At 71.3% G+C, this 114,462-nt stretch carries 99 protein-coding genes (1 of these 99 running past the window's edge); 42 read left to right on the top strand and 57 right to left on the bottom strand.

Going from position 1 to position 114,462, the window contains the following annotated elements; genetic code table 11:
• Positions 1–72: 72 nt before the first annotated feature.
• Genes ACIGJO_RS19015 through ACIGJO_RS19000 form a run of 4 tightly spaced genes read right to left on the bottom strand, consistent with a single transcriptional unit; the run spans position 73 to position 5,792 of the window.
• Positions 73–1,239 (bottom strand): acyl-CoA dehydrogenase family protein, encoded by a 1,167-nt coding sequence (locus ACIGJO_RS19015; RefSeq protein WP_399959376.1) that lies wholly within the window; start codon positions 1,237–1,239, stop codon positions 73–75.
• An 8-nt stretch (positions 1,240–1,247) separates the two neighbouring features.
• A complete protein-coding gene (locus ACIGJO_RS19010; protein WP_399959737.1) occupies positions 1,248–2,177 on the bottom strand; it encodes a hydroxymethylglutaryl-CoA lyase in 930 nt (309 codons plus the stop codon).
• A gap of 23 nt (positions 2,178–2,200) precedes the next feature.
• Entirely contained in the window at positions 2,201–4,162 is a 1,962-nt protein-coding gene (locus ACIGJO_RS19005) for a biotin carboxylase N-terminal domain-containing protein (protein WP_399959374.1), read from the bottom strand.
• A 7-nt stretch (positions 4,163–4,169) separates the two neighbouring features.
• Complete coding sequence (locus ACIGJO_RS19000; protein WP_399959372.1) at positions 4,170–5,792, bottom strand: carboxyl transferase domain-containing protein; 1,623 nt, start codon at positions 5,790–5,792, stop codon at positions 4,170–4,172.
• Positions 5,793–5,891: 99 nt separating this feature from the next.
• Here ACIGJO_RS19000 and ACIGJO_RS18995 point away from each other — a divergent pair, with 99 nt between their 5' ends.
• From ACIGJO_RS18995 to ACIGJO_RS18980, 4 genes are all read left to right on the top strand, one after another.
• Entirely contained in the window at positions 5,892–6,509 is a 618-nt protein-coding gene (locus ACIGJO_RS18995) for a TetR/AcrR family transcriptional regulator (RefSeq protein ID WP_399959370.1), read from the top strand.
• A gap of 127 nt (positions 6,510–6,636) precedes the next feature.
• The gene (locus ACIGJO_RS18990; protein ID WP_399959367.1) at positions 6,637–7,299 is read left to right on the top strand and encodes a GPP34 family phosphoprotein; all 663 of its coding nucleotides are present in this window, start codon (positions 6,637–6,639) and stop codon (positions 7,297–7,299) included.
• A 341-nt stretch (positions 7,300–7,640) separates the two neighbouring features.
• The gene (locus ACIGJO_RS18985) at positions 7,641–7,946 is read left to right on the top strand and encodes a hypothetical protein (RefSeq protein WP_399959365.1); all 306 of its coding nucleotides are present in this window, start codon (positions 7,641–7,643) and stop codon (positions 7,944–7,946) included.
• The gene (locus tag ACIGJO_RS18980; protein WP_399959363.1) at positions 7,943–9,187 is read left to right on the top strand and encodes a DUF418 domain-containing protein; all 1,245 of its coding nucleotides are present in this window, start codon (positions 7,943–7,945) and stop codon (positions 9,185–9,187) included. Before ACIGJO_RS18985 ends, ACIGJO_RS18980 begins: the two co-directional genes overlap by 4 nt.
• Positions 9,188–9,190: 3 nt before the next feature.
• Here the strand turns inward: ACIGJO_RS18980 and ACIGJO_RS18975 are convergent, their stop codons facing one another.
• Together ACIGJO_RS18975 and ACIGJO_RS18970 are read right to left on the bottom strand one after the other, a co-directional pair.
• A complete protein-coding gene (locus tag ACIGJO_RS18975) occupies positions 9,191–12,223 on the bottom strand; it encodes an acyltransferase family protein (protein WP_399959735.1) in 3,033 nt (1,010 codons plus the stop codon).
• A 24-nt stretch (positions 12,224–12,247) separates the two neighbouring features.
• Positions 12,248–14,047, bottom strand: a complete 1,800-nt coding sequence (locus ACIGJO_RS18970; RefSeq protein WP_399959361.1) for a glycosyltransferase family 2 protein — start codon at positions 14,045–14,047, stop codon at positions 12,248–12,250.
• Between the two features lie 463 nt (positions 14,048–14,510).
• Between ACIGJO_RS18970 and ACIGJO_RS18965 the strand changes: the two genes are divergently transcribed.
• Positions 14,511–15,290 (top strand): phosphatase, encoded by a 780-nt coding sequence (locus ACIGJO_RS18965; RefSeq protein ID WP_399959359.1) that lies wholly within the window; start codon positions 14,511–14,513, stop codon positions 15,288–15,290.
• A 43-nt stretch (positions 15,291–15,333) separates the two neighbouring features.
• Here ACIGJO_RS18965 and ACIGJO_RS18960 read toward each other — a convergent pair whose 3' ends face one another.
• The 4 genes from ACIGJO_RS18960 to ACIGJO_RS18945 all read right to left on the bottom strand — a co-directional run bounded on the left by ACIGJO_RS18960 (position 15,334) and on the right by ACIGJO_RS18945 (position 19,730).
• Positions 15,334–16,359 (bottom strand): LCP family protein, encoded by a 1,026-nt coding sequence (locus tag ACIGJO_RS18960; protein WP_399959357.1) that lies wholly within the window; start codon positions 16,357–16,359, stop codon positions 15,334–15,336.
• A 265-nt stretch (positions 16,360–16,624) separates the two neighbouring features.
• Positions 16,625–17,590 (bottom strand): cation diffusion facilitator family transporter, encoded by a 966-nt coding sequence (locus ACIGJO_RS18955; RefSeq protein WP_399959355.1) that lies wholly within the window; start codon positions 17,588–17,590, stop codon positions 16,625–16,627.
• A gap of 88 nt (positions 17,591–17,678) precedes the next feature.
• Positions 17,679–18,554, bottom strand: coding sequence for an acyl-CoA thioesterase (locus ACIGJO_RS18950; RefSeq protein ID WP_399959353.1), 876 nt, complete (start codon positions 18,552–18,554; stop codon positions 17,679–17,681).
• An 18-nt stretch (positions 18,555–18,572) separates the two neighbouring features.
• Positions 18,573–19,730 (bottom strand): acyl-CoA dehydrogenase family protein, encoded by a 1,158-nt coding sequence (locus ACIGJO_RS18945; RefSeq protein ID WP_399959351.1) that lies wholly within the window; start codon positions 19,728–19,730, stop codon positions 18,573–18,575.
• 226 nt (positions 19,731–19,956) lie between these two features.
• Between ACIGJO_RS18945 and ACIGJO_RS18940 the strand changes: the two genes are divergently transcribed.
• The gene (locus ACIGJO_RS18940; RefSeq protein WP_399959349.1) at positions 19,957–20,298 is read left to right on the top strand and encodes a DUF5713 family protein; all 342 of its coding nucleotides are present in this window, start codon (positions 19,957–19,959) and stop codon (positions 20,296–20,298) included.
• A 183-nt stretch (positions 20,299–20,481) separates the two neighbouring features.
• Here ACIGJO_RS18940 and ACIGJO_RS18935 read toward each other — a convergent pair whose 3' ends face one another.
• The 3 genes from ACIGJO_RS18935 to ACIGJO_RS18925 form a co-directional block, all read right to left on the bottom strand.
• A complete protein-coding gene (locus tag ACIGJO_RS18935) occupies positions 20,482–20,943 on the bottom strand; it encodes a hypothetical protein (RefSeq protein ID WP_399959347.1) in 462 nt (153 codons plus the stop codon).
• A 128-nt stretch (positions 20,944–21,071) separates the two neighbouring features.
• The gene (locus ACIGJO_RS18930; RefSeq protein WP_399959345.1) at positions 21,072–21,599 is read right to left on the bottom strand and encodes a DinB family protein; all 528 of its coding nucleotides are present in this window, start codon (positions 21,597–21,599) and stop codon (positions 21,072–21,074) included.
• A gap of 297 nt (positions 21,600–21,896) precedes the next feature.
• Complete coding sequence (locus tag ACIGJO_RS18925; protein WP_399959343.1) at positions 21,897–23,435, bottom strand: PucR family transcriptional regulator; 1,539 nt, start codon at positions 23,433–23,435, stop codon at positions 21,897–21,899.
• Between the two features lie 231 nt (positions 23,436–23,666).
• Here ACIGJO_RS18925 and speB point away from each other — a divergent pair, with 231 nt between their 5' ends.
• Both speB and ACIGJO_RS18915 read left to right on the top strand, forming a co-directional pair.
• Positions 23,667–24,644 carry an agmatinase gene (gene speB / locus ACIGJO_RS18920; RefSeq protein ID WP_351864832.1) on the top strand — a complete coding sequence of 326 codons (978 nt, stop codon included), beginning with the start codon at positions 23,667–23,669 and terminating at the stop codon, positions 24,642–24,644.
• Positions 24,641–26,323 carry a thiamine pyrophosphate-binding protein gene (locus ACIGJO_RS18915; protein ID WP_399959341.1) on the top strand — a complete coding sequence of 561 codons (1,683 nt, stop codon included), beginning with the start codon at positions 24,641–24,643 and terminating at the stop codon, positions 26,321–26,323. Before speB ends, ACIGJO_RS18915 begins: the two co-directional genes overlap by 4 nt.
• A 60-nt stretch (positions 26,324–26,383) precedes the next feature.
• Here the strand turns inward: ACIGJO_RS18915 and ACIGJO_RS18910 are convergent, their stop codons facing one another.
• Entirely contained in the window at positions 26,384–26,749 is a 366-nt protein-coding gene (locus tag ACIGJO_RS18910; protein WP_399959339.1) for a hypothetical protein, read from the bottom strand.
• A 207-nt stretch (positions 26,750–26,956) separates the two neighbouring features.
• Between ACIGJO_RS18910 and ACIGJO_RS18905 the strand changes: the two genes are divergently transcribed.
• From ACIGJO_RS18905 to ACIGJO_RS18890, 4 genes are all read left to right on the top strand, one after another.
• On the top strand, positions 26,957–27,907 hold the full coding sequence (locus ACIGJO_RS18905) for a serine hydrolase (protein WP_399959337.1): 951 nt from the start codon (positions 26,957–26,959) through the stop codon (positions 27,905–27,907).
• A 140-nt stretch (positions 27,908–28,047) separates the two neighbouring features.
• Positions 28,048–31,767, top strand: coding sequence for an ABC transporter ATP-binding protein (locus tag ACIGJO_RS18900; RefSeq protein WP_399959335.1), 3,720 nt, complete (start codon positions 28,048–28,050; stop codon positions 31,765–31,767).
• A 264-nt stretch (positions 31,768–32,031) separates the two neighbouring features.
• A complete protein-coding gene (locus tag ACIGJO_RS18895; protein ID WP_399959733.1) occupies positions 32,032–32,403 on the top strand; it encodes a hypothetical protein in 372 nt (123 codons plus the stop codon).
• A gap of 104 nt (positions 32,404–32,507) precedes the next feature.
• Positions 32,508–33,992, top strand: a complete 1,485-nt coding sequence (locus tag ACIGJO_RS18890) for a S28 family serine protease (protein WP_399959332.1) — start codon at positions 32,508–32,510, stop codon at positions 33,990–33,992.
• A 51-nt stretch (positions 33,993–34,043) separates the two neighbouring features.
• Here ACIGJO_RS18890 and ACIGJO_RS18885 read toward each other — a convergent pair whose 3' ends face one another.
• From ACIGJO_RS18885 to ACIGJO_RS18870, 4 genes are all read right to left on the bottom strand, one after another.
• The gene (locus ACIGJO_RS18885) at positions 34,044–34,706 is read right to left on the bottom strand and encodes a hypothetical protein (protein ID WP_399959330.1); all 663 of its coding nucleotides are present in this window, start codon (positions 34,704–34,706) and stop codon (positions 34,044–34,046) included.
• 273 nt (positions 34,707–34,979) lie between these two features.
• On the bottom strand, positions 34,980–36,812 hold the full coding sequence (locus tag ACIGJO_RS18880; protein WP_399959328.1) for a glycoside hydrolase family 3 protein: 1,833 nt from the start codon (positions 36,810–36,812) through the stop codon (positions 34,980–34,982).
• A 393-nt stretch (positions 36,813–37,205) separates the two neighbouring features.
• Entirely contained in the window at positions 37,206–37,994 is a 789-nt protein-coding gene (locus ACIGJO_RS18875; protein WP_399959326.1) for a sugar phosphate isomerase/epimerase family protein, read from the bottom strand.
• Positions 37,995–38,226: 232 nt separating this feature from the next.
• Complete coding sequence (locus ACIGJO_RS18870; RefSeq protein ID WP_399959324.1) at positions 38,227–39,291, bottom strand: LacI family DNA-binding transcriptional regulator; 1,065 nt, start codon at positions 39,289–39,291, stop codon at positions 38,227–38,229.
• A 132-nt stretch (positions 39,292–39,423) separates the two neighbouring features.
• Between ACIGJO_RS18870 and ACIGJO_RS18865 the strand changes: the two genes are divergently transcribed.
• From ACIGJO_RS18865 to ACIGJO_RS18855, 3 genes are all read left to right on the top strand, one after another.
• The gene (locus tag ACIGJO_RS18865) at positions 39,424–40,575 is read left to right on the top strand and encodes a Gfo/Idh/MocA family protein (RefSeq protein ID WP_399959322.1); all 1,152 of its coding nucleotides are present in this window, start codon (positions 39,424–39,426) and stop codon (positions 40,573–40,575) included.
• Positions 40,576–40,669: 94 nt separating this feature from the next.
• Positions 40,670–41,818, top strand: a complete 1,149-nt coding sequence (locus tag ACIGJO_RS18860; RefSeq protein ID WP_399959320.1) for a dihydrodipicolinate synthase family protein — start codon at positions 40,670–40,672, stop codon at positions 41,816–41,818.
• Positions 41,815–42,648: a sugar phosphate isomerase/epimerase family protein gene (locus ACIGJO_RS18855; RefSeq protein WP_399959318.1), complete on the top strand. Its 834-nt coding sequence runs from the start codon at positions 41,815–41,817 to the stop codon at positions 42,646–42,648. Before ACIGJO_RS18860 ends, ACIGJO_RS18855 begins: the two co-directional genes overlap by 4 nt.
• A 247-nt stretch (positions 42,649–42,895) precedes the next feature.
• Here ACIGJO_RS18855 and ACIGJO_RS18850 read toward each other — a convergent pair whose 3' ends face one another.
• The 15 genes from ACIGJO_RS18850 to ACIGJO_RS18780 form a co-directional block, all read right to left on the bottom strand.
• A complete protein-coding gene (locus ACIGJO_RS18850) occupies positions 42,896–44,365 on the bottom strand; it encodes a lyase family protein (protein WP_399959316.1) in 1,470 nt (489 codons plus the stop codon).
• Positions 44,362–46,383: an FAD/NAD(P)-binding protein gene (locus ACIGJO_RS18845; protein ID WP_399959314.1), complete on the bottom strand. Its 2,022-nt coding sequence runs from the start codon at positions 46,381–46,383 to the stop codon at positions 44,362–44,364. Before ACIGJO_RS18845 ends, ACIGJO_RS18850 begins: the two co-directional genes overlap by 4 nt.
• A gap of 76 nt (positions 46,384–46,459) precedes the next feature.
• On the bottom strand, positions 46,460–47,257 hold the full coding sequence (locus ACIGJO_RS18840) for a 2-amino-3,7-dideoxy-D-threo-hept-6-ulosonate synthase (RefSeq protein ID WP_399959312.1): 798 nt from the start codon (positions 47,255–47,257) through the stop codon (positions 46,460–46,462).
• 151 nt (positions 47,258–47,408) lie between these two features.
• Positions 47,409–48,230: an SDR family oxidoreductase gene (locus ACIGJO_RS18835; protein ID WP_399959310.1), complete on the bottom strand. Its 822-nt coding sequence runs from the start codon at positions 48,228–48,230 to the stop codon at positions 47,409–47,411.
• A gap of 376 nt (positions 48,231–48,606) precedes the next feature.
• On the bottom strand, positions 48,607–49,326 hold the full coding sequence (locus ACIGJO_RS18830; protein WP_399959308.1) for an SDR family oxidoreductase: 720 nt from the start codon (positions 49,324–49,326) through the stop codon (positions 48,607–48,609).
• Positions 49,327–49,377: 51 nt separating this feature from the next.
• Positions 49,378–50,430, bottom strand: coding sequence for a methyltransferase (locus ACIGJO_RS18825; RefSeq protein WP_399959306.1), 1,053 nt, complete (start codon positions 50,428–50,430; stop codon positions 49,378–49,380).
• Positions 50,427–52,163 carry a class I adenylate-forming enzyme family protein gene (locus tag ACIGJO_RS18820; RefSeq protein WP_399959304.1) on the bottom strand — a complete coding sequence of 579 codons (1,737 nt, stop codon included), beginning with the start codon at positions 52,161–52,163 and terminating at the stop codon, positions 50,427–50,429. The genes ACIGJO_RS18825 and ACIGJO_RS18820 overlap by 4 nt, the downstream gene beginning before the upstream one ends.
• Positions 52,164–52,202: 39 nt before the next feature.
• Entirely contained in the window at positions 52,203–53,417 is a 1,215-nt protein-coding gene (locus tag ACIGJO_RS18815) for an FAD-dependent oxidoreductase (RefSeq protein ID WP_399959302.1), read from the bottom strand.
• On the bottom strand, positions 53,410–53,952 hold the full coding sequence (locus tag ACIGJO_RS18810) for a flavin reductase family protein (protein WP_399959300.1): 543 nt from the start codon (positions 53,950–53,952) through the stop codon (positions 53,410–53,412). The genes ACIGJO_RS18815 and ACIGJO_RS18810 overlap by 8 nt, the downstream gene beginning before the upstream one ends.
• Positions 53,949–55,283, bottom strand: coding sequence for a phenylacetate--CoA ligase family protein (locus ACIGJO_RS18805; RefSeq protein ID WP_399959298.1), 1,335 nt, complete (start codon positions 55,281–55,283; stop codon positions 53,949–53,951). Before ACIGJO_RS18805 ends, ACIGJO_RS18810 begins: the two co-directional genes overlap by 4 nt.
• The gene (locus ACIGJO_RS18800) at positions 55,280–56,038 is read right to left on the bottom strand and encodes an amidohydrolase family protein (protein ID WP_399959296.1); all 759 of its coding nucleotides are present in this window, start codon (positions 56,036–56,038) and stop codon (positions 55,280–55,282) included. Before ACIGJO_RS18800 ends, ACIGJO_RS18805 begins: the two co-directional genes overlap by 4 nt.
• A gap of 94 nt (positions 56,039–56,132) precedes the next feature.
• On the bottom strand, positions 56,133–57,503 hold the full coding sequence (locus ACIGJO_RS18795; protein ID WP_399959294.1) for an aldehyde dehydrogenase family protein: 1,371 nt from the start codon (positions 57,501–57,503) through the stop codon (positions 56,133–56,135).
• Positions 57,503–58,603 carry a phenazine antibiotic biosynthesis protein gene (locus ACIGJO_RS18790; protein WP_399959292.1) on the bottom strand — a complete coding sequence of 367 codons (1,101 nt, stop codon included), beginning with the start codon at positions 58,601–58,603 and terminating at the stop codon, positions 57,503–57,505. Before ACIGJO_RS18790 ends, ACIGJO_RS18795 begins: the two co-directional genes overlap by 1 nt.
• Before the next feature lie 31 nt (positions 58,604–58,634).
• Positions 58,635–59,741, bottom strand: coding sequence for a 3-dehydroquinate synthase II family protein (locus ACIGJO_RS18785; protein ID WP_399959290.1), 1,107 nt, complete (start codon positions 59,739–59,741; stop codon positions 58,635–58,637).
• A gap of 119 nt (positions 59,742–59,860) precedes the next feature.
• Positions 59,861–61,123 (bottom strand): aspartate kinase, encoded by a 1,263-nt coding sequence (locus ACIGJO_RS18780; RefSeq protein ID WP_399959287.1) that lies wholly within the window; start codon positions 61,121–61,123, stop codon positions 59,861–59,863.
• Positions 61,124–61,369: 246 nt separating this feature from the next.
• Here ACIGJO_RS18780 and ACIGJO_RS18775 point away from each other — a divergent pair, with 246 nt between their 5' ends.
• Complete coding sequence (locus tag ACIGJO_RS18775) at positions 61,370–62,617, top strand: MFS transporter (RefSeq protein ID WP_399959285.1); 1,248 nt, start codon at positions 61,370–61,372, stop codon at positions 62,615–62,617.
• A gap of 91 nt (positions 62,618–62,708) precedes the next feature.
• Here the strand turns inward: ACIGJO_RS18775 and ACIGJO_RS18770 are convergent, their stop codons facing one another.
• Positions 62,709–63,584 carry a LuxR C-terminal-related transcriptional regulator gene (locus tag ACIGJO_RS18770; RefSeq protein ID WP_399959283.1) on the bottom strand — a complete coding sequence of 292 codons (876 nt, stop codon included), beginning with the start codon at positions 63,582–63,584 and terminating at the stop codon, positions 62,709–62,711.
• Positions 63,585–65,046: 1,462 nt separating this feature from the next.
• Between ACIGJO_RS18770 and ACIGJO_RS18765 the strand changes: the two genes are divergently transcribed.
• Positions 65,047–65,418: a MerR family transcriptional regulator gene (locus tag ACIGJO_RS18765; RefSeq protein WP_399959281.1), complete on the top strand. Its 372-nt coding sequence runs from the start codon at positions 65,047–65,049 to the stop codon at positions 65,416–65,418.
• A gap of 172 nt (positions 65,419–65,590) precedes the next feature.
• On the opposite strand, the gene ACIGJO_RS18760 is transcribed toward ACIGJO_RS18765, so the two are convergent.
• The 3 genes from ACIGJO_RS18760 to ACIGJO_RS18750 are packed head-to-tail and all read right to left on the bottom strand — an operon-like array spanning position 65,591 to position 66,875.
• Positions 65,591–65,812, bottom strand: a complete 222-nt coding sequence (locus tag ACIGJO_RS18760) for a DUF397 domain-containing protein (RefSeq protein ID WP_399959279.1) — start codon at positions 65,810–65,812, stop codon at positions 65,591–65,593.
• Positions 65,813–65,839: 27 nt separating this feature from the next.
• Positions 65,840–66,064, bottom strand: coding sequence for a DUF397 domain-containing protein (locus ACIGJO_RS18755; RefSeq protein ID WP_399959277.1), 225 nt, complete (start codon positions 66,062–66,064; stop codon positions 65,840–65,842).
• Positions 66,051–66,875: a Scr1 family TA system antitoxin-like transcriptional regulator gene (locus ACIGJO_RS18750; protein ID WP_399959275.1), complete on the bottom strand. Its 825-nt coding sequence runs from the start codon at positions 66,873–66,875 to the stop codon at positions 66,051–66,053. The genes ACIGJO_RS18755 and ACIGJO_RS18750 overlap by 14 nt, the downstream gene beginning before the upstream one ends.
• Positions 66,876–67,057: 182 nt before the next feature.
• Here ACIGJO_RS18750 and ACIGJO_RS18745 point away from each other — a divergent pair, with 182 nt between their 5' ends.
• On the top strand, positions 67,058–67,411 hold the full coding sequence (locus ACIGJO_RS18745) for a hypothetical protein (protein WP_399959273.1): 354 nt from the start codon (positions 67,058–67,060) through the stop codon (positions 67,409–67,411).
• Entirely contained in the window at positions 67,408–67,815 is a 408-nt protein-coding gene (locus tag ACIGJO_RS18740; protein WP_399959271.1) for a hypothetical protein, read from the top strand. The genes ACIGJO_RS18745 and ACIGJO_RS18740 overlap by 4 nt, the downstream gene beginning before the upstream one ends.
• 35 nt (positions 67,816–67,850) lie before the next feature.
• Here the strand turns inward: ACIGJO_RS18740 and ACIGJO_RS18735 are convergent, their stop codons facing one another.
• Positions 67,851–69,107, bottom strand: a complete 1,257-nt coding sequence (locus ACIGJO_RS18735; RefSeq protein ID WP_399959269.1) for a DUF2254 family protein — start codon at positions 69,105–69,107, stop codon at positions 67,851–67,853.
• 317 nt (positions 69,108–69,424) lie between these two features.
• On the opposite strand from ACIGJO_RS18735, the gene ACIGJO_RS18730 reads away from it, so the two are divergent.
• Positions 69,425–69,610, top strand: coding sequence for a hypothetical protein (locus tag ACIGJO_RS18730; RefSeq protein ID WP_399959267.1), 186 nt, complete (start codon positions 69,425–69,427; stop codon positions 69,608–69,610).
• Entirely contained in the window at positions 69,600–70,343 is a 744-nt protein-coding gene (locus ACIGJO_RS18725; protein WP_399959265.1) for a hypothetical protein, read from the top strand. The genes ACIGJO_RS18730 and ACIGJO_RS18725 overlap by 11 nt, the downstream gene beginning before the upstream one ends.
• Positions 70,344–70,432: 89 nt before the next feature.
• On the opposite strand, the gene ACIGJO_RS18720 is transcribed toward ACIGJO_RS18725, so the two are convergent.
• The 4 genes from ACIGJO_RS18720 to ACIGJO_RS18705 all read right to left on the bottom strand — a co-directional run bounded on the left by ACIGJO_RS18720 (position 70,433) and on the right by ACIGJO_RS18705 (position 73,041).
• On the bottom strand, positions 70,433–71,194 hold the full coding sequence (locus ACIGJO_RS18720; protein ID WP_399959263.1) for an SMI1/KNR4 family protein: 762 nt from the start codon (positions 71,192–71,194) through the stop codon (positions 70,433–70,435).
• Between the two features lie 26 nt (positions 71,195–71,220).
• Positions 71,221–71,928, bottom strand: coding sequence for a bleomycin resistance protein (locus tag ACIGJO_RS18715; protein WP_399959261.1), 708 nt, complete (start codon positions 71,926–71,928; stop codon positions 71,221–71,223).
• 247 nt (positions 71,929–72,175) lie between these two features.
• The gene (locus ACIGJO_RS18710) at positions 72,176–72,529 is read right to left on the bottom strand and encodes a winged helix-turn-helix domain-containing protein (RefSeq protein WP_399959259.1); all 354 of its coding nucleotides are present in this window, start codon (positions 72,527–72,529) and stop codon (positions 72,176–72,178) included.
• The gene (locus tag ACIGJO_RS18705; RefSeq protein WP_399959257.1) at positions 72,526–73,041 is read right to left on the bottom strand and encodes a hypothetical protein; all 516 of its coding nucleotides are present in this window, start codon (positions 73,039–73,041) and stop codon (positions 72,526–72,528) included. The genes ACIGJO_RS18710 and ACIGJO_RS18705 overlap by 4 nt, the downstream gene beginning before the upstream one ends.
• A 148-nt stretch (positions 73,042–73,189) precedes the next feature.
• Here ACIGJO_RS18705 and ACIGJO_RS18700 point away from each other — a divergent pair, with 148 nt between their 5' ends.
• Together ACIGJO_RS18700 and ACIGJO_RS18695 are read left to right on the top strand one after the other, a co-directional pair.
• On the top strand, positions 73,190–75,415 hold the full coding sequence (locus ACIGJO_RS18700) for an ATP-dependent RecD-like DNA helicase (protein WP_399959255.1): 2,226 nt from the start codon (positions 73,190–73,192) through the stop codon (positions 75,413–75,415).
• Positions 75,416–75,629: 214 nt separating this feature from the next.
• Positions 75,630–76,928 (top strand): citrate synthase, encoded by a 1,299-nt coding sequence (locus tag ACIGJO_RS18695; RefSeq protein WP_399959253.1) that lies wholly within the window; start codon positions 75,630–75,632, stop codon positions 76,926–76,928.
• A gap of 627 nt (positions 76,929–77,555) precedes the next feature.
• On the opposite strand, the gene ACIGJO_RS18690 is transcribed toward ACIGJO_RS18695, so the two are convergent.
• Entirely contained in the window at positions 77,556–79,979 is a 2,424-nt protein-coding gene (locus ACIGJO_RS18690) for a heavy metal translocating P-type ATPase (protein WP_399959251.1), read from the bottom strand.
• Between the two features lie 114 nt (positions 79,980–80,093).
• Entirely contained in the window at positions 80,094–80,402 is a 309-nt protein-coding gene (locus ACIGJO_RS18685; RefSeq protein WP_399959249.1) for a heavy-metal-associated domain-containing protein, read from the bottom strand.
• A gap of 554 nt (positions 80,403–80,956) precedes the next feature.
• Between ACIGJO_RS18685 and ACIGJO_RS18680 the strand changes: the two genes are divergently transcribed.
• A complete protein-coding gene (locus tag ACIGJO_RS18680; protein WP_399959731.1) occupies positions 80,957–81,706 on the top strand; it encodes a class I SAM-dependent methyltransferase in 750 nt (249 codons plus the stop codon).
• A gap of 65 nt (positions 81,707–81,771) precedes the next feature.
• Here the strand turns inward: ACIGJO_RS18680 and ACIGJO_RS18675 are convergent, their stop codons facing one another.
• The gene (locus ACIGJO_RS18675) at positions 81,772–81,963 is read right to left on the bottom strand and encodes a helix-turn-helix transcriptional regulator (protein WP_399959247.1); all 192 of its coding nucleotides are present in this window, start codon (positions 81,961–81,963) and stop codon (positions 81,772–81,774) included.
• A 163-nt stretch (positions 81,964–82,126) separates the two neighbouring features.
• On the opposite strand from ACIGJO_RS18675, the gene ACIGJO_RS18670 reads away from it, so the two are divergent.
• Positions 82,127–82,387 carry a hypothetical protein gene (locus tag ACIGJO_RS18670; RefSeq protein WP_399959245.1) on the top strand — a complete coding sequence of 87 codons (261 nt, stop codon included), beginning with the start codon at positions 82,127–82,129 and terminating at the stop codon, positions 82,385–82,387.
• Here ACIGJO_RS18670 and ACIGJO_RS18665 read toward each other — a convergent pair.
• Entirely contained in the window at positions 82,348–83,274 is a 927-nt protein-coding gene (locus tag ACIGJO_RS18665) for a sugar phosphate isomerase/epimerase family protein (protein ID WP_399959242.1), read from the bottom strand. The genes ACIGJO_RS18670 and ACIGJO_RS18665 overlap by 40 nt on opposite strands.
• A 186-nt stretch (positions 83,275–83,460) precedes the next feature.
• Here ACIGJO_RS18665 and iolC point away from each other — a divergent pair, with 186 nt between their 5' ends.
• The 5 genes from iolC to mmsA are packed head-to-tail and all read left to right on the top strand — an operon-like array spanning position 83,461 to position 89,811.
• Positions 83,461–84,528 carry a 5-dehydro-2-deoxygluconokinase gene (gene iolC, locus ACIGJO_RS18660; RefSeq protein ID WP_399959240.1) on the top strand — a complete coding sequence of 356 codons (1,068 nt, stop codon included), beginning with the start codon at positions 83,461–83,463 and terminating at the stop codon, positions 84,526–84,528.
• Positions 84,525–85,433, top strand: coding sequence for a deoxyribose-phosphate aldolase (locus ACIGJO_RS18655; RefSeq protein ID WP_399959238.1), 909 nt, complete (start codon positions 84,525–84,527; stop codon positions 85,431–85,433). Before iolC ends, ACIGJO_RS18655 begins: the two co-directional genes overlap by 4 nt.
• Positions 85,434–85,461: 28 nt before the next feature.
• A complete protein-coding gene (iolB, locus tag ACIGJO_RS18650) occupies positions 85,462–86,385 on the top strand; it encodes a 5-deoxy-glucuronate isomerase (protein WP_399959236.1) in 924 nt (307 codons plus the stop codon).
• Positions 86,382–88,289 (top strand): 3D-(3,5/4)-trihydroxycyclohexane-1,2-dione acylhydrolase (decyclizing), encoded by a 1,908-nt coding sequence (gene iolD / locus ACIGJO_RS18645; protein ID WP_399959234.1) that lies wholly within the window; start codon positions 86,382–86,384, stop codon positions 88,287–88,289. Before iolB ends, iolD begins: the two co-directional genes overlap by 4 nt.
• Before the next feature lie 19 nt (positions 88,290–88,308).
• Positions 88,309–89,811: a CoA-acylating methylmalonate-semialdehyde dehydrogenase gene (gene mmsA, locus ACIGJO_RS18640; protein WP_399959232.1), complete on the top strand. Its 1,503-nt coding sequence runs from the start codon at positions 88,309–88,311 to the stop codon at positions 89,809–89,811.
• Between the two features lie 108 nt (positions 89,812–89,919).
• On the opposite strand, the gene ACIGJO_RS18635 is transcribed toward mmsA, so the two are convergent.
• Positions 89,920–90,204: a hypothetical protein gene (locus ACIGJO_RS18635; RefSeq protein ID WP_399959230.1), complete on the bottom strand. Its 285-nt coding sequence runs from the start codon at positions 90,202–90,204 to the stop codon at positions 89,920–89,922.
• On the opposite strand from ACIGJO_RS18635, the gene ACIGJO_RS18630 reads away from it, so the two are divergent.
• From ACIGJO_RS18630 to asnB, 5 genes are all read left to right on the top strand, one after another.
• Positions 90,182–91,021 (top strand): phytanoyl-CoA dioxygenase family protein, encoded by an 840-nt coding sequence (locus tag ACIGJO_RS18630; RefSeq protein ID WP_399959228.1) that lies wholly within the window; start codon positions 90,182–90,184, stop codon positions 91,019–91,021. The genes ACIGJO_RS18635 and ACIGJO_RS18630 overlap by 23 nt on opposite strands.
• Positions 91,022–91,247: 226 nt before the next feature.
• Positions 91,248–93,098, top strand: a complete 1,851-nt coding sequence (locus ACIGJO_RS18625) for an NAD-dependent epimerase/dehydratase family protein (RefSeq protein WP_399959226.1) — start codon at positions 91,248–91,250, stop codon at positions 93,096–93,098.
• On the top strand, positions 93,091–94,485 hold the full coding sequence (locus ACIGJO_RS18620) for an MFS transporter (protein WP_399959224.1): 1,395 nt from the start codon (positions 93,091–93,093) through the stop codon (positions 94,483–94,485). The genes ACIGJO_RS18625 and ACIGJO_RS18620 overlap by 8 nt, the downstream gene beginning before the upstream one ends.
• A gap of 42 nt (positions 94,486–94,527) precedes the next feature.
• Positions 94,528–95,790, top strand: coding sequence for a nucleotide sugar dehydrogenase (locus ACIGJO_RS18615; RefSeq protein ID WP_399959222.1), 1,263 nt, complete (start codon positions 94,528–94,530; stop codon positions 95,788–95,790).
• Positions 95,791–95,869: 79 nt separating this feature from the next.
• Positions 95,870–97,705: an asparagine synthase (glutamine-hydrolyzing) gene (gene asnB, locus ACIGJO_RS18610; RefSeq protein WP_399959220.1), complete on the top strand. Its 1,836-nt coding sequence runs from the start codon at positions 95,870–95,872 to the stop codon at positions 97,703–97,705.
• 30 nt (positions 97,706–97,735) lie between these two features.
• On the opposite strand, the gene ACIGJO_RS18605 is transcribed toward asnB, so the two are convergent.
• The 6 genes from ACIGJO_RS18605 to ACIGJO_RS18580 are packed head-to-tail and all read right to left on the bottom strand — an operon-like array spanning position 97,736 to position 102,114.
• A complete protein-coding gene (locus ACIGJO_RS18605) occupies positions 97,736–98,413 on the bottom strand; it encodes a contact-dependent growth inhibition system immunity protein (protein WP_399959218.1) in 678 nt (225 codons plus the stop codon).
• A gap of 12 nt (positions 98,414–98,425) precedes the next feature.
• Entirely contained in the window at positions 98,426–98,725 is a 300-nt protein-coding gene (locus ACIGJO_RS18600; protein ID WP_399959216.1) for an RNase A-like domain-containing protein, read from the bottom strand.
• Positions 98,712–99,464 (bottom strand): hypothetical protein, encoded by a 753-nt coding sequence (locus ACIGJO_RS18595; protein WP_399959214.1) that lies wholly within the window; start codon positions 99,462–99,464, stop codon positions 98,712–98,714. The genes ACIGJO_RS18600 and ACIGJO_RS18595 overlap by 14 nt, the downstream gene beginning before the upstream one ends.
• Positions 99,465–99,482: 18 nt before the next feature.
• Positions 99,483–101,396 carry an RNase A-like domain-containing protein gene (locus ACIGJO_RS18590; protein WP_399959211.1) on the bottom strand — a complete coding sequence of 638 codons (1,914 nt, stop codon included), beginning with the start codon at positions 101,394–101,396 and terminating at the stop codon, positions 99,483–99,485.
• Complete coding sequence (locus ACIGJO_RS18585; RefSeq protein WP_329944119.1) at positions 101,396–101,698, bottom strand: WXG100 family type VII secretion target; 303 nt, start codon at positions 101,696–101,698, stop codon at positions 101,396–101,398. Before ACIGJO_RS18585 ends, ACIGJO_RS18590 begins: the two co-directional genes overlap by 1 nt.
• Positions 101,699–101,712: 14 nt before the next feature.
• Positions 101,713–102,114 carry a WXG100 family type VII secretion target gene (locus tag ACIGJO_RS18580; protein WP_266931117.1) on the bottom strand — a complete coding sequence of 134 codons (402 nt, stop codon included), beginning with the start codon at positions 102,112–102,114 and terminating at the stop codon, positions 101,713–101,715.
• A 210-nt stretch (positions 102,115–102,324) separates the two neighbouring features.
• Here ACIGJO_RS18580 and ACIGJO_RS18575 point away from each other — a divergent pair, with 210 nt between their 5' ends.
• Entirely contained in the window at positions 102,325–102,924 is a 600-nt protein-coding gene (locus tag ACIGJO_RS18575; protein ID WP_399959208.1) for a DUF4291 domain-containing protein, read from the top strand.
• On the opposite strand, the gene ACIGJO_RS18570 is transcribed toward ACIGJO_RS18575, so the two are convergent.
• A complete protein-coding gene (locus tag ACIGJO_RS18570; RefSeq protein ID WP_399959206.1) occupies positions 102,890–103,438 on the bottom strand; it encodes a hypothetical protein in 549 nt (182 codons plus the stop codon). The two genes, ACIGJO_RS18575 and ACIGJO_RS18570, sit on opposite strands and share 35 nt — an antisense overlap.
• 177 nt (positions 103,439–103,615) lie before the next feature.
• On the opposite strand from ACIGJO_RS18570, the gene ACIGJO_RS18565 reads away from it, so the two are divergent.
• The 5 genes from ACIGJO_RS18565 to ACIGJO_RS18545 all read left to right on the top strand — a co-directional run bounded on the left by ACIGJO_RS18565 (position 103,616) and on the right by ACIGJO_RS18545 (position 110,346).
• Complete coding sequence (locus ACIGJO_RS18565; protein WP_399959204.1) at positions 103,616–104,341, top strand: DUF981 domain-containing protein; 726 nt, start codon at positions 103,616–103,618, stop codon at positions 104,339–104,341.
• Between the two features lie 133 nt (positions 104,342–104,474).
• Positions 104,475–107,132: an alpha/beta fold hydrolase gene (locus ACIGJO_RS18560; protein WP_399959201.1), complete on the top strand. Its 2,658-nt coding sequence runs from the start codon at positions 104,475–104,477 to the stop codon at positions 107,130–107,132.
• Complete coding sequence (locus ACIGJO_RS18555; protein WP_399959199.1) at positions 107,129–108,016, top strand: ABC transporter permease; 888 nt, start codon at positions 107,129–107,131, stop codon at positions 108,014–108,016. The genes ACIGJO_RS18560 and ACIGJO_RS18555 overlap by 4 nt, the downstream gene beginning before the upstream one ends.
• 126 nt (positions 108,017–108,142) lie before the next feature.
• The gene (locus ACIGJO_RS18550) at positions 108,143–109,804 is read left to right on the top strand and encodes a von Willebrand factor type A domain-containing protein (RefSeq protein ID WP_399959197.1); all 1,662 of its coding nucleotides are present in this window, start codon (positions 108,143–108,145) and stop codon (positions 109,802–109,804) included.
• 95 nt (positions 109,805–109,899) lie between these two features.
• The gene (locus ACIGJO_RS18545) at positions 109,900–110,346 is read left to right on the top strand and encodes a DUF1772 domain-containing protein (protein WP_399959195.1); all 447 of its coding nucleotides are present in this window, start codon (positions 109,900–109,902) and stop codon (positions 110,344–110,346) included.
• Here ACIGJO_RS18545 and ACIGJO_RS18540 read toward each other — a convergent pair.
• Positions 110,336–110,941 carry a GNAT family N-acetyltransferase gene (locus tag ACIGJO_RS18540; RefSeq protein WP_399959193.1) on the bottom strand — a complete coding sequence of 202 codons (606 nt, stop codon included), beginning with the start codon at positions 110,939–110,941 and terminating at the stop codon, positions 110,336–110,338. The two genes, ACIGJO_RS18545 and ACIGJO_RS18540, sit on opposite strands and share 11 nt — an antisense overlap.
• A gap of 199 nt (positions 110,942–111,140) precedes the next feature.
• Between ACIGJO_RS18540 and ACIGJO_RS18535 the strand changes: the two genes are divergently transcribed.
• The gene (locus tag ACIGJO_RS18535; protein WP_399959191.1) at positions 111,141–112,622 is read left to right on the top strand and encodes an FG-GAP-like repeat-containing protein; all 1,482 of its coding nucleotides are present in this window, start codon (positions 111,141–111,143) and stop codon (positions 112,620–112,622) included.
• Between the two features lie 57 nt (positions 112,623–112,679).
• On the opposite strand, the gene ACIGJO_RS18530 is transcribed toward ACIGJO_RS18535, so the two are convergent.
• Entirely contained in the window at positions 112,680–113,558 is an 879-nt protein-coding gene (locus tag ACIGJO_RS18530) for a peptidoglycan-binding protein (protein ID WP_399959189.1), read from the bottom strand.
• A 51-nt stretch (positions 113,559–113,609) separates the two neighbouring features.
• Positions 113,610–114,462, bottom strand: the 3' portion of a protein-coding gene (locus ACIGJO_RS18525; RefSeq protein ID WP_399959187.1) for a DUF6519 domain-containing protein. It continues 692 nt past the right edge of the window; 853 of the gene's 1,545 nt are visible here — the last part of the coding sequence; the start codon falls outside the window, past its right edge; the stop codon is at positions 113,610–113,612.

Below are 114,462 nucleotides of genomic sequence, written 5' to 3'. Positions count from 1 at the left end.
GTACACCCGGTTACGGCGGCGGAACGGCAGAGCGGGTCCGGTCTCGCGGACGGCGGCCCCGGCCCGGGTGGCTCAGGCCGGCAGCCCCAGCTCGCGGGCGATCAGCATCCGCTGGACCTCGCTCGTGCCCTCGCCGATCTCCAGGATCTTCGAGTCGCGCCACATGCGGGCCACCGGGTACTCGTTCATGAAGCCGTAGCCGCCGTGGATCTGGGTCGCCTCGCGGGCGTTGTCCACCGCGACCGTGGAGGAGTACAGCTTGGCGATCGCCGCCTCCTTCTTGAACGGCTCGCCCGCCAGCAGCCGGGAGGCCGCGTCGCGCCAGCCGATGCGGGCCATGTGCGCCCGCATCTCCATGTCGGCGATCTTGAACTGGATCGCCTGGTTGGTACCGATCGGCCTGCCGAACGCGTGCCGCTCGGCGGCGTACTTCACCGACTCGTCCACACAGCCCTGCGCCAGGCCCGTGGAGAGGGCGGAGATCGCGATCCGGCCCTCGTCCAGGATCCGCAGGAACTGCGCGTAGCCGCGGCCCTCCTCGCCCAGCAGGTTGCCCACCGGGACGCGGACGTCGGAGAAGGACAGCTCACGGGTGTCCGAGGCGTTCCAGCCGACCTTGGAGTACGGGGCGGCGACGGTGAAGCCGGGGGTGCCGGAGGGCACGATGATCGAGGAGATGCGCGGGGCGCCGTTCTCCTTGCGGCCGGTCACCGCGGTGACCGTGACCAGCTCCGTGATGTCCGTACCGGAGTTGGTGATGAAGCACTTGGAACCGTTGATCACCCACTCGCCGGCCGCCTCGTCGAGCACCGCCGTCGTGCGCGTACCGCCCGCGTCGGAGCCGCCGTCCGGCTCGGTCAGGCCGAACGCGCCCAGCGCCTCGCCCGAGCAGAGCTTCGGCAGCCACTGCTGCTTCTGCTCCTCGGTGCCGAAGCGGAAGACGGGCATCGCGCCCAGCGAGACCCCGGCCTCCAGGGTGATCGCCACCGAGGAGTCGACCCGGGCCAGCTCCTCCAGGGCGATGCCGAGGGCGAGGTAGTCGCCGCCCATGCCGCCGTACTCCTCCGGGAAGGGCAGGCCGAACAGGCCCATCCGGCCCATCTCGCGCACGATCTCGTACGGGAACTCGTGGCGCTCGTAGAGGTCGCCGATCTTCGGGGCGACCACATCCTGTGCGAACTGCTCGACGGTGCGGCGCAGTTCCTCGTGTTCGGGGGTCAGCCGGTGATCCAGGGCCATGATGGTCTTCACTCCTTGTGGGAGAGCGCGCGGACGGTACGGGAGGGGCTGGGGCGGCCCAGCTGTTCGGCGAGCCACACGCTCGTGGCGACGAGCTCGTCGAGGTCGACCCCGGTTTCGATGCCGAGGCCGTGGAGCATCCACACGAGGTCTTCGGTGGCGAGGTTTCCGGTCGCGCTCCGCGCGTAGGGGCAGCCGCCGAGGCCGCCCGCGGAGGCGTCCACGGTGCTCACCCCGTGCTGGAGCGCGGCGAGGGTGTTGGACAGTGCCTGGCCGTACGTGTCGTGGAAGTGCACCCCGATGGTGTCGGTGCGCACGCCCTCCTCGTTCAGCTCGGACAGCAGTGCCTGGACATGGCCGGGGGTGGCGACGCCGATCGTGTCGCCGAGCGACAGCTCGTCGCAGCCGAGGTTCATCAGCGCCTTGGCGACCCGGACGACCTGGTGGACGGGCACGGGCCCCTCCCACGGGTCGCCGAAACACATCGACAGATAGCCGCGCACATGCACCTTGTCCGCCTTGGCGCGGGCCACCACGGGCTCGAACATGGCGAGCGACTCGTCGACGGTCCGGTTCAGATTGCGGGCGGCGAAGGTCTCGGTCGCCGAGCCGAACACGGCGATCCGGCGGGCCCCGAGCGACAGCGCCCGGTCCAGTCCGCGCTCGTTGGGCACGAGGACGGGCAGCGCCACATCCCCGATGTCCGCGATCTCCCCGAGCATGGGGAAGAGCTGCTCGGCGTCGGCCAGCTGCGGCACCCAGCGGGGGTGCACGAAGCTCGTCGCCTCGATCGTCGCGAGCCCGGCCACGGCGAGCCGGCGGATGAACTCCGCCTTCACCTCCGTGGGGACGACCGCCTTCTCGTTCTGGAGGCCGTCGCGGGCGCCCACCTCATGGATGCGGACCCGGGCCGGCAGGTCCGGGGCGGGCACCTCCATGGGCAGCCCGAGCGGTTGTACGGTCATGATTCCTCCCCGGTCACGGGTGCGGCGACGGGCGCCACCACGGCCAGGACCTGGTCCATGGCGACCGTGGCTCCGGCGATGACGTCCAGTTCGGTGACGGTGCCGGCGTGCGGGGCGGAGATGACGTGTTCCATCTTCATCGCCTCGACGACCAGCAGGCTCTGCCCGGCCGCGACCTCGTCCCCGACCGCCACCTTGACCACCGTGACCGTGCCCGGCATCGGCGCGGCCAGTGTGTCGGCGCCGGCGCGGGAGGCGCCGCTCAGGGAGGCCTCCACCGGGTCGTGGTCCTGGACGTGCCAGGTGTCGCCGTCGCGGCCCAGCCAGTGGCCGCCGCGGTGGAAGTGGTGTGTGACGCCGTCCAGTTCGACGGTGACCCCGTGCGGGGTGACCGCCGACGCGTGGGGGGCGGCGCGGTCGGCCGGCTCGCTGCCCGTGACCCGGAGCGGGAACGTCAGGGGGGCCGCCCCGCCGCCCGTGCGCCAGCCGTTCGGCACGGAGAAGGGGTCCGTCCAGCCGCCCGCGTCCGGCCGGGGGGCCAGCGCGTCGAGCCGCAGCGCGGCCGCGGCCGCGTACACCTCGTCCGGCACCCCGTCCGGGACCAGTCCGTCCGCCTCGCGCTCCACCAGACCGGTGTCCAGTTCGCCCGCCACCACCGCCGGGTGGGCCAGCAGACGGCGCAGGAATCCCGCGTTGGTCGGGACGCCCAGGATCACCGTGTCCGCGAGGGCGGCACGCAGTTTGCGTACGGCGGTGGCGCGGTCGGGGCCGTACGCGATGACCTTCGACAGCATCGGGTCGTACAGGCTGCCGACCGGCACGCCCTCGCTGAGCCCGGAGTCCGTCCGCACCCCGTGGCCCTGCGGCTCGCGCAGCGCGAGCACCGTGCCGCCCGAGGGGAGGAAACCCCGCGCGGGGTCCTCGGCGCAGATCCGGGCCTCGATCGCGTGCCCGGTGAGGGTGATGTCGCTCTGGGCGTACGGGAGGTGCTCGCCCGCCGCCACCCTCAGCTGCCACTCCACGAGGTCGAGGCCGGTGATCAGCTCGGTGACCGGGTGCTCGACCTGGAGGCGGGTGTTCATCTCCATGAAGCAGTACGCGGCGGGATCGTCGCCCGGGACGATGAACTCCACCGTGCCCGCGCCGACATACCCGCAGGAGCGGGCCGCCTGGACGGCCGCCTCACCCATCGCCGCCCGGGTCTCCTCGGTCAGCAGGACGGACGGTGCCTCCTCGATGATCTTCTGGTGGCGGCGCTGGAGCGAGCACTCGCGCTCGCCCAGGTGCACCACATGGCCGTGCGCGTCGGCCAGCACCTGGATCTCGATGTGGCGCGGCCGGTCGATCCAGCGCTCCACCAGCAGGGTGTCGTCGCCGAACGAGGCGCGCGCCTCGCGCCTGGCCGCCGCGATCTCCTCGGCCAGCAGTGCCTCGTCCCGGACCAGCCGCATGCCCTTGCCGCCGCCGCCCGCCGAGGGCTTCAGCAGTACCGGCATGGCGATCCCGCGTGCGGCGTCGGCCAGTTGGGCGTCGGTGAGCCCGCTGCCGGAGGACCCGGGCACCACCGGCACCCCGGCCGCGGCGACGGTCTCCTTGGCCCGGATCTTGTCGCCCATGAGGGAGATCGCGGAGGCGGGCGGCCCGATGAAGACCAGCCCCGCGTCCGTGCACGCCCGCGCGAAGTCCGCGTTCTCGGCGAGGAATCCGTACCCCGGGTGCACGGCCTGCGCGCCGGTGCGGCGGGCCGCGTCCAGCAGGGCCTCCACGCTGAGGTAGCTCTGCGCGGCGGGCGCGGGACCGATCCGTACCGCCGTGTCCGCCTCCCGTACGTGCCGGGCGTCGGCGTCCGCGTCGCTGAAGACGGCGACGGAGCGCACACCCAGCTCGCGCAGGGTCCGGATCACGCGGACCGCGATCTCGCCGCGGTTGGCGACAAGAACGGTGTCGAACATCGTCATGTGTTCCTCACATCCGGAAGACGCCGAAGCCGGGCCCGGCCGGGTCCTTCTGGGGCAGCGGGGCGTTGGCGCAGGCCGTCAGTGCGAGCCCCAGCACCTGGCGGGTGTCCAGCGGGTCGATCACACCGTCGTCCCAGAGCCGGGCGGTGGCGTAGTACGCGTTGCCCTGGGTCTCGTACTGCTCGCGGATCGGCGCCTTGAAGGCGTCCTCGTCCTCGGCGCTCCAGTCGTCGCCGAGCTGGTCGCGCTTGACGGTCGCCAGCACGGAGGCCGCCTGCTCGCCGCCCATGACGGAGATCTTGGCGTTGGGCCACATCCACAGGAAGCGGGGGCTGTAGGCCCGGCCGCACATGGAGTAGTTGCCCGCCCCGTAGGACCCGCCGACCACCACGGTCAGCTTCGGCACGCGGGTGCAGGCCACCGCCGTGACCATCTTCGCGCCGTGCTTGGCGATGCCGCCCGCCTCGTAGTCCCGGCCGACCATGAAGCCGGAGATGTTCTGGAGGAAGACGAGCGGGATGCCGCGCTGGTCGCACAGCTCGATGAAGTGCGCGCCCTTCTGGGCGGACTCGGAGAACAGGATGCCGTTGTTGGCGACGATGCCGACCGGGTGGCCGTGGATACGGGCGAAGCCGGTGATCAGCGTCGTGCCGTACTCCGCCTTGAACTCCTGGAACCGCGAGCCGTCCACGACCCGGGCGATCACCTCGCGCAAGTCGTAGGGCGTCCGGGAGTCGACCGGCACCGCCCCGTACAGACCGGCGGGGTCGACCTTCGGCTCCTCGGCCGGCTGTACGGACCAGGGGAGCGCCCCGCGCTCGGGCAGGGTGGCCACGATGTTCCGGACGATCCGCAGCGCGTGCGCGTCGTCCTCCGCGAGATGGTCGGTGACCCCCGACGCACGGGAGTGGACCTCGCCGCCGCCCAGCTCCTCGGCTGTGACGACCTCGCCGGTCGCCGCCTTCACCAGCGGCGGACCGCCGAGGAAGATCGTGCCCTGGTTGCGGACGATGACGGCCTCGTCGCTCATCGCGGGGACGTACGCCCCGCCCGCCGTGCAGGACCCGAGCACCGCCGCGATCTGCGGGATGCCGGCCCCCGACATCCGGGCCTGGTTGTAGAAGATCCGGCCGAAGTGGTCCCGGTCGGGGAACACCTCGTCCTGCATCGGCAGGAAGGCCCCGCCCGAGTCGACCAGATACAGGCACGGCAGCCGGTTCTCCAGCGCCACCTCCTGGGCGCGGAGGTGCTTCTTCACGGTCATCGGGTAGTACGTGCCGCCCTTGACCGTGGCGTCATTGGCGACGATCACGCACTCGCGGCCGCTGACCCGCCCGATTCCGGCGATCACCCCGGCCGCCGGGGCGGCGCCCCCGTACAGCCCCTCCGCGGCCAGCGGGGCCAGCTCCAGGAAGGGCGAACCCGGGTCGAGCAGGGTGTCCACCCGCTCCCGGGGCAGCAGCTTGCCGCGCGCCACATGCCGGGCGCGGGCCTTCTCACCCCCGCCGAGCCGTGCCGTGGCGAGCCGCGTGCGCAGCTCTCCGGCGAGCGCGTGATGCGCCGCCTCATTGGCCTGCCAGGCCTCCGAGGCGGGATCGGCCGCGCTCGCCAGGACCGGTGCCTGCTGCATCGTGTCGAGCCCCCTTGCCCGTACCGCGATTGTTAATGAGCGTTAACGCATTGCGTTCAGGTTAACGAGCGCTAACGGCCCTGTCTAGAATGAATCCCCATGAGCACCCATGCCGCCGCCCGCGTCGCGGCCCCGACCCGCCGCGAGCAGATCCTCCGGGAGGCCGCCCGCCTCTTCGCCGAGCGAGGCTTCCACGGCGTCGGCGTCGACGAGATAGGGGCCGCGGTCGGGATCAGCGGCCCCGGCCTCTACCGCCATTTCCCCGGGAAGGACGCGATGCTCGCCGAGCTGCTGGTGGGCATCAGCGAGCGCCTGCTGGAGGGCGGCCGGCTCCGTGTGTCGCAGGACGCGGCCGCCGCGGACGGCTCCCCCCGGGCCCTGCTCGACGCGCTCATCGAGGGTCACATCGACTTCGCGCTGGACGACCGCCCGCTGATCACCCTCCACGACCGCGAGCTGGACCGCCTGCGCGACACGGAGCGCAAGCGGGTGCGTCAGCTCCAGCGCCAGTACGTCGAGGTCTGGGTCGGCGTCGTCCGTGAGCTCTACCCCGACCTGGCCGAGGACGAGGCCCGGGTCACCGTCCACGCCGTCTTCGGCCTGCTGAACTCCACCCCGCACCTGGCCCGCCCCGAGGCCCTGCCCGACCGTACGGCGACGGCGGCGCTGCTGCACCGGCTGGCGCGGGGGGCGTTCGAGGCGGCGGCCGGTTCGTAGCGACGGGAGGGGCAACCCGCAGGGGCGCGACGGCGTCTCACCGCGGGGGAGGTGCGGTACCGCCACACGCACCGCACGACCCGCGCGCACCGCACGACCCGCAGGACCGACGAGGGGGATACGACGGATGGCCGTCACGCTGGCCGAAGAGATCATGCTGCTGTCGCTGGACGACGAGACCGGTGCGGCGAAGGGGCAGACATCCGCGGCCTGGGGGGTGGCGGGCGGCATCCTGCTGGAACTCGCCATGGCGGGCCGTGTCACCGTGACCGGCGGCCGCATTGACGTGACCGACGCGGCGCCCACCGGTGACGCGCTGCTCGACGGGCGGCTGGAACGGATCACCGCCTGGGCGAAGGGCTCCGGCAGGCGCAAGGCGGCCGACTGGCTGGTGAAGGACCAGGGCAAGGGTGTGCGCGCGGCGGTGGACCGCCTCTGCGAGCGCGGCCTGGTGACCGAGGAGCGGCACCGGGCGCTCGGCCTGTTCCCGGTGCGGCGCTATCCGGAGGCGGACGGCTCCGCGGAGCGGGAGCTGCGGGACCGGCTGGCCGCCGTCGTCCTGGACGGCGCGGAACCGGACAGCCGTACGAGCGGACTGGTCGCGCTGCTGCACGCCACGAACATGCACCGCCAGGCCTTCCCCGGCGTACCCCGCAAGCGGGTGGCCCCGCGCATGGCGGAGATCGCGGACGGCCAGTGGGCGGGCGACAGCGTCCGGCAGGCGATCCGTAACGTCCAGGCGGTGCTCACGGCCGTCACGGCGGCCACCGTGCTCACCGTGACGTCCTGACGGCGGGCCCGGCTTGACAGCGGGCCCGTCCTGACGGCGGGCCCTGGCCCGACGGCGGACCTGGCCCGGCAGCCGGGAACCACCGGCAGCCGGGAACCACCGGCAGCCGGGAACCACCGGCAGCCGGGAACCACCGGGCAGCCCGGGAACCACCGGGCAGCCCGGGAACCACCGGGCAGCCGGGTAGGACCGGGACAGCCGGGGAACCACCGGGCAGCCCGGGAACCACCGGGACAGCCCGGGAACCACCGGGACAGCCCGGGAACCACCGGGACAGCCGGGTCGACCGAAGCCGCCCTTCCGGCCGGAGGGGCGGCACCACCACGATGTGCGGGGGACGCGTGTCGCACGACCATGCAACGCCTCGGGAGCCCCGGCCGTCGCGCCGGGAAACGATCGAGCGCAATCTCTGGGCCTCACCGGCGCTCTTCGTCCTGGCGGCCTGGGTGCTGTTCCGGTTGGGTGACGGGACGTCCACCGAGCGCCTCACGGACCTCGCGTGGATCACCTACGCGGTGGGCTGGGTCCCGGCCCTGGTGATGCTCGGCCGGTCCGCGGTCCGCCGCACGAATCCCGGCGTGGGCGCCGCCTTCGCGTTCACCGTTCTCGTACTCATGGGCGTCCTGTTCGGGGGGAACCACGCATGACGCACACCCCACCCCCCGCCGTGCCGGTGACCGCCGGGACACCGGGGACGCCGGGCGCGCCCGCGCGGCAGCGGATCGTGGAGGTCGACGCCCTGCGCGGGTTCGCGCTCGTCGGGATCTTCCTCGCCAACGTCATGGTGATGTCCGGGATCGAGGGCACACGCGGCGGCGGCCCGCTCACCGACGGTGTGCACTACGCCGCGCTGTGGCTGGTCACGATGCTCGTGCACACCAAGTTCTACCTGCTGTTCTCGTTCCTCTTCGGCTACAGCTTCACGCTCCAGATGACCTCGGCCGAACGCGACGGCGCCCGCTTCGCACCGCGGATGCTGCGACGGCTCCTCGGGCTGTTCGTCCTCGGCGTCCTGCACGCCGCCCTGCTCTACCCCGGCGACATCCTCACCACGTACGCCGTGCTCGGCCTGATCCTGTTCGCCGCCCGCGACGCCGGCCCGGCCCGGATGTGGCGCGCCGCGCTTTGGGTGTACGGGGCCGTGGCCGCCCTCTACCTGCTCATCGCGGCGGCCGTCGCACTGCTGGACCCGGCCGACGAGGGCGAAGCCGCCGAACTCGCCGCGCGGACCGCCGATCTGACCGCCGCCTACCGGGGCGGCGCGGGCGATGTGCTCCGCGCGAACATCGGTGCCTGGCCGGACCTCCTGGTCGGGCTGTTCATGATGGGCGGCATGGTCGTCGCCGCGTTCCTGGTCGGCTACGTGGCGGGCAGGCGCCGCCTGCTCACCGGCATCGTCGGCCGCACCGAGCGGCTGCGCCGGATTCTCCTGGTGGGACTCCTGGTGGGGCTGCCCGGCGGGGCGCTCATGGCGGCGGGCACGGTCGGGCCGCTGTCCGCCCGCTGGGAGATCCCGATGTTCGTCGTCGGCATGGTGACCGCTCCGGCGCTGTCCGCCGCCTACGCGAGCGGCCTGCTGCTCTGGTTCACCACCCCGCGCGGCGCCGCCGTCGCCGCCCGGCTCGCCCCGGCGGGCCGGATGGCCCTGACCAACTACCTGACGCAGTCCCTCGCCATGGCGCTGGTCTTCACCGGCTACGGGGCCGCGCTGTACGGCCGGGTGGGCGCGGCCACCGCCCTGGCCGGGGCGCTGCTCTTCTACCTCTGCCAACTCGCCGTGTCCGCCCGGCTGATGCGGCGCCACCGGCTCGGCCCGGTGGAGTGGCTGCTGCGCGCGATGACGCTGTGGGGCCGGCCCCGCCGGGAGCCGGCCCCACCCCGCCCGTGACGTCTACCGCCCGGCGGCGGCCCCCTCCCGGGCCGAGACGGTGACGCGGTCGACGCGCATCGGGTGGCCGGGCTCGGTGGCCGGGCCCGGAGCCGCCCCGTCCGCGAGCGGGAGCTTGCCGCCGACGGCCACGTTCAGGATCAGGAACACCCCGTGGTCCACCGCCCGCTTCCAGGTGCCGGCGTCCATCGAGGCGGCCGTCACCCGGTGGTGGGCGCGCCCGTCCAGATACCAGCGGACCTCCTCCGCGCCGGGGGAGCGGTCGACCTCGACGGCGTACGAGTGGAACTCCGTACGGCAGCCGGGGCACGGCTGCGGACCCGACGTCCGGCCCACCGGCTCCTCGCAGGGGCCACCCTCCAGCACACCGCAGTGCATGCTGCCGAAGACGGTGTCCCGGCCGTTGACGGACTCCATGATGTCCAGCTCCCCGACGCCCGGCCACCCGGTGTAGCCGTCACGCAGCGGCGCGCCCAGGGTCCAGAAGGCCGGCCAGTAGCCCGCCGCCCCGGCCCCCGTGACATCCGGCAGCGCGATCGACGCCTCGATCCGCAGCACCCCGCCGGGCGGCGGCGCGAAGTCGGAGCGCCGGGTCTCGATGCGGCCCGAACTCCACGCGCCCGCCTTCCTGGTGGGGACGATCTCCAGTGCGCCCCTCCCGTCGAGACGGACGTTGTCGGCCGAGTCGGTCATGGTCTCGATCTCACCCGTGCCCCACTGCGGCGCGGGGCAGCCCGGGTAGCAGGTGCCGAGGTCGTACTGCCAGTGCGCGGCGGACGGACGGCTGCCCGCCGGACCGTCGAAGTCGTCGCGCAGCAGCTCGGTCCAGCCGTCGGCCCCGGGGGCGCCCGGCGCGGGCGTCGCGGATACCCCGGACACGGGCAGTGCCCCGGATTCGCCGAGCAGCCGCTCCAGCCGGGGAGTCAGTACGACGGCGGCCGCGTTGGTCAGGTGGGCGTCGTCCCGGTAGAGCAGGACCCTGTCCCGTACGGCGGGGCAGTCCGGTCCGGTCCCCGGGCACAGCACGGGGTTCACGCTGATGCTCCGTACGCCGGGCAGCGCGCCCGACGCGATCCGCCGGGCCAGCGGATCGGCCGGCACCGCGTCCTTCCGGGCGAACGCGCACGCGCCCGGGTCCTCGGGGCTGCCGGAGACACACGCGGGGATGTCCGTACCGGGTACGGGGGTGTCCTCGATGTAGACGATCGGCACCCCGAGCGCGCGCAGCGGCTTCAGCGTCTTCTCCCAGCCGTCCGCGAGGAGTCCGGGGTCGGCGGTGTAGCGGTTGAGCGAGGAGATCACGATGAGCCTGGGCTTCGGCTGCTTCCGCAACCGCTCCAGCGCGTCCGCCCGCCAGGCGTCGCACTCCCGGTAGACGCGGCCCAGTTGGGGACTGTCCACCGCGAGTCGGGGCAGCGGGCAGCCCTGCTTCACCAACTCCTGGAGCGCCCAGCCGCGTTCGGCGGCCAGCGCGAGCATCGGGGAGAACCACTGCCCGGCGTGCGAGTCGCCGAGCAGCACGATCCGGTCCGGGCTGTCCGTCGCGCCGAACAGGCACTCGGGGCTGCGGGTCACGGCGGGCGCGACCTCGCAGGCGCCGTCCGGCGGGAAGTCCTTCCGCGCCTGGACGGGGTTGGGCACCACGGGCCCGTCGGCGAGCGGCGCGCCCGCGTCCCGGGCCAGGAGCGAGGGCCCGGCGGCGGCACCCGGCGGAAGCCCTCGTAGGTCGACCGGGGTGGCCGGACCCAGCAGCCGGAGCGTCGTGGTGCCCACCACCAGGGCCAGCACCACCGGGAGGATGATCGCCGAGACCCCCACCGCCAGCCCGCGCCGGGGCAGTTCGGACACCGTGCGGCTGCGGCGCAGCGGCTGCTCCACCCAGCGCAGGGCGGCCAGCGCGGGCAGTGCCGATGCCAGGGTCAGCGCGGTCCGCGCGGGCCAGCCGAGCACCCCGAAGCGGGCTTCGGCCAGCACGAGCACGGGCCAGTGCCACAGATAGAGGTTGTACGAGAGCCGCCCGACGGCGCGCGGCGCGCGCCCCGCCAGCAGCCGCCCCACCCCGTACGGGCCCTCGGCGTGGCGCTCGCCCCGGCCGGGGACCGCGGCCAGGATGACGGCCGCCGTGGCCAGGGTCGGCACGAGCGCGGCATACCCGGGGTACGGGGTGCCCGCGTCGTACGACAGGACGCACCAGACGATCGCGCCCGCCCCGGCCCAGCCGCACAGCAGACGCAGCGGGCGCGGCCCGCGCATCAGGTGCCAGGGCAGCAGGGCGAGCAGGGCCCCGGCCCCGAACTGCCAGACCCGCGAGGGCGTTCCGAGGTACGCCAGGGAGACGGAGGAGCCGGTCCAGTGCAGGGACAGGGCGAACGAGCCGAGCGCCAGTACCGCCGTGACCAGGGCCACGGCACCGCGCACCGCCCGTCCCCGCCGGACCGCGCGGGCCGCACCGATCACGATCACCGCCAGCAGCGGGGCCCAGAACAGATAGAACTGCTCCTCCACCGCGAGCGACCAGAAGTGCAGCAGCGGGCTCTGCCCGTGCCCGGCGGCGAGGTAGTCGGTCTGCTGGGAGACGAACCGCCAGTTGGCGACGGACAGCGCCGCCGCCACGACGTCGTACTCCAGGTCGGTCCGCCGCAGCGGTACGGTCAGCCAGGCGCCGGCCACCGCCACGGCGGCGAGCACCACGGCGGCCGAGGGCAGCAGCCGCCGGGCGCGGCGGGAGAAGAAGTCGCCGAGCCGGATCCGGCCGGTGGTGATCGCCTCCCGGACCAGCAGTCCGGTGATCAGGTAGCCGGAGATGACGAAGAAGATGTCCACCCCGACGAACCCGCCCGCCATGCCGGGTATCCCGGCGTGGAAGGCGAGGACCGCGAGCACGGCCACCGCGCGCAGGCCTTCGATGTCGGGCCGGAACGTGGACCGGTGCGGGCTCGGCCCGGATTCACCGCCGGGGCCGCCGGAGCCGGTGGCGGGAGGTGCGCCGGGCGGGACGCCGTTCCGGCGCCGGCGCGGGGTCACGAGGAACGGCATGGAGATGGTGCCTTTCACGTCGGCTCAACTCAGCCAGGGGAGCATCGGGTTGACGAGCCCGGAAGCGAGCAGGCCGGTCAGGAGAAGGACGGCGGTGGCGGCGAGGGTCTCGGGCCAGCGCCGGGGGAGCATGCCGGTCCGGACGCGGAGCCGGGTGACGGCGGGGCCGGCGGACCGTCCCGGATCCAGGCCCGCGTCCCGGCCCGCGTCCCGGCCCGCGTCCCTGCCCGCGGACAGTCGGGCGGCACGGCGGATGTCTCGGCGGGCGTTCCCGCGGGCCGGCCGGTCCGCGGCCTTCGCCGTCGTACGCAGCTCGGCCAGCAGGTCCCGGATCAGCGGCGCGTTGATCTGGCACTGCACCAGGAGGTACAGCCCCAGCCCCCAGCTGGGCTCCCAGCCGTTGCGGGCGACGGCCAGCGCGAGCCCGGCCGCGGCCGCCCCGTTGGACACGACGAGCCAGCCCAGCGAGACGCCCACCACCCGGCGGGCCATCCCGCCCCGGGTGCCGGTGCCGCGCGCGCCGGTGGGGACCCAGGCGGCGCTGCGGCCCCGCAGCGTGTGCAGGAAGGCGGTCGCGGCGGCGACGCTCGTGAGGACGTTGGCGCGGATCACCTCCACGCGCCAGCGGGTACGGCTGACACGCGGCAGCAGTACGTGCCAGAGCCAGAGCGGCGCGAGGAGCGGCAGTACGTGCCAGGGGCGGATGTGGTCCGGGTACAGGAACATCATCACCAGCGGCGGCAACGGTGCCGCGAAGGTGTTCACCGCGGTGGCCAGGTAGCCGACGATGCCCTCGTAGAAGCACAGCCGCATCCGCCAGGGCGCCCGCATCCGCCGCAGCACGGGTGTCCCGAGCAGATGCAGGTTCCCCATCGCCCAGCGGTACTGCTGGTTGACGAAGGCGGTGACATGGTCCGGGGAGGTGCCCTTGGCCACCAGTACCGGCACGTACTGGGTGCGGAACCCCCGTTCGTACAGGGCGAGTCCGGTGTACAGGTCCTCGCTGTGGTCGAGCCGGGCGAAACCGCCCGCCAGGTCGATCGCGCTGCGCCGGTACACGGCGTTGCTGCCGCAGCAGATGGCGGCGTCGCTCGCGTCGCGGGACGGCTGGATCCAGCGGAAGAACCACTCCTGCGCCGATCCGGCGGCCCGCTGGATCCAGTCCATGCCCTCGTCGGTGTCGAAGCACTGCGGGCTCTGGACGATGCCGACGCCGGGGTCGGCCAGGTACGGGACGAGGTGGCGCAGGAAGTCCGGGCGGGGTGCGAAGTCGGCGTCCAGGATCGCGATGAACTCCGAACTGCTGAGGGTGAGCGCGTGGTTGAGGTTGCCCGCCTTCTTCAGGTCCCCCCGGTCGGGCCGGACGACATAGGTGTAGCCGTGCTCGGCGGCGAGCGCGGCGACCTCGGGCCGGTCGGCGTCGTCCAGCACCCAGACGGTCAGCGCCCCGGGCCAGTCCACGGCGGCGACGGCGCGGTAGGCGTTGGCGAGGACGGGCAGCGGCTCCCCGCAGGTCGGCAGATAGAGATCGACGCCGGGCAGCTCGGCGGGCTGCCAGGCGCGCACGAGCACGTCGTGCGACTGCCGGGTCAGCCGGCGCTGGCGAAGGCTGTTCAGCGAGGAGAGGACGAGGGCCACGACATTCAGCCCGAGGACCGCGAGGAACGCCCACAGGGCGGGTGTCCGGAGCGCGAAGGTGAACATCGTCGCCGCCGTGAACACGAAGGCGAGGGAACTGCTGACCAGGACCCAACGGCGCTGTGGGCCGAAGTACCAGTAGAGCTCGTCGTCGGAAGGTGGTTGCGGAAGGTGACACACGCTCATAAAGCCCCCCACGGCTGCGTATGTAGCGGTTTCAGGTGGCCCACCCTAGTAGCAAAGGTATAGACCACTTACCCGTCAAAGGGGGAACGGGCGGAATTGGACACGGGATTGGCGTGACTCCGGTGGTCCAGACCTCTGTGGGTCTCCATTCGAGAGGCCGGGCCCGTCCGTTCCACGAAGCAGCAGGTCACGCGGGGGTGAACAACGCGGGAAGACTTCCGCCGGGCGGGTCGAGGGCCGGGAGCCGGGCCGGTCGACGGGCCGGTCGACGGCCGGACACGGGGGTGACGCGGAGCCTGCGCCGGGGCGGCGAGGGGGGCGACGAGGGGACGACGGCCGACCGGCGGCGTGGGTACGGGTCGGGGCGCCGGGCGTACGACGGGGCACGGCGGACGCCCCCCTCGCGCCGCCCGGTGAGCAGGACACCCGGCGCGATGCGCACACAGGACGGCACAATGGGTGCATGCCGATACCCAGCCGCGCCGCCCTCGTCGATCACCTCGTCCGTACGCGTATCGCAGGTGATGTCGCCACACCCCGCGACAACAACCTCTCCCACTACCGCAAGCTCGCCAACGGTGACCGTCACTACTGGCTGGGCCTGGAGCTCGGCGACCGCTGGGCCGACGAGCAGGACGTGCTCGCCGTCATGGCCGAGCGGTGCGGCGTGAACGACGACCCCGCACACCGGGTGGGCCAGGACACCATCGATCCGGAGCTGACGGTCGACGGCCTGGAGCGGATGGCGGCGCGGCTGCGCAAGGCGGCGGCGGGCTCCGAGCGCGTCCTGTTCGCGACCGGCCACCCCGGCGGTCTGCTGGACGTGCACCGGCAGACGGCGGACGCCCTGCGCCGGGCCGGCTGCGAGATCGTCCGGATTCCGTCCGGGCTGATGGCGGACGAGGGCATGGTCTTCCAGTTCGCGGACGTCGCCGTGCTGGAGCGCGGGGCGACCCTGTGGCACACGCACTCCCCGGCCCCGATGGCGGCCATCCTGGACGCCATGGAGCAGCAGGGCCGGCCGCTGCCCGACCTGGTCGTCGCCGACCACGGCTGGGCGGGCTGCGCGGGGCAGCGCGGGCTCGACTCGATCGGTTACGCGGACTGCAACGACCCGGCCCTGTTCCTCGGTGAGTCCGAGGGCACCCTCCAGGTCACCGTCCCCCTGGACGACCATGTCACCGACCCGCGCTTCTACGACCCGATGACGGACTACCTCCTGGACGCGGCCGGGCTGTTCTGACCGGGGCGGGGGAGCCCGGCGGCCCACCGCGGCCCCGCCCGGTTCAGCCGCAGCCGACGCGCGAACCCTTGACGGGCACGAACTCGCCCTGGCGCGCGGCGGTCGCACCCGGCCGGGAGGGCAGCGAGGCCTTCGCCTCGGACAGCGGCCGGTCCTTCCGCATGGTCGCGAACACGGCGTCCGCCTTCGCCTCGTCCCAGGCGAGCGTCGATCCGACCCCCTCGATATCGGCGTTGAAGTCCCTGACGGGTACGGAGGCGAATTCGAGCGACGAGAGCGCGGTGCCGTGCATGTCCCGGGCCAGGGAGACCAGGTCGGGCAGAGTGACACCCCTTTCCGTGCGGGGGCCGGAGAGCAGTACGTCGGTGAGTTCCGCAAGCCGGGCCGGGCTGCGCATCGTTCCGTCGGCCCGGAGTTTCCTGATGAAGGAGACGACGAAGCGCTGCTGCCGCTGCATACGGCCGAAGTCGGCGGAAGCGTCGACCTTGCGGGAGCGGGCGAACCGGAGGGATTCGCCGCCGTTGAGCCGGTGGGTGCCGGAGGAGAGGTCCAGTCCGGTCACGGGGTCCTTCAGCGGGCGCGCGGTACAGATGTCGACCCCGCCGATGGTGTCGACGGCTTTCATGAAGCGGGAGAAGTCGACGGCGAGGAAGCGGTCGATCGTCACACCGGTCATCTTCTCGACGGTACGCATCGAGAGCCCGGCGCCGCCCTCGGCGTACGCCCCGTTGATCTTCACGGGGTGCGTTCCGTGCCGCTCACCCGTGCGCCGGTCCCGGTGCGCGGGGAGCTGGGCGAAGGAGTCGCGCGGAATGCTGACGACGGAGGCCCTTTTCCGGTTCTGCGCGATATGGATCAGCATCATGGTGTCCGTGCAGTCGCAGGCGACACCGCCCAGGCGGAATTTCTTCTTTTCCCGCGGGGTGATCGTGTCCCGGCCGTCCGTGCCGACGAGCAGAATATTCAGGCCGCGCCCTTTGGCGCCGAGACTTTTCGTCGACGGAATGGCTTCCGCTGTCTGCATGACGCCCAGGGCGAGCAGAGATGTCAGTGCCGCGGCGGCGACCACGGGCCTTCGGCGAATGATTCCCCGTTTCGGGCCGGCGGACGGGAAAGGCGGTTTCGGGGGGGAGGAACGGCACCATGAGCGCTACTTTCCGGAAAGGTTTCCCTGAAGGTCATCCTGTCCCGGAAACCGTAAGATTTTCCGCGCGTGCCGAATGCCGCACCATTCCGTGCGTTGCCCGCCGGCGGCCCAGGATGCACGCGATTGGGCGTGATCGGGCACAAAGGGACGTGAGGGGACGTGAGGGGACGTGAGGGGACGCGATGTCTCACGCGGTGCCGCGCGCCCGACGCGCACGCCGCTGCTCGGGCCCCGGCGTCGGATCGAGATAGACGCGGTGGACGGACGGAAAGCGTTCCCGCAACTGCGCCTCCGCCTCCTCGCACGCCCACTCGACCTGCTCGGCGGTGGACATGTCCCGGAAATCGATCTTCGCGGCGATGAGGATCTCGTCCGGTCCCTGGATCAGCGTGGTCAGCTCCAGTACGTCCACGATGTGCGGGACCGAGAGCAGTTCCTCGCGGACCCCCGCCCGCATCGCCCGCGGCAGCGGGCGGCCGATCAGCAGCTGGGCGTTGGACCGGCCGAGCACCCAGGCCACGTACACGAGCAGCACGCCGATCAGGACGGAGGCGATGCCGTCCCAGACGCCGGACCCGGAGAGCTGCCCGCCGAGCAGCCCGCCCGCGGCCAGCAGCAGACCGACCAGGGCCGCCGAGTCCTCCATCACGACGGCCTTGACCGCGGTGTCGGGGGTGTGGCGGAGGTAGTACGCGTCCGGGACGCGCAGCCTCGACGCCTCGCGCCGTACCTGCCTGACGCCGGTGCGCAGGGAGTAGCCCTCCAGCAGGAAGGCGACGCCGAGCACGATGTACGAGATGAGCGGATCCCCGGGCTCCTCGCCCTCGACGAGGGCGTGGACGCCGTCGTACACGGAGAAGACGGCGCCGCCGACGAACGTCGCGATGGAGGCGAGCATCGCCCAGATGTAGCGCTCGGGACCGTGGCCGAGGGGATGGTCCTCGTCGGCGGGCTTGCCGCTCCGCCGGAGCGCGGTGAGGAGCATGACCTCGGTGACGGTGTCGGCCACCGAGTGCGCGGCCTCGGAGAGCATCGCGCTCGATCCGCTGATCAGCCCGGCGACGGCCTTCGCCACGGCGATGCCGAGATTGGCGACCGCCGCCACGACGACCGTGAACGCGGACTCCCCACCACCGGATCTCTCGTCGCTCATGGTGGGGAGTATGTCCGAATCGGTACGCTTCGGCCCGTTCGGACTCGGCGGACCGTGACCTGTTCGGACCCGGCGGACCGTGACCTGTTCAGCCCCGGGGAACCCGGACCACGCCCTCCTGGATGACGGTGATCGCCAGCTGCCCGTCCTGCGTGTAGATCCGGGCCTGGCCCAGACCGCGCCCGCCGGAGGCCGAGGGCGACTCCTGGTCGTACAACAGCCATTCATCGGCCCGGAAGGGACGGTGGAACCACATCGCGTGGTCCAGGCTGGCGCCCACCACGTCCCCGACCGCCCAGCCGCCGCGCCCGTGGGCGAGCAGCACCGAGTCGAGGAGCGTCATGTCGGAGACGTACGTGGCCATGCAGACGTGCAGCAGCGGGTCGTCCGCGAGCTTGCCGTTCGTCCTGAACCACACCTGGGAGCGGGGATCGCGGGGTTCGCCGACCGTCCCGAACGGCGGGGCGTCCACGTACCGCAGGTCGACGGCGGCCCGCGCCTCGATCAGCCGGTCCACGACCCCGGGGTCGCTGAACCGGTCCGCGTACCGGGGCAGCATCTCGGCGGCCGTGGGCAGCGTCTCCGGGTCCGGCGCGGCCGGCATGCCGGTCTGGTGCTCCAGCCCGTCCTCGTACGTCTGGAAGGACGCGGAGAGGTGGAAGATCGGCTGGCCGTGCTGGACGGCGACGACCCGGCGGGTGGTGAAGGACTTCCCGTCACGGATCCGGTCGACGCTGTACACGATCGGCGCGCCCGGATCCCCCGCACGCAGGAAGTACGCGTGCAGGGAGTGGGCTCCCCGGTCGGCCGGGACCGTACGGCCCGCGGCGACCAGTGCCTGGGCCGCGACCTGGCCGCCGAAGACACGGGGCACGACCGCGCTGCGGCTCAGGCCCCGGAAGATGTCCCGCTCGATCTGCTCCAGGTCGAGCAGATCGAGCAGGGAGTCGAGTGGTGCGCTCATGAAAGGAACGTGGCCGCTCTACAGACCCATGGACTTGGCGATGATCGACTTCATGACCTCGCTGGTGCCGCCGTAGATCCGGTTGACCCGGTTGTCCGCGTACAGGCGGGCGATCGGGTACTCGTTCATGTAGCCGTAGCCGCCGTGGAGCTGGAGGCAGCGGTCGATGACCCGGTGCGCCACCTCGGTGCAGAACAGCTTCGCGGACGCGGCCTCGGCGGGGGTCAGCTCACCCGCGTCGAGGGCCTCCAGCGCGCGGTCGGCGACGGCCTGGGCGGCGTCGACCTCGGCCTGGCAGGCGGCCAGCTCGAACTTGGTGTTCTGGAACGAGGCGACCGTCTTGCCGAAGACCGTGCGGTCCTGGACATAGGCCTGGGCGAAACGGACGGCGGCCGCGGCCTGCGCGTACGCGCCGAAGGCGATGCCCCAGCGCTCGGAGGCCAGGTTGGTGCCGAGGTAGCCGAAGCCCTTGTTCTCCTCGCCGAGCAGGTCCTCGGCCGGGACCTTGACATCGACGAACGCCAGCTCGGCGGTGTCGGAGGTGCGCAGGCCGAGCTTGTCGAGCTTGCGGCCGACCGAGTAGCCCTCGGACGTGGTGTCGACGGCGAAGAGGGAGATGCCGAAGCGGCGGTCGTCCTCGCGCGGGGCGGAGGTGCGGGCGCAGACGATCACGCGGTCGGCGTGCACACCACCGGTGATGAAGGTCTTGGCGCCGTTGAGGACGTAGTGCGTGCCGTCCTCGGAGAGCTTGGCGGTGGTCTTCATGCCCGCGACGTCGGAGCCGGTGCCGGGCTCGGTCATCGCGAGCGCCCACATCTCCTCACCAGTGGCGAACTTCGGCAGCCAGCGCTTCTTCTGGTCGTCGGTGGCGAGCATCTTGATGTAGGGCAGGCCCAGCAGCGTGTGCACGCCGGAGCCGCCGAAGGAGACGCCCGCGCGGGAGGTCTCCTCGTAGATGACGGCCTCGTACTTGTGCGACTCGATGCCCGCGCCGCCGTACTCCTCGTCGACCTCGATGCCGAAGACGCCCAGCTCACCGAGCTTGTGGTAGAACTCGCGCGGCACCTGGCCGGCGGCGAACCACTCGTCGTGGACCGGCACGACCTCGGCCTTGATGAAGGCGCGGATGGTCTCCCGGAACGCCTCGTGGTCCTCGTTGAATACCGTACGGCGCACGGGGTGCCTCCTTGTGAGCTGTCAGCTTCGGCTTCGTCAGCAGGGCTAAGCGCTTGCTCAGCCAGTCCTGCTGAAGTTACCCGGCAGTCAAGGTGCCTGTCCAGGGTGATGCTCGGCACGCGCACACCCCGGCGCGGCGGTGTTGTCAGTGGCGTGGTGCAGGATCGTGGAGTCGGATCTTCGGGCTTTCGGCCTTCGGGCTTTCGGACGGGCAAGGGGTGTCGCCGTGGCGATCACGAACGAGCGGGTGGCGGAGTACGCGTTCCTGCTCCCGCTGTACGAGGACGACTACTACCCGGACCATGTGCTCGACAAGGGCAAGGCGGTCCTGCTCCACCTGTGCGAGCGGATCGAGGCCGAGAACCCCGCGGATCTGACGGCCCTGTACGCCCTGACCGAGGTGGCGACCGAAGCGTTCAACGCCCTGGAGGCGGAGTTCGACGCGGCGGGCAGCGAGATCGAGACCGTGGCCCGCGAGGAGATAGGCGAGGCGTTCTGGTTCATCGCGACGGCGTACGGCTTCGAGGACGCGGACGGCGAGGAGCTGATCGCGGCCCGGGACTGGTGAGGGGCGGGGCCGCGGGGCGGCGCTGAGCCGGGCCGTGGCGCGGGGGAGTGCCTCGAACTCCCCGGCCACGGGGGCGACATGCCCGTCCACCGCGCCGTGCCCGGGGCCTGGGCCGGGGTCGGAGCGCGGGGCCGGGGCTGCCTCGGCCCCGACCCCACGCCCCCGGACGACCGGGGGAACCGGCTATCCCTTGATCGTGTAGGTGCAGCCCTTCGGGTTCTTCCCGGCGTCGTTGTCGGCGACCTTCTCGCCGTCGACCTTGATGACACAGGGAGCCTGCTGCAACGAGCCGTCAGCGGCGGTGACCGATCCCGGAACGGCCGTGATGAGGTAGCCCACCTTCCGCTCGGCGTCGGTGAGTTCAACGGTCTCCGTCAACGTCCACGGAAGCGTCTGCTCCTCGAAGCCGCTGCTGGCGGCGTTGTACATGACCTGGGTCTTTCCCTGGCCCTCGACCTCCAGCGTCACCTGGTGGGTGGCGCCGTCCTTGGCGACCCCGGGCGACGGGTTCTGCGACGCCGAAGCCTTGTCGCCCCCGCCGTTCGCCGCCTTCCTGCCGTCCTTCGCGCCGTCATCGCTTCCGCAGCCCGACAGCAGCACTACCGCCGCGGCGGCCAGAGCGATTCCCGTAACCGACTTGCGCATGTTCCCCGTTCTCCGTCTCTCTGCTCTGTTCCGGCCGGTCCTCTTCTCCCGTTCGTGAGGGAAGGAGGACCGGGCAGAGATCCAATCACGCCGGTTCCACGGTCCCGACGGACGCGGGGACGGCGCCCTCACCGTTGGGCGGTGGTGCTGGCCCCGTCCAGCGTCTCCCGGATGATGTCCGCGTGCCCGGCGTGCTGGGCGCTCTCCCTGATCACGTGCAGCAGGACCCGGCGCGCCGGCCAGTGGACCGTCTCCGGCGGGGACCACGGAGTCCTGGGGAGGGGCACGGTCCGGTCCATGTCCGGCCGGGACCGCACGGCCTCGTCGAGCGCCCGCGTCGCTGCCGAGTACAGCTCCAGCAGTCCCGGCAGCGTTTCCCCCTCCGCCATCCGGTACTGCTCCATGTCGAGCATCCCGTCCGGCAGTTCGCCGTCCGCCCTGACCAGGATCTGCGCCCACACCTGCTGGCATTTCGCCATGTGCTTGACGATCCCGCCCAGCGTGAGCTCGCTGACGGTGGTGCGTTGTGCGGCCTGTACGTCGGTGATGCCGCGCAGGGTGATCAGCAGCAGCTCCCGCTGCTCGGCGAGTGCCCGCAGCAACTCACCGCGCTCGCCGGGGGGAAACGTGGCCGGACTGTCCGTGGAAGTGGTCATGGGCCGACCGTAGGCGTGAATGAGGTCGGAGCATGTCCTCATGGGTGTCTGTCGCGGTCGCCTGTCCCGTACGGTCGATCACGCGAGCCCGGTTCCCTTCGCGTGCGTGCCCTCAGGAAGGCCCGCGGCCCGACGAAGCCGTACGCCCCGGGCGAAGCCGTACGCCCCGGGCGAAGCCGTACGCCCCGGGCGAAGCCGTACGCCCCGGGCGAAGCCGTACGCCCCGGGCGAAGCCGTACGCACCCGGCGCGGCCGCCCTCGCGCCTTCGTCCGGCCCGCGCCCTTCTCGGCCCGTTCTCACGTCCGGCGCAGCGCGAACCACAACTCCGTCCTTACGTCCATGTCGTTCAGGTCCATGTCCAGCAACTCCGCGCACCGCCCGATGCGTTGGCGGACCGTGTTGCGGTGGACGGAGAGGGCCACCGCCGTACGGTCCCAGTTGCCGTGCAGGGACAGCCAGCAGCGCAGGGTGTCGGCCAGGGGCGCGGTGAGCGGGGCGAGGAGGGCGCGGGCGTGGGCGGCGGCGTGGTCCGGGGGGATCAGGGCGGCGAGCCCGGAGGCGGGGGAGCCGGCCTCCAGCGGGGTGCGGGTCGCCTCGGCGTGGCCCAGGGCGCGGGCCGCCAGGGTGTCGGCGGCGTCGAGGTCCCCGACGGGTACCGGGGCCGAGGCGCCGAGCGTCCAGCCCGGCTGCGGGGCGAGCGGGGCGGGGCCGTTGAGCAGGATCCGCACCGGGTCGCCGCCCCTGCCCGCGTCGACCAGGGCGGAGCCGAGGGAGGCGCCGAGGGCCCCCGCGGTGAGCGGGCCGGCGGCGGCGCCGTCCGTGCGGCGGGCGTGCACCACGGTCCAGGGGCCCTCGCCGCCCAGCAGCGGGGCCACCTCCTGCGGAGCCGCGCCCAGCAGCATCCGTACGAGCGCCGCCGAACGGCCCGCCGCGTCGGCGCCCTGGTGCGGGGCGGCCAGCAGCGAGAGCAGGACGGCCGCGATACCGGCCACCGTGTGGTCACCCGTCCCGCGCCGCCGGGTCGCGAGAGCCAGCACCAGGCCCTGTCCGCCTCCGAGCGCGTACGCGGACAGCTGCGCCTCGCCGAACGTGTCCGTCGCCGACATGGGAGCCGGAGGCGCGGAAGCCGGGGGCGTGGGGGAGGGCGGGGGTGCGGAAGCCAGGGGTACGGAAGCCGGAGGCGCGGAAGCCGGGGGCGCGGGCGAGGGCGGTTCGCCCGGGGCCACCACCCTCGCCAGCCGCCGCAGCGCCTCCCGTAGCGCCGGTTCCGGGCGGCTGCCCGCCGCGTGCAGTTCCTCGCCCTCCGCCGTCAGCAGCGCCGCCCGGCCCTCCAGCTGCGCGGCGAGCTGCCGCAGCACCGCGGGCACCGGGTCGGGGCGGGCCGCCGCCGTCGCCAGGGCCTGCTGCGCGCGGGTCACCCGGCGCAGCTCGCGGTGGCGCGCCTCGGACATCAGCCGCCACACCGCCCGCGCGATGGCGGTGAACGGTGTCCCGGGCGGTACCTCGATCAGCGGCAGGCCGTGCCGCTCGCACGCCTCGACCAGCGCCCGCGGCACCGTCTCGTGCACCGGCCGCACCCCGAAGCCCAGCGCCGCCGCCCCCGCCTCCACCAGCCGGGCGGCATAGCGGTCCGGGTCCGTGAGCAGCACCCCGGCGCTCAGCAGCAGCTCACCGCCGAGCAGATACGGGTACGGGTCGGCCATCTCCGAGGTGTGCACCCACAGGAGGTCCGCGTCGGCCGGCCCCGCTATCCGGCGCAGCCCGAGTTCCTCCCTGGCCAGGAGCGCGGCCAGGGGGATCGGCGGGGTGGGCGGCCCGGCGGGCAGGTCCGGCATGGACGGTCCATCCAGTCAGCGTGTCAAGAATGGATGAAACGTACACTTCAGCGCCGCCGCCCGGCCACCTACCGTCTTCACCACGCACGAACCCGGACCCGTGGTGCGGGGCCGGCCCCGCACACCCCGGCCCCGCACTCCCCGGCCCCCGCACCCGGCGCCACCCCGCACACTGAATGACGTACGAACGCCCACAAAGCGCGTATCACCCGAAGGAAAGGCACCCGACCCATGAGCAGCAACGCAGCGCCGCGCGGCCCCGTCGACTCCTCCCGCGTCCCGCGGTACGCCGGACCCGCGACGTTCGCCCGGCTGCCCCGCCTCGACGAGGTCGGCGCAGCCGATGTCGCCGTCGTCGGCGTGCCCTTCGACAGCGGGGTCTCCTACCGGCCCGGCGCCCGCTTCGGCGGCAACGCGATCCGTGAGGCGTCCCGGCTCCTGCGCCCGTACAACCCGGCCCAGGACGCCTCGCCGTTCGCCCTCGCCCAGGTCGCCGACGCCGGTGACATCGCGGCCAACCCGTTCAACATCAACGAGGCCGTCGAGACGGTCGAGGCCGCCGCCGACGATCTGCTCGGCACCGGCGCCCGGCTGATGACGCTCGGCGGCGACCACACCATCGCGCTGCCCCTGCTGCGGTCCGTCGCCAAGAAGCACGGCCCGGTCGCGCTGCTCCACTTCGACGCCCACCTGGACACCTGGGACACCTACTTCGGCGCCGAGTACACCCACGGCACCCCGTTCCGGCGGGCCGTCGAGGAAGGCATCCTCGACACCTCGGCCCTCTCCCACGTCGGCACCCGCGGCCCGCTGTACGGCAAGCAGGACCTCACCGACGACGAGAAGATGGGCTTCGGCATCGTCACCTCGGCCGATGTCATGCGGCGCGGTGTCGACGAGATCGCCGACCAGCTGCGCCAGCGCATCGGGGACCGGCCGCTCTACATCTCCATCGACATCGACGTCCTGGACCCGGCGCACGCCCCCGGCACCGGCACCCCCGAGGCCGGCGGCCTCACCTCCCGCGAGCTGCTGGAGATCCTGCGCGGGCTCGCCTCCTGCCACCTGGTCTCCGCCGACCTGGTCGAGGTCGCGCCCGCGTACGACCACGCCGAGATCACCTCCGTGGCCGCCTCCCACACCGCGTACGAACTGACGACGATCATGTCCCGTCAGATCGCGGCGTCGAAGGGGAAGCAGGCCGAGTGAGCCACGACCACGACGACCGGCCGCGGCTCACCCCCGCCCAGGCCGAGGCAGCCCTCGACCCCCCGCCGGGACGCAACGGCGGCGACCTCGTCGTCGAATCCCTCCAGGGGCTCGGTGCGACCACCGTCTTCGGGCTGCCCGGCCAGCACGCGCTCGGCCTGTTCGACGCGCTGCGCCGCTCCTCCCTCGCGTACATCGGACTGCGCGTCGAGAACAACGCGGGCTTCGCCGCCGACGCCTACGGCCGGATCACCGGGGAAGTGGCTCCCCTGCTCCTCTCCACCGGTCCCGGCGCGCTCACCTCGCTCGCCGCCCTCCAGGAGGCGGCCGCCGCCTCCGCCCCGGTGCTCGCGATCTCCAGCCAGATCCCGGCCGCCGGGCTGGGCGGCGGCCGGCACGGCTATCTGCACGAGCTCCGCGACCAGCAGGCCTCGTTCCGTGACATCGTGAAGTCCGTGCACACCGTCCGTTCGGCGTCGCAGATCCCGTCCGCGATCGCCGCCGCCTGGGAGTCCGCGCTGACCGCCCCGCACGGCCCGGTCTGGGTGGAGATCCCGCAGGACGTGCTGCTGGCCGGGACCGTGCTGCCGGTCGTCAGCGCGATGGACGCCACCCCGCGCGAAGTCCACCCGCGCCCCGAGCTGACCGTGGCCGCCGCCCACCTCCTGTCGAACGCCGAGCGTCCGGCGATCATCGCGGGCGGCGGAGTCGTACGGTCCGACGCGAGCGGCAAGCTGCGCGCGCTGGCCGAGCGGATCAACGCCCCGGTCGTCACCACGTTCGGCGGCAAGGGCGCCTTCCCGTGGGAGCACCCGCTCTCGCTGCGCTCCTGGCTGGAGGACCGGCACACGACGGACTTCCTGGAGTCCGCCGACGTCCTGCTCGTCGTCGGCTCCGGCCTGGGCGAACTGTCCTCGAACTCCCACACGTTCAGCCCGCGCGGCCGGGTCGTCCAGATCGAGGCCGACGCCGGGAAGCTGGAGTCCAACCATCCCGCTCTCGGCATCCACTCCGACGCCCGCGAGGCGCTCGCCGATCTTCTCGAAGCGGTCGCGGAGCGCCCGGACGAGGAGGCGGCCGGGCGGGTGCGCACGGTGCTGGAGAAGGTACGGGCCCGGATCGACGCCCAGGACCTCGCCCTGGAGCAGCGGGTCCTCGCCTCCGTGCGCGAGGCACTGCCCGACACGGCGCCCAGCTTCTGGGACATGACGATCCTGGCCTACTGGGCCTGGTCCGCGTTCGACGCCCGCCACCCCAACACCATGCACTCCGCCCAAGGCGCGGGCGGCCTCGGCTACGGCTTCCCGGCGGCCATCGGCGCGGCGGTGGCCGACCCCACGCGGCCGGTGCTCGCGGTGTCCGGCGACGGCGGCGCGATGTACTCCCTCGCCGAACTGGCCACCGCCCGCCAGTACGGCCTGCCCGTCACCTGGCTGATCGTCGACGACGGCGGCTACGGCATCCTGCGCGAGTACATGACGGGAGCCTTCGGCGAGGCCACCGGGACGGAGCTGGCCCGTCCGGACTTCGTCGCCCTGGCCGAGTCCTTCGGCGTCCGCGCCGTCCGCACGACGCCGGAGTCACTGGCCGCCGACCTGGCGAAGGCCCTGGCCGCCCCGGGCCCGTCGGTCGTCGTGCTTCCGGCCCTGCTGCGGATGTTCGAGCCGACGCACCTGTAGCCGGGCGGGACCGCTGCCCGGGCCGGCCAGGACCCCGGGCAGCGGGACCGGCGCCGCCCGTCACAGGGCCTTGAGCGCCTTCTCGATCTCGGCCGCCTGCTGGTCCCGGCCCTCCCCGAACCGTTCCCGCTTCTCGTCCGTCCGCAGATCACCCGGCAGCTCCCTCCACTCCGGAAGCAGGCCGGGGAGCATCCGGAAGACGGCGGCCGCCGCCGGACCGTTCCCCCGGTTCTTCGCGTCGAGCAGATACCTGCCGGCCTTCTCCAGGTGCTCGGTCAGATGCTTCCGGGGCTCCATGGCGATCTGCCGGGCCGGACCGGGGCTCCCCAGCGAGTGATGCGCGCCCGTGCCGAGCTTCTGCAGCTCGGCGAGTGCGGCGTACAGCCTGCCGCAGCGGTGCGCCTCGGTGAGCTGGTCGGTGGTCATGGTCTCTCCGCCCTGGGATCTGCCCGTTTCCGTGCCGGCCTTGTTCGATTCCGGCCGTCCTCCACTACGCCGTCCTCCACTACCCGGCCCGCCCCGTTCCGGAACACCGCACGGTGCCACGTACAACTATTCGGCCGGTCGGCAGTCGTCAGTTCTGGGTGTGCCGGGGGGCGCATCCGTACGCATCACGCAGGGACGGGAACTCTCATGACCATGCATCGCAGCCGGATGCCCCGGGGCATACTCTCCGCCACGCTCGCCACCGCCGTACTCGCGCCGCTGGCCGCCGCCGTGCCCGCCGCGGCCGCCGCACCCAAGGTGAGCTGCACCTCGGACCGAACACGGCTGGCCGTCAAGCTGACCAGGGACATCACCGCCGCGCTCAAGGGGCACCGGTCGACGGCGGCCGTGGCGCTCCACGACCGGACGACGAACACGACCTGCACCCTGCGCGGCACGCAGACGTACGACTCCGCGAGCGTCGTGAAGGCGACCGTCCTGGCGGCGCTGCTCCGGGACAGCCAGAAGCAGGACCGCTCGCTGACCAAGCGCGAGAAGGACCTCGCCACCGCCATGATCACCAAGTCGGACAACGCCGCGACCAGCGCCCTGTGGAAGCAGCTCGGAGCCGGGAAGGTCAAGGCGTTCCTCAAGGCGGCCGGGATGACCCGCACTGTGCCCGGCTCCGGCACCTACTGGGGTCTGACCCGGATCACCGCACAGGACGAGCTGCGGCTGCTGACGCTGCTGACCGCCAAGAACGCCGTCCTCACCGACGCCTCCCGCGCCTACGAGCTCGGCCTGATGCGCAAGGTCGTCCCCGCCCAGCGCTGGGGCACCCCCGCGGGGGCCCCGACAGGCGCGGACGTCCAGGTCAAGAACGGCTGGCTGCCGCGCGCCACGCACGGCTGGCGGGTGCACAGCATCGGCGCCTTCACCGGGAAGGGGCACGACTACGCCCTCACCGTGCTCACCCACGACAACAGGACGATGAACGACGGCATCAACACCATCCAGGCCGTCGCCCGCGCCGTCCACCGGGATCTCAACCCGACCACCAGGTCCTGGCGGTCCTCGACCCTGCCCGTCGCCCCGCAGGAAGCCGTTCCGGCCGTCCCCGGTACACCGGGCGTGGCGATGCTCACGGCCAAGCCGTAGTACCCGGAAGGTCCTACGACCTGACCCGTTCGGCCTCGGTCGCTGGTCCCCCTTTTGTTGCGGCGGGATGAAATCCACTGCTCGCGGCGTTGGTGCCTTCCGGTAGAGCAGGTGGACATGGGGTCGAATGGGAGGCACCGGTGACGGGCGCAGAGCAACAGGGGTGGGGCCGGCGGCTGACCGGGTACGCGTGGCGGTACCGGCGCAACGTCATGCTGGCACTCGGCTCCTCGCTCGCCGGAATGGCCGTGATGGCGCTCGTCCCGCTGATCACCAAGGTGATCATCGACGACGTCGTCACGGACCACACCCGCTCCCTCACCGTCTGGACCGGGCTTCTCATAGGCGCGGCGGTGCTCGTCTACATCGCCACGTACATCCGCCGCTACTACGGCGGCCGCCTCGCCCTCGACGTCCAGCACGACCTGCGTACGGAGATGTACGCGACGATCACCCGCCTCGACGGGAAACGGCAGGACGAACTGTCCACCGGCCAGGTCGTCGGGCGCGCCACCAGCGACCTGCAGCTGATCCAGGGCCTGCTCTTCATGCTCCCGATGACCATCGGGAACATCCTGCTCTTCCTCCTCTCCCTGGTGATCATGGCGTGGCTGTCGCCGCTGCTGACACTCGTCGCCCTCGCCGTCGCCCCCGCCCTCTGGTTCATCGCCCGCCGCTCCCGGAACCGCCTCTTCCCCGCCACCTGGTACGCCCAGAGCCAGGCCGCCGCCGTCGCCGGAGTCGTCGACGGGGCCGTCTCCGGGGTCCGGGTCGTCAAGGGGTTCGGGCAGGAGGACCAGGAGACCGGCAAGCTCCGCGAGGTCGGACGCAGGCTCTTCGCCGGGCGGCTGCGCACCATCCGGCTGAACTCGCGCTACACCCCCGCCCTCCAGGCCGTGCCCGCGCTCGGCCAGGTCGCGATGCTGGCCCTCGGTGGCTGGCTGGCCACGGAGGGCGAGATCACCCTCGGTACGTTCGTCGCCTTCTCCACCTACCTCGCCCAGCTCATCGGCCCGGTCCGGATGCTCGCCATGGTCCTGACCGTCGGCCAGCAGGCGCGGGCCGGTGTGGAGCGTGTCCTGGAGCTGATCGACACCGAGCCGACGATGCGGGACGGCACGAAGGAGCTGCCGGCCGACGCCCCGGCCAGCGTCGAGTTCGACGACGTGAGCTTCGGCTACGACGAGCGGACCCCCGTCCTCGACGGCTTCTCGCTCACCATCGAGCCCGGCGAGACCGTCGCCCTCGTCGGCTCGTCCGGCAGCGGCAAGTCCACCGTCTCCCTGCTGCTGCCCCGCTTCTACGACGTGACGCACGGCGCCGTCCTGGTCGGCGGCCACGACGTCCGCGAGCTCACCCGGACCTCGCTCCGGTCCGCCATCGGCCTCGTACCGGAGGACAGCTTCCTGTTCTCCGACACCATCCGCGCCAACATCGCCTACGGCTTCCCCGACGCCACCCAGGAGCAGATCGAGCAGGCCGCCCGCGCCGCCCAGGCCGACCGGTTCATCGCACAGCTGCCCCTCGGCTACGACACCAAGGTCGGCGAGCACGGGCTGACCCTCTCCGGCGGCCAGCGCCAGCGCGTCGCGCTCGCCCGCGCCATCCTCACCGACCCCCGGCTGCTGCTCCTCGACGACGCCACCTCCGCCGTCGACGCCCGGGTCGAGCACGAGATCCACGAGGCGCTCAAACAGGTGATGGAGGGCCGCACCACCCTGCTGATCGCCCACCGCCGCTCCACCCTCGGCCTCGCCGACCGCATCGGCGTCCTCGACGGCGGACGGCTCGCCGACATCGGCACGCACGAGGAGCTGGAACAGCGCTCCGCCCTCTACCGGCGGCTGCTCACCGACCCGGACGAGCTGGGCGGCACCTCGCCCGGCCATCTGCCCGTGGACCCCGGTACGGCGCCCGAGGACGACCGCGCGCTCCTGGAGGAGCTGGACGCGGAGTTCGACGCCGAGCGGGGCATCACGCCCGACCTCTGGATACGCAAGGAGGAGACGCCCGCCGCCGGGGCGGCCGGAATGCCCGCCACCCCCGAACTCCTCGCCCAGGTCGACGCGCTGCCGCCCGCCACGGACACCCCCGACATCGACGAGTCACGCGCCGTACAGCCGGAGCGGTCCTACGGGCTGCGCCGTCTGCTGCGCGGCTTCGGCCTTCCGCTGCTGGTCAGCCTGGCGCTCGTCGCCGTCGACGCGGGCATGGGGCTGCTGCTGCCCGTACTGATCCGGCACGGCATCGACGAGGGCGTCAACCGGCTCGCGCTCGGCGCGGTCTGGGCGGCCTCCGGGATCGCCCTGTTCGTCGTACTCGTGCAGTGGGCGGCCCAGATCGGCGAGACCCGGATGACGGGCCGCACCGGCGAGCGGGTGCTCTACTCCCTGCGCCTGAAGATCTTCGCGCAGCTCCAGCGGCTCGGCCTCGACTACTACGAGCGCGAACTGACCGGCAAGATCATGACCCGGATGACGACGGACGTGGACGCGCTGTCCACGTTCCTCCAGACCGGCCTGGTCACCGCGTTCGTCTCGGTGGTCACCTTCTTCGGCATCATGGTCGCCCTGCTCGTCCTCGACATCCAGCTGGCCCTGGTCGTCTTCGCGACGCTGCCGGTGCTGATCATCGGCACGTTCTTCTTCCGCCGCAAGAGCGTCCAGGCCTACGAGCTGGCCCGTGAACGCATCAGCGCGGTCAACAGCGACCTCCAGGAGTCCGTCTCCGGGCTGCGGATCGTGCAGGCGTTCGGCCGGGAGAAGGACGGTGCGCGGCGCTACGCCGACCGCAGCGACCACTACCGCGAGGCCCGGGTGCGCGGCCAGTGGCTGATCTCGATCTACTTCCCGTTCGTCCAGCTGCTGTCCTCGGTCGCCGTGGCCGCCGTGCTGATCGTCGGCGCGGGCCGGGTCGACAACGGCACCCTGACCACCGGCGCCCTGGTCGCGTACCTCCTCTACATCGACCTGTTCTTCGCTCCCGTGCAGCAGCTCTCCCAGGTCTTCGACGGCTACCAGCAGGCCACCGTCTCCCTCGGCCGCATCCAGGAACTGCTCCAGGAGCCCACCTCGACCGCCGACCCCGACGAGCCGATGGACGTGCTGTCGCTGCGCGGCGAGATCGCGTTCGAGGACGTGTCCTTCGCGTACGGCGGTGAGGAAGAGGCCCTGACCGGCATCGACCTGCGCATACCGGCGGGCCAGACGGTCGCCTTCGTCGGGGAGACGGGCGCGGGCAAGTCCACCCTCGTCAAGCTCGTCGCCCGGTTCTACGACCCCACGGCCGGCCGGGTCACCGCCGACGGCACCGATCTGCGCAGGCTCGACATGACCGCCTACCGGCACCGCCTCGGTGTCGTACCGCAGGAGGCCTACCTCTTCGCCGGTACGGTCCGCGACGCCATCGCCTACGGACTGCCCGACGCCACCGACGCGCAGGTGGAGGCGGCGGCCAGGGCGGTCGGCGCGCACGACATGATCGCCACCCTGGACGGCGGCTATCTGCACGAGGTCGCCGAGCGCGGCCGCAACCTCTCGGCCGGCCAGCGCCAGCTCATCGCGCTCGCCCGCGCCGAACTGGTCGACCCGGATGTCCTCCTGCTCGACGAGGCCACCGCGGCCCTGGACCTCGCCACCGAGGCCCTGGTCAACCAGGCCACCGACCGGCTCACCGGCCGCCGCACCACGCTGGTCGTGGCCCACCGGCTGACCACGGCCGCCCGCGCCGACCGGGTCGTGGTGATGGACCACGGCCGGGTCGTCGAGGACGGTACGCACGACGAGCTGCTGGCCAGGGACGGGCAGTACGCCCGGCTGTGGCGCACCTTCATCGGCGAGGACGAACCGGCGGGAGTCTGAGACCGGGGCGGGCCGGGGGCCCGCCGTGGGGGCCGGGCGGACCTCGGGGCCGGGTCCGCTCCGGCGTCCCCCGCGGTGCCGGGCGTCCGAATGGCCCGCACCCGTAACGCGCCGCGTGCAACCTTCGGGCGGCCCCCGGCGTCGTACGCAAGTACGTGCACCTGTCGGGTGTGGACACACATGTTCGATGGGGTGGTGAGACCGCTGAACACGCTGAAGCCGTCACGACGGGCGAACGGGCCGATCCCGGTGTCCGTACGTCCGCTGCTGGGGCGTCTGCTCGTCCTGCCGCTGATCGCCGCCGTGGGCCTGGTGCTCGGTATGCCGACGGCCCCCGCCGCCCACGCCGCCACGTCCTGCACCGGACGCCCGGCGAAGACGGTGGCCTTCGCCACCGGGGAGCTGCGCATCTACAAGAGCCGCGCCTACGCCTGTGCCGTGACCGTCGCCAAGAAGCCGGGCAAGCGGCGGGCGATGAGTGTCTCGCTCCAGCCGCGCGGCGGCCGGGCGGTGTCGGACAGCGGCAAATACACCAAGCTGGCCGGTCCGGTGACGGTCCACGCGCTGAACCGCTGCGTGCGGGCGTCCGGCTCCATCGGGGGAGCGTCGGCCTCCACCGGATGGATCCTCTGCTGACGTTCCGCGGGGACCTCGTGAAGTATGTGGTCAATCGGGTCTGGCGTGGCGCGTGTTGCCCCGGCTAGGTTCACGGCGAATGTCGTGAAACTACGGGAGGGTGCATGCGCAAGGCGCTCAGAGGGTGTCTGTCGCTCGCGGTGCTCATAGGCACAGTGAGTGCGACGGGGGCCTCGGCCGGTGCGGCCACCGCCGCGGAACCGTCCGCGAACCAGGGCAGCATCGCTGCCGGAAGCAGTGAGTCCAGCAGCGAGGACATCAAGGACCGCATCCTGGCCATCCCGGGAATGAGTCTGATCGAGGAGAAGCCGTACCCCGGTTACCGCTTCTTCGTCCTCAACTACACCCAGCCGGTCGACCACCGGCACCCGTCCAAGGGCACGTTCCAGCAGCGCATCACCCTGCTGCACAAGGACACGTCCCGCCCGACGGTCTTCTTCACCAGCGGCTACAACGTCTCGACGAACCCGAGCCGCAGCGAGCCGACGCAGATCATCGACGGCAACCAGGTCTCCCTGGAGTACCGCTTCTTCACCCCGTCGCGCCCGGCGCCCGCCGACTGGTCCAAGCTCGACATCTGGCAGGCCGCCAGCGACCAGCACCGCGTGTTCAAGGCGCTGAAGAAGATCTACAGCAAGAACTGGCTGACCACCGGTGGCTCCAAGGGCGGCATGACCGCCACGTACTTCGAGCGCTTCTACCCGAAGGACATGGACGGTGTCGTGGCGTACGTCGCGCCCAACGACGTGGTCAACAAGGAGGACTCGGCGTACGACCGGTTCCTGGCGAACGTCGGCACCAAGGAGTGCCGCGACAAGCTGAGCGGGGTGCAGCGCGAGGCGCTGATCCGCCGGGCGCCGCTGGAGAAGAAGTTCAAGGAGTACGCCGCCGCCAACAGCCTCACCTTCAACACCGTCGGTTCGCTCGACCGCGCCTACGAGGCCGTCGTCATGGACTACGTCTGGGCGTTCTGGCAGTACAGCCTGGTCGCCGACTGCGTCGACATCCCGGCCGACGCCAAGAACGCCACCGACCAGGCGATCTGGGACTCGATCGACGGCATCTCCGGCTTCTCGGCCTACGCGGACCAGGGCCTGGGGACGTACACGCCGTACTACTACCAGGCGGGCACCCAGCTCGGCTCGCCCGACATCAAGCAGCCGTGGCTCGGCAGCCTGAGCCGCTACGGCTACCAGCCGCCCCGCAACTTCGTACCGCGCTCGATCCCGATGAAGTTCCAGCCGTCGGTGATGCGGGACGTGGACAACTGGGTGAAGCACAACGCCAAGCGGATGATGTACGTCTACGGGCAGAACGACCCGTGGGGTGCGGAGCCCTTCCGCCTCGGCCACGGCGCCCGTGACAGCTACGTCTACACGGTGCCGGGCGGCAACCACGGCGCCAAGGTCTCCGGTCTCGTCGCCGACGAGAAGGCGAAGGCCACGGCCGCCATCCTGCGCTGGGCGGGCGTCGCCCCGGCGGCCGTCGAGGCGGACCCGGCGAAGGCGAAGCCGCTCGCGAAGTTCGACGCGCGGCTCGACCAGCGCAACGGTGAGGTCGAGCGCGGCGAGGGAACCCTCCGCCCGTAGTCCCGGCCGCGTCACGCAGCAGTAGTGGGCTCTGCCCGCCGGCTCCGCACCTCAGAGCCTGCGGGCACAGCCCACGGCCCGCTCGCCTCTCAGAGTGACGAAGAGATCGGTGGTGTCCGGGCAGCTCTCACGCTGCTCCTCGGCCGATGTGACCTCGAACTGCGGTGTCCGGCCGCTCGAACCGTCACAGGCGGTCTCCCGCACGGCGCCCTGGTGCCCGCGCGCATCCGCGCCCCTGTCCCTGCCCCCGGGGGAGTGGCGGACGCAGTCCCCGACGACCGTCAGCGGCCCGCCGCCCTGCCCCGGGTCGCCCGGATGCGGGGATTCCAGATTGCGCATGCAGGCGTAGCCCTTGGTGAGGCGGCTCTGCGCGCCGTCCCCGCTCTCCGAGATGTGCAGGACGAAGTCGGTCGCGGGCGGGCAGGGCGGGCCCGTCCTCGACGCGCCCAGATGCCGTGCCAGCACCCGCGCCAGGGCCTTCTCGCTGCGGCAGGACACCTCGCGCACCTCGGCCCCGCGCGAACTGCAGTCGGCGGGCCCGAGGAACACCACCCCGTACGCCGTCGGCGCGGCGGCGCGCCCGGACGGCCCGGGGCCGCCGACGGAGTCGCGGGGCGGGCGGCAGGCGGTCAGCGAGAACGCGGCGGCTGCCACCGGCACCAGCAGCAGCGCACGTACCATCCGGGCCGTCGGCCACGCTCGTACAACTGGCATGTGAATCCCCCCGATACGTCCGTCGTCCAGACGTACACCCGGCGTGATCCGCCGGAGCGGAAACACGCCGGGTGCCCGGGGCACCGCACCCCGGCCGGGGCGGTGTGCGGTGGTGTGCGGGGGTACACGGTGGTGCGGCGGTCGCACGTGGGTCGCGCGGGCGCGGTCGGCGCGATCAGCGCGTCCAGCGCGTCCGGTACGACCAGTACGTCCAGCGCGTCCGGTACGACCAGCGCGTCCAGCGCGTCCGGATCCCCTTCCGGCGGACGGCCTCTAGTACGACAGCCCGTATCCGACCGGGTACAGCACCTTCGCCGGGTCGTCCGCACGCTGCACCGGGACCGGAAGCCTGCCCTCCGGTTCGGCGCGGCCCGCGATCACCCGGGCCGCCGCCCGCAGTTCGACGTCCGTCCAGGAGTACGCGGCCAGACTCGCGGCGATGCCCGTACCGCCCAGGTGGGCGATGTCGTACGGATTGCGGACCGCGACGGTCACCACCGGCACGCCGGTGGCCACGAGGGCCTTGACCAGGGCGAGTTGGCTGCTGGTCGCCGAGACGTTGTACGTCCCCACGATCACCGCGTCCTTGCCCCGCGCGGCCGCCACGGCCTCGGCGATCTTCGCCGCGTCGGGGGCCGTGCCGGTGGACAGGGCGGTGGCCGTGTACCCCAGCTCGCCGAAGGCCCCGGCGAGTGTGGTGGTCGGCGGGCCGGTCGTGCCGGAGGGCGAGGCCGGGTCGGCGCCGACCACGAGGAGCTTGCGGTGGGAGCGGCGTGAGAGCGGCAGCAGCGAGCCGGGGTTGGTGAGCAGCGTGGTCGTGCGCTCGGCGATCCGGTCGGCGGCGGCCAGGTGCGAGCGGGTGCCGACCGTGCGGTCGACGCCCCGGTGGCTGACGAACGGGTCGCGGAACAGGCCCAGTTTCGTCTTCAGCCGCAGGATGCGCAGGATCGATTCCTCGATGCGGGCCTCGCTGATCTCCCCGCTCTTGACGGCCGCCAGAACGGCGTTCCAGGCCACGTCGAGGTTCGGCGGGTTCAGCAGCTGGTCGACACCCGCCAGGAGCGCGAGGACCGGGACGCGGTCGTCGCCGTACTTCTCCCGTACGCCCTTCATGTCGAGCGCGTCGGTGACCACGACCCCGTCGTAGCCCAGTTCCTCGCGCAGCACGCCGGTGAGGATGGGCCGGGACAGCGTCGCGGGGTCCTGCGCCGGGTCGAGCGCGGGGACCACGATGTGCGCGGTCATGATCGAGTCGATGCCCGCGGCGATCGCGGCCCGGAAGGGCGGGGCGTCCAGCTCGGCCCACTGTTCCCGGGTGTGCTGGATGACCGGCAGACCGCTGTGGCTGTCGGTGCTGGTGTCGCCGTGGCCGGGGAAGTGCTTGGCCGTCGCGGCGATTCCGGCGCCCTGGTAGCCCTTCACCTGCGCCACGGCCATCCCGGCCACCGACTGCGGGTCGGAGCCGAAGGAGCGGACGCCGATCACCGGGTTGGACGGGTTGACGTTCACATCGGCGTTCGGCGCGTAGTTCTGCACGATGCCCAGGGCGGCCAGCTCGTCGCCCGCGATCCGGGCCGCCCGGCGGGTGTCGGCGTGCGAGCCGCCCGCGCCGAGCGCCATCGCGCCCGGCAGCAGTGTGGCGGGCTCGCCGACGCGGCAGACAATGCCGTGTTCCTGGTCGGTGGAGACCAGGAGCGGTACGGAGTTGGGCCCGGCGAGTCCGGCGCGCTGGATGCCGTTGGAGAGTTCGGCGATCTGGTGCGGGTCGCGGGTGTTGTGGGCCCAGACGAAGTAGATGATGCCGCCGACGTGGTACTTGGCGATCAGTTCGGCGGCGGTCCGGACCCCGATCTCCTTGAGGTTCGCGTCGATGTCCGCCTGATCGGGCTCGGTGGCGGAGTGCCCGTACACCCGCATCACGAAGAGCTGGCCGACCTTCTCCTCCAGGCTCATCCGGCTGATGAGCCGCTTGAGCCGGCTGTCGGTGGAGGCACTCGCGGGCTGCGCGGCGGCCGGTACGGCAACGGTGACGGCGCCGGTGGCGGCCGCGGCGGCGGTGGCCGCGGTAGCGGTGAGAAGGGTGCGTCGGGAGGTGCGGTGGTGCACGTGGGCTCCTTCCTGGGACTGAAAGAAACTTCCAAGAAGGTACGGATATATGGAAAGTAACTACCGGTCAAGGGGGCCCGCCCGGCGATCTTCCCCGGGGGGCGACGATTGGGGGCCAAACCGTCACGTGCGCGCACCCGCGGGGGCTCGGACCAGTCCCGCCGCCACCCCGTGCGGTCCGCTCCGGGGGAGGGGGCCGCCGCTCCCGTACGGACGGCAACAGGCGGCTGAGCGCCGCGGGCACGGCCCGTACGCCCCCGGCCCACGGGCTCGTACGCCCCGCCTACCGCCCGTACGCCCCGGCCCACCGCCCGTACGCCGCGCGCCCACGGCTCGTACGCGGCCCGTACGCCGCGCACGCCACCACCGCTCCTGCTGCCGGTACCGCTACCGCTACTGCTTCGGGGCGCCGAGCCTCAGCAGGTGCTCGCGACCCGCGCTCAGCAGCCCGGCCAGGTCCGGCGCGTCGGGGTGCCAGCGCTTCTCGTACTCCCAGCACACCCAGCTGTCCGGGTCCAGCGTGTCCAGGCAGGCGCCCAGCGGCAGCACCCCGGCGCCCAGGCCGATCGGCGCGATGTCCTCGGCCGACGCGATGTCCTTCACCTGGACGTAGCCCAGGTGCGGGGCCAGCACCGCATGGCTCGCGGCCGGCTCCTCGCCCGCCAGCCAGGTGTGCATGATGTCCCAGAGCGCACCGACCTGCGGGTGCCCGACCGTGCCGGCGACCCGGGCCACGGCGGCGCCCGCCCGGTGCGAGTCATGGGTCTCCAGCAGGATGCGCACGCCCATGTCCGCGGCGGCCGGGGCCGCGGCGCCGAGCCTGCGGGCGGCGGTCGCGTCGGCGACGTCGGGGTCCTGGTCGCCGCCGCCCGGGAAGACGCGGACGTTCCTCGCGCCCAGGTCGCGGGCGAGCTTCAGCAGGTCGGACAGTTCGGCCAGAACGGGCTCGTCGTCCCCCTCCGCCGCCACCCGTACGTAACCGGCCAGGGTCAGGATCTCGACCCCGCCCGCCTTGAACTGCTCGACCACATCGGCGCGTTCGAGCAGGGAGAGTCCCGGGTGCACCGGCTCCTCGGGGTGGGTGCGCAGCTCCACCCCCCGGTACCCGTGCTCGTTGGCCAGCCGGACGACCTCGGCTATCGGCATCCCCGGCACTCCGAGGGTCGAGAAAGCGAGCTTCACGTGCGTGTTCCTTCCACATCGGTACGTGCCACCGCCCCGGGCGACGCGAGCGGTGACGCCCACATCATCGGCCCGGGGTGCGACGTACGCCTACCCCCGCCCGGGAGGCCGACGCCCGCCCCCTCCACGTCCGGGGTGCGACGGCAGGGCTGTACGGCGCGTGACGGCATGGCTGCGCGGGCGTGCGACGGCAGGGCTGCGCGGGCGCGGGACAGCGCGGCTTTCGCAGGGCTCACGCCCGGGGCGGCGCCGTCGATCCCCGTACCGTCAGCTCGGCCGCGATCGTCGCGACGCCGCCGGGCGGCGGGGTCTCCTTGCCCATCGCCAGCCGCCCCGCGCGGGCGCCCGCCTCGAACAGCGGCAGCCGTACGGTCGTCAGCGCCGGTGCGGCGTCCACCGAGAACGGCAGGTCGTCGAAGCCCGCCACCGAGACGTCCTCGGGGATGCGCTGACCGCGGTCGCGCACCGCCGCACCCGCACCCAGCGCCACCGTGTCGTTGGCGGCGACAATCGCCGTCACCTCCGGTTCGCGGCGCAGGAGTTCGAGGGTGGCCACGTATCCGGAGCGCCGGTCGTACGGGCCGTGGACGGTGAGCCGGTCCTCGTCGCCCGCCAGCCCCGCCTCACGCATCGCGTCCCGGTGGCCCTCCAGCCGGTGGCGGGTGGTGGTCCGCTCCAGGGGGCCCGCCACATAGCCGATCCGCCGGTGGCCGAGCGAGAGCAGGTGCTCGGTCAGCCGCCGCCCGCCGCCCCGGTTGTCGAAGGCGAGCGCGGCCGCCACGGCGTCGCTGTCCGGCAGCGGGGGCCGCCCGCAGAACACGATCCGGGTGCCCGCGTCGGCGAGCTTCGCCAGCTTCGCGGAGATCGCGGCCTGGTGCGCGGGATTCTCCAGCGCGCCGCCGGTGAGGATGACGGCGGCGGCCCGCTGGCGCTGGAGGAGGGTGAGGTAGGTGAGTTCGCGCTCCGGGGAGCCGCCGGTGTTGCAGACGACGGCCAGTTTCTCGCCGCCCGCCCGGCCCGAGCCGTCGCCGGGGCCGCCGATCTCGGTCTGCGCGGCCCCCGCCATGATCCCGAAGAACGGGTCCGCGATGTCGTTGACCAGGATGCCGACCAGGTCCGAGGTGGCCGCGGCGAGCGAGCTGGCCGGTCCGTTGAGCACGTAGTCCAGATCGTCCACGGCGCGCAGGACCCGCTCCCGCGTCGACGCGGCCACCGGGTAGTTGCCGTTGAGCACGCGCGAGACGGTGGCCGGGGACACCCGGGCGCGGGCCGCCACGTCCGCCAGGGTGACTGTCATCACTGTCCTCCGAGAGGTCACGGGGGGTTACCGAGGAGTTCCGGGCGCGCCCCCTCTTGTCCGGGCCGCTGTCGGCAGGCTAGCGTCATCTCCGATAGAAAGCGCTTGCTACGGCTGTATGGAGGGAACTTCGTGACACGCAGGACAGTGCGCATCGCCATGAACGGCGTCACGGGTCGCATGGGATACCGGCAGCACCTGGTGCGCTCGATCCTCGCGATCCGCGAGCAGGGCGGCCTCGATCTCGGTGACGGCGACGTGCTGTGGCCCGAGCCCGTCCTCGTCGGCCGGAGGGCCCACGCGCTGGAGGAGCTCGCCGCACAGCACGGTCTGACCGAGTGGTCGACGGACCTGGACGCGGTGCTCGCCGACGACACCATCGACATCTACTTCGACGCCCAGGTCACCTCCGCGCGCGTCGACGCGATCAAGAAGGCCATCGCGGCGGGCAAGCACATCTACACCGAGAAGCCCACCGCCACGGATGTCGAGGGTGCCCTGGAGCTGGCCCGGCTGGCCCGTGACGCCGGAATCAAGCACGGTGTCGTCCAGGACAAGATCTTCCTGCCGGGCCTGCTGAAGCTGAAGCGCCTCATCGACGGCGGCTTCTTCGGCGAGATCCTCTCCGTGCGCGGCGAGTTCGGCTACTGGGTGTTCGAGGGCGACTGGCAGGAGGCCCAGCGCCCGTCCTGGAACTACCGCGCCGAGGACGGCGGCGGCATCGTCGTCGACATGTTCCCGCACTGGGAGTACGTGCTCCACGAGCTGTTCGGCCAGGTCACCACGGTCCAGGCGCATGTACAGACACACCTCCCGCAGCGCTGGGACGAGCAGGGCAAGCCCTACGCCGCGACCGCCGACGACGCCGCGTACGGCATCTTCCAGCTGGCGGGCGGCGCCGTGGCCCAGATCAACTCCTCCTGGGCGGTACGGGTCAACCGCGACGAACTGGTCGAGTTCCAGGTCGACGGAACGCACGGCTCCGCCGTCGCCGGACTCCGCAACTGCCGCGTCCAGCACCGCTCGGCCACACCCAAGCCGGTCTGGAACCCGGACCTCCCGGTCACCGAGTCGTTCCGCGACCAGTGGCAGGAAGTCCCCGACAACGCGGTCTTCGACAACGGCTTCAAGGCCCAGTGGGAGCTGTTCCTGCGCCATGTCGCGCTGGACGAGCCGTACACCTGGGACCTGATGGCCGGCGCGCGCGGGGTGCAGCTCGCCGAACTGGGCCTCAAGTCGTCGGCGGAGGGCCGCCGCTTCGACGTCCCGGAGCTGACGCTGTGACGTCCGATGCCGGGTACGCGGGCGCCGGCACGGCGACGCCCGGCCTTCCGTACCCGGAGCCGATGACCCGCCCTCCGCACCCGGAGCTGACCTCATGAGCACCATCCACCTCCCGCAGGGTCCCTACGAACCCCGCGCCACCCCGCTGGACCTGGCCCCGGGCAAGGCCCCGCTCGCCTCCCGTACGGTCTTCTCCGCCGCCCATGTCGTCGCCGATCCCTACGCGGACGTCAGCGCGGACGACCCGGCGGCCGTCGACTGGGACGCCACCCTCGCTTTCCGCCGCCACCTGTGGTCGCACGGCCTGGGCGTCGCCGAGGCGATGGACACCGCTCAGCGCGGCATGGGCCTGGACTGGGCGGGCGCGGCCGAGCTGATCCGCCGCTCCGCCGCCGAGGCGAAGGCCGTCGGCGGCCGTATCGCCTGCGGAGTCGGCACCGACCAGCTCCCGGCCGGCCCGGCCACGCTCGCCGGGGTGCGCGCGGCGTACGAGGAGCAGCTCGCCCTGGTCGAGGAGAGCGGGGCCCAGGCCATCCTGATGGCCTCCCGCGCTCTCGCGGCGGTGGCGAAGGGCCCCGAGGACTACCTGGAGACGTACGCGCATCTGCTGCGCCAGGCCTCGGAACCGGTCGTCCTGCACTGGCTCGGCCCGATGTTCGACCCCGCGCTGGACGGCTACTGGGGCAGCGCGGATCTCGACGCCGCGACCGATACGTTCCTCAAGGTCATCGCCGAACACCCGGACAAGGTGGACGGCATCAAGATGTCCCTGCTGGACGCGGAACGCGAGATCGACGTCCGCCGCCGCCTGCCGGGCGGAGTCCGCTGCTACACCGGCGACGACTTCAACTACCCGGAGCTGATCGCCGGCGACGAACGCGGCTTCAGCCACGCGCTGCTCGGCATCTTCGACCCACTCGGCCCGCTGGCGGCGCACGCCGTACGCGTGCTGGACACCGGCGACACCCAGGGCTTCCGGGATCTGCTCGACCCCACGGTCGAACTGGCCCGGCACCTGTTCCGGGCCCCCACCCGCTTCTACAAGACGGGCGTGGTCTTCCTCGCCTGGCTCGCGGGCCACCAGGACCACTTCACGATGGTCGGCGGCCTCCAGTCCGCCCGCTCGCTGCCGCACCTGGCGAAGGCGTACGAACTGGCCGACCGGCTGGGCCTGTTCCCCGACCCCGAGCTGGCCGCGTCCCGGATGCGGGCCCTGCTCGCGGTCCACGGAGGTTCCCGATGAGCAACGACCTCACCCGCCTCTCCCTCAACCAGGAGACCATCAAGCAGTGGTCCCTGCCCGAGCTGACGGAGGGCTGCGTCAAGGCGGGCATCGACAAGGTCGGCCTGTGGCGCGCCCCGGTCCAGGAGTACGGGGTCGAGCGCGCGGCGAGCCTGCTGAAGGACGCGGGGATCTCCGTGACCAGCCTGTGCCGGGGCGGCTTCTTCACCGCCCTGGACCCGGCCGAGCGGGCCCGCGCCCTGGACGACAACCGGGCGGCGGTCGACGAGGCGGCGGCCCTGTCCACCGACACCCTGGTCCTCGTCTCCGGCGGCCTCCCGCCGGGCAGCCGTGACCTGCACGGCGCCCGTGAGCGCATCGCGGACGCGCTGGCCGAGCTGGGCCCGTACGCGGCCGAGCGCGGTGTACGCCTCGCGATCGAACCGCTGCACCCGATGTTCGCCTCGGACCGCTGCGTGGTCTCCACGCTCGGGCAGGCGCTCGACATCGCGGAACGCTTCCCCGCCGAGCAGGTCGGGGTGGTCGTCGACACGTACCACATCTGGTGGGACGACCAGGCTCCCGCCCAGATCGCACGGGCGGGGCGGGGCGGCCGGATCCACTCCTTCCAGCTCGCGGACTGGATCACCCCGCTTCCGGCGGGCGTTCTGGTGGGCCGTGGCCAACTGGGCGACGGCAGCGTGGACTTCCGCGCCTGGCGCCGTCTGGTCGAGGCGGCGAGCTTCGACGGACCCATCGAGGTGGAGATCTTCAACGAGGGCCTGTGGGCCCGCGACGGAGCCGAAGTCCTCGCCGAAGTGACGGCCCGATACCTGCAACATGCCTGCTGAGAGGCGCGTCGTCGACCCAGAGTAAAGAGATCGCAAAGGGATGCAACCTTTGCGTACCCTGCCGGGTCACACAGGGCGTCGGGACTTCCGGGGAGGGGTCCGGGGGGATCGGGAAGCCCGACGGGAGGGGAAAGCGAGGGGGGTCCGGCCGCGAGGCCGGGCCCCATTCCGTTTTTCCGGGGCGGGGTCCCGCGGGGGAGACCTCGTCTGCCTCAATCCTCCGCCGTGCAGCCGCACGCCCCCACCGTCACAGGTCGGGCGATCGGTGCGGGTCGCGGCCGCGCGGTTCAGCGCCCCCGGCCCCGGCGCTCAATGCGCGGTCGACCAGCCAGTGCGAAGCGCCCAGATATGTGGCGGGGTCGCACAGCGCCTCGATCTCGGCCGTCGAAGGTCTTTCGCCGGGGGGCAGCAGGGCGTTCAGCTCCGTGGACAGGATGGCCGAGAGCGGTCGTCCGGTGCGTGCCGTCTCCCTCGAGCCTTCGGTGAGGAGCTCCCAGGCCGGGGTGCGACCGAGCAAGGGGGTCAGGGCCGCCACGAGCCGCTCACTGGTCGTCCCGCTCGATGCCGACCGCGCGTTGGCCGCCATCCGTTCCGGTTTCGCTTCCAGGCCCGCAGCCAGTTCGATGAGGCTGTGGGTCGCCCCGCCGGTGAGCCGCAGGCATTCACGGAGCATGCTCCACTCGGCCTGCCAGGTGCCACCCGAGCGTTCGTCGTCCGCCGTCAGGCATTGGGTCAGCCCGGCCGCCAGGACGGGCACCTGGAGGGAGACACTGCGGATCATGGCCGCCAGGACGGGGTTGCGCTTGTGGGGCATGGCGGAGGACGCGCCCCGGCCACGCGGGCCCGGTTCCAGGACTTCGCCGATCTCGGTGCGGGACAGTGTGAGCACGTCGACGGCTATCTTGCCGAGGGCCCCGGCGGTAAAGCCGAGGACCGCCGCCAGGTCGGCGACCGGGGTGCGCAGCGCATGCCAGGGGTGGGCCTGACGCGCCAGTCCGGTCTCCTGAGCGAACGCACGCTCAAGGCCTTCGGCGTACTCGGCCGGCTCGCCTCTGGCGTGGGCGGCCCCGCCTGCTGCGGCGTACTCCAGGTATCCCGCCATGGTCCCCGCAGCACCGCCCAGCGACACCGGCAGGCCGTCGGCGAGCACCCTCACCACACGGTGATGGGCGTCCAGGACCAGCCGTCGCCAACCTGCGGCTTTGAGCCCGAAGGTGATGGGCACCGCGTGCAGAGCGAGAGTGCGCCCTGCCATCAGGGTGTCCCGGTGCCGCTCGGCCAGGGTGTGCAACGAGTCCGCGGCAACCAGCAGGTCCTCGCCCATCATCGAGATGGCCCGCCGGGCGATGAGCATCGCACCCGTGTCGAAGATGTCCTGACTGGTCGACCCCCGGTGCACGTACGCGGCGGCGGCGGGATCGCGGGCAGCAACGGCACGCGTGAGCTCGCCGACCAGCGCGACGACAGGGTTGGCATTCTCACGGGCGGCGCGTGCGACGGTACGCAGGTCCACACAATTGCCCCCCGCGACTTCCGCGATGACGTCGGCGGCGTCGCGGGGCACCGTGCCCAGCCGTGCCTGGGCACGGACCAGAGCGACCTCCGCGTCGATCATGGCCCGTAGCCAGGCGGCGTCGGACACCACGGCTTCCACAGGGGTTCCGGCTCGCACCGGGGACAGCAGGCCCGCGTCGAGGAGGTCGGGTTCCCCGGTCATACGATCACCCCCAGTGCGAGAGCGGTGGCTGCGGGCGACCACTCGGTGGGTGCCTGCGCCGCGGCAGGGCACAGGGCGAGCACCGCCCGCGCGACCGCGTCGGAATCTCCCAGGGTGGCCGAGTCGACGCCGGGGCGGGTGCCTGCGGCAGTTGCCCAGTGGACCGACTCGGTCGGCACCCCGTAGGCGAACCGCCGGGGGTGGACTTTCCCATGGGCGTCGACGAGGCGGCAGGGCCGCTCGGTGACGGCCAGTCCGCCCGTCTCGTAGGCTTTGTCCCTCTCGCCCGTGACACGGTACGGCGCCGCCTGGTCGCTGTTGAGGAGGTGCGCGAGCAGCGGGTCCGCGCTCCTGCGCACGTCGGGCTCGGGCAGCCGGGCCTCGATCAGGGTCGTCGAGCGCACCGGTTCGCCCGGCACCGTGTCGGAAACGGCGACGAAGCCCGGGGCCGCGGCGTCGAAGCGCACTTCCGTGCCGGGGCCGAGGACGTCAACGACTCCGGCCTCGATCAGGGCGATCAGCTCCCGGATGCGGGACACGGGCGGGCCGATGGACAGGTAGGCGTTGAGCGGGGAGTACCAGCCCTCCAGTTCGTCCCGGTGCGAGTCCGCCCGAAGTCCGTTGTGGTCGACAGCCAGCCGCACTTCGTTGCGCAGGTCGCGCAGTACGTCGAGAGCCGCCTTGAGCGGTCCGTCCACATTGCCCGCCTCGGCCTCCCGCGCATCGCGCGCCAAGTGGTCCAGCAGCCATGCGCGGAACTCGGCACGGTCGGCGAAGGTGCTCTCTGTGCAGGGGTTTTGCAGACGTTCCCAGTTCCAGCGCTCGATGGGGGCGATGTCGTACGTGTCCAGCAGGGCCGAGGCCTCAGACGCGTGGACAGTGAGGTAGCGGTCGGTGAAGGCGTCTTTCTCCGCGCCCTGCCCGCGGTGTTCCAGGACAGCGGCGTAGTAGACGCTTTCGACCTCTCTGGCGATCAGCGGCCACAGGCCGACGGAGAACCGCAGTCCGGTCGGGGCCTCCTCGCGCATCCGCCGGATCGCTTCCGGGGTGAGCAGCCGCGCGTGGTAGCGGCCCGCGCTGCCCTTCTGGTTCCGGCCGCGCGCGTGGTAGGGGACACCGCGCCGGGAGAAGGCGTACATCGTCGGCTCCTTGCCGGAGGCGATGTAGACCAGCTTGCCGGCACGGTCCTCGTAGCGGCCGCCACGCCCTTCGGAGAGCAGTGCCATGTAATCGAAGAAGTTCAGCCCCAGACCACGCAGCAGGACCGGGCGGCCCGGCTCCACCACGTCGATGTTCGCGTCGGCGGGGTTGCCCGGGGTGAGGTAGGCGAGGCCGTGGATACGGGCGAGCCCGGCGGTCCTGGCCTGTTGCGCCGTCAGGCGTGCGGCCAGATGGCCCTGGGCCAGCACCACCGCGTCCAGGTGCACAAGGCGGTCACCGTGTTCGAGGCGGAGCGCCTGCCGTCCGAAGGGGACCCCGTAGGCGTCGTCCATGGCGACGGCCCGGGTCGGGTGCCGGTGAACCCGGACGTGGCCGGGTGCTCCTGCCACGATACGGTCGTAGCAGGCCCGCAGGTAGTGGCCGTAGAGCACCCGTGTGGGGTAGTCGTCGGGGCCCAGGCCGCGGGCCTCGGCCAGGTCCTCCGCGGTGTACCCGTCGAACTCGCCGAGCAGCGCCAGCGTCCGGGCCCACTCGTAGAGGCTGGGACCCGGTTCGGTCGGTCCCTCGATGTCCACGCTGTGGTCGGTGAAGACGGTGATCTGCGAGGCGACGGTGTTCATCAACAGCAGCCGGGACTGGTCGGTGCGCCACACCCGCCCCGCTCCGGGGAGATAGGGATCCACCAGGTGCACTACCACCTCGGAATGGGACCGCATGGCCCGCTCGTTGGCGCACAGCCGTTCCACTACGGACAGCCCGCGGGGCCCCGCGCCGACGACGCCGATTTCGAAGGGCCGCCTTTCGCCGGTCTCACCCTTTCTTTCCCGCCATTCTGGTGCGGGGAACCTCTCAGGCATTCCGTTACGACCTCCGTCCGCGATATGCGAGCGGCCGACGATGTCGCCGTCGCAGAATTCACTCGGTGCTGCGGCGTCAGCTCTGGGTCATGAGCGCCGGTCGAACGGTGTTGAATTCCGTCTCGAACCCGAGGGACGGGTGGACCACTTCGGCCACGCGGCGGGCGGCCTTTCCGGGGTCGGGGGCCTGGAAAATGTTCCGGCCCATGGCCACGCCCGCGGTCCCGCCCTCCAGCATCCGCGAGACGTTGGCCAGCATGGCGGAGGGGTCCTGCTCGGCGGGGCCGCCGGCCGTGATCACCGGGATGGCGCTCTGGCGTACCACGTCGCTCATCTCCTGCGCGTTGTGCGCCCAGGGGAGTTTGACGATGTCGGCGCCCAGGTCGGTGGCGAGGGATGCGGCGTGCGCCAGCAGGGCGGGGTCTCGCGGATCGGAGATGCGCGGGCCTCGCGGATACATCATGGCCAGGAGCGGGATGCTCCAGGCGGCGCAGGCGTCGGCGACCGCCCCCAGGTCCGCGATCTGCGTGCTCTCCTCGTCGGAGCCCAGGTTCACGTGAACGCTCACCGCGTCGGCGGCCAGCCGGACCGCGGTCTCCACGCTCGCCACCAAGTACTTGGCGTCGGGGTCCCGCGCGTGCATTGTGCTGGCACTCAGATGGACGATGAGCCCGATGCGGGCAAAGCGGCGGGGGTCGACGAACGGCAGCCGCCCCTTATGCAGGACGACCGCGTCGACGCCATTTTCCGACAGCGTTCCTATGAGCGGATCCAACTGATTTCCCGGCAGTATGGGCCCGTCGGCCACCGAGTGGTCCAGCGGCACGACGAACAGTCGGTCGTCACCGTGGCGATGGAGTCGGCATATTCTCATGAGAGCGGCAGAAGTTCGATGGTTGCGCATTTCTTCGCATCCTTCCTGCGTTTTCGGGTCGATTCTTCGAGTCTCACTCATGTTCGTCTGTGGGAACCATCCCGCATTTACGCGGTGTTGAGGATGCCGACGTGTGCGGGGCCGGCTCTGTTCAGTCGCCCTGAGCGATGCGCGAGAGGTCGCTCCACTGTTCCCAGGTGGCCAGGCGCCGGGCGTACTGATCCTTGGCGACCTCCAGGGGCTGCGTGCCGAAGAAGACGCGCAGGGGCGGGTTCTCGGCATCGACGAGGCGCAGGATGGCCGCTCCCGTGGCCAAGGGGTCGGCCGCCGGGATGGAGTCCCATACCTTCGCGGTCCGCTCGCGCATACCGTCGTACGCCGGTAGCGGGTCCGTCCGTACGGCGGAGTCCCCGCTCCAGTCGGTGGCATAGCCGCCCGGCTCCACCAGCGTGACGCGGATGCCGAACTCGGCGACCTCGTGGGCCATTGATTCGGTGAGGCCCTCCAGGGCCCACTTGGAGGCGTGGTAGAGGGAGAGGTTCGGCAGAGTGACGACTCCGCCCATGCTGGAGGTCTGGACGATGTGGCCGCCACCCTGCGCGCGCAGGCGGGGCAGTGCCGCCTGGGTCACCCACAGGGCGCCGAAGACATTGGTCTCCAGCTGTGCCCTGGCCTGCTCCTCGGTGGTTTCCTCCAAGGCGCCGAACAGTCCGTATCCGGCATTGTTGATGACGACGTCCAGCCTGCCGAAGTGCCGGTGGGCCCGGTCGACGGCGGCGACAGCCGCTTGCCTGTCGGTCACGTCGAGGCCGAGGGCGAGCACCGCCTCGCCGTACGTGTCAACCAGGTCGCCGAGAGAAGCGGGGTTCCGGGCGGTGGCGGCGACTCGGTCGCCGCGCCGGAGTGCCGCCTCCGCCCAGATGCGGCCGAAGCCTCGGGAGGAGCCTGTGATGAACCATGTCTTGGGCGGCATGGAGGGGTCTACCTTTCCGGGTGGTCTCGTGCGGGCGGAACATGGGGGAGCCACCCCCCTTCGCGGTGGGGGAAGTTCCCTCACCGCGGTGACTACGCCCACCGGCCGCAAGCTGCCGAGGGATGCCGTGAGGCATCGGCTGAGCGCATCGATGGGCCGGTTGGGCGTGGGATGTCCGGCTGCCGAGGAACTGGCGACGGTGGTGGAGGAGCGTTTCCGCCGGCACCCGGACGCTGTGATCCTTCTCAGCTCCCCGGCGAAGAAGAGTGCCTCCGGACGCCGCAGATGTCTTTCGTGTCCACGTCAACACGACTCAAGGGCTGAACGCGGTGTACCGGAACTCCTCGGGGTGCGGGCTGCGTTCCGGGCCGCCCGGTCAGATGAGGACCGCGCCTCCGTCGATCGTGATGACCGTGCCCGTGGTGAACCGGGCCTGCATGAGGTGGAGATGGGCCTCGGCGATGTCGGAGGCCTCGCCCGTGGTCCGCGAGGGCAGTCGCTGCCGCGCCCGCGCGAATGCGTCGTCCTGGACGGCGGCCGGGAGACTGTCCCACAGCGGTGTGCGGACCATCCCCGCGGCCACGGTGTTGACCCGTACCGGGGCCAGCTCGACGGCCAGGGCCCGGGTGAGGGCCTCCACGGCGCCGCAGACCGGGGCCACCACGCTTCCGCCCTGCTGCGGGCGCGCGCCCGCGATACCGGAACTGAGGGTGATCGAACCATCGGGCAGCAAGTGGTCCCGCGCGTACTTGGCGGCGAGCCAGGCCCCCCAGAACCGCACCCCGAACGCCTCCTTCGCGTCGGAGAGTCCGAGGTCCGCGAGTCGCCCGAAGAGGAGACGGCCGCCGGCGGTGAACACCAGATGGTGGAAGGCCCCCACCTCATCGAAAAAGGCCCGCAGGCCCTGCTCGTCGCGCGCGTCGACCTCGTGTCCCTCCGCACCGTCCGGCAGGGTTCTGAGGGCGGCTTCGACGTTCTTGACCGAACTCGACGCGACGACCACAGAAGCCCCACGCTCCGCGGCCGCCGCCGCGGTCGCGAGACCGATTCCTGAGGTGCCGCCCAGCACGACGACACGCTTACCACTCAATTGCACGACGCATTCCTTCCGTTCGCGGTCCACATCGGCGGTCCGGACCGCGTGCTGTCAGATCGCGGAAGCGACGATCAGGCTCGTCTCCAGGGGCAGGGACTCCACCGATTCCAGACGTAGACCCGCGCGGTCCAGGAGGGAACGGTACTCGGGCAGGGTCCGCTCCCGCCCTCCGGCGATCAGCATGAGGTGGACGTCCCACAGCACAGGCAGGACGTCCGCCGGGGGGTCCGTTCCGGCTTCCTCGATGACCCTTTCCAGGATGAACAGACGACCCGAACCCGCCATTGCACGACGGCAGTTGGCGAGCAGCCTCACGCATTCGCCGTCGTCCCAGTCCTGGAGAATGCGGGAGAGCAGGTAGGCGTCGCCGCCGGACGGCACCGCCTCGAAGACGTCGCCCGAACGGATCAGGTAGCGCTCCGGTGCCACGGCGCTGTCAAGGTGTTCGCGCGCGAGCGGTGCGATGTGGGGCAGGTCGAAGAGCACCCCGCGCAGTCCGGGGTTCTCCCGTAGCACCATCGAGAGGAAGGTGCCATTGCCCCCGCCCACATCGACCACCGTCCCGAACCGCGAGAAGTCGATCGCCCGGGAGACGTCGGCGAAGGGGGCACTGCCCACGCTCATGGCGCGCTGGAACTTCGGACCGGCACCGGGGGTGTCCCTCAGGAAGTCCCCCAGCGTACTTCCGAACGCCGCCTCGAACCCGGTAGAGCCCTTGCGCAGTGCGGGCAGCACCGCCCCCCAGGCCTGGTGGAACTCCTCGCCGTAAATGAGGCACATGTCGCGCATCGACCCGGGTACGTCGCTGCGGAGCAGCTCGCTCACCGCGTTCAGGCGGTATCCGCTCCGCTCCGCGCCCTCGAACACCCCCAGGGTCGCCAGCAGGCGCATCAGCCGGCGGACCCCGTCCTCGCCCACGCCGGTCCGGGCCGCCAGCGCCTCGGAGGTGGCCGCGCCGTCGGCGACGTGGTCCGGGATCCGCAGTGCGGCGGCCGCATACAGGGCTTGGGCCCGCCAGGTCCCGGTCGCGATGTCGATGACCTCGCGCGCTGCCCGATGATCTGTCGTCAGGTTCTTCTCGTGGGGAGCTTGCAGGGGGGTCACGCGCTGCTCCCGTCCCGGTTGCGGACCGGCTCGGCGGGAGCCACGGCGCCCGCGGGGGCGCCATCGGTGAGGAGTTGCCTGTGGTGTTCCCGAAGCCTGCGCTTGAGCACCTTGCCGGTCGGGCCGACCGGGAGTCCGTCCCGGTCGGCGGCGACGACCAGTGCCCGCAGGGTCGGCAGTTCTCTGCTCCGCAGCGCCGCGTTGCATCGCTCCAGGAGTTCCTGGGGGCCTTCCGTGAACACGCCGTCGGGAAGCAGGACGGCGGCCGGGCACGTCGCCGACGGGTGGTCCGGGTCCTCGACCGCGAAGACGGCGCAGTCCAGCGCGCCCGTCTCCAGCAGTACCACTTCCTCGATCGGCAGACTGTAGAGGGGCCCGTCCGCAGAGTGGATCACATCGGGTTCGCGGTCCAGGTGGTACCAGAGGCCCTCGGCGTCGTACCGGACGATGTCGCCCGTCAGGAAGTGGCCGTCGAGCAGGGAGCGTTCCGTCAGGTCCGGGTCGTCCCAGTACCCGGGCGTGATGCTGGGTGCGCGCACGCCGAGCCGGCCGGCCTGCCCCGGGGGAAGCTCCCTGCCGTCGTCCCCGAAGACCGCTGCATGTTTGACGACGCTGGTAGGTAGTCCCACACAGCGTTCCGCGAAACGCGTCTGATGGGTGTGGACCTGAGTGAAGAGCACCATGCCCATCTCGGACGAGCCGAGTCCGTCCCGGTAGGCGGAGCCTCCGGCCGGGCCCGCGCCCACCTCGGTCAGGGCGCGGATGTGGTGTTCGTGCGAGGCGTCTCCCATGCCGGACCAGGTGTGCAGGGCCTGGGCAGCCTCGGGCGTGATGTCGACGGTCGGGATGCCGGCTAGGGCGATCGGGAACCCGAGCACCATCGTCGGACGGAACGCGTTGATCGCCCCCACCACAGCCCCGCCGGAGATGTCGTCGAGGATCATCGTGGGCAGTCCGAGAGTGATCGCCATGCTGAGGTGGGCGAGGCCCGCGGAGTGGCTGGCAGGAAGCGCCGAGAGCAGCCGGTCGGCGCGCAGCGAGGGAAAGGCCCAGAGCCGCTCCCACCTCCCGGCGAAGAACGAACGGTGCAGGAACATCGGCGCCTTGGGGCGGCCGGTCGTCCCGGACGAATGGGAGATCAGCACCAGGTTGTCGTCGGCGTGGCGGTAGGGGAACCGGGGCATCGGTCGGGGCGGCTTGGGAGCGGACTCGCGCAGCACCGCGACGTCCTCCGCGGTGACCGACTCCGGCTGCTGCCCGGCCGAGGCCTCCTTCCACACGGCCGCGCATGCGTCCACCAGGTCACGGTCGCCCACCAGCACCGCGATCCTGGTGCGCGTGAAGTAGTCGGCCGCCACGTCCGCGGGCATCCGGGGATTGGCGTGTACGGGCACCGCTCCGAGGCTGGTCACGGCGATGTAGTGCAGCAGGTTCTCCAGCCCATCGCGCGTGTAGACGCCCACGTGGGTGTGGGGCGCGACGCCCTGGGTGCGGTACCAGTTGGCGTAGCGGATGATTCTGATCCGCATGTCGTTCAGGGACAGCCCCGGCACCTTGCCACCCGCACCGTTCCCGTCGGAGCCCCCGGCACCGTAGCGGAAGACGATCGGCCGGTCGCGGTCGGACGCGACCGCCCAGGTGTGCCAGAAGAAGTTGCCCGCTCCGAGTCGGGGATCGAGGTAGAGGCGCAGTCGCTGCACCGCCGACCTGTGTGTGCCGAATATGTACGTCATGCGCATCTCCACGTTCCCTCTAGGCGCAGGTGAAGGTCGTTACCGGGTGGTGGTCTGGGGTGTGGTGGTGACGAGCGCATGCAGAGGTGTCACTTCCGGCTGACCGAGAGTCATCACCTCGGCGATCGCCGCGTACATTCCCGTGTCGCGCACCGGCTGTCGGGGGTTCGACGACAGGACCCCCAGTTGTGTCTGGAGCTCCTGGAAGTGCTCCACGTACGGCCTCCGGATCGCCTCGTACGCCGCGAGCGGATCCGCAGTCGGGTTCTTCGCGGTGCTGTTGAGGAGGTCGGCCAGGACGACGGCGTCTGCCAGCGCCAGGTTGAGCCCCTGCGCCCCGAATGAGTGCACGCCGTGGGCGCTGTCCCCCAGGAGCCCGAGGTTGCCCCGGTACCAGCGTTCAGGCCGGACCACATGGTGCCGTACTTCCATGACCTGGTCCCATGAGGACAGGTGAGCGGTGAGAGGCGTGGTCAGGGCGGGTACCGCGCGGGCCAACCGCCGGCGGAGCGCGCCGACGCCCGACTCCTTGATCTGTGCGTACGCGTCGGGATCGGCGGCCCACAGGACCGTCAGCTTGCCCTCTGCGACCGGCATCGTCGCCACGAGGGCGCCATGCACGTCGCGGTACGCGGTGATCCGCTCCGGGGCCCCCACGGGCAAAGGGAGTTCGACCATCACCGCCGGACGGTCGAAGGCGAACACCTGCGTACCGATGCCGGCCATCTCACGCAGTGCGGAGAACTTTCCGTCGCTGCCGATCACGTAGCGGCTCAACACCCGTACGGGGACGTCGTTCCGCAGCAGGTCGAGACCGTACCCGGTGTCGGCTTCGCCGGTGAGCCCGCGCACGGACGTGCCGGTCATGATCCTGGCGGTCGGCTCCTTCAGGAGCGCCTCCTCCAGCGCCGCCGCCAGCGCCCTCAACGGGAGGCTGAGCGCGTACGGACGGGTGCAGCCGGGGACCGACGCGTAGTCCAGGGTGGTGCGACCGCCCCGGGGGTCGTACTCCCAGATCTGTCGCAGCGGCTGGCCGTACGGCTCCAGCGTGTCGAGCAGGCCCATATGCCCGAGCAGATCGAGGGAGGGCGGCGAAAGGAACGGGGCGTGGGACGGCCCTCCCTCGGCGAGGTGTTGCCGCCGGTCGACGACGGTCACTCTCTGTCCCCGTCTGGCGAGGAGCAGGGCCAGGACCAGTCCCGCCGGGCCGGCTCCGACGATGCAGCAGTCGGCCCTCATCGTCTCGTCACCCATCTGCGCACTCCGTTCTCTCGGCCGGACGGACGGTGGTCAGTGCGCCCTGATACGAGACCTGGGGCAGCGAGCCGACCGGGTTGAGCGCGGCGCTGGTGACCTGACCGATCACCAGCACGTGGTCCTCGATGGGCAGGGTGCTGTGGAGCACGCATTCGATCGTCGCCGACGCGTCGGCGAGGAAGGGGACTCCGCTGTCCTCGAACACCCCGCCGAGCAGGCTCACCGCCAGGGCGCCGGCCGGGCGGTCGGCGGCGGCGAAGGTGTGCGTCAGGGCAGTGTGTCCGGCCGCCAGGAAACTCAGGGCGAAGACGCCGTGTTCGAGCAGCTGGCGATTGACCCGCGCCGCGTGGTGCACCGACACGAGGACCAGGGGCGGGGACAGCGAAACGCTGATGACGGAGTTGACCGACATACCGATCGCGGACTCGCCCCTGCCCGCCGTGAGGAGAGCGACGCCGGTAGGGAAGAGCCGCATGCAGGCCCTCAGCTGTTCGGCGTCGACGGCCATGGGCGCCGGACCGAGCCTGCTCACCAGTAACTCACCGCCCGGCCCCAGTCCTCGTCGGCAGCGAAGAGGTTCCGAGGCTTGACGAAGTCGTGCGTCCTGGTGAGCGCCTCCAGCGGGACCAGGGAGCCGGGGGCGACGCCGGTCGTCCGGTTCGCCACGCCGAGCTCTTCGCGCACCGCGGCGGTCAGCTCGGCGGCGGCCTCGCGGTCCCGGTCGGCGACTTCGAACTCGATCTCCAGGTGGTCCTCGCGGGCCCTGGCCCGCCAGAACATGACGCCGTAGTCCTTGAGCCGGCCGAACACCAGCTCCTCCAGCCGGGACTGGGTGACGTGGGTGCCACCGACGACGCAGCTCGTTGCGTCCCGTCCGAGCACTTCCAGCACCGGAAGCCGCCAGCCGCAGGCGCAGTCCTCGTCGGAGATCCGCACCTGGTCCTCGATGTTGTACCGCAGCAGCGGCATCGCCTCCCGATAGAGGGTGGTGACGGTGAGCTCACCGGTGCCGGTGAGGCTGCTGCGGCCGGTCTGCGGGTCGTACACCTGCGGGATGAAGCGGTCGGCCCACAAGTGCAGGCGTCCCTGGGAGCACTCGCCGGCCAAGCTGCCGGTCTCGGTCGAGCCGTAGTCCTGGACCACCGGGACGCCGCCCCAAACGCGCTGGATGAGGTCGCGCCGGGCGGGGCTGAGCGGTTCGCCCACCGCCATCAGGCCGCGCAGCGCGGGGAAGTCCCGGTCCGGCCTGAGGCCTGCCGCGCGGGCGGCCGCCGCCCACAACAGGCACTCCGTGGGCATGCACCAGGCGAGGGTGATATCGAGGTCGTGCAGGAGCTGTACGACGCGGGAGTGGGTGACGACCAGGGAGCGGTTGTCGGCGGGGACGACGGTGGCGCCCTTGTACAACGCGCCTTGGTGGGCCTGGTGGCCGGTGGGCAGCATCGCGTAAGGCGTGCGGACCAGCATGGTGTCTTCCGGGGCGATGGCGATCGCGCTCCTGGTGAAGCGGTCGACCACGTCGAGCCAGTCCCCGGGCGTGAAGAACGACGATGTCGGCCTGCCCGAGGTGCCACTGGACTCGTGGTAGGTCGCGAGGCGCTCGCGCTCGACGGCCAGCAGGGCGAAGGGGTACGCCTTGCGCAGGTCCCGCTTGGTGATCACGGGTAATGCGTCGAGGTCGCCGACGGTCTTCACCCGGGTGGGATCGCCGAACGGTTCACGGTAGTACGGGGAGCGGGCGGCCCACGCCATCGCGTCGGGCAGGCGGTCCTCCTGGAGTCGCAGGAGGTCCGCCCGGTCGCGCCACTGGCCGAGTTGCGGGAGGTCGAGTTGCGGGAGGACCTTGGCGGGCGATGTGGTCACGGCGCTTCTCCTATGAGACGGAGAGTGTTTTCCCAGGCGATGAGCCGCCACTGGTCCGCCGGAAGACCGAGCGCGTGGAACTTCGCGAGTTCCACTTCCGGGGCCTGGAGCGGGTATTCGCTGCCGAACAGGACCCTTTCCGGGCCCAGACGTTCGATCGCGGCCCGGACCACACTGGTGTATCCCCCGGACGTCTCGAACACGATGTTCTCGCTGTCCGCGACGAGATCTATTCCGTACAGGTCGAGGTCGCCCACTCCGGCATGTCCCAGGACGAAGGTCACCGGCCTGAATCGGCGCGCGAGCCCGACCAGATCCCGCACTCCGAAACCCGGGCGCTGCAAGCAGTGCAGATAGACGTTGTGCCCCAATTCAGCTGCCGTGCGCACCAGTTCCTGGGTGCGTTCGTCCTCCAGGGGCACGCCATGTACTCCGGGGGCGAGTTTGAGTCCCCGGTACTCTGATCCGCAGGAACGGTACGTGTCCGGATTCCGGTGAGGATTGGCGAAGAAGAAGGGCACCAGTCGCCCGCCCGCCCGATTGCAGCCGTCAAGGACGGCTTCATTGTCGGCATCCTTCTCGATGTACCCCCCTTCGATTATCTGCTGCGAGAGTTCATCCGGAGATATAGCGGCGCCGGCGACGACCACCGTCCGGCTGATGCCGTTCCTGTCCATCGTGGCAATAATGCGCTCCGTCGAATCTGGCCCCGGGGCAAGATGTGCGTGGGCATCGAAAATGCTCTGTGCTTCCATGCGCTCCGCCAATCCGTTTCGGTGTTCAGCCCTGAATATGCTTCGGCCCTTTAGGGGAAGCAGCCCTGCGTGAATCGCGATGGTGGACGGCGGTTCATCCCTGGATAATTCCTTTTCCGCGCATCAGGAAATCCGTCAGATATCCATCGTGCGGGATTCCGGGCTCTTGGTGATGCGTGGGGTGGCGCCCCAGGTAGATGTTGCTGATGGTGGGTTCGGCGGCCAGTCGGTCCAGCAGGGGGTCCGGGCAGTCGACCGCGGTCAGTACGAGCGTGTTTCTCAGCGGCCCGGTCCCGTCCTTCGCCGACCACGGCGCCACCCACACGCAGGGGTACGGCAGTTCCACGGCGGTCTGCGGGGCGTGCGCGTGAGACACCTGGACCACTGAGGGCCGCAGTGCCGCACTGCCGTCGCCCAGTTCCTCGACGATGCCCTGGCCTCCGAGCCAGGGGCGGGCGTCCCGCAGGCTTGTCGTGAACCTCGCCTCCAGAGCGCGGGCCGTCGCCGTCGGGTACACGGGGAGCCGCGCCTTCTCGTCCTCCGGCGGCAGACCGCGGAGGGACGACAGCCGCTCGGCGAGGGCCTCGGCCACCGGGGCGGGGTCGCCGTCGACGAACACGGCGGTGGTGTTGACGCACGCGGCTCCGCCCTCGGCGGCTACCGAGTCGACGACGGTGTCCAGGGCGGTCCGCCAACTGTCGCCGTGCAGCAGGATCTTGGACCTGCCGGGCCCCTGTGTCAGTACCCGCGGGTCGCCGCGGTGCCGCCGCACGGCGTCGTCACCGCCGTAGACGAGTGCGAGGTCGCCGCCTCGTACGAGGTCGTCGGCCACCGCGTGCTCGGTGGGGAGGAGCATGACCTCGTCGTCCCGGAACCCGGCGTCACGCAGGGCGGTGACGAGCCGGTGGGGCGTCAGGGGTTCACGGCGCGAGGGCCGCACTGCCACCCGGTAACCCAGCGCCAGCGCCTCCAGCCAGCCCGCGTGCACGGCTGGGTGGTTGCCCGGCGCGTTCACGCAGAGCACCTCGCCCCTGCGGATCCAGAGCGCCCCGCGCCCGCCGGGCAGCGGGTCCTTCCAGTGCTCCGCCGCCGCGTGCGGTCTGCCCGCGTACGCCGTGCGGTGCGCGAGCCCGGCGGCCAGGGCGAGGGCGCGGGCTGCCGACCTGACCGTACTGATCGGCAGCCCGGACACCCGGCTCACGCGTGTCGCGTACGCCTCCGGCGACAGCCCGGCGACCACCTCGTCGGCGAACCGCTGCCCCGCCTCGCGCAGGGCCTCGGCCCTGCGCGAGGGCGACGGGGCGCCCGCCGCGCGGAGCGCGCCGAGCGCGCGGTGGACGAGGATGCCCGGAGCCAGACTCAGTTCCGCCACCCGCACCCCCGTCACCTCGGTGACGGGGGTGCGCCGGTGGGCGCGGTAGCGTCCGCCGGGGCCGAGGACGTCCAGTTCCAGGACGTCGGACATCAGTACACCCCCTCAATCACGGTCCGGTCGTCGAAGACGGCAGCCGGGGCGATGTCGGACAACGAGTCGCCGGCCCGGCCGCTGGGCTGCGGGACGCGGGTCGCGAAGTCGCGCTCCAGGTTGTGGGGCAGCAGCATGCTCTTGCTGAGGTGATGCAGCAGCACCTGCCCGCGCTCCCCGTACTCGACCGGGCGACCGGTCCCGGGGTCCACGACGGCGAAGGTGATGTACGGGCTGTAGGCATCGACGACACAGGGTGAGTCGTCGGGCAGCCCGGCCCGTTCGTCCACGCCGCCCAGGATGGTCGTACTGCCGTAGCCACCGTGGATCCCGATGCCGGGGAACACTTCGGTGCGCAGGAGGTGGCGGGTGTCGCGGTCCATGTGGACGCCGCTCCACATGATCGTCTTGACCTTCTCGTTTATCAGCGTCACGAGGCGGTCGTCGCGTGCCATGCGTTCCAGCAGCGGCGGAGTCGCCGCCAGGACGCCTATCTCCTGCGTCTCCAGGACGAACGCGGCCTGTTCCAGCAGGTGTTCGGCGTAGCGTGCCGCCTCGTCGGCGCGGCCTGCGGCGAGGCACTTCCTCACCCAGCGCGGGTCCATGTCGACGGTGAAGGCGGTCCCGCCCCGCAACCGGGCCTGACGACGGATCAGTTCCCCGAACATGTGCGGTCCGGTGGGAACGAGCGCCAGCCAGTCGACGCCCCGGGGGTCTCCCCGCAGGTCCATGTTGCGCGCGGTCCAGGCCACGATCCGCTCGACCCAGTCCGTGAGCAGCGGTACGCGCTTGGGGGCACCGGTGGTCCCGCCGCTCTCGTAGAACCCCACGATCTCCGGACGGTCCCCGTAGCCCTGGGGTATGAGGTCTCCCACGCGGACATCACGGAGTGTGTCGGTCACGTTGGGGAAGAGAGCCAGGTCCTCGAAGGTGCGCACGTCCTGTCGCGGATCGAAGTCGAGGCTCTTGGCCCGTTCCAGCCAGAACGGAGACCCGGTGGCCGGGCTGAAATGCCAGTCCATGACCGCCTCGATGAACTCTTCCGGGTCAGGGACCTCGTCGATGCGGAGATCGAGAACGGACTCGCGTGCGGTGGACATGACGCTCCTTGTCTCGAGAACGGGCTGTCGCTCAGCGCTCGATGCAGAACTCGTCGATGGGGTACCCGACATGGCGGTCCTCAAGGGGCAGGTAGCCGAGCACCTTGTCGCCGGGCTTGAGTTCGGTGCTGTTGAGGACGACGCCCTTCGGGCCAAGGACCCGGACGTGCCAGTCGTCCTGGAGGATGAGGTTGACCTCGACCCCGGAGGCGCTCACCGCGGTCACGGAGATCAGCGGGCGCGACTCGATCTTGACCCGGCCCACGGTGACGAGTCGGGTGTTTCCCTTGACGTCGACGGCCAGGACCTTGCTGCCCGACTTGAGCTCGCTGAGATAGTTCGTGCGGGCGTCCTTGGAGAGCGTGTAGGAGTGGATCGCTCCGGCATTGACCCGGAAGGGGCGGGTCGGCATATACGGAAGCGGGTGGGTCTCACTGACGCACAGGATCATCCCCTTCGAGTGGGAACCCACGAGGATGCCTTCGTCTTCGTTGAAGTGGGTGCAGGTGTCGACGCAGGCCCGCTCGCCCATGCCGACGTGCTCCGTACGTACGACCTCCAGCTCGACCAGGTCGAGCTCCGGCGGCCGTTCGGTGGCGGCGGCCCGGAGTTCGGTGATGTCGCCGACCTTGACCGGGGCGAGCAGGACGCCGTCCGAGCCGTGTTCGAGGACGCCGAAGATGATCTCGGCCTCTTCCACGTCCTTGGCCTCGGTGATGATGCTGCCGGTGGCCGCCGCGGCAGCCGCGATCACGATCTCCAGCGGGATCTTCGTCGGGTCGCGGAACTGGAGCAGGCTGGTGCGCCGGGAACTGGCGGCCTTGCAGGCCTGCTCCAGTGAGGGAGCATCCACGATCTCGACGAACTCGCCGAACTCGGTGCCGGGGTGGTCGAGCGCGTAGGTCTCCACTGCGCCGTGCACCCGCGGGTCGACGATCACGAGGTCCACCGCATCGATGTCCTCGGGGCTCGGCCGCCCGGCGGGAAAGAGGACCTTCTTGACGGTGGGCGGCAGTTCGGCCAGATCCGCCGGATCGGCGGCGAGGACGGCTTCCACCCGCTGGTGGATCGCCTCCTGAAGGATCGCGGCCTTGGCCTCGCCCGCCGTCCGGATGTCCAGCCAACTGATCTTACTCATCGAGATGTCTCCTGGTCCGTTGCTGTGTGTGCGGAGTTCTACGACCATGTGGGTGTGACTGCCCGGGTGTGCCCACTCGGGTGTACGTGGTGTATGCGCGGAGGCCTCTGCGACGCCCGTCAGGCGCTCATCAGTTCCAGGCCGGTCTCGTCGAGATCAAGCAGGAACTCCTCGTAGAGCGCCACCACCGCTTCGTCCATGCGGACCTGCGGCACCAGGAACGTGGTTCGCGCCTGGGTCGCGGACACGCATTGGGCACTGATCTGCCGGTCCCCCAGGGCGGTCAGCGCGCAGATCGTCGTGCCTGGCCTGCTCAGCAATCCGATGCCGACGAGCGACACCTTGGCGAGCGAGCGCCTCGTCTCGACCGAACCGCCTTCGGCGCACACCACGTCCGTTACTTCGGCGAGGACCTCGTCGAGTGCCGCATCGGGCATGCAGAAGGCCATGTGCAGTTCGTCGGAGGGATCCGACCGCCAGGTCACGGAGTCGACGGGTACCTGCATGCCCGCCACGCTGTTGAGTGCCGCGACACCGGCACCTCCCCGGACGACGACCTGGGTGACGGCCCGGTCGTGCGTCACGGCGACCACGCCGGCCCGCCCTTCGATCCTTCCTGTTCCGGACATTCCTTTTTCCTGCACGTGCGCGCCCCTTCCTACGATGGTGGTCTGCCGGCTCCCGCCGGCGGAATTGCGTACCACGATGTCGACACCATGCGCAGCGGCGAGTTCTACGGCTCTGGCATGCATGACACCGGCCCCGGAGAAAGCCATCTCGGACATGGTTTCGGCGTCGATCCTGGTGAGGAGCGGGGCCTCGGGAATCACTCGTGGGTCCGCCCGGTGCACGCCGTCGACATCCGTGTAGATTTCGCAGACCCGCGTTCCGTGCCCGGCGGCCAATGCGACTGCTGAGGTATCCGATCCACCCCGGCCCAGGGTGATGGTTTCTCCTTCGGGACCCAGTGCCTGGAATCCGGAAACCACCGCGACCCGGCCCGCTTTCAGCCTGGTGCGCAGCGGCTCGGGATCCACCTCTGAAACGAATCCGGAACCGTGGCGGCCGACCGCTCGCAATCCGGCCTGTGCACCGGAGAGGGATTCTGCGGGCACGCCCAGATTCCGCAGAGTGATCGCGAAGAGGGCAGCTGACTCCGCTTCGCCGGTTGCGAGGAGTTTGTCCATTTCTCGAAGGTTGGGAATGCGGCTCAAACTCTCTGCGGAACGCACCAGTTCATCCGTCTTCTTCCCTCTAGCTGATACCACAACGACGAGCGGTGGCCCTTTTCCGTATGCCTGCGCCACCTGTTTCGCGGCGGAGGCCATTTGCTGGTCCGTGGCCAGCGAGCTTCCCCCGTACTTCCGAATGGCGATATCCATTCCGCTCCGTCCGAGATGTTCGAGTGCTTCCGGCACCCGTTTCCCGCGCCCTTGAACGCTAAGGGAGCCGGTTGGCCTCGCGGATCACGTATTTGTGCGATATCGGGAAGTGTGTTCGATGAGTGCTGCGCCTCTGCCTGTGACCAGCCGTCCGGCCGCTCCCGGGGGTCCTGAGGCCCGGTCGGGGGGAGTTTTCACGACCACGGCTTGCCCTTGACGCTAGTGTCAACGTCCTACGGTCCCCCCATGACTGTTGACGTGAGTGGTGTGGTGCGTCCGAGTGGGTCGGGGTGGTTGGTGTGTCTGTTGCTGACCACGTTCGTGATCGGGACGGACGATTTTGTGATCGCGGGTCTGCTCCCGGAGATCGCGGGTGATGTGAAGGTCAGCGAGGCCGCGGCCGGACAGCTGGTCACGGTGTTCTCCGTGACCTACGCGATCGCCGCACCGATCCTGGCGGTCGTGACTGCCAGGCTGCCCCGCAAAGCGCTGGTGGTGGGCGGACTCGGGGTGTTCGCCGTGGCCAACGTGGCCACCGCCCTGGCCCCCGGTTACGGACTCCTGATGACCATGAGGGTCCTGACCGCGCTGGTCGCGGCGTCCATCACCCCCGCGGTCTTCGCCCTTGCCGGACGCCTGTCCGCCCCAGAGCGCATCGGCCGCTCGATCGGCACCGTCGCCGCCGGCCTCACCGTCTCCCTCTTCGTCGGTGTCCCGGCCGGCACCCTGGTCGGCGACGCCTTCGGCTGGCGGGCCGCCTTCGTCGCCGTCGCCGCCTTCTCCGTCCTGGTCGCCTGCGCCGCCGCGTACTTCCTGCCCCACCTCAGCGGTGCCCCCGAAGTGCCCGTCGCCCAGAAACTCCGCATCCTGGGCCGCCCCGCGATCCTGATGTGTGTGGCCGGCACCGTCCTGGGCGCGAGCAGCGGGCTGATGACCTACACCTACATCGCCCCCATCACCGAGAACCTGACCGGGCGGAACGGAGCCGTCCTGGCCCTGTTCATCGGCGTCGTCGGCGTCGCCGGCGCGATCGGCACCTTCGCCGGCGGCCGCCTCACCGATCGCTGGGGCGCTGACAAGGCCCTCCTCGCCACCTTCGGCGGCCTCGTCGCCGCCACCGCCGCGCTCGCCCTCATCGGCGCCGCCGCCGACCACCGGGCACCCGTCTGGCTCGTCGCCGCGGTCCTTGCCCTCTGGGGCTTCACCGCCTGGGGCTTCAACCCCCCTATGAACACCCGCGCCCTCCACCTCGCCCAGGACGCCGGCACCGAAGCGGTCGCCCTCAACACCAGCGGCCTCTACATCGGCATCGCCCTCGCCGGCGCCGCCGGCGGCGCCGCCCTCGCCTCCCACCAAGGCACCGGCGTCTCCCTCACCGCCACCGCCCTCGGCCTCGTCGCCCTCCTCCTCATGATCACCTCCGTCCGCCGCTACCCCGCCATCCCCACCCCCACCCCCGACGCCACCACACCCCAAACCACCACGGCCATGTGAAGCGCGAAGCGCCTCGCTCCCGACCACGGCGGCTGGAACGAGGCGCTCCGGCAATGATGTGTTCCGCTGGACAGAGCCTTCTCGCGAGGCGTTACGTGAGGCCGCTCATGGCCTGACCGAAGTCGTAGAAGATGATCTTGCGGGCCAGTGCCACACGGTTCGTCACATTGAGCTTGGTAAAGCTGCTGCGCACATGCGTCCCTACCGTGTGCACCGAAACGACGAGAAAGTCTGCTATTTCTTTGTTGGTCATCCCCTCGGCGACCAGCCGGGCCACGGCCGTCTCGGCCCGGGTCAGGCCGGACACTCTTGCCGATACCGGAGCGTGGGGCGACATGATCGCCCGGAGTCCGGGCTGGGCGCCGGCCGACGGGCCAACGGCCTCCTCCGGAACTGCCAGGGGTACGGGTTCACGCACCGGTACGGGTACAGGGGTGTCGGAGCACGGCGAGGGCCGCTCCTCCTCGCACCCGTGCAGTGCCGAGGCCGACCAGGCGGGCATGCACTCCGACGACTCCAGAGCGACACCCTTGTTCAGTAGCAGGGTTTTGGTATGGCCGCTTGCCAGCAACTCTGCGATCCGCGAAACGCTGGTGGTGTAACGGGCGGGGACTCTGAGTTCCGCCTTCAGTGTGCCGAGCAGTCCCAACAACTTGCCCAAGGCGGACTGAGGTCCACAGGGAACAATCTCGTTCCACCCTCGCTGGGAACGAAGGGCATCCGCAACTCCGTCGGATAATTGGTCTACCTCCGCATAGGACAGAAAGCATCCGGATGCTTCGTCGACCACGACGGCGAGGTGGGGTGTTCGGGCTGCCTGTTCGGTGAAGAGTTCACCGAGGTGAGCGCCATGCGGGTGCTGTATGAACTTTCCATCGTGTTCCGAGATTCGGGTTTCCGATTCTACCTTCGAGCGAATTTCTTTTGGATTACGCTCGCGCTCGTAACCAGTGTGAGACGTACTCACAACCGTCCTCCCGTTGAGTGTGGCGTCGCACGGACTCCGGTGCATGCCCACCCACAGCCTGAGGGGCTTGCCACCAGCCGCAAACGGAACTTCTCCCTGACAGCGTGCCGCGCGCCGCTCACGTGCGGCACTGCTCGCAGGCTGACGGCACGGTGAAGGCGATCCCGTCGTCGGCGAGGCAGGAACACACGCATATATCGAGCGACGCTCTTGGCTTGAACGCTTCCGATCCGGACTTTAAGCCACCTTATATTGGCATTCCTGAGGTGGGGCGGCAAGCGTTTATTGGTATTTCCCATTGGGTGCCGTTTGGGGCGATGTAAGCACAATCATGTGCATCCCCTGGTGATGGATTGAATATCAGCCAGTGCATGGCCAAACGTTGCGGAAGTCGCTGGGGGAAAAATGCGCTGTCGGCGGGAGGTGAAAAGACCTCCATGACCTGCAACGAAGGCGCACATTCGCACTCCCGGCGAGCATGCAACGGCAGAATCCCCATGGGGACACTGCCTTCGAGTATTTCTGGCCATCGCGCACAGCAGGGTGCTTCCGTGTCCATTCGGAGAGCGTAAGGATCGCTCCGAAAAGTGTTTTTGAGACACCGGGAGATGAGATCCGGTCGGGACTCTCTTCGTAGCCCGGCCCGCACCCGGAGCTGTCCGGGCACTGACCTCTCCGCGCGAAGATCACGCCCGTCGGCTCACTCACCCCTCGATGCGCACCCCGGTGCCGTTCCGTGACCGGAGGTCGCTTCCTCCTGCCGCAGCTACCGGCCTCGCCCTCCGATCGTCATCGAGCCAGGCCGGCGCTGCGGCCCGGACCGCCGTTCTACGGCCTTGCGTAACACGCCGGAGCGCTCGCATCAGAACCGGGTGTACGGCGGTGGTGCCCGCGCGCGGCCGCGGTTCCGCGTGCGGTCGCGCACGTAGCCCCACACCGTTGAACAGCCCGTCGTCACAATTCGGCCGATTCGCATCCGGGCCCGGCGACAACCACACACCGTCCGCCTCGCTGCCACCGCCCTCGTGTGAGCAGCCCTGCCACCCACGCACCAGCCCCTCCCGACCGTCCGGGAACCTGAGCCAGGCTCCGGGGTGTTGGCCGGGAAGCACAGCAACGGGTGGAACCCGAAGCCCTTTTGCAGGTGGGTGGGGGCCTGATCATTCTCGGAGTGGCAGGTGACCGGCGTGGGGTCGAGGTCCGGGACCAGGCCGGGCAGTTCGCGTCCGCCGGCCCGCACCGTGGGTCTCGCGGTGCAGGTCTCGGCGGCCCGCAGTCAGGCCGCCCTCCTGGCTGCGATGCGCCGGAGGTCGGCTTCGTCGGCCTGGGCCCTGATCACACTGGCAAGTGCACGTATGGTCTTCGGCAGCAGACCCGCTCCCCCTCCGGAATATGACGGGAGCAGACAGCCTTACGTAGGTGCCAAGTCCTTTGGACGTTCACCATGGTTACGGAGAAGAAGATGCGAATCGGAGAGCTTGCGGCACGCGTCGGCGTCAGCCCCCGCTCCTTACGCTACTACGAGCAGCAGGGGCTTCTGTCGCCCGACAGAAACGTCAACGGGCATCGGGAGTACGACGAGGTCGCTCTTGAACGTGCGGGCAACATCGCGCAGTTGCTCGCCGCCGGGCTGACCACCGATGACGTCCGGCTCTACCTTTCCGCTGGCTGTCTGGAGCACCGGCTGACCGATTCGCCCCGCTGTTCCGCCGAGCTCGCCGCCGCGCACCGGCGGCTGGCCGGGCTGGATGACAGGATCGCGCAGCTACTACAGATCCGGGAGCGGCTGGTCAAGCACAGTGCGGAGATCCAGGACGCGATCGTGTCCCAGTAACCGGGCTTGGTGCCCGGTCGGGTGGCTCGGTTCACGAGCGGAGTCAGGGCGCCGGGGCTGTGATGGTGGCCGTGTGGAACGCCGGCGTCCCGGTTCGTCGCCAAACGCTTCGACGGCTCGACGGCTCGTCCGACGATCCTGACCATGGTGCGGACGGGATCGCCGGGGTTCGTCAGGCGGTGAGGTGGCCGTTCTTGATCGCTGTGACGAAGGATGACCAGCCGCCTGCCGGGAAGAGGATGGCCGGGCCGGTGGGGGCTTTGCTGTCGCGGACGGGGACGGAGGTGTAGTTGTCGGTTACCTCAAGGCACTCGCCTTGGTCTCCGCCGCTGTAGCTGGACTTGAACCACCCGGTGAGGGTCGCGCCGTCAGTGATGGTGGACTTGGTGCGCATGCTCGTGCTCCGCGGGGCTCGGTTGCGTCAGGCGGTGAGGTGGCCGTTCTTGATCGCTGTGACGAAGGATGACCAGCCGCCTGCCGAGAAGAGGATGGCCGGGCCGGTGGGGGCTTTGCTGTCGCGGACGGGGACGGAGGGGTGGCCGTCGGCGACCTCAAGGCAGTCTCCCTGGCTGCCACCGCTGTAGCTGGACTTGAACCATCCGGCGAGCGTGGACGAGTTTGCAATGCTCCGCCTACTGCTGACCATGTTGGTGTTCCTCTGCTGCAGCTCGCACTAGGGCAAGTGATTCCTGATGCGACATCGCATCGCTCAAGGCAAGATCGTAGACCGTGCGGCATGCCTTCACTAGCGTTGGATCGTCCATCAGGTTCCCTGTCAAGAACCCCTCGACGTAGGCCACTGGCTGGGAGTCCGGAAAGCTCATGAGGGATGCCAAGCCCTCCTGAAGTGCGTGCGCTCCCACCCCGAACGGAAGTACATGAAGCCGGAGCCGCCCGGCTTCAGCCATGCCCGCGATCTTCAGTAGCTGCTCGGCCATGACCTGCGGACCGCCGACCTGCCGCCGCACTACTGCTTCGTCCATCATCGTCCACAGGACCGGGCGCAACGGACCATCGAGGATGCGGGAACGCTCCGTTCGAATGACAACGTCCTTGTCAACCTCATCCGGACGGTAGTTGGGTCGGAGCGTGCTGAACAAAGCGCGCGCGTAGCCGTCCGTCTGGAGCAGACCTGGCACGAGCGAGAGCGCGAACTGCTGGATCAGCGTCGCCTGCTTTTCCAGCTCCGCCACGACAGCGAAGTGGTCCGCGTACTTCGTGTCCAGGTCCTCCAGCCAGCGGGCGAAGAACCCGTCCGTGCCCAGGGCGCGGTCGATCCGCTGGGCATCGTCCGGGCTCGGCAGCCGACGTCCGGCCTCGAAGTGACTGATCAACGTCGGTGAGCAGACGACCTCTTCGGCCAGGGCCTCCTGCGTCAAGCCGGCGGCGAGCCGTCGCAGCCTCAGTTCCTCGCCGTACTTCTCCCGTGGTGTGCGCGGCCTTCGATTCGTCCTCATCAATGCCCAACTCCCAGACTTGACCGGCGTGCTGTCATCCCCGACCCCCTGGAAGCGTAGCGACTCGTGACCCCACTCTGTGATGAGTTCGCTACGCAAAGAAGCGATGCCCAAGCAGGAGAGACCCCCGCGACCGACGCAACCGGTCCGGGGGCGTGGCCATACCGAGAAAGCAGGCTGACATGAATCACGCTATCGCCCGGCTTCTGAAGCCGGTGCTGCGATTGCTGATCCCCGCACGACACCAACGGCATCAGCGGCATCAGTGGCGCCCCCTGGACACGCGCACGTACGTCCACCCCTACTCCTGCGACTACGTCGGCGGACCGACCGTCTTCCGGACCGGCGAGCGTCCCCCGCGCGGGGAGGACAGCCCGTTGGTACGTCCGTACTTCGTCGCGTACGAGCGGGAGCAGGCCGAGGCGTTGGTGGCGGAGCAGCGACGGCGGCGGGCCCGTCGCGGGGGACTGCTGGTCGCCGTGCGCGGTGTGGAGATCACGCCCCAGCCTCTTCGCCGCGTCGAGGCCGCCGCGTGAACAGGGAGCGGGACGACCAGCACGCGTTCAGGCTGCTTCCCTGGACGGGGCCGGAGGGGAAACCGGGTTACGTCCTGGGCGATGGCACCGGCTATGTGTCACGGATGGCGGACAACATGGAGTGTGTGCAGCTCGACATGGCGCACGACCTGCTCGGGCATGCCGCTGACCTGCTGGCGGACCAGAGAGTCACCGGAGCGGAGCTGCACTTCCTCGCCAGTCGGCTGAGCGAGTCGCTGGAGGAGGTCAAGCGGGTCGCGGAGAGCCGGGGTTCGCGGCTGAGCGCGATCGGCGCGGGTCCGGACAGCGGCTCACAGGGGCATCGAGATCGGGCGCCGGACGCCGAGAGCCGGACGCCCGGATCCGGTCAGGCCGGTCAGGCCGGTGAGCCGGTGAACCGGTGAGCCGGCCGACGGCCTGACGGACCGTTCCCGCGCTGTCACCCGATCCCGCCGGCCTGCGGGTGCGGGGTCGGCGGGGCTTCCCGCCACAGCACGGGGAACCGGCCGGCCATCTCGCGCTCCACCCACGCACGTCGCCGGTTCAGCAGATCCCGGCCGTGGGGGTGGGCGCCGGGCTCCAGATCAGCCAGCAGCGTACGGAGACGGGTCAGGACCAAGGGGGAGTTCAGAGCCGCCACGATGACGTCGTCGATGCCGGTGCGCACGAATTCCTCCCACGAGGGCCGCCGGATCACGACCCGCACCGCGCCGTCGGGGCCGGCGACCCGCAAGGGGCCGGCTTCTCCCGCACGTCTCGCGGCCGGGCCGCCGAGCAGATCCGCCATGCAGTCCAGGGCCTGCGCGGCGGTGGCGGGGTCGTTGATGCTGGAGGAGAGCGCCCTGAGCGCGATGTCGGCCAGGAGGCGGAACGCCAGCATCGGGTCCTGCTCGAACGTCGGCTCCAGCCCGGTCGCCAGCGATCCCAGGACCGTGGTGTCCGCGATGGCGGCGCCGTACACGTCGGCGATCTTCGCCCCGGGGCGGAGGGTGCCGCCGGGAGCCTTGTGCAGCACGATGACCGCGTCCGCCTCCCGGGCCGCCTCCCGCAGCTGCCGTACGTCGATCTGCTGGAGCACCGCCGCGGGCTTCCGCCAGGTGACGGTGGCGGCCGGTGGCCCGTTGTCCACGGACACCTCCGAAGCCGCTGGGGAGGTGTCCGCGGGGTAGAGCGTGTCCAGGGCGGTGGACCCCCGCTCGGTGATCGAGCGCAGGACCGGGGCGAGCTGGATCGAGGAAAGAGCACGGAGCAGCAGAGCCCGCAGCAGGGTCAGCATCGCCAGCAGCAGGATCGCGGTGACGACCGGTACGGCGACGGACACATCGGAACTGTCGCCGATCGCCAGCGCGGCCGTGACGCAGAAGACCGCCAGACCGATCGAGAAGGCGAAGGTCCACCAGACGATCGGCGACTGACGGAACAGGGTCAGCCGGGGGGTGAAGCTGGTGTGGGCCCACTGCACCACCAGGAACAGCAGTGAGAAGATCACCACCGTCGTGCCGAGCACCCCGAAACCCAGCGCCACCAGCACATCGGCCACCTGGCGCGCGGGTGCGTCCGGCCCGCCCGTGATCCTCGGTACGAGCATCCCCAGAGCCAGCCCCGCGAGGGCCAGCAGCAGCTGGACCAGTCCGGCCCGCACCTGACGACTGCGGCGCAACGGGGCACGCCCGCCGCCGCGGGGGATCACGGTCATCGCGCCGGTCCTCTCACGCCGTCACCTGTGCCGCTGTCCGCCGCACGAGGATGCTGCCGGATCCGCTTCCGCACGGTGAACGGACCGGTCCGCATGCTGACAGTCTCTCCCCCCGAAGGCCGGACGGCCTCCCGGCACGCATGGGCGGCAGCGCGTAATTTCCGGGTGCGAGAGGACGACTCAATCGCCCCGGGTTCAGGCGGCGGGTTACGGGTAGCGAGTTGTTGAGCCCCGTCAGGGTGACATTTCGCTGGGGCGGCAACGCCAATGTCAGTGGGCCCTGCTTCACTGAGGCCATCGATACCGGGGAGCGAGTTATGCCGACTGTGATCCACAAGACGCGTGATCAGCTTGAGACTCAGCGTGCACAGCTGCTGGCCGACGTGAACATGAGCTACGAACAGCTCGCCGGACGCGCCGCCATGTACAGCCTCAGCATGGACGAGTTGGACGTGTGGCACACCATTGAAGGTCTCGACTACCTTCTCGAAGGTGACAGCTGAAGAGGTCAAGGCCCTTGCTGAGCCGGCGGCCGGGTTCGCCGACCAACTCACCGACCTGACGCGGGGTGTCCTCGGCGAGAACACCCCGCGTTTTCATGCGATCAACAGGGGTTCCAAGATCCGGGTCTCGCCCATACGCGATGACGAGGTCATGCAGCGGATCCCCGTCAGCATCGACGGCGAGCCCCGACTCAGCCTCATGGCCCGCTTCTACTGCTGCTGGGACGGTTCGAGCACGTTCATGGCGACGGACCAGGCGGACGTCCACGTTTTCTACGAGGGGGTCCCGGATCCCCTCCTTCGTTACGAGTACGTGCGCAACAGCAAGGAGCCGCCGGGTGCACACGTGCAAGTGCACGCTCACCGCGACGAGATGGCGTACCTCCTGCGCCTGGCGGACCGGGGGCGGCCGAAGCAGGGGCTGAGGCGGGACAGGCTGCCCCGCCTGTCGGAGATGCACTTACCGGTCGGTGGTCACCGGATGCGCCCTTCGCTGGAGGATGTGCTGCTGTTCCTCCAGCGCGAGTTCGCGATCGACACCGCACCGGGGTGGAAGGCGGTGATCGAGGAACACCTCCGCAGATGGCGGACCACGCAGCTCAAAACGGCGGTGCGGGATGCCCCCGACGCGGCCGCGCGAGTACTCCGTCAGCTGGGATACACCGTGACGGAGCCGGGTGTTCCTGCCGCGCGCCCGGCCCCCGACGACGACGTGAAGCTGTACTGGCCGTAGCGGCGGGCAACGGTGGCCACACCCTTCCGGGTTGACCCCCGTGCGGCGGCTTCCGGGGGCCGACTGCCGGCGGTCGGCCGCCGGCGGCATCAGCCGCCCGACGACTCCAGCCAGCCGACCAGGTCGTCCGTCAGCAGTTCGCCGTCCGCCTCGACGTCCGCGCTGATCGCACCCAGACCGAGGTGGTACACACGGGTCCGGTCGCGGCCGTGGCGCCGCATGAGCAGTCCGCCCCCGCCGCTGTCGTCCCCGATCAGCACCCACTCGGGCGCGTATCGGGCCATCTCGAAGGTCTCGTTCCGCTCCGCGATGACATGCGGTCCGTAGGCCAGCACGCCGTTGTCGAGCAGTGCGCCCGGCGTCGACCGCCACAGCCGGGCGACGGCGGGATTGGGGCCGTCCCGGAGTCCGCCGGCGAGGGCCGACCGGGTGGCGAGGAACCCGGCGAACGACTCCGCCACCCGGTGCTCCTCGCCGTCGAGGCCGTCGCGGCGGTCCACCGGATACTCGCCCTCCCCGCACGCGCCGCTTCCGTCGAGGGCGAAGGAGTAGGTGTCACCGCAGTCGGGCTCGACGGCGAAGCAGAGCCTGGCGCCGTCCCTGCGCCACCCGGCGGTGATGTCCTCGTACATGTCGTCGGCGAGCCCGCCCGGTACGACTGTCGCGAGGTCCGCGCCACCGGCCCGGCCGTGTCCGTACTCGGTCAGCCACCACCGGTACGAGGGCGGCAACGGACCGACCCGTTCCTCGGCTTCCCGGATCGCCGCTTCCGGTACGGCGACGGCCGGCCGCCGCCCGAACTCCGGTGTCGCTTCCACCAGCTCGCGCAGTTGTGTCAGGTCAGGTCTCACGCGACAGAGTCTGCCAGGGCGCCCGGTCAGCCCAGCAGCTCCCGGAGCCTGACGAGATCGTCGCCCACCGACCGGCGCTCCTCGTCGGTCAGTTCCACCTTCGCCGCCTCCTCCAGCAGTTCGCGGGCCGGTCCCGTCCCGCCGAGCCGCTGCTCGATGTCCCCGCGCAGGACCAGCAGCCGCAACCGCTGTACGGGGGTGGGGTGTTCGTCCTCCAGGTTCAGCACCCGGTCGATGATCCGCGCGGCCCCGGGCAGGTCCTGCTTGGAGTCGGCGAACAGGTCCGCCATGTGCAGGGCGCGGGCGAAGGTCTCCTTGGGGGCGGGCCGGTGGCTCGGGTCGTCGCTCGTCGGCTGCCCGATCCGGATCGTGTTGCCGGTGGGGTCGGTCATCAGGAACTGCCGCACCCCGTACGACATGTCCTTTAGTGGGCCGACGCGCGGCAGCCCGCGCGTGGGAATCCTGCCGTACGCCGCCTTGAGGCCTGCCCGGAACGCGGTGTGCAGGCTGTCGACGTCCTCGGTGAGGACATAGCAGCCGGAGTGCGAGGCGGCGGGGTCGTACTCCTTCATTCCGTAGAACTGAAGCTCGATCGCCCCGCGTTCGACGACCGCGTAGGCGTACGGGCTGGTCTGGAGGTACGTCGTCCTGAAGCCCAGGGCCGTGTAGAAGTCGACCACCGGCCTGATCGACTGCGTCCGGCAGGGGAGGAGCGGGATGGTCTTCTCGGTCATGCCCCGTACGGTAATAAAATTTGACTAGTTGAGTCAGTGGGACATGACGACACCCCTGTCAGGTCGTGGGCCGTGACCGTGCCGTCGTCGTACCGGCGCGCTGTTCATGGGCGCGGAGCGGGTGCGAACGAGGGGCCGGATCGCCGGGACCGTCATCGCCGCTTTCTGCGTCCGGCTGGCTCTCGGCGACTGAACACCGATCCTGGCCCCCGCCGCGTCCCGGGGTTCCGCCTGGTGCCGGTCCGGGTCAGGGCGTCGGGGCCGCCCCCGCTTCCGCTTCCGCGCCCGCCCGCCGGGCCGTGGCGGCGATGCCCTGGAGCGCCGCGATGTGCAGGGCCAGAGCCTGGTGCCCCTCGGGTGTGAGGGAGAGCCAGGTCCGGGGGCGCTTGCCGACGTAGCCCTTGCGGACGGTGAGGTATCCGATCCCGTCCAGGGCGGAGGCGATCTTGCTCAGCACCGAGTCGGACACCTGGCAGCTGTCCCGGACGGTGGCGAACTCGGCCTCGTCGCACGCGGAGAGGAAGGCGACGACCGCCAGCCGGGTGGGGTGGTTGATCGCCGCGTCGACCGCCGGCTGTCCAGGTGCGGGAGCTGCGGTCATCCGATGTCCTGGAGCTTCCGTGTGATCGACGCGTTCCGGGCGGCGAACACCGCCCAGGCGCCAAGTCCGAGGACGGTGAACAGCGCGACCTTGGTGACGGAGCGGTCGGCCTCGAACAGGTGGCACAGCCCCCACGTCACGAGCCCCGCGGCGAGGAGTGCCGACAGCGGACCCGCGGCCCGGCGCAGCCGTGCGGGCAGGGGGCGGGCCACTGTGACGCCCGCCCGCCGCCCGGCGGCGTTGACGAGTACGAGCACCACGGCCAGGCCCGCGAGTGAGATGGTCAGCGAGAGGGGCGCCCCCCAGCCGCCGCGCTCCTCGGCCCACGCCTGCCCGAGAGCGGAAACGATCAACGCCGCCGCAGCCGCGGGGCCATACCAGGCGGGAGCCAGCCCGGCCCGGAGGCGGGCGCCCTCCCTCGCCGATTCGACGCTCCGCAGGGCTTCCGTGGCGCGGTCGGCGGATACGTCCGTACCGCCCGAGTGGATGGGGGTGTTCTCCTGCGGGGGCATCGTGTTTCCCGGACCTCTCGTCAGCGATGTGCGTGATCTGCCCGCTCATCCTGGCATGTACTTTCCATGAAGGAAAGTACTTTCCAGCCCAAGGAGGCGGACCGGGCCGGACCGACCGCTTGTCAGCGGGACCCGGTAGCGTCGGCGCATGTCCAACATGGCCGTCCTCGAAGGGGTCCTGGAGAGGATCACGTACGCCAATGAGGAGAACGGGTACACCGTCGCCCGGGTCGACACCGGGCGCGGTGCCAACGATCTCCTCACGGTGGTCGGCGCGCTGCTCGGCGCGCAGGTGGGTGAGTCGCTGCGGATGGAGGGCCGTTGGGGGTCGCACTCCCAGTACGGCAAGCAGTTCACCGTCGAGAACTACACGACGGTGCTGCCCGCCACCATCCAGGGCATCCGCCGCTACCTCGGCTCCGGTCTGATCAAGGGCATCGGCCCCGTCATGGCCGACCGGATCACCACGCACTTCGGCGTCGACACCCTCGACATCATCGAGCAGGAACCCAAGCGCCTCGTCGAGGTCCCCGGACTCGGTCCGAAGCGGACGAAGATGATCGCCGCCGCGTGGGAGGAGCAGAAGGCGATCAAGGAGGTGATGGTCTTCCTCCAGGGCGTCGGCGTCTCCACCTCCATCGCCGTCCGTATCTACAAGAAGTACGAGGACGCCTCCATCTCCGTCGTGAAGAACCAGCCCTACCGGCTGGCCGCCGATGTCTGGGGCATCGGCTTCCTCACCGCCGACCGGATCGCGCAGGCGGTCGGCATTCCGCACGACAGCCCGGAGCGGGTCAAGGCGGGACTCCAGTACGCCCTGTCCCAGTCGTCCGACCAGGGGCACTGCTTTCTCCCCGAGGAGCGGCTGATCGCGGACGGGGTCAAGCTCCTCCAGGTCGACACCGGCCTGGTCATCGAGTGCCTGGCCGATCTGGCCGCCGACCCCGAGGGCGTCGTACGGGAGAAGGTGCCGTCCTCCGATGGCGGGGAGCCGGTCACGGCCGTGTATCTGGTGCCGTTCCACCGTGCCGAGATCTCGCTCGCCGCCCAGGTCCGGCGGCTGCTGCAGACCCCGGAGGACCGGATGCCGGCCTTCCAGGACGTGGCCTGGGACAAGGCGCTGGCCTGGCTCGCCACCCGTACCGGCGCGACGCTGGCGCCCGAGCAGGAGGAGGCGGTCCGGCTGGCGCTCAGCCGGAAGGTCGCCGTCCTGACCGGCGGGCCCGGCTGCGGAAAGTCGTTCACGGTCCGCTCCATCGTCGAACTGGCCCGCGCCAAGCGCGCGAAGGTGGTGCTGGCCGCACCCACCGGGCGGGCCGCCAAGCGGCTGTCCGAGCTGACCGGCGCCGAGGCGTCCACCGTGCACCGGCTGCTGGAGCTGAAACCCGGCGGGGACGCGGCGTACGACCGGGACCGTCCACTGGACGCCGACCTCGTCGTCGTGGACGAGGCGTCGATGCTCGATCTGCTCCTCGCCAACAAGCTCGTGAAGGCGGTGGCACCCGGTGCCCACCTCCTGCTCGTGGGCGATGTCGACCAACTCCCCTCCGTGGGCGCGGGCGAGGTGCTGCGCGACCTGCTCGCGGACGGCGGCCCGGTCCCGGCCGTCCGGCTGACCCGGATCTTCCGCCAGGCCCAGCAGTCCGGAGTCGTCACCAACGCCCACCGGATCAACGCCGGACAGCCGCCCCTGACCGAGGGCATGAGCGACTTCTTCCTCTTCGTGGAGGACGAGACGGAGGACGCGGGCGTGCTCGCCGTGGATGTCGCGGCGCGTCGCATCCCGGCGAAGTTCGGCCTGGACCCCCGCCGTGACGTGCAGGTTCTCGCCCCGATGCACCGGGGGCCGGCCGGGGCGGGCCATCTCAACGGCCTGCTCCAGCAGGCCATCACCCCCGGCCGCCCCGACCTGCCCGAGAAGCGGTTCGGCGGCCGGGTCTTCCGCGTCGGCGACAAGGTCACGCAGATCCGCAACAACTACGACAAGGGCGAGAACGGCGTCTTCAACGGCACGGTCGGCGTCGTCGTCTCCCTCGATGTGGACGAACAGAAGCTGACCGTCCGCACCGACGAGGACGAGGAGATCGGCTACGACTTCGATGAGCTGGACGAGCTGTCCCACGCGTACGCCATGACCATCCATCGTTCCCAGGGCAGCGAGTATCCGGCCGTCGTCGTACCCGTCACGACCAGCGCCTGGATGATGCTCCAGCGGAACCTGCTGTACACAGCGGTGACACGGGCCAAGAAGCTCGTCGTACTGGTCGGATCGCGCAAGGCGATCGGCCAGGCGGTACGCACGGTTTCCGCAGGCAGACGCTGTACGGCGCTGGATTTCCGGCTCAGGGGCGGTAGCAACGGAGACTTCGTGTGAGCCTCGTACAAAAATGATCGATCAAATCGGTGGGAAACATCACGGAGGTCTTCCGGAACCGCAGTCAAGGGGGCAGGATGAGTAAGTTGGCGGCACTCAGTGCCGCCAGTAGGTCCAATGGACGACCCCGAGTGCACTCTCCTGAGCCAAATGGGGGAGGGTGGAGACAGTCAGGGCACCTCGAAGAAGAGGCACTACGTCGGTGAGGGATGACGTGAGCGAGCACACCAACAACGCTGTAGTACTGCGGTACGGCGATGACGAGTACACCTACCCGGTGATCGACAGCACCGTCGGCGACAAGGGCTTCGACATCGGGAAGCTCCGGGCCAATACCGGCCTGGTGACGCTGGACAGCGGATACGGCAACACTGCCGCCTATAAATCCGCCATCACGTACCTCGACGGCGAGCAGGGCATTCTGCGCTACCGCGGATACCCGATCGAGCAGCTCGCCGAGCGCTCGACGTTCCTCGAGGTCGCGTACACGCTGATCAACGGTGAGCTTCCCAAGGTCGACGAGCTGTCGACCTTCAAGAACGAGATCACCCAGCACACGCTGCTGCACGAGGACGTCAAGCGGTTCTTCGACGGCTTCCCGCGCGACGCCCACCCGATGGCCATGCTGTCCTCGGTCGTCAGCGCGCTGTCCACCTTCTACCAGGACAGCCACAACCCGTTCGACGAGGAGCAGCGCCACCTCTCGACGATCCGGCTGCTGGCCAAGCTCCCGACGATCGCGGCGTACGCCTACAAGAAGTCGATCGGTCACCCCTTCGTCTACCCGCGCAACGACCTCGGGTACGTCGAGAACTTCCTGCGCATGACCTTCTCGGTCCCCGCCCAGGAGTACGAGCCGGACCCGGTCGTCGTCTCGGCGCTCGACAAGCTGCTCATCCTGCACGCGGACCACGAGCAGAACTGTTCGACCTCCACCGTGCGTCTGGTCGGCTCCTCGCAGGCGAACATGTTCGCCTCCATCTCCGCCGGTATCTCGGCGCTGTGGGGCCCCCTGCACGGTGGCGCCAACCAGTCGGTGCTGGAGATGCTGGAAGGCATCCAGGCCAACGGCGGCGACGTCGACTCCTTCATCAACAAGGTGAAGAACAAGGAGGACGGCGTCCGCCTGATGGGCTTCGGCCACCGGGTGTACAAGTCCTTCGACCCGCGCGCCACGATCATCAAGGCCGCGGCCCACGATGTGCTGTCCTCGCTCGGCAAGTCCGACGAGCTGCTCGACATCGCGCTCAAGCTGGAGGAGCACGCGCTCTCCGACGAGTACTTCGTCTCGCGGAACCTCTACCCCAACGTGGACTTCTACACGGGTCTGATCTACCGGGCCATGGGCTTCCCGAGCGAGATGTTCACCGTGCTCTTCGCGCTCGGCCGGCTTCCGGGCTGGATCGCCCAGTGGCACGAGATGATCAAGGAGCCGGGATCCCGCATCGGCCGCCCGCGCCAGATCTACACCGGCGAGGTCCTGCGCGACTTCGTCCCGGTCGAGGGCCGCTGAAGCCGGACCGGCTTCGCCGGGCCGCGTGCGCACCCCGCGCGCGGGCCGCTTCCCACGGCTCTGCGCACGACGTGACGTCGTGCGGGTAACTCCGCCATACCCGGCCTCTTCGGCCGACTGCCTTCGCCCCGCGTACCGCGCCTCGCACAGAGCGCGGTGTCCGGGGCGATTCGGCGTTTCGGGGGCCTTGGCTCCGTCCGCGCGGTGGAGCGCACCGTCCCGGCGCATCGGTGGCCGCGCGGCCCCGGCAGACGGGGTGAGTGGTGCGGGTGGTGCGGATTCATGGATGGTGCGAGAAACGCCCCGCCGTCGATCCCCCCACGGGTCGACGAACGGGGCGCTTCCCATATCCCGGAGCGGATTCCCCCCACGGGATCCGGCCGGGCGTCTGCAGGGAGCCGAGGCTCCCGTTGTTCTGTTGTGCCGCGGTCTGCCGGGGAACGTACGCACGGGAGGGCCGCTCAAAGCTCCCCGGTGCACGCGCCCCGGCCAACGCTTGCCATGGAGCGTCCCCCAAGACACTCCATCGGACGTCCCCCAAGACATCCTTGGCATCGCACTCTTAGACTCGCGAACCCACCGGATGGTTACCCTGTAAACGGTGTGATCTAGGTCTCTTTGTGGAAGTTACGTGAAGGAGCGCAACCTCAGGCTGTTGGTGACGACGAGCACGGACGAAAACGCCATGGCGGCTCCCGCGATCATAGGGTTGAGCAGGCCAAATGCAGCCAAAGGCAACGCAGCAACGTTGTACCCGAAGGCCCAGAAGAGGTTGCCCTTGATGGTGGTCAGCGTACGCCTGGAGAGACGGATTGCATCACCAGTCACCTTAAGATCTCCACGAACCAAGGTGAGATCGCCGGCTTCGATCGCGGCGTCGGTGCCGGTTCCCATGGCGAGGCCCAGGTCGGCCTGGGCCAGTGCGGCCGCGTCGTTGACGCCGTCGCCGACCATGGCGACCGAACGGCCTTCGGCCTGGAGGCGCTTGACGACGTCGACCTTGTCCTCCGGCATGACCTCCGCGTACACCTCGTCGATGCCGACCTCGGCCGCGACGGCTTCCGCGACGGCCCGGTTGTCGCCGGTCAGCAGGACGGGCCTGAGTCCCAGTGCGCGCAGCTCGGCGACAGCGGCCGCGCTGCTGTCCTTGACCGCGTCGGCGATGGACAGCACGCCCCGGGCTTCCCCGTCCCAGGCGACGGCGACGGCGCTGCGGCCCTGACGCCCGGCGCCCGCCAGCGCGGCGGACAGGCCCTGCGGAAAGGCGATCCCGGCTTCGGTGAGGAGCGCCGGGCGGCCGACGAGGACGGAACGGCCCTCGACGGTGCCGCGTACCCCGAGTCCGGGGACGTTGGTGAAGTCCTCGGGGGTGGGGAGGGTGCCGACTTCGGTCATGGCGCCGGTGGCGACGGCTTGGGCGATGGGGTGTTCGGAGGCGTGTTCGAGGGCTCCGGCGATGCGGAGGACGTCGTGCCGGTCGGTGCCGTCGGTGGTGTGGATGTCGAGGAGGGTCATTTTGCCGGTGGTGACGGTGCCGGTCTTGTCGAGGACGATGGTGTCGACGCGGCGGGTGGTTTCGAGGACTTCGGGGCCCTTGATGAGGATGCCGAGCTGGGCGCCGCGTCCGGTGCCGACCATGAGGGCGGTCGGGGTGGCGAGCCCGAGGGCGCAGGGGCAGGCGATGATCAGTACGGCGACGGCGGCCGTGAACGCGGCGGTCACGTCGTCCGTGATCAGCAGCCAGGCGACCAGCGTGCCCAGGGCGATCAGCAGCACCACGGGGACGAACACGGCGGAGATCCGGTCCGCCAGGCGCTGCACGTCCGCCTTGCCGTTCTGGGCGTCCTCGGCGAGCCTGGCCATCCGGGCGAGCTGGGTGTCGGCGCCGACCCGGGCCGCCTCGACGACGAGACGGCCCGAGGTGTTCACGGTGGCCCCGGTGACCGGGTCGCCGGCCTCGATGTCCACGGGGACGGACTCGCCGGTGAGCATGGAGGTATCGACGGCCGAGGTGCCCTCGACGACGGTGCCGTCGGTGGCGATCTTCTCGCCGGGACGGACCACGAAACGGTCCCCGACGGCGAGCGCGGCGACCGGGACGCGTACCTCCCCGCCGTTCCTGAGCACCGCGACGTCCTTGGCGCCCAGGTGCATCAGCGCCCGCAGCGCCGCACCGGCCTTCCGCTTGGACCGCGCCTCCAGGTACCGGCCCAGCAGGATGAAGGTGACGACCCCGGCCGCGACCTCCAGATAGATCGCCGAGGACGCGGCGGCGGAGCCCATGGCGCGCGAGACGGTGAAGTCGAAGCCGTGCCGCATGCCCGGCATGCCGGCCTGTCCGAAGAACAGTGCCCACAGCGACCAGCCGAACGCGGCGAGTGTGCCGATGGAGACCAGGGTGTCCATCGTGGCCGCACCGTGCCGCAGATTGGTCCAGGTGGCGCGGTGGAACGGGAGGCCGCCCCAGACGACGACGGGGGCGGCGAGGGTGAGGGAGAGCCACTGCCAGTTGTCGAACTGGAGGGCGGGGATCATGGCGAGCAGGATGACGGGGAGGGCGAGGGCGGCGGAGACGACGAGGCGCCGGCGGAGCGAGGCGAGGGCGGCATCCTGCGCGGCCTCGGCCGCGTCGGCCTCAAGGGCCGGGTCGGTCCCGTCCGTCTCGCCCGGTGCCTTTGCCGATGCCGATGCCGATGCCGATGCCGATGCCGATGCCGGTGCTGGTGTCGATGCCGATGCCTGTGCCGGTGTCGATGCCTTCGTCTCCGCTTCCGTCGCCGGGGCCGGCTTCGTCCCCCCGGAGGCCGCTGTCGGGCGGGCCGTGTAGCCGGTCTTCTCGACCGTGGCGATCAGGTCCGCCAGGGCGGTTTCCCCGCCGAAGGTGACCCGCGCCTTCTCGGTCGCGTAGTTCACCGTGGCGGTGACGCCGTCCATCCGGTTGAGCTTCTTCTCGACGCGGGCCGCACAGGACGCGCAGGTCATGCCGCCGATGGTGAGCTCGGCCTCGGAGGTTTCCGGGGCCGGGGCCTCGGGGGCGGTGGTGGTGGCCATGTCCGAACTCCTGGGTGACGCAGGTCGGGCCGTACCCCTCCAGTATGTGCTGGTGGGTCCGGCCCGACGGCAAAGCGGTGGTGCGGGTGGTGCGGGTGCTGCGGGGGTGCTGTCTCAGGCGGCCGGGCCGACGAGCTCGTAGCCCGCCTCGTCCACGGCGGCGCGCACGGCGTCCTCGGCCAGCGGGGCCTGCGAGACGACGGTGACCCGGCCGGTGGAGGCGACGGCCTTGACCGAGGTGACACCCTCGATACCGGAGATCTCCTCGGAGATGGCGCCTTCGCAGTGGCCGCAGGTCATGCCCTTCACCTCGTACACGGCGGTGACGGCGCCGACCTGCACATCGGCCGCACCGTCGTGGCAGGAACCGGACGGCGAGCAGCAGGAACCGGTGGCCTGGGGGGTCTCGGTCTCGGCGGTCATGACGTTCTCCTCTTCGGTAAACACATGTGGGACGCACGCGGAACGTGGCATGAGGGGCTGCCGGTGGGTCCGGGGTGCCTCATGCACGTCATACTATACCCCTAGGGGGTATGAATGCGAGCCTCTCCCGCCCCGGCCGGCGGTCGCGCGCCGATGGCCGCCCCGGAAGTCCGTCACTTCAGGCCCCACCTCGCAATCCACCTCGCACCCCACTCCGGGCCCCGCTCCCGGCGCCCTCGCTCCCAGGCCCGGCTCCCGGACCCCGCCCCCGGGCACCCCGCCCCACTCCGGGCCGCGGGCCCGCCCCGCCCCGCCCCGGACCCGCCCCGGACCCGCCCCGAAACCTGCCTCGGCGGTCGCGGGAATGCCCCCTGGAACCCCTTCGGGCGGCGCGCTGCCGACCGGGTTCGCCCGGCAGGAGGGGTGGGGCCCCATGCGCGCCGGCGGTCCCCCAGCCGCCCGCCGGTGCCTTTCCCTGACCCTCGCGCACACCCTCTGAGCTGGGCTTTTGTGTACCCCGGGCATACAATTCCCTTATGGAAAAGGGGACTTCGGTGGACCGGAACATACGCACGGTGGACGACGTACTGCGGCTCATGGACGGCCTGTTCGCGCCGGAGGCCGACCGGTGGACGGCCGACGCGTCCTCCTGGTGGGACGGCTTCTACGCGGACCGTTCCAAGGCGGTGCCCTTCTTCGTGTCGAAGCCCGACGAGAACCTCGTCTCGTACGCCGACCGGGGCCTGATCCCGCCGGGCCGCGCGCTCGACCTGGGCTGCGGTCCGGGGCGCAACGCACTCCGGCTCGCCGCCCTGGGCTTCGAGGTGGACGCCGTGGATCTGTCCCCGGCGGCCATCGCCTGGGCCGGGGAGCGGGCGCTCGAAGCGGGGGTGGGGGCCGGGGGCGGCATCCGGTTCCACTGCGGCGACGCGTTCGGTGACGTGGCGGCCGCACTGACCGGGCCGTACGACCTGATCTACGACTCCGGCTGCTTCCACCACCTGCCGCCGCACCGCCGCATCAGCTACCTCGCCCTGCTCGACCGGGCCCTCGCCCCCGGCGGCCGGTTCGCCCTCACCTGCTTCGCGGCCGGTGCGATGGGCTCCGAACTCTCCGACGCGGACCTCTACCGGCAGGCCCGGCTCCACGGGGGCATCGCCTACACGCCGGAGTCGTTGCGCCGGATCTTCTCGGACCTGGAGGAGGTCGAACTGCGCCGGATGCGCGACGAGCCGTCCGGGTCCCCGCTCTTCGGCGAGGCCTTTCTCTGGACGGCCCTGTTCCGCCGGGCCGGCCGGAGCTAGTGGCGATACGGCGCGGCAGCGCGGCGGAGGGCGGCGGGAGGGCGGCCGGCGTGCGGCCGGGTGCGTCAGCGGCTCCGGTTGCGGGGGCGGGCGGCGACCCAGGCGTGGACGGTGTCGCCGTACCAGTGGGGTTTGCCGTTCCGCACGTGGTCGGGCGGGGGAAGGAGGCCGTGTTTGCGGTACGAGCGAACGGTGTCCGGCTGGACCTCGATGTGCGCGGCAATGTCCTTGTAGGACCAGAGTGTTCTGTCCGTCATCGGTGACGCCTCTCTGCACTTCACTGCACTTCACTGCACTTCTCTTCGCGTTCTTGCGCGCTCAGCCTGTGCTCCGGTGGGCGTTCCCGGGCGGCAGGCGGGGTGGGGCTGTTGAGTGACTGTGACGAAACACCCGTGAAGTGGTGACATATGTGACGAAGAGGTGACTCCGAAATCCAAGGGCGGCTGTCCGCCGTCCGCCGTCCGCCGGCGACGGCACCTTCACCGTGGCGGAGGCCGTACTGCTGTCGTCGGAGAGGGGCTCACCCGCGAACTCGTCCGTGAGGTGTACGAGGCCGAGTGCGAGACCTACCGGAATCCGGTGACGGGCCGGCTCGCCATCGCCTGCCTCGACGCGTACAACCGGCCGCTGGACGGCAGGTCTCAGAGCGGCTGCGAGGGTGTGCCGCAGGTGCGGAGGTAGTCGCGGGTGCGGCGCGCGATCGGGAACGGCCGGTCGGGCGGGCACGGATACATGTCCTGCTCGACGATCGCGAACAGCTCGGCGTCCAGGCCGCGGGCGGCCTCCAGGACCGGCCCCAGCGCGGGCACCCCGCCCGGCGGTTCGCACATCACCCCGCGTGCCACGGCCGGGCCGAACGGCACCTCGTCCGCCACGACGCCGGCCAGGATCTCCGGGTCGACCTGCTTGAGGTGGAGGTAGCCGATCCGCTCCCCGTAGGTCTCGATGAGCTTGACGCTGTCCCCGCCGCAGTACGCGTAGTGCCCCGTGTCCAGGCAGAGCGAGACCAGGCCGGGGTCGGTGGCGTCGAGGAAGCGGTTCACGTTCTCCTCGCCGTCGATATGGGTGTCCGCGTGCGGGTGCACGACGATCCGCAGGCCGTAGCGGTCGCGCACCTCGCGGCCCAGCCGTTCGGTCTGGGCGGTGAGGTCGCGCCACTGCGCGGCGGTGAGCGTGCGGTCCTCCAGCACCTCACCCGTTCTGTCGTCGCGCCAGAAGGAGGGGATGACCACCAGATGCTCCGCGCCCATGGCCCGGGTGAGCGCCGCGATGTCCGCGACGTGCGCCCAGGTCCGGTCCCAGACGTCCGGTCCGTGGTGCAATCCGGTGAAGACGGTGCCGGCCGAGACCGACAGCCCGCGGCTGCGGGTCTCGTCCGCGAGCCGGACCGGATCGGTCGGCAGATAGCCGTACGGTCCGAGCTCGATCCACTCGTAGCCGGCCTCGGACACCTCGTCGAGGAAGCGGTGCCAGGGCACCTGTGCCGGATCGTCGGGGAACCACACTCCCCAGGAATCGGGTGCCGAGCCGATACGGATGCGGGCCGGAGACGGTGCGGAGGGGGCCATATCGCCCACCTTCCGGTCCCCGTGAAGAGGTGTCAAGACTTCGTCCGAATGTCCGGACAAAATGTTGACAGGGCTCCGGGGGAGGGCTAGACCTGGGACCCTGCCGTCCGGTCGCGGCCGGGGCGTCGGCGGCGGGAGGGCGCGGGCACGGTCGGAGCGGGGTCGCAGCGGGCCGAAGGGATGCGTATGCCTGAGCCGTACGACGTGATCACGATGGGGCGGATCGGGGTGGACATCTACCCGTTGCGCAGCGGTGTACCGCTCGCCCGGGTCGACACCTTCGGAAAGTTCCTCGGCGGCTCCCCGTCCAATGTCGCGGTGGCGGGCGCGCGCCTGGGCCGCCGGACGGCCGTGATCACCCGTACCGGACGGGACGCCTTCGGTGAGTATCTCCACCACCAGCTGCGCGAGTTCGGGGTCGACGACCGGTGGGTGAGCGATGTCGAGGAGTACCCGACCCCGGTGACGTTCTGCGAGATCTTCCCGCCGGACCACTTCCCGCTCTACTTCTACCGGCAGCCCAAGGCGCCCGATCTGGAGATCCGGCTGCCGGAACTCGATCTGGCGGCGGTGCGTGCCGCCCGGATCTTCTGGATGACGGGCACCGGCCTCAGCGCCGAACCGAGCCGCACCTCGACGCTCGCCGCGCTGCGCGCCCGCGACCCGGGGACGGGTGACCAGGGGACGGGCGGCGCGGGTACGGCCCGTCCGGCCCCCGGCTCCGGGTTCCGCACGGCCACGGTCTTCGACCTGGACTGGCGCCCCATGTTCTGGGACGACGGCGACCACGGCACCGTCGCACCCGCCCGCTACCGCGAGGCCCTCGCCCATGCCACCGTCGCCGTCGGCAACCTCGACGAGTGCGAGGTCGCGACGGGGGAGCGCGAGCCGTACGCGGCGGCCCGCGCCCTGCTCGCGGCCGGGGTGGAGCTCGCCGTCGTCAAGCAGGGCCCCGAGGGGGTCCTCGCCGCGCACCGCGACGGGACCACCGTCCAGGTTCCGCCCCTGCCCGTGCGGGTGGTCAACGGCCTCGGTGCCGGGGACGCGTTCGGCGGGGCGCTGTGCCACGGGCTGCTCGCCGGGTGGGAGACCGAACGGATCATGCGGTACGCGAACGCCGCCGGGGCCATCGTCGCCTCCCGCCTCGCCTGCTCGTCCGCGATGCCGTACCCGTACGAAGTGGAACAGGCCCTGGCCGACGGCGCTGTCACGTCGGGCGGCGGCGCGGCACCGGAGACCGGAGCGACCCCATGACGCCGCCGCCCCTCACTCCCACACCCCCCGCCGCCTCCGTCTCCGATCTGGTGCGGCTGCGGGCGCACCGCCCCGAGGCGGTGGCCGAGGCCGCCGCCCGGCGGCAGCGCCGCCCCCTCATCCGTACCGGCGGGCGGCTGATGATCATCGCGGCGGACCATCCGGCGCGCGGCGCGCTCGCCGTCGGTGACCGCGCACTCGCCATGGCCAACCGGTCCGAGCTGCTCGAACGGCTCTGCCTCGCGCTCTCCCGGCCCGGGGTCGACGGCGTCCTCGCCTCCGCCGACATCCTCGACGACCTGCTGCTGCTCGGCGCCCTGGAGGACCGGGTCGTCATCGGCTCCATGAACCGGGGCGGGCTGGCGGGCGCGGCCTTCGAACTGGACGACCGCTTCACCGGCCACCGTCCGGCCGACCTGGCCCGCCTCGGGTTCGACGCGGGCAAGCTGCTGCTCCGTATCGACCACGACGACCCCGGTTCCCTCGAAACGCTGCACACCGCCGCCCGCACCATCGACGCGATGGCCGCGCTCCGGCTGCCCGTCTTCGTCGAACCGTTCCTCTGCCGCCGCGCCGGCGGCCGGCTGCGCACCGACCTCGGCGCCGCCGCCGTCACCACCTCGATCGCCATCGCCTCCGGGCTCGCGGGCACCTCCGCCTACACCTGGCTCAAGGTCCCGGTCACCGAGGACCCCGGCGACATGGCCCGGGTGATGGAGACCTCCACGCTGCCCGCCGTCCTGCTCGGCGGCGATGTCGGCGACGACCTCGACGCCACGTACGGGAAGTGGCGTACGGCGCTGCGGCTGCCGACCGTCCAGGGGCTGGTCGTGGGGCGTTCGCTGCTCTACCCGGCCGACGGGGACGTGGCAGGGGCCGTCGACACCGCCGTGTCGCTGCTGTAGACGGCTGCCGAAGGGTAGGGAACCGGGCATGACGACGACGCACCACGACAGCGAGCGCGGCCGGGACGGCGACCGGCAGCGCGTACGGTTCCACGACCGCCATGTCCGGGCCGGCGGCGCGGCGCGCGGCCCCTATGCCCTCGATATCGATCCCGACGGCGCGGGCTGGGGCTGGTCGAGCCTGCGGGTGCTGGAGCTGGCGCCCGGGGGTGTTCATACGCTTGTCACCGGGGAGAGTGAATGGATCGTGCTGCCGTTGACTGGCGGCTGTACGGTGCACACAGCAGGTGACATCTTTGAACTGCTGGGCCGGGAAAGTGTGTTCAGCGGTGTGACCGATTTCGCGTATCTACCGCGTGACGCCCACGCACAGATCGCCTCCGGCGCGGGAGGCCGCTTCGCCCTGGCAGGAGCGAAGTGCGAGCGACGACTCCCCGCTCGCTACGGCCCCGCGCCGGAGGTACCCGTCGAACTGCGCGGCAGCGGCAACTGCTCGCGCCAGGTCAACAACTTCGCCGCGGCCGACGCCTTCGCGTGCGACCGGCTCATCGCCGTCGAGGTCCTCACCCCCGGCGGCAACTGGTCCTCGTACCCGCCGCACAAGCACGACGAGTACCGGCCGGGCGTGGAGTCGCAGCTGGAGGAGATCTACTACTTCGAGGTGGAGGGCGACGGGCTCGGCTACCACCGGGTCTCCCCCTCCCGCGAGGGCGGTACGGATGTCCTGGCCGAGGTCCGGTGCGGGGACGCGGTCCTCATCCCCGACGGCTGGCACGGCCCGTCCATCGCTCCGCCCGGCCGCACCCTGTACTACCTGAACGTGATGGCGGGGCCGGGGCAGCGCGAGTGGCTGATCCGGGACCACCCCGACCACGGCTGGATCCGCGACACCTGGCCGGATCAGCCGGTGGACCCCCGACTCCCTCTCCACGGCCCGAAGGACGCCCGGTGACGAACCCGAGCGGGCGTACCCCGCCCCGCACCCGCAGGCTGACCACGGCTCAGGCCCTGGTCGCGTTCCTCGCCCGCCAGTACACCGAGCGCGACGGGCGGCGCCGACGGCTGATCGACGCCACCTGGGGCATCTTCGGCCATGGCAATGTCGCCGGGATCGGGCAGGCACTCCTGGAGTCCGGCTCCCGGATGCCCTATCTCCAGGGGCGCAACGAGCAGGCCATGGTGCATGCCGCCGTCGGCTACGCCCGCCAGTCCGGGCGGCTCTCCGCGCACGCCGTCACCACGTCCATCGGTCCCGGCGCCACCAACCTCGTCACCGGCGCCGCGCTCGCCACCGTCAACCACCTCCCCGTCCTCCTGCTGCCCGGCGACACCTTCGCGGCCCGGCCCGCCGACCCCGTACTCCAGCAGCTCGAAATCCCGCACGCGGGCGATGTGTCGGTCAACGACTGTCTGCGCCCGGTCTCGCGCTACTTCGACCGGATCACCCGCCCCGAGGCCCTGATCCCGGCCGCGCTCCAGGCGATGCGCACCCTCACCGACCCGGCCACGGCCGGTGCGGTCACCCTGGCGCTGCCGCAGGACGTGCAGGCCCAGGCGTACGACTGGCCGGAGGAGTTCTTCGCGGAACGGGACTGGCACGTGCGCAGGCCCGCCCCCGACGCGTACGAACTGGAACAGGCGGTACGGGCGGTGCGCTCCGCCCGCCGCCCCCTGATCGTCGCGGGCGGCGGTGTCCGCCACAGCGCCGCCGAGGAGACCCTCGCCGCCTTCGCCGCGTCCACCCGGATCCCCGTCGCCTCCACCCAGGCCGGCAAGGGGTCCCTGCGCCACGACCACCCGGCCGACGTCGGCGGCATCGGCCACACCGGCACCGCCACCGCCGACGACCTGGCCCGCACCGCGGACCTGGTGATCGGGATCGGCACGCGCTACACCGACTTCACGACCGCTTCCGGCACACTCTTCGCCGACCCCGCCGTCCGCTTCCTCAACCTGAACATCACGGGCTTCGACGCCCACAAGATGGCCGCGCTCCCGCTCGTCGCCGACGCCCGCACCGCCCTCGAAGCGCTCGGCGCGGCCCTCGCCGGGCGGGGCTACCGGGTCGATCCGGCGTACGAGAGCGAGTACACCGACGCCGAGGAGCGCTGGGAGCACCGGGTCGACGCCGCCCTCGCCGCCCCCGACCCCGCGGCACGCCCCACCCAGGCCCAGGTCCTCGGCCTGCTCGACGCCCTGGTCACCGAGGACGACATCATCATCAACGCGGCCGGCTCGCTCCCCGGCGACCTGCACAAGCTCTGGCGGGCCCGCTCCCGCGACCAGTACCACGTCGAGTACGGCTACTCCTGCATGGGCTACGAGATCCCGGCCGCGATCGGCGTCCTGCTCGCCGCGCCGGACCGCCCGGTCTGGGCGCTCGTCGGCGACGGCACGTATCTGATGAACCCCACCGAAATCGTCACTGCCGTCCAGCTGGACCTGCCCATCAGGCTGGTCATCCTCCAGAACCACGGGTACGCCTCCATCGGCGGTCTCTCGCAGTCCGTCGGCGGTGAGCGTTTCGGCACGGACTACCGCCGCCGGGACGGCGCGGGCGGCTTCACGGGCGAGACGCTGCCCGTCGATCTCGCGGCCAACGCGGCCTCCCTCGGCATGCGGGTGCTGCGCGCCCGCACCGTGCACGACCTGCGCGAAGCGCTCGCGGAGGCCCGTGCCGCGGACCGTCCCACTTGTGTCTACGTCGAGACCGAAACGCCCGACACAGTGTCGGGCCCTCCTCCGGCACAGGCGTGGTGGGATGTTCCGGTAGCCGAGACCGCGACCCGCTCGTCGGCGGTCGAGGCCCGCGAGGAGTACGACCGCCATGTCGCAGCCCGACGCCGCCACCTCTGACAGCTTGAAGGAGTACGCAATGACGAAGACCGTCGACCACTGGATCGGTGGCAAGACCGTCGAGGGCACGTCGGGCAACTACGGCCCCGTGACGGACCCGGCCACCGGTGCCGTCACCACCCGGGTCGCGCTCGCCTCGGCCGAGGAGGTGGACGCCGCGGTCGCCGCAGCGAAGGCCGCGTACGCGACCTGGGGCACGTCCTCGCTCTCCACCCGCACCGCGATCCTGTTCCGCTACCGCGCGCTGCTGGACGCCCACCGCGACGACATCGCCGCGCTGATCACCGCCGAGCACGGCAAGGTGCACTCCGACGCGCTGGGCGAGGTCGCCCGCGGCCTGGAGATCGTCGAGCTGGCCTGCGGCATCACCACCCAGCTCAAGGGCGAGCTGTCCACCCAGGTCTCCAGCCGGGTCGACGTCTCCTCGATCCGCCAGTCGCTCGGTGTCGTCGCGGGCATCACGCCGTTCAACTTCCCGGCCATGGTGCCGATGTGGATGTTCCCGCTGGCGATCGCGTGCGGCAACACGTTCGTCCTGAAGCCGAGCGAGAAGGACCCCTCGGCCGCCAACCTGCTGGCCGAGCTGGCCGCCGAGGCGGGGCTGCCCGACGGTGTCCTGAACGTCCTGCACGGCGACAAGGTCGCGGTCGACGGACTGCTGGCCCACCCGGACGTGGCCGCGGTCTCCTTCGTCGGCTCCACCCCGATCGCCCGCTACATCCACGCCACCGCCTCCGCCAACGGAAAGCGCGTCCAGGCGCTCGGCGGTGCGAAGAACCACATGCTCGTCCTGCCGGACGCCGACCTGGACGCCGCGGCCGACGCGGCGGTCTCGGCCGCGTACGGCTCCGCGGGTGAACGCTGCATGGCGATCTCGGCGGTCGTCGCGGTCGGCGCGGTCGGCGACGAGCTGGTCGCCAAGATCCGTGAGCGCGCCGAGAAGATCAAGATCGGTCCCGGCAACGACCCCACGTCCGAGATGGGCCCCCTGATCACCGCCGCGCACCGGGACAAGGTCGCCTCCTACGTCACGGGCGCAGCCGCCCAGGGCGCCGATGTGGTGCTGGACGGCACCGGCCACACGGTGGAGGGCTTCGAGGACGGCCACTGGATCGGCCTCTCGCTCCTGGACAACGTCTCCACCGACTCCGACGCGTACCGGGACGAGATCTTCGGCCCGGTCCTGTGCGTGCTGCGCGTGGACTCGTACGACGAGGGCGTGGCCCTGATGAACGCCTCGCCGTTCGGCAACGGCACGGCGATCTTCACCCGCGACGGCGGTGCGGCCCGCCGCTTCCAGCTGGAGATCGAGGCCGGCATGGTCGGCGTCAATGTGCCGATCCCGGTTCCGGTGGGGTACCACTCCTTCGGCGGCTGGAAGGACTCGCTCTTCGGCGACCACCACATCTACGGCAACGACGGCGTGCACTTCTACACCCGGGGCAAGGTGGTCACCACCCGCTGGCCCGACCCGGCGGACGCCCCCTCGGGCGTGGACCTGGGATTCCCCCGCAACCACTGAGCCCCGGCGACCCCGCTGTCCGGCCGAGCCCCTGCCCGCACCCGCGGGTGGGGGCCCGGTCGTTCGCGGGTCCGGGCGCGGCCCGTCCGCCCGTGCCCGGACGCCCGCTCAGGCTCCGGTGCCCGGCCCGTCGTCGGGGAACCACGCGACCATCTCGCGGTAGACCTCCGGGACGTGGTCCCCCGAGGTGAGCCAGTCCGTCTCGCCCCGACGCCATTCGTACGCGCGATGGCGCTCCCCGAGCACCTCGACGAGTTCGGCGGCCAGCCGGGAGGCCTCGTGAAGGTCCTGGTCGGGGCTCTGTGAACTCGCGGCGACGATCACACCGCGGACCTCGGCCGAGTGGCCGTAGCGGAACGCCCCGCTCCCCATGAGGTGCGGGTCGGTGTGCACGGCCGATCCGTTGTTGTGGCCGAGCCGCCGGTGGGCGGCGGCCTTGGCGGCCGCCTTCGGCAGGAACGCCGCCGCCCGTTCCCCGACCGTGAGCGCGGCCAGGACGGACTTTCTTTCGGACGAGGAGCTCCCGCTCTATCGCGAAGTGTACGACCGCCTTCTGAACGGAGACATCGCGACGGGGGACAAGCGATCGGACCTCGGTTCGCACGTTCCCCGGAAAGCGGGAGTCCGAGAGAACATCACGCAGATCATGTGGCCGTCGGCGCTCCACCCGCCGCTGCGGGATCTGCCGCTGCACGACCGGGCCCTGTCCGTCGCCCGTGAACTCATAGGCGACGACGCCGAACTCGACTTCGACATGATGATCCACAAGGGCCCGAACTCGGGCGTCCCCACCCCGTGGCACCAGGACGCCGCGTACTGGGTCGACATGCCCGACCGCCGGGCCGTCTCGATCTGGGTGGCGCTGGACGACGCGCACCTCGACAACGGGTGCATGTGGTACGTCCAGGGCTCCCACCAGCAGCCGCTGAGGCCCCACCGGCCCACCAGCGACGGCAAGAACATCGAGTGCGACTGTTCGGAGGACGAGCCGGGCGCCACCGCGGTGCCGCTGCGGGCCGGGGAAGGCGCGGCACATTCCGGTTCCACGCTGCACTCGTCACGCGGCAACACCACCGACACCACCCGACGCGCGTACATCCTGAACTACCGGCCCGCCGCCATGATCCAGCTCGAACGGGAACAAGGCGCAGATCACGGGCTGAAGGAGAACGTGCGTCAGGTACGCAACTCGGACGCGTCCGAAGACTGACGCATTCGACCGCCCGGGCCGCGCCCCGTATCCCCGGGGAATCCGTAAAAGGATTCCGGATACCCGGATGCACGGAGTCGGCCACCGGCTCGACCGCACGGCGTTGTGCTGCCTGCCGGAAAACCACGGACACCTTTTCTCCTTGCCGGGCCGGCGCACACACCGGACCGGAATCCAAACGACCGGAAGGCAAGCGGTGAACGCTGTCTCTCTGACCGGCGCAGTCATGACGCACCCCAGGCGGATCGACGCGGCACAGCACATCGCGGCCAAGGATCCGCAGGGCCGGATCCAGGTCATCACCGACCCCGATCCATCCGGCCCGCCCACCGCACTGCGCACCGCGAATCCCTCGTGGAGCTGTGTAGGTGGCGAGGCCACCCACCATGTCGTTTTCCAGGACGACATCCTCATGGCCGACAACTTCTTTGCGTACGTGGAAGAGGTCGCCGCCGCTGTTCCCGGTGAAGCCGTCGCCTTCTACGAGGGCTGGGAAGGCCGTAACAGCGGCGTCGTCAGGCTGGGCGCGCTCAGCGGAGCGTCCTGGGCCTACGCCATCGACGAACACGTCCCCTCGCTCGCGCTGATGCTCCCGGCCGAAGCCGCCCGCGGATACGCGCGGTTCGCCGCGGAGCACGGGGACGGCTGGCCCTACGACGTCGTCATCCAGCGCTACCTCAAGTCGCTCGGCATCCCCGTGCGGATCGGGGTTCCCAGCACTGTGGACCACGACGACGTACCCAGCCTCGCCGGGAACAGCACCCACGGCTGGCGGCGGGCCACCTTCTTCAGCGAGCGGACACCCCGGGCCGCCACCGGAGACTGCGCCACCTTCACCGTGGTGCCCTTCTACCAGTACGGAGAGTCCAAGTGCGCGGTGCGCCACGGAGCGCACTGGGAGTACCTGGAGACCCACCGCTATCTGCTGCGCGAAGGCCTCCTCGCACGCAGTGAAGCGGACCTCGCCGCCGCGGACACCCAGGACCTGCCCGACCGCGTCCGCCGCCAGGTGTGGCTGACCGCCTTCGCGACCGGCGCCGTCTTCGACGGCCTGAGCGCACAGGACCCGGACCCCGACGTGGCCGACGCCGTGATGAACTCCCTCGGGCCGGGCGGCCTGTGCGAGGAGTACACGGGCGCCGAACTCCTGGACATGATCACCCCGATCCGTCGGCTGGCCCTGGACGCCTTCGCCTCCGGGCGGGCGGCCCACCGCGCCGTCCCGGCGGCACCCCGCGCCGGGCAGCCGGACGGGACCGCGGAGGTCGTGGTCACCGGCGGCGACCGGGAGTTCGCCGGGCAGCTGGCCCGCCTGCTGTGCGACGAGGGGGTGCACGCGGCCCACGCGGAGCGCCTCGACGCGCGACCGTACCCGAACCTGACCACCGTGGTGGCTCTGGGCGGACCGGGCGACACCGCCCACCCGTTGACGGATCTGCTCGCCGACGCCGAGAAGCTCGGTGTCCGGCGGCTGGTCCACATCGGCTCGGCGGCCGTCTACCGCGGTGAGCCGGGCGCGAGCCACGCGGAACACGTGCCGCTCGGCGGGCCGCTCGACGCGTCGGCCCTCGCCCCGCGCCAGGAGGAGCAGGCCTGCCGGAGCTGGGGTGCCGAGACCGGCGCCGCCGTCCAGGTCCTGCGCGCCGCCGAACTCGTGGGCCCGCACGCACCCCTGGACGGTGTACTGGCGAGCTGGATGCTGGACGCCTGGACCCGCAGGCCGATGCTTCTGACCGAGGGGCGCCGCCACCAGATCCTCGACCACCGGGACCTGGCCGGCGCACTCGCCGCCGTCCTGGCGCGCCCCGCGTCGGAGGCCGTCTACAACGTGGCCTCGGCACAGTTCGACGAGGCGGAGTTCGCCGAACTCGCGGCGCTCACCGCACGCCGCACCGCATGGGAGCAGGGCCCCGCGCGGGAGCCGCACTCGCCCGTCATGGACACCGGGCTGATCACGGCGGAGACCGGGTGGCGTCCCACCGCCGCGGTGCACGACGGCGCCCGGGCCCTGGCCCAGTGGCTGGCCTGCGACACGCACGACACGCCCAGGCCACGACGACGAGGTCCCGTTGACTGACGAACAGCACACGCTCGACACCCGGGACGCCGAGGCCGGGATCTTCTCCCGGCCGTACGCGGCGGCCACCACCACCTTCGCCGTGGTGATGTTCCTGACCGGGTTCGCCGCCCTCGCGGTGGTGCCCACCCTGCCGACGGCGGTGCAGGACCTGGACGGGGTCTCCCTGTTCCCGGTCGTGGCGGGCTGCTTCGTGGCGGCCAGCCTGCTCGGCGGTGTCCTCGGCGGACACTGGGCCGACCGGTCGGGCGCCCGGCGCCCGCTGGCCCTCGGCATCGTCCTGTCCGTCGTGACCCTGCTGGTGTCCGCCTCCAGCGTGTCCGTGTGGCAGCTGGCCGCCGGCCGGTTCCTGGACGGTCTGGCCGCGGGCATGGTCGCGGTCTCCGTGACCACCGCGATCGGCCAGTCCTACCCGGAGTCGCTGCGGCCCAGGATGCTCGCGCTGATGAGCGCCAGCTGGGTCATCCCGTCGCTGGTCGGCCCGCCGCTGGCCGGTGTCGTCGCCGACTGGTGGTCCTGGCGGGCCGTCTTCTACGGCCTGGCCGTCCTGACCGCCCTGCCCGCCGTCGCCCTGATGGCCGTCCTGCGCAGACCGGCGGACGGCACCGCCGGGCCGGCCGACCTGCCGCCGGAGGAGGAACGGGCGGCCCGCCCCCCGCTCCTGGTCGCGGCGCTCCTCAGCCTCGGCGCGGCCCTGGGACAGTACGGGGTGTCGGGCTGGAGCGTGCGGCACCTCCTGTTCGTCGCCGCGGGCCTCGCGCTCCTGGTCGTCTTCGCCCCGAAGCTGCTGCCGAAGGGCACCTGGCGCGGTGCGCGCGGTCTGCCCACCACGGTGCTGCTGCGCGGTCTGACCTCGGGGTCCTACTTCACCATCGAGGCGCTGGTGCCGCTCATGCTCATCACCGAGCGCGACGTGGCGCCGGTGACGGTCGGTGTGGCGTTCACCGTCTCGGCGGTGCTGTGGGCGGGCGCCCCCTGGGTGCAGGGCAAGCTGCTCCAGGACGTCGCCAGACACCGGCTGGTCGTCGTCGGCGCCCTGATCATGGCCGCCTCCGTCGCGCTCGCGGTCGCGGGCTGCTTCGGCCCCCCGGCCACGGCTCTGGCGGCGATGCCCCTGGCGGCCGTCGGCATGGGCCTGCTCGATCCGTGTGTCACCGTGCTGTCGCTCGGGCACAGCGCCCCGCACCGGCAGGGCCACACCACCAGCGCCATGCAGACGAACATGAACCTCGGCCAGGTCGTCGTGCTGGCCATGGCCTCCGGCGTACTCAACGCCTGTATCTCCTCCGGCGCGACGGCACTCGACGGCTATGCCGTCGCTTTCGCCCTCCTGCTCGCGCCACCGCTCCTGGTGGCCGCCCTGGCAGTCCGCGCCCGCGCGGTGTGAACACCGCTGTCCCGCTCTTCCCGCACGCTGAAAGGGAACGTTGTGCGCAGTGACCTCGTGGTCATCGGCCTCGGCTATGTCGGTCTTCCGCTCGCGGTCGAAGCCGGCCGATCCGGCATGAAAGTCATCGGTCTCGATCGCGACGCCACCACCGTGGCCCGCCTCAACACCGGAATCTCCCACGTCGACGACATCGACGACGACACCGTCGCCGGTGTACGTGCCCAGGGCTTCACCGCCACGACCGACGAGAGCGTGATCGCCGACACGGACACCGTCGTCATCTGTGTCCCCACCCCGCTGTCCTCGTCGGGGGGACCGGACCTCGCCATGGTCGAGGGCGTCTGTGCCACGATCAGCCGGCACCTGCGCCCCGGCACCCTCGTCGTCCTCGAATCGACCACCTACCCCGGCACCACGGACGAGATCGTCCGCCCCATCCTCGAACGCTCCGGCCTCGTCGCCGGCCAGGACTTCCACCTGGCCTTCTCCCCGGAGCGGGTGGACCCCGGGAACAAGCACTACAACATCCGCAACACCCCCAAGGTGATCGGCGGTCACACCCCGTCCTGCACCACCGTCGCGGCGGCCTTCTACGGCAAGGTCGTCGACCGCATCGTCCAGGCCGCCGGCACCCGCGAGGCCGAGATGGCCAAGCTCATCGAGAACACCTACCGGCACGTCAACATCGCCCTGGTCAACGAGATGGCGATCTTCTCCAACGAACTGGGCATCGACCTCTGGGACTCGATCTCCTGCGCGGCCACCAAGCCCTTCGGTTACCAGGCGTTCCGCCCCGGTCCGGGCGTCGGGGGCCACTGCATCCCCATCGACCCCAACTACCTGGCCCACAAGGTCCGCACACTGGGCTACCCGTTCCGGATGGTCGAACTGGCCCAGGAGATCAACACCCGGATGCCCCGGTACGTCGTCGAACGCGCCCAGCACCTGCTGGACCGCAAGGGCCGCACGCTCAGCACCTCGCGCGTGCTCCTGCTGGGAGTGACGTACAAGGCGGACATCGCCGACCAGCGCGAGACCTCGGCCAGGGCCGTCGTCACCCGGCTCCGCTCGCTCGGCGCCGATGTGGCCTACCACGACCCGCACGTACCCGAGTGGGAGGTGGACGGCACACCCGTGCCGACCGCTCCGGCCGACCTGCCGACCGCCCTGTCCCGGGCCGATCTCGTCATCCTGCTCCAGCAGCACAAGGAGTACGACATCGACGTGATCGAACAGCACGCGCCGCTGCTGCTCGACACCCGGGGCACCGCGCGCCCCCGGGCCCACGTCGAACGCCTGTAGTACCGGACCGCCACACACGCACCGGACCGCCACACACACGCACGGCACCACAACACCCGTATCTCCCAGGAGTATTCACATGTGCGGCATTGCAGGATGGGTCGACTTCGCACGACCGGTGGACCGCGACATCGCGCACGCCATGACCGCCACCATGGAACGCCGCGGCCCCGACGCCGGCGGCCTGTGGACGGACACCCATGTCGCCCTCGGGCACCGGCGCCTGTCCGTCATCGACCTGGAGGGCGGCTGCCAGCCCATGGCCGCCGGGACGGCCGCCGGAACCCGCGCCGTCCTCACCTACAGCGGCGAGACCTACAACTTCCAGGAGCTCCGCACCCAGCTCAGCAGCCTGGGACACACCTTCACCACCCGCAGCGACACCGAGGTCGTGCTCCGGGCGTTCCAGCAGTGGGGCGCCGGCTGCGCCACACGTCTGCGCGGCATCTACGCCTTCGCCGCCTGGGACGCCGACCGGGAGGAACTCCTGCTCGTCCGCGACCGGATGGGCGTCAAGCCCCTCTACTACGCCGAGACGGACTCCGGCGTCCTGTTCGGGTCCGAGCCCAAGGCGATCCTCGCCCACCCCGGCTTCCGGCCCGTCCTGGACACCGACGGACTGCGCGACATCCTCTCCGTCGCCAAGGTCCCGGGCCACGCGATGTTCCGCGGCATGCGCGAGGTGCCCCCGGGCTGCACCGTACGGGTCAGCCGCGCGGGTGCGAAGGAGGAGCGCTACTGGCAGCTGACGATCGCCGAGCACCCCGACCCGCTCGACCGGACGATCAGCACCGTACGGGACCTCCTCGGCGCCGTCGTCGAGGAGCAGATGGTCTCCGACGTACCGCTGTGCACCCTGCTGTCCGGCGGGCTCGACTCCAGCTCCCTGACCGCGCTCGCCGCCCAGGCGTCGCGCGCACAGGGCCGGGGGCGCATCAGGTCCTGCTCGGTCAGCGACCCCGACCTCGACGGCAGCGCGGGCAGCGCCGCCAACGAGGACCACATCTACGCCCGGCTGCTCGCCGAACACGTCGACTCGGACCACAGCGAACTCCCGCTCAAGGCGCCGGACCTGCTCGCACCCGAGCTGCGCGACTCGGTCCTGCGGGCGTACGACCTCCCGCTGGCCAAGGGCGACGAACACGCCTCCCTGCACATGCTGTTCGGCATCGTCCGCCGCCACTCCACGGTCGCCCTCTCCGGTGAGTGCGGCGACGAGGTGTTCGGCGGCTACCGCTGGCAGCGGGACCCCGACGCGGTGTTCTCCACCACGTTCCCGTGGGTCCACGAGGGCCGCCACAACTACCGGGGCAACGACATCCTCTTCAGCCCCGACCTGATGGCCAAGCTCGACCTGGACACCTACGAACGCGACTGCCACAGCAGCGCCGTGGCGGAGATCGACGCCGGCCGGCACCTCGACGACGCCGCCGAGGCCCGCTACCGGGAGACCACCTACCTCGCGCTCACCCGCCACGCCCAGGTGCTCTTCGACCGGAAGGACCGCATGAGCATGGCCTGCGGGCTGGAGGTCCGGGTCCCCTTTGCCGACCACCGGCTGGTCGAGTACACCTTCAACGTCCCCTGGGCGATGAAGAGTTTCGACGGACGCGAGAAGAGCCTGCTGCGCGCCGCCATGAAGGACCTGCTGCCCACGGCGATCTCCCAGCGCGTCAAGACGCCGTACCCCTCGATCCGGGCGGCGGCGTACAACCAGGGGCTCCGCGAGCGCCTGTCGGACGTCCTGCTCGACGCGTCGGGCCCGCTCGCCCCGCTCGTCTCGTCGGACGTCAGGTCCGCACTGCGCCGCGACGGGACCACGGCGCTGGAGGAGGGCATGAGCCGCGCCGCGCTGGAGACGACCCTCCAGCTCGACGCCTGGCTGCGCACGTACAAGGCGGAAGTCGTCCTGTAGGCGGGACGGCCCGCCGCACGCGCGGCCCCGCTACTCCTGGCGGCCGGCACCCCCGGCCGCCAGGACGGCGTGGGCGAGCGCGACGAGCCACGCTCCATGGGTGAAGGAGTCCGGCGGATCCACCTCCAGGCCGAGTTCGCCGAGCCCGACCGTGTACTCGTCCTCGTCCAGGCCCAGGGCCAGCAGCTCGTGGAGCTCACCCGCCAGCCGGGTGACCAGGGAGCGGTCGGTCGTGTCCAGATAGTCCTGGAGCGCCGCGTCATGGTCCTCGGACTCGTCCGGCATGTCCTGCGAGAACCAGCCGCCGAGCAGCTGCCCCAGCTCGGGGAAGCGGGCATGCCACTCCCAGTGGGTCCGCGGGGCGCAGGGCGGCGGGACCTCGCCCGCCTCGATGCTGCGCCGCAGATGGTCGGCGAGCAGCAGCAGCCAGTCCCGGACCGCGTCCTCCTCCAGCCCCACGTCGGGCACCGGGTAGAACTCCCCCAGACGCAGCCGCAGCGGCCCCGGCGGGGTGCGGGCGTAGGAGCGCAGCTGTGCCTCGGCCGCGGCCAGGGCGTGCGGCCGGGTGTGCCAGGTGTGCCGCAGATAGGCGGCCAGCGCCTCGCTCGGGTGCTCCGGGGTGTCGTCGGCGCCCAGGCCCGCGTAGGCGTGCAGGACCTGGTCCAACTCACCGTAGGAACTGTCGTGTTGCAGGGGTGTCAGGGGCACGTGGGCCTGCCTCTAGAGGAGGATCGGGAAGGTGGCGTGCACGGTGAAGCCGTGCGGGGAGGACGCGGACCGCTTCAGGATCACGCGTGCGGCCCGCACATCGACCGCTCCGCGCCCCGCCAGCATCATCGCCTGGAGCAGCACCCGGCCGACCGGCTCCGGGCGGGAGGGCCAGGCGGCCTCGATGGTGAGCCGCTGCCGTGTCGACTGCGCCAGCCACCGGTGCACGGCCTGGTCGTTGCGGGTCACGACCATCTGGGTCGCCCACTGCGCGGTCTCCCGGTCGGGGTAGGTGGCGCTACGCGTGCGCATGCTGCTCCTTCATGTGCCGGGTCAGCTCGTCGGCCAGGCGGCCGAACCACTGCGCCCAGGTGGCTCCGGACACCGAGGCCAGGGGAAGCGTACGGTCGAACGCCTCGCTCATCAGCTCCTCGGTGGGATAGGTGGCGATGGCCCGGTGGGCCTCGCCGACGAGTCCGGGCAGGATCCAGCCGCAGTGACGCGGATGGAATCCCGCGATGTAGCCGGCGATCACCTCGTCGGGCTCCTCGCCGTCCGAGATCCCCAGGTACGCCTCCGAGAACTCCACGAGGTGCGGGAAGCAGCCGCTGATCCCGATCCGGCTGTCCGGCCGGAATCCGGGACCGTCGCCCGTACCGGCGTCGGCCCCCGTACCGGCGTCCCCGGTGTCGCGCCAGGTCTCCGACTCGATGGCGTCGCAGAGGATGCCGAAGAGCTCCGCCGTGCCGGTCCCCGACCGCATCCGGGCGGGGACCGTCCGCGCCAGCACGTCGAACGCGGGGTGCTCCCGGCCCTGCGCGAGGACCTGGCGCAGGGAGTACGCGGTCTCCTGCGGCTGCCGGGCGGTGAGCGCGGGCAGCAGCCATTGGCGCCGGCAGTACTGCGCGACCCCCAGCTCCAGCACGGCACGCGCCTCCTCGGCCCGCTCGCAGCGCGCCGCCGCGGCGAGGTCCAGCTCCTCCAGCAGCAGGGCCGGGCCGCGGAGCCTCAGCCACCAGTCGGCGGGGGTGCGGGGCTCGGTGTCTGTCACGGTGCCACGGGGCCTTTCCTAGTCCGGGTACGAGGTGAGCACGACGAAGGAGGGAGGGTTGCTGCCCGGCAGTCTACGAAGGATGACCTTCGCGCCGGTCGCGTAGGTCGGGGCGCCGTAGGTGTGCGGACCGGTCTTGGGAACCGTCCTGCCGGTCACCGCGTCGTCCGGGGCGTCGTAGTGGGGCAGCGGCAGTGTGTTGCCGGGCGGGTTGCCCGCGAGCCAGGCGGCGATCCGCGGGCTCTCCTTGTCGATGACCGCCTGGGTGATCTGCTGGGCATCGGCGAGGGTGGCGTACGTGGACGCGGCGGACGGCCTGATCTCCCCGTTGGCCTTGAGATCGTCGCGCAGCCGCTGTTGCAGCTGCTCGTCCGTCTTGCCCACGTGCTTGTCGACGGGGTGGGAGCTGGCCATGTTCTCCTGGTTCGCCAGGTCGATGGGGTAGGCGTGGCCGGCGGCCGAACCTCCCGGCACGGTGTACTTCGCGGGCTGCTTGAACTCGTCGAGCGCCCGCGCCCCGATCGCCTGGGCCCGCGCCTCCTCCGCCTCGTAGGTGGGGGCGCTGAGAAGGGCCTCGTTCAGGGGTCCTTCGAGCGCCTGCAGTATGGCGACGAGCGCCTCGGTCTCCTGGTTGTAGAGATCGACCGCCCGGTTGAGGCGCGCGGTGTCGATGTTCTCGATGAACTGCTCGGCGAGACCGACAATGTTCGCGCCGACCACCTTGAAGATCGTTTTCCCGGCCGACTTGAACGAATCGTGGTCGACGAGATCCTTGGCGGCCTGCTTGTAGACGTCCGTGATCTCCTGTCTGACCCGCGACACCTTGGTCTTGAACTCGTCGAGGGCCCTGGCGATCTCCCGCGCGGAGTCGCTGAGGACGCTCAGCACCGGCTGCTGCCGGCCGTCGTGCTTCCAGCTGCGGTTGTGCAGATTGGCGTTGCCGTAGGGGGTGGTGCCCCAGAGGCTGGAGCAGAACTGGTGCATCGCCCCCTGCCACTCGTCCTGGCCCGGCGCGTTGTTGGTGATGTAGGTGATCGCGTCGTCGAGGTCGCCGCCCGACTTCCGCGCGTCGTCCGCGATCTGCCGCCAGGCCTGCGCCACCTTCGGCAGCGCGGAGTCGTCCCCGCCGGGCGTGATCTCCGCGACGCGGCCGTGCCGCAGCGCGTACTTGAGGATCGGCCGCAGCAGCATCTCCCCGAGGAAGGACACGATCTCGGCGGCGCCGTCGACGATCTGGTCGCCCAGCGGACCGCCGCCCCCGCCGTCGTGCCAGCCGAGGCCGGTCACGTCCCCGTACGACGGGGCCCTGGAAATGACGCCGGGTAACGCCTTGGGGGCCGGGGGAGGGCCGGCCTGGGGGTTGGAGGCGTACTCGGCGGCCACGTAGTTGTTCGACGTGATGGTCAGACCGACCGAGGCGCCGCCGATGGAGACCACCGACTTCGCCCAGACCCGGAGGTAGAGACGGCAGATCCGGTCGTACGCGGTGGTGAAGGCCGAGGGGCCCCTGCCGGTGCCGCACGCGTGGCCGTGGCCGCTCAGGGAGTCGAGCAGGCGGTCCGGGTGCTCCTTGAAGGCGAACTGGAGGTTCCTGATCAGGTACGAGGTGTAGTAGAGGTGCGGCGGCTGGACGTCGAAGCCTCCGCCGGGGCCGGGCCCCGGGCCCGCCGCGGGCCGGAGGTCCTCGACCTCCTTGATCAGCGCCCGTCTGGCCGAGCCGGTGTCGTGCTGCGAGATGTCCTTGCCCTGCGGGTCGAACAGCTTCCCGGGGCTGGGTTCGGGCAGCCCCGGCGCCTGGGGCGAGGCGGGCATGCCGCCCTGGCCCGGCAGCGCGGTCGAGCCCGGCTGGGGGACCTGGGGGGTCGAGCCCGACTGGGGGACCTGCGGGGTCGGGTGCCCGGGATTTCCCGGGGGCGGCGGCGAGGAGGTCATCAGGCGGCGCCCCAGCCCCGCAGGACGGCCCGGTGGGCGGAGCTGTAGTTGGTGTGGGCCGTGGTGACGACCTCGTGCAGCCAGGCCTGCCGTGCCTGGAGGTCCGCCATGTCGGTGCTCCAGCGGTCCAGTGAGGAGACGAACGCCTCCCGCGCCTCGCCGTCCCAGGTGAGCACCACCTTCTCGGTCCGCTCGTAGAGCAGGGCGAGCCGCTGGTTCAACTGCTTGAGGATGTCCTCCAGTTCACCTGCCAGATGCTGGAGCGTGCTGAAGTCGACGGCTATGTGCTCGGCGTCGGTCACGTACGGCTCTCCTCCTACAGGTCGTGAACGCGACTGCGCGGGCCGGGTTCCGGTGCGGGGGCGGGCGACTGGAGCGCGTCCGCCTCACGTGCGACGTCCGTGTCGTCCTGGACCCGGCGCATCCGGGCGAGGATGTCGAGCTCCTGCTCGGTGAAGCCGTCACGGCTGAGGCGGACGGCCTCCTCCAGGACGCGCAACGTCTCGCGGATCCGCACCGCGTCCCGGGCCGCGCCGTTGTGCAGGGTGCGGTACGCCGTCCCGGTGGGCCCCTGCCAGCGGGCCTGGATGCGGTCCACCACTCCGTCCATGCGCCGGACCTGGCTGTCGAGATGGCGCTGCATCTCGTCGAGGTCGGCGGCCAGCTTCTTCAGCCCGTCGTCATCGGGCGTGCCGAGGTCAGGATTGACCACCACCATGCCGTACCCCCCACCTCTTCGGGCCCGCGCGTGCGACGCCGCAGCCTACAACGGCCCCTGGGCTCATATGACTTGGGGAATTGCCAAGAATGGGAAATGTTTTTCGCCGGCGGTGGTGGCGGTGGCGGTGGCGGGAGGGGGAGGGGGCGGCCGCGGCCGCCCCGGATATTCGGATGCCGGGGCGCGCCCCCCTCCCGCACCCTGGGGTCCATGAACGTTCCGCCCCCGTACGAGATCCGCGCCCTGCACTCGGCCTCCACCGTCACCGTCTACCAGGCCTACCCGCCCTCCATCGGTCTGCCCACCGCGCGGGACGGACGGTTCCCCGCCGCCTGGAAGCGCGACCGTATGACCTGGATCAAGCCGAGCTTCCTGTGGATGATGTACCGCTGCGGCTGGGGGACGAAGGAGGGGCAGGAGACCGTTCTCGCCGTGGAGATCACCCGCGAGGGATTCGCGTGGGCGCTGGAGAACGCCGAACTCTCGCACTACGTCAGGGGCGTTCACTCCGATCAGGCCGCATGGAAGCGCGCCCTCCGCAGCGCCCCCGCCCGCGTCCAGTGGGACCCGGAGCGCGACCTGCGCCTCGATCCGCTCCCGTACCGCTCCCTCCAGCTGGGCCTGAGCGGCGAGGCGGCGCGGCGGTACGCCGACGAGTGGACGGTGTCCGTACGGGACGTGACCGGGCTCGCGCACGAGATCCACGGGCTCGTCCGCGCGGGCGAGTGGGACGGCGCGGCCCGACTGCTCCCGCGGGAGACCCCGCTCGCATGCCTCAACGCACCCCGGCCCGTGCCGGCCAGCCCGTGACGGTCAGCACCTCTGCCGCGATCTCCGGGACCGTCCGGCCGTCCGTGGCGACCCGCGCGGTGTCCGGCGGGGCCTGTGCGTCCAGGAGCCGGGACTTCCGGGCGCTGTTGGCGAGTTCCCGGTCGAGGCCCGATCCGATCTCCCGCCCCGAGAGCCGCCCGTGGACCGTGTCGTCGGTGGCGGTGAGCAGGACCCGGATGATGCGCACCCGGGGGCCGAGGGCGCGGGTGAACATCGGGGCGGAGTCGCTGAGTACGCTCACCGTGTTCGTGTAGATGAGCCGGTGGTGGCCGAGCGCGGCGTAGTTGTGCCACACGGCCGTCAGGTTGGCTTCCGTGAGTGCGGAGCGGTGCGGGTCCCCGGCCGGGGCCGGGTGCACCTGGCCCAGGTAGTCGCCCTCGACGATCGCGTGTGCCGTTCCGGCCGCCCGCAGCCGGTCGGACACCTCCCAGCCCACCGTCGTCTTGCCGACGCCCGCCCTGCCGCCGATGAGAAGTACCTCGGGGTGATCCATGCGGGCAGGGTGGCAGCCGGACGCGGGCCTCCGCGACCGGATTTGCCGGGCCGGGCGCCGTGCGCGCCGGCGCTGTCCGACAAGCACACAGTCCGGCACGTGGCGCGGCGTACACGGCGCTTCGACGCAGGCGCCCATATGTCCTGAATGGTGCATATGCAGCGCTATGCTCCGCGCATGATCCCCCCTCTCACCCCCCTCGCGGCATCAGGTCTGAAGATCGACTGGAACCAGATGCCGACGTACAACACGATCATGTCGGTGGCGGCCGGCGTCGGGCTGCTGCTTGTGGTGGCCCTGGGGCGTCAACTCCTCACGCCCGGCCGCACCATCACCCCCGACGGCTGGGTGCTGGCCTTCGGCGCCCTCGGCTTCACGCTCGTCACCACGGGCCTCCATATGACCCTGACCTGGCCCCTCGCCGGGCAGGGCTTCCCGTTCGACAACATCATCTTCGGTGAACCGGCGCTCGCCTTCGGTGTGTTCCTCCTCGCCGCGTGCTTCTACCTCTGGAAGCGCGGCGCCGAACTCGCCGAGGACCCCGACCGCGTCGTCCGTACGGCCAGGGTCGCCACCCCCATCTCGCTCTTCGTCTTCGGTCTCGGCCTCGCCTGCTTCGGCATCGCCGCGGCCGGGTGGAAGTACACGCTCTTCGCCGCCCCGCCCGAGGAGCCCATCTCCGGGGAGTTCGCCGACATGCCGATGCTCGAAGCGAGCTTCATGTCCGGGCTGTACGTCCTCGTGGGCATCGGCGCGCTCCTGTTCCCCTTTGCCCTGCACCGGCCCAGGACCTGGCTGGTCCCGGTCATCGGCGTCGTGTGGGCGCTGGCCGGACTCGCCTTCCTGTTCTTCGGCGGGCTCAACTACTTCACCCACATCGGCCTCATCGTCAACACCATGTGAGCGCGGCCCGGCGGACCGGCCGGGGCATACCGCGTACGGAGTACGGACCCCGGGCCCCGTACCTCTCAGGGAGGCCCGGCACCTCCCCCCGGCGGCACCCCGAACGGCGGCACCATCCGTTTAGGGTCGAGACATGGAGACCCCTACTTCCCGATGGCGGCGCCGACTGCCCCGTGGACGCGGCCGGTGGGCGGCGGCCGTCACCGCGCTCGTCGTGCTCGCGGGCGCCGGGACCTGGACCGCGGCGGCCGACGACAGCGCGCCGGACGTCCACCGCGAGGACCGGACACTGTCGATGGACGGGGTGCCCATCGACACCTCGTACTTCACGGCAGGCGGTGCGCAGCGGCGGCCCGCCGTGCTCATCGGGCACGGCTTCGGCGGCAGCAAGGCCGACGTACGCGCCCAGGCCGAGCAGCTGGCGGGCGCCGGGTACGCCGTGCTGACCTGGTCGGCCCGCGGCTTCGGGAAGTCCGGCGGGGAGATCTCCCTGAACGCACCCGACCGCGAGGTCAGGGACGTCTCCCGGCTCATCGACTGGCTGGCCGGCCGCCCCGAGGTGGAACTCGACGGCAAGGGCGACCCCCGCGTCGGGGTCACCGGGGCCTCGTACGGCGGGGCCGTCTCGCTGCTCGCCGCCGGGTACGACAAACGCGTCGACGCCATCGCCCCCGTCATCACCTACTGGAACCTCGCCGAAGCGCTCTTCCCCGACGGGGTCTTCAAGAAGCTCTGGGCCGGGATCTTCGTCACCACGGGCGGCGGCTGCGAGAAGTTCGAGAAGCGGCTCTGCGAGATGTACGAGCGGGTCGCCGTCAGCGGAAAGCCGGACGAGGCCGCGCGCGAACTGCTCACCGAGCGGTCACCGGCCGCCGTCGCCGACCGGATCGAGGTCCCCGCACTCCTGGTGCAGGGACAGAGCGACTCGCTCTTCCCGCTCGGCCAGGCCGACGACATGGCGAAGGCGATCAAGGCCAACGGCGCCCCCGTCTCCGTCGACTGGATCGCGGGCGGGCACGACGGCGGGGACCTGGAGGCCGACCGCGTCCAGAGCCGTATCGGCGGCTGGTTCGACCGCTACCTCAAGGGCTCCGAGGGCGCCGACACCGGCCCCGCCTTCCGGGTCACCCGCACCGGCGGCATCGACTCCACCGACGGCGCCGCGCTCAAGCGGGGCGCGAGCGGCGACACCTACCCGGGACTGCGCGGCGGCGGCCGGAAGTTCGCCCTCGACGGGCGGACCGAGACGTTCCGCAACCCTGCGGGAGCCGGCCCGCCCGCCATCTCCGCCGTACCCGGCGTGGGCGGCGGACTCGCCCGGCTCTCCTCGCTCGGCGTCGGCCTGGCGGTCGACTTCCCGGGCCAGTACGCCCGCTTCGACTCCGCCCCGCTCGACACCTCCGTACGGGTCACCGGGACGCCGACGGTACGGGTCCGGGTGAAGGCCGGACCGGGCGGCGGCGACGCCGTGCTGTTCGGCAAGGTGTACGACGTGTCGCCGGACGGCAAGCAGCAGGTGCTGCCCGCCCAGCTCGTCGCCCCGTACCGGATCACCCCCGCCGAACAGGGCGGGCCCATCGAGCTGACCCTCCCCGCCGTCGACCACGAATTCGACTCCGGGCACCGGCTGCGCCTCGTGCTGTCCGCGACCGACCTCGGCTACGCGTCGCCCGCCGAGCCGGCGACGTACACCGTGAGCACGGACGGCCCGCTGACCGTCCCCACCGCAGCCGCCGTGAGGACCGCGTCCGCCGGCCTCCCGTGGTGGACCTGGGGACTCCCGGCCGCCGCCCTCGTCATCGCCGCCGCGCTCCTGCTCACCGCACGCCGCCGCACCGCGACCCCGGCACCCGACCCGGAACTCACCGGCGTGCCGCTGCGGATCACCGGCCTGTCGAAGAAGTACGCCAAGTCCGTCGACCGGTACGCCGTGAAGGAACTCTCCTTCCAGGTGGAGAAGGGGCAGGTGCTCGGGCTCCTCGGGCCCAACGGCGCGGGCAAGACCACCACCCTGCGCATGCTGATGGGGCTCATCGCGCCCGACGAGGGCGAGATCCGCGTCTTCGGGCAGGCCATCCGGCCCGGCGCCCCCGTCCTGTCCCGGGTCGGTGCGTTCGTCGAGGGGGCGGGCTTCCTGCCGCACCTGTCCGGCCGCGCCAACCTGGAGCTCTACTGGCAGGCCACCGGCCGCCCCGCCGAGGACTCGCACATCGAGGAAGCCCTGGAGATCGCCGGACTCGGCGACGCCCTGGCCCGCGCCGTACGCACGTACTCCCAGGGCATGCGGCAGCGGCTCGCCATCGCGCAGGCCATGCTCGGCATGCCGGACCTGCTCATCCTCGACGAGCCGACCAACGGCCTCGACCCGCCCCAGATCCGCGAGATGCGCGACGTGATGATCCGGTACGCGGCCGGGGGCCGGACCGTCATCGTCTCCAGCCACCTCCTGTCCGAGGTCGAGCAGTCCTGCACCCACCTGGTCGTCATGGACCGGGGACGGCTCGTCCAGGCCGGACCGGTCGCCGACATCACCGGCTCCGGCGACATGCTGCTCGTCACCACGGCACAGGAGGTGAGCGAACCGCTCGTGGAGAAGGTCTCCGCGCTGCCCGGCATCGGCTCCGCCGTCCGCACCGGCGACGGACGCGGGCTGCTCGTCCGGCTCGACGGCGCCACCGCCTCCCGGCTCGTCACCGAACTCGTCCGGCTGGACGTCTCGGTCACGGGCGTGGGGCCGCACCGCCGCCTGGAGGACGCCTTCCTCACCCTCATCTCCCAAGGATCCGCATGAGCTCCGCAGCCGACATCCGGACGGCGGCCGGCCCCGCCCAGGCCCCCGGCTACCGCGCCCGGCACACCCTGCCGCTGCGCGTCGAGGCGATGCGGCAACTGCGCAGGCGCCGCACCCTGCTGATGGGCGGGGTGCTGGCCGCGCTGCCGTTCATCCTGATCACCGCCTTCGCGATCGGCGGCACCCCGGACGGCGGACCCGGCGGCGGTGACCGGATCACCCTGATGGACACCGCGACCGCCTCCGCCGCGAACTTCGCCGCGACCTGCCTGTTCGTCTCGGCCGGGTTCCTGCTGGTGGTGCCGGTCGCCCTGTTCTGCGGGGACACCGTCGCCTCCGAGGCCAGTTGGTCCTCGCTGCGCTATCTGCTCGCCGCCCCCGTGCCCCGGACGCGGCTGCTGTGGAGCAAGCTCGTGGTCGCGCTCGGCTTCAGCCTGGCCGCGATGGTGCTGCTGCCGGTCGTCGCGCTGGCGGCGGGCGCGGCGGCGTACGGCTGGGGCCCGCTGGAGCTGCCCACCGGGGGAGCGCTGGCCACCGGGGACACGGTGCCGCGCATCGCGCTCGCCGTGGCGTTCATCTTCGTCTCCCAACTGGTCACCGCCGCTCTGGCGTTCTGGCTGTCGACGAAGACCGACGCCCCGCTGGGCGCGGTCGGCGGGGCGGTCGGGCTCACCATCGTCGGCAATGTGCTGGACGCCGTCACCGCGCTCGGCTCCTGGCGCGAGTTCCTGCCCGCGCACTGGCAGTTCGCCTGGGCGGACGCGCTCCAGCCGGAGCTGGAGTGGGGCGGGATGGTGAAGGGCGCGGCGGTCTCGGTGACGTATGCCCTGATCCTGTTCGCGTTCGCCTTCCGGGGGTTCAGCCGTAAGGACATCGTGTCCTGAACCCGATGTCCGGCGCGTGCGGCGGTCGCTGTTGCCGCATCGAGACGCTTCCGCAACGTGTTCGTCGACTCCCCACGGCCCTCCCGCACGTCACATTCACAGTTGTCGACGATGTGGGGGGTACGGATGAAGCACCGGACACGGGCCGCCGCGCTGCTGCTGGCGGGCGGAATGCTGATCACCGGATGCGGTGGCGGAATGGGCGAGGGGGCGTCGGCCGACCGCCGTACCGGCGCACGGCAGCCGCCGGGGGCGAGCGGCGGCGGACAGCCCGCCCCGCCCGCCCCGGGCGGGGCGCCCGACGGTGCCGCGAAGGGAGACAGCGCCGCCCGCGAGGACGGAACGGACGGGAAACAGCGGGACGTCGCACCGCCCGACTACCTGTCCACCTTCGCCCTGGACGTGGACACCGCCAGCTACGCCTACGCCCGCCGCACCCTGGGCGACGGCAGGCTGCCGGAGCCCGGGACCGTACGGCCCGAGGAGTTCGTCAACAGCTTCCGGCAGGGCTACGAGCGGCCCGAGGGCAACGGCTTCTCGGTGACCGTCGACGGAGCACGGGCCGGCGGAGGGACCGGCGGGACCGGCGGGGCGTCGGACGGGAAGTCCGGTGAAGGCTCCGGCAAGGGGGCCGGAGACTGGTCCCTGGTACGGGTCGGACTGGCCACGAAGGCGGCGCAGCCGAGCGGTGAACGCCCGCCCGCCGCCCTCACCTTCGTCGTCGACATCTCCGGCTCCATGGCCGAACCGGGCCGCCTGGACCTGGCGAAGAAGTCCCTGACGATCCTCACCGACGAACTGCGCGACGACGACGCGGTCTCCCTGGTCACCTTCAGCGACGAGGCCGAGACCCGGCTGCCGATGACCCGGCTCCGGGGCAACCGGACCCGGATCCGCGACGCGGTCGAGGAGATGGAACCGGCCGACTCCACCAATGTCGACGCCGGCGTCCGGCGCGGTTACGAGGAAGCGGTCAAGGGCCACCGCAAGGGCGCGAACAACCGTGTCGTGCTGCTCTCCGACGCCCTCGCCAACACGGGGGAGACCGAGGCCGACGCCATCCTGGAACGGATCGGCGACGCCCGCCGCGAGCACGGCATCACGCTCTTCGGCGTCGGGGTCGGCAGCGACTACGGCGACGCGCTGATGGAACGCCTCACCAACAAGGGCGACGGGCACACCACCTACATCGCCGACGAGGAGCAGGCCCGCAAGGTCTTCGTCGACCAGCTGCCCGCCCATGTGGAGCTGCGGGCGCGGGACGCCAAGGCCCAGGTCGCCTTCGACCGCGAGACCGTCCAGCAGTTCCGGCTGATCGGCTACGAGAACCGCAAGGTCGCCGACGAGGACTTCCGTGACGACGGCGTCGACGGCGGAGAGGTCGGCCCCGGCCACACGGTGACCGCGCTCTACGCGGTACGGCTGCGCGAGGGCGCGTCCGGCCATGTGGCGACGGCCACGGTGCGCTGGCTGGACCCCAGGACCCGTAAGGCGCACGAGAGGACCGGCTCCGTGGGGAGCGGGGCGATCGACGGCGCGCTGTGGGGCGGACCGGGCAAGCGGCTCCAGGTGGCGGCGGTGGCGGCCTACTTCGCCGAGACCCTGCGCGGCGGCGAGCTGCCGGGCACGCCCGGCCTCGGTGAACTCGCCTCCCGGGCCTCAGAACTGGCGGAGGAGACCGAGGACGATTCGGTACGGAAGCTGGCGACGGCGATCGGCCGGGCCGACCGGCTCAGGAACGGCGAGGAGCCGAAGCGCGGCGACGGGACGGAGGGTGAGATCGGCTGACGCCCGGCGCATCCGGGCGAAGGGCGGGGGCGGGCGCGCACGGCCGCGGGGAATCGTGGCGGCGCGGGCCGCCGCCCCACGCCATGATGGGCACCATGACCTCCGTGCTCCTGGTGCTCTCCGTGGTGGCCAACGGCCTCTACGCGGGCTTCATGCTGACGTTCCTGACCGCGATCATGCCGGGCCTCGCGGCGCTGTCGGACGACCGGTTCACCGCCGCGATGCGCCGCTTCAACGAGAAGGTGCCGGGGCCCCTCTTCCTCGTCCTGTTCCTCGGAGTGGTCGCCCTGCCGCTCGCGGCGCTCGTCTCCGGCGCCGGCGGGGACGCCCGGGTGCTCACCGCCGTCGCACTGGCCTGCGCGGTCATCGGCCACCTGATCACGATCGCCGGGAACATCCCGCTCAACAAGGCGCTCGCGGACTCCGAGGGCGGCGACGACAGCGCGGCCCGTGAGGCCTTCGAGTCCCGCTGGAACACCCTTCACCTGGTCCGTACGGTGCTCTCGCTCGCGGCCTTCGTCCTGCTGGCCGTCACGCTGTAGCCGCCGCCGGGTCCGCCGCCGGGTCCGACGAGCGGTCCGCTGCCGAGAGGCCCGGGTGCCGGGGCCCGAGGAGCACGACGAGCCCCGCCCTGCCCGGTACGGGCGTGGCGCAGCGGTGCCATCCGGCGCGCTCGTACAGCCGCAGCGCCGCCTCCGCCCGTGCCGAGGTCAGCAGCCAGCAGCGGCCGTCCACCGCGGGGCCCGTCACCGCCGCCAGCAGGGCCCGGCCCAGTCCGGTGCCGTGCGCCCGGGGGCTGACGGCCAGCTCGTCCACCTCAAGGGCCCCGCACAGCCACGCCGTCGCCCGGTCGGGGCCCAGGGCCTCGGCGACCTGTCCGTAACTGCGGTCGCGGGGAAAGACCTCCGGTGTGGTCCAGGCCGTGGCGAAGCCGGTCACGGTCTCCCCGTCCAGGGCCACCGCCGCCGTGAATCCCGGCCTCGCCGCGTCCTCGGCGAGCCGTTCCAGGTAGTCGTCCGCCTCTTCGGGGTCCTCGTACCAGGGCGGGGCGGAGAACGCCTCCGCGTACACGGCGCGGATGCCCTCGCCGTAGCCGCGCAGCGCCTCCTCCGTCGCGAGCCCGACCTGTGAGCTCACCGGGTCACTCCTTCGTCAGGGGTCGGTAACAGGGAACAAGATAGGCGCACTTGTCCGGAACGGCACGCAACCCCGGGGCCGATCCGGCCGTCGTACCGGGTACGAGCCGCTTTGCTACCCCCCGTACAGCAGACACCGGCGGAACGCTTCACGACCAACCCGAGAACGATCTCCGCACACGTCAGCAGAAGGAGTCCCTGTGGCATCCCGAGCACTCGGTACCGGTGTGGTCCTGGCCATCGCCGTCGCCTCCGCCGCCCTCACCCTGCCCACGGCCCAGGCAGCCCCGGCAGCCCCGGCCGCACCCGAGCGGGCGGCCGCCCCGGCAGGCCTCCACTCCGACTTCAACGGCGACGGTTACGCCGACGTCGCGTTCGCCGCCCCCGGTGCCACGGTCAAGGGCTTCGCGGGCGCCGGGTACGTCGGCGTCGCCTACGGGTCCAGCACCGGCATCAAGAACTCCGTCAAGAAGGTCTTCACCCAGAGCACGGCAGGCGTCCCCGGCACTCCGGAAGCCGGGGACGCCTTCGGCAGCTCGGTGGTCTCCGCCGACCTCGACCGGGACGGCTACGCGGACCTGGTGGTCGGCTCCTCGGGCGAGAAGGTCGGCACCGGCGTGGGCGCGGGCTCGCTCACCGTCCTCTGGGGCGGTGCGGGCGGACTCGCGGTCGGCGCGACGGTCCTGGACGGGGAGCAGTACGACAACGTCGGCACCCATCTCGCCGCGGGCGACCTCAACGGGGACGGGGCCCCGGACCTCGCGCTCGTCCGCGACCACGATCTCCAGAGTCTCCTGGGCCCGTTCACCCGGGACGGGCTCGCGTCCGCCACCACCGAGATGCCCGACATGGAAGACCGGCGCTACCTGGACCTGGCGGCGGGCGACGTCAACGGCGACGGGCGCGACGACCTGGTCGCCGCCGTCCACAGCGGCGACGAGTTCGACGACCGCCGCATCCTCATCAGCAACGGCAGCCCCGCAGGTCCGGGCGAGTACACCCGGGTGAAGGGCGCCGACGGCTACTCCCTGGAGGGCGGCGAACATCTCGCCGTGGGCAACGTCAACGGTGACAAGTACGCCGACATCGCCGTCGGACGCGCGGTCGACGGCTACGACAGCGACCTCGGCCTGCCGCTCGCCAAGGGCGGCATGCTGACCTACGTCCAGGGCAGCGCCACCGGGCCGCAGGGCACCAGGGCCAAGGTCTTCAACCAGGACTCGGCGGGCGTCCCGGGCGCGGCGGAGCACTCCGACGGCTTCGGCACGTCCGTCGCGATCGGCGACACGAACGGCGACGGCTTCGGCGAGATCGCCGTGGGCGTCCCGAAGGAGGCGCTCGGCACGGTCCAGCGGGCGGGCGGCATCGTGATCATGCCCGGTACGGCCTCCGGCCCGACGGGCACCGGCACCAAGGGCTTCAACCAGAGCACGCCGGACGTCACGGGCACCGCGGAGAAGGGCGACCTGTTCGGAGGGGCCGCCGCGTTCGTGGACATCAACAAGGACGGCCGGTCCGAACTGGCCGTCGGCGCCCCCGGCGAGGACACGGGCGCGGGCTCGCTGTGGTTCTTCCCCGCCACCGCCTCCGGGCCGGCCGCCAAGGGGTCCGTCAGTTTCGGCCACGGGACGCTGGGCACGGTGGCGGCGAAGGCCGCCCTGGGCAGCTCGTTCAACCGCTGACGGCGCACGGCCCCGGTTCCGGGTTCGGAATCCGAACCCGGAACCGGGGCCCGCGGATCAGACGTTGGGAACCTTGAGCTTGGCCCAGCTCTCCTTGCCCGGGATGCCGTCCGCCCCGGACCCGGAATAACCGAGCTTGCGCTGCCAGGCGGCGTACGACTTCCTGTCGGCCTCCGACCAGGACGGGCCGGGGCCCACCTCGTAACGCCCGCAGCCCTCGGACACCAGCCGCTTGCCCATCGCCGTGATGACCGCGCTGCGTCTGCCCGCCTTGAAGAACGCCGCCCCGGGGAACGGCTCGTACTTCGGCTTGGAGGGCGGCTTCGAGGGGCCGTCCGGCTTGCCCCCGAGGCGCGACTTGATCCGGCTGCGCATCGAGTCCATCGTGAACCCGCGCGGATCGACCTTTCCCGGCTGCCACTCCTTGTGCCCGATCACCGAGCGCTGCGACCAGCCGTGCGCCCGGCAGATGGCGGCGGAGGCCTTCTCGATCGCGAGCAGCTGCGCGGCCGGCCACGGGTCCTTCCCATCGCCGAGGTTGACGCACTCGAAACCGTAGAAATGCCGGTTGCCGTCCGTGTTGGCCTCGTTGTCGGAGGGCAGCGAACCCGATTCATTGACCACGGCCCGCAGGACGTCGTCGTCGCCGAGCCCGGCGTGGTTGGCCCGTCCGTTCCCGACGAGATGGACCGATCCGTCCTTCGCTATCACCCCGTGGCAGAGCGGACCGGGCAGGCTGGAGTGGCCGTTGTAGCAGAGTTCCACCGAACTCTGCGTGCCCGATGTCACAGTGTGATGGATCATCACCCCGTTCACCGGGCCCCACGGGCCCTTGTGATTGCGGTTGTGCGTACGCCAGCTCCGGTGCTCGACGACACGCAGGCCTTCGTCACGAAGGGCTTTGAGCAGCTTGTCGGCCGACAGAGGCGTTGCCATCGTGGTGCTCCTTCCCAGGTGGTGCGGTGGTTCGACGCTCTCGATCGTGCGTCAGTTCTCGCTATTCTCCTGATCGTTTTGCCCCGGAACGGCAGGGGCTGAACCGCTGTCGGCTGTTTGTTCGGCTGCGACCGTCTCCTCCTCGGCCCGGACCTCCGCCGCCAGGGCCTCCTCGTCCGCCGCCGGAACGGGCGCGGCCAGCGGGCCGAACGTCTGCCGCAGGTCGGCCACCGACCCCTCGCCGAGGATCCAGGCCAGCGGCGCGTAGTGGACCCGCACCCCGTGCGGCGGGCGCAGCAGCGGGCGCCGGGCCGCGTCCGCGGGCCACTCGACGCCGCCCGTGGCCGTGCGGGCGGGGACCGTCCAGAAGTCACCGGAGCGGTAGGCCCCGCCCGGCTCGAAGTACACGAACACGCCGTCCTCCAGCGGCAGCCAGCCCCCCTCCTCGATCCGCAGCGCGCCGTCACGCACCGTCGAGGGCCCCTTGCCCCGCCGGGCCGGGGGACGGTGGTCCCAGCGCCGCAGATACGGGTTCAGCTCGGGGCGACGGCCCACGAAGGGCTCGGGCTCACCGGAGAGCCGCACCCGGCGCCCCGGCAGATCGAGCTCCTCCACCCGCAGCAGCGGCAGGGGTTCACGACGGCTGGTGTAGGCGGTGTCGACGAACTCCACCTGGTCGCCCACGTTCAGGTCGAGCTTGTCGTCGTTGCCGAGGGAGGCCAGCTCCACCCAGGTGCCGTCCAGTTCCTCCACCGGGAAGGTCACCGAACCGTTCTCCCGGGACCACTTGAACGTGGCGTCCTTCGCCGCACCCCCTTGGTGGACCTCCACCCGGTACAGCTGGTTCTCCGGCCCCCGGTAGCGGGCGTCCGGCCGGACCAGGCACGGGTCCTCGTCCGCCCGG

The sequence above is a fragment of the Streptomyces sp. NPDC079020 genome, from assembly GCF_044542225.1.
GTDB lineage: Bacteria > Actinomycetota > Actinomycetes > Streptomycetales > Streptomycetaceae > Streptomyces.
The sequence above is the reverse complement of the archived record's forward strand: the minus strand, read 5'-3'. Positions and strand labels throughout refer to the sequence as shown.

Coding starts and splice junctions, on each gene's coding strand:
- ACIGJO_RS19015 (WP_399959376.1), bottom strand. CDS start 1,239: ATGGCCCTGGATCACCGGCTGACCCCCGAACACGAGGAACTGCGCCGC.
- ACIGJO_RS19010 (WP_399959737.1), bottom strand. CDS start 2,177: ATGGAGGTGCCCGCCCCGGACCTGCCGGCCCGGGTCCGCATCCATGAG.
- ACIGJO_RS19005 (WP_399959374.1), bottom strand. CDS start 4,162: ATGACGATGTTCGACACCGTTCTTGTCGCCAACCGCGGCGAGATCGCG.
- ACIGJO_RS19000 (WP_399959372.1), bottom strand. CDS start 5,792: ATGCAGCAGGCACCGGTCCTGGCGAGCGCGGCCGATCCCGCCTCGGAG.
- ACIGJO_RS18995 (WP_399959370.1), top strand. CDS start 5,892: ATGAGCACCCATGCCGCCGCCCGCGTCGCGGCCCCGACCCGCCGCGAG.
- ACIGJO_RS18990 (WP_399959367.1), top strand. CDS start 6,637: ATGGCCGTCACGCTGGCCGAAGAGATCATGCTGCTGTCGCTGGACGAC.
- ACIGJO_RS18980 (WP_399959363.1), top strand. CDS start 7,943: ATGACGCACACCCCACCCCCCGCCGTGCCGGTGACCGCCGGGACACCG.
- ACIGJO_RS18975 (WP_399959735.1), bottom strand. CDS start 12,223: ATGCCGTTCCTCGTGACCCCGCGCCGGCGCCGGAACGGCGTCCCGCCC.
- ACIGJO_RS18970 (WP_399959361.1), bottom strand. CDS start 14,047: ATGAGCGTGTGTCACCTTCCGCAACCACCTTCCGACGACGAGCTCTAC.
- ACIGJO_RS18965 (WP_399959359.1), top strand. CDS start 14,511: ATGCCGATACCCAGCCGCGCCGCCCTCGTCGATCACCTCGTCCGTACG.
- ACIGJO_RS18955 (WP_399959355.1), bottom strand. CDS start 17,590: ATGAGCGACGAGAGATCCGGTGGTGGGGAGTCCGCGTTCACGGTCGTC.
- ACIGJO_RS18950 (WP_399959353.1), bottom strand. CDS start 18,554: ATGAGCGCACCACTCGACTCCCTGCTCGATCTGCTCGACCTGGAGCAG.
- ACIGJO_RS18935 (WP_399959347.1), bottom strand. CDS start 20,943: ATGCGCAAGTCGGTTACGGGAATCGCTCTGGCCGCCGCGGCGGTAGTG.
- ACIGJO_RS18930 (WP_399959345.1), bottom strand. CDS start 21,599: ATGACCACTTCCACGGACAGTCCGGCCACGTTTCCCCCCGGCGAGCGC.
- ACIGJO_RS18925 (WP_399959343.1), bottom strand. CDS start 23,435: ATGCCGGACCTGCCCGCCGGGCCGCCCACCCCGCCGATCCCCCTGGCC.
- speB (WP_351864832.1), top strand. CDS start 23,667: ATGAGCAGCAACGCAGCGCCGCGCGGCCCCGTCGACTCCTCCCGCGTC.
- ACIGJO_RS18910 (WP_399959339.1), bottom strand. CDS start 26,749: ATGACCACCGACCAGCTCACCGAGGCGCACCGCTGCGGCAGGCTGTAC.
- ACIGJO_RS18905 (WP_399959337.1), top strand. CDS start 26,957: ATGACCATGCATCGCAGCCGGATGCCCCGGGGCATACTCTCCGCCACG.
- ACIGJO_RS18890 (WP_399959332.1), top strand. CDS start 32,508: ATGCGCAAGGCGCTCAGAGGGTGTCTGTCGCTCGCGGTGCTCATAGGC.
- ACIGJO_RS18885 (WP_399959330.1), bottom strand. CDS start 34,706: ATGCCAGTTGTACGAGCGTGGCCGACGGCCCGGATGGTACGTGCGCTG.
- ACIGJO_RS18870 (WP_399959324.1), bottom strand. CDS start 39,291: ATGACAGTCACCCTGGCGGACGTGGCGGCCCGCGCCCGGGTGTCCCCG.
- ACIGJO_RS18860 (WP_399959320.1), top strand. CDS start 40,670: ATGAGCACCATCCACCTCCCGCAGGGTCCCTACGAACCCCGCGCCACC.
- ACIGJO_RS18855 (WP_399959318.1), top strand. CDS start 41,815: ATGAGCAACGACCTCACCCGCCTCTCCCTCAACCAGGAGACCATCAAG.
- ACIGJO_RS18850 (WP_399959316.1), bottom strand. CDS start 44,365: ATGACCGGGGAACCCGACCTCCTCGACGCGGGCCTGCTGTCCCCGGTG.
- ACIGJO_RS18845 (WP_399959314.1), bottom strand. CDS start 46,383: ATGCCTGAGAGGTTCCCCGCACCAGAATGGCGGGAAAGAAAGGGTGAG.
- ACIGJO_RS18840 (WP_399959312.1), bottom strand. CDS start 47,257: ATGAGAATATGCCGACTCCATCGCCACGGTGACGACCGACTGTTCGTC.
- ACIGJO_RS18835 (WP_399959310.1), bottom strand. CDS start 48,230: ATGCCGCCCAAGACATGGTTCATCACAGGCTCCTCCCGAGGCTTCGGC.
- ACIGJO_RS18820 (WP_399959304.1), bottom strand. CDS start 52,163: ATGACGTACATATTCGGCACACACAGGTCGGCGGTGCAGCGACTGCGC.
- ACIGJO_RS18815 (WP_399959302.1), bottom strand. CDS start 53,417: ATGGGTGACGAGACGATGAGGGCCGACTGCTGCATCGTCGGAGCCGGC.
- ACIGJO_RS18800 (WP_399959296.1), bottom strand. CDS start 56,038: ATGGAAGCACAGAGCATTTTCGATGCCCACGCACATCTTGCCCCGGGG.
- ACIGJO_RS18795 (WP_399959294.1), bottom strand. CDS start 57,503: ATGTCCGACGTCCTGGAACTGGACGTCCTCGGCCCCGGCGGACGCTAC.
- ACIGJO_RS18790 (WP_399959292.1), bottom strand. CDS start 58,603: ATGTCCACCGCACGCGAGTCCGTTCTCGATCTCCGCATCGACGAGGTC.
- ACIGJO_RS18785 (WP_399959290.1), bottom strand. CDS start 59,741: ATGAGTAAGATCAGTTGGCTGGACATCCGGACGGCGGGCGAGGCCAAG.
- ACIGJO_RS18780 (WP_399959287.1), bottom strand. CDS start 61,123: ATGGATATCGCCATTCGGAAGTACGGGGGAAGCTCGCTGGCCACGGAC.
- ACIGJO_RS18775 (WP_399959285.1), top strand. CDS start 61,370: ATGACTGTTGACGTGAGTGGTGTGGTGCGTCCGAGTGGGTCGGGGTGG.
- ACIGJO_RS18765 (WP_399959281.1), top strand. CDS start 65,047: ATGCGAATCGGAGAGCTTGCGGCACGCGTCGGCGTCAGCCCCCGCTCC.
- ACIGJO_RS18760 (WP_399959279.1), bottom strand. CDS start 65,812: ATGCGCACCAAGTCCACCATCACTGACGGCGCGACCCTCACCGGGTGG.
- ACIGJO_RS18755 (WP_399959277.1), bottom strand. CDS start 66,064: ATGGTCAGCAGTAGGCGGAGCATTGCAAACTCGTCCACGCTCGCCGGA.
- ACIGJO_RS18750 (WP_399959275.1), bottom strand. CDS start 66,875: ATGAGGACGAATCGAAGGCCGCGCACACCACGGGAGAAGTACGGCGAG.
- ACIGJO_RS18745 (WP_399959273.1), top strand. CDS start 67,058: ATGAATCACGCTATCGCCCGGCTTCTGAAGCCGGTGCTGCGATTGCTG.
- ACIGJO_RS18735 (WP_399959269.1), bottom strand. CDS start 69,107: ATGACCGTGATCCCCCGCGGCGGCGGGCGTGCCCCGTTGCGCCGCAGT.
- ACIGJO_RS18730 (WP_399959267.1), top strand. CDS start 69,425: ATGCCGACTGTGATCCACAAGACGCGTGATCAGCTTGAGACTCAGCGT.
- ACIGJO_RS18715 (WP_399959261.1), bottom strand. CDS start 71,928: ATGACCGAGAAGACCATCCCGCTCCTCCCCTGCCGGACGCAGTCGATC.
- ACIGJO_RS18710 (WP_399959259.1), bottom strand. CDS start 72,529: ATGACCGCAGCTCCCGCACCTGGACAGCCGGCGGTCGACGCGGCGATC.
- ACIGJO_RS18705 (WP_399959257.1), bottom strand. CDS start 73,041: ATGCCCCCGCAGGAGAACACCCCCATCCACTCGGGCGGTACGGACGTA.
- ACIGJO_RS18700 (WP_399959255.1), top strand. CDS start 73,190: ATGTCCAACATGGCCGTCCTCGAAGGGGTCCTGGAGAGGATCACGTAC.
- ACIGJO_RS18690 (WP_399959251.1), bottom strand. CDS start 79,979: ATGGCCACCACCACCGCCCCCGAGGCCCCGGCCCCGGAAACCTCCGAG.
- ACIGJO_RS18685 (WP_399959249.1), bottom strand. CDS start 80,402: ATGACCGCCGAGACCGAGACCCCCCAGGCCACCGGTTCCTGCTGCTCG.
- ACIGJO_RS18675 (WP_399959247.1), bottom strand. CDS start 81,963: ATGACGGACAGAACACTCTGGTCCTACAAGGACATTGCCGCGCACATC.
- ACIGJO_RS18665 (WP_399959242.1), bottom strand. CDS start 83,274: ATGGCCCCCTCCGCACCGTCTCCGGCCCGCATCCGTATCGGCTCGGCA.
- iolC (WP_399959240.1), top strand. CDS start 83,461: ATGCCTGAGCCGTACGACGTGATCACGATGGGGCGGATCGGGGTGGAC.
- ACIGJO_RS18655 (WP_399959238.1), top strand. CDS start 84,525: ATGACGCCGCCGCCCCTCACTCCCACACCCCCCGCCGCCTCCGTCTCC.
- iolB (WP_399959236.1), top strand. CDS start 85,462: ATGACGACGACGCACCACGACAGCGAGCGCGGCCGGGACGGCGACCGG.
- mmsA (WP_399959232.1), top strand. CDS start 88,309: ATGACGAAGACCGTCGACCACTGGATCGGTGGCAAGACCGTCGAGGGC.
- ACIGJO_RS18630 (WP_399959228.1), top strand. CDS start 90,182: ATGAGGTGCGGGTCGGTGTGCACGGCCGATCCGTTGTTGTGGCCGAGC.
- ACIGJO_RS18625 (WP_399959226.1), top strand. CDS start 91,248: ATGACGCACCCCAGGCGGATCGACGCGGCACAGCACATCGCGGCCAAG.
- asnB (WP_399959220.1), top strand. CDS start 95,870: ATGTGCGGCATTGCAGGATGGGTCGACTTCGCACGACCGGTGGACCGC.
- ACIGJO_RS18600 (WP_399959216.1), bottom strand. CDS start 98,725: ATGCGCACGCGTAGCGCCACCTACCCCGACCGGGAGACCGCGCAGTGG.
- ACIGJO_RS18590 (WP_399959211.1), bottom strand. CDS start 101,396: ATGACCTCCTCGCCGCCGCCCCCGGGAAATCCCGGGCACCCGACCCCG.
- ACIGJO_RS18580 (WP_266931117.1), bottom strand. CDS start 102,114: ATGGTGGTGGTCAATCCTGACCTCGGCACGCCCGATGACGACGGGCTG.
- ACIGJO_RS18575 (WP_399959208.1), top strand. CDS start 102,325: ATGAACGTTCCGCCCCCGTACGAGATCCGCGCCCTGCACTCGGCCTCC.
- ACIGJO_RS18570 (WP_399959206.1), bottom strand. CDS start 103,438: ATGGATCACCCCGAGGTACTTCTCATCGGCGGCAGGGCGGGCGTCGGC.
- ACIGJO_RS18565 (WP_399959204.1), top strand. CDS start 103,616: ATGATCCCCCCTCTCACCCCCCTCGCGGCATCAGGTCTGAAGATCGAC.
- ACIGJO_RS18560 (WP_399959201.1), top strand. CDS start 104,475: ATGGAGACCCCTACTTCCCGATGGCGGCGCCGACTGCCCCGTGGACGC.
- ACIGJO_RS18555 (WP_399959199.1), top strand. CDS start 107,129: ATGAGCTCCGCAGCCGACATCCGGACGGCGGCCGGCCCCGCCCAGGCC.
- ACIGJO_RS18550 (WP_399959197.1), top strand. CDS start 108,143: ATGAAGCACCGGACACGGGCCGCCGCGCTGCTGCTGGCGGGCGGAATG.
- ACIGJO_RS18545 (WP_399959195.1), top strand. CDS start 109,900: ATGACCTCCGTGCTCCTGGTGCTCTCCGTGGTGGCCAACGGCCTCTAC.
- ACIGJO_RS18530 (WP_399959189.1), bottom strand. CDS start 113,558: ATGGCAACGCCTCTGTCGGCCGACAAGCTGCTCAAAGCCCTTCGTGAC.